Origin of the sequence: Pseudomonas sp. FP597, assembly GCF_030687435.1 — a bacterium.
Classification (GTDB): domain Bacteria; phylum Pseudomonadota; class Gammaproteobacteria; order Pseudomonadales; family Pseudomonadaceae; genus Aquipseudomonas; species Aquipseudomonas lactucae.
The window spans coordinates 3,620,799-3,736,141 of the sequence record NZ_CP117432.1 but is presented as its reverse complement, the minus strand read 5'-3'; the positions used below and the strand labels follow the sequence as shown (position 1 = coordinate 3,736,141).

93 protein-coding genes (2 of these 93 cut by a window edge) are annotated in these 115,343 nt (G+C 61.6%); 47 read left to right on the top strand and 46 right to left on the bottom strand.

The window, feature by feature from the left end; all coding sequences use genetic code 11:
* The 7 genes from PSH66_RS17005 to PSH66_RS16975 form a co-directional block, all read right to left on the bottom strand.
* On the bottom strand, window positions 1–1,233 hold the 5' portion of the coding sequence (locus PSH66_RS17005) for a sigma-54-dependent Fis family transcriptional regulator (RefSeq protein ID WP_305427282.1). It extends 168 nt beyond the left edge of the window; the window shows 1,233 of its 1,401 coding nt (coding positions 1–1,233); its start codon is at window positions 1,231–1,233; its stop codon lies off the left edge, out of view.
* Window positions 1,230–2,804: an ABC transporter ATP-binding protein gene (locus PSH66_RS17000; protein WP_305427281.1), complete on the bottom strand. Its 1,575-nt coding sequence runs from the start codon at window positions 2,802–2,804 to the stop codon at window positions 1,230–1,232. Before PSH66_RS17000 ends, PSH66_RS17005 begins: the two co-directional genes overlap by 4 nt.
* Window positions 2,805–2,814: 10 nt before the next feature.
* Window positions 2,815–3,837 (bottom strand): ABC transporter permease, encoded by a 1,023-nt coding sequence (locus tag PSH66_RS16995; protein WP_003174389.1) that lies wholly within the window; start codon window positions 3,835–3,837, stop codon window positions 2,815–2,817.
* Window positions 3,837–4,898 (bottom strand): microcin C ABC transporter permease YejB, encoded by a 1,062-nt coding sequence (locus PSH66_RS16990; protein WP_305427280.1) that lies wholly within the window; start codon window positions 4,896–4,898, stop codon window positions 3,837–3,839. Before PSH66_RS16990 ends, PSH66_RS16995 begins: the two co-directional genes overlap by 1 nt.
* Entirely contained in the window at window positions 4,898–6,760 is a 1,863-nt protein-coding gene (locus tag PSH66_RS16985) for an extracellular solute-binding protein (RefSeq protein ID WP_003174387.1), read from the bottom strand. Before PSH66_RS16985 ends, PSH66_RS16990 begins: the two co-directional genes overlap by 1 nt.
* Before the next feature lie 131 nt (window positions 6,761–6,891).
* Window positions 6,892–7,173 (bottom strand): peptidylprolyl isomerase, encoded by a 282-nt coding sequence (locus tag PSH66_RS16980; RefSeq protein WP_003174386.1) that lies wholly within the window; start codon window positions 7,171–7,173, stop codon window positions 6,892–6,894.
* Between the two features lie 100 nt (window positions 7,174–7,273).
* Entirely contained in the window at window positions 7,274–7,768 is a 495-nt protein-coding gene (locus tag PSH66_RS16975) for a DUF1543 domain-containing protein (RefSeq protein ID WP_003174385.1), read from the bottom strand.
* Between the two features lie 107 nt (window positions 7,769–7,875).
* On the opposite strand from PSH66_RS16975, the gene PSH66_RS16970 reads away from it, so the two are divergent.
* The gene (locus PSH66_RS16970) at window positions 7,876–8,697 is read left to right on the top strand and encodes an aldo/keto reductase (protein ID WP_003174384.1); all 822 of its coding nucleotides are present in this window, start codon (window positions 7,876–7,878) and stop codon (window positions 8,695–8,697) included.
* Between the two features lie 54 nt (window positions 8,698–8,751).
* Here the strand turns inward: PSH66_RS16970 and PSH66_RS16965 are convergent, their stop codons facing one another.
* Window positions 8,752–9,267 (bottom strand): Hcp family type VI secretion system effector, encoded by a 516-nt coding sequence (locus PSH66_RS16965; RefSeq protein WP_003174383.1) that lies wholly within the window; start codon window positions 9,265–9,267, stop codon window positions 8,752–8,754.
* A 481-nt stretch (window positions 9,268–9,748) separates the two neighbouring features.
* Between PSH66_RS16965 and tssA the strand changes: the two genes are divergently transcribed.
* Genes tssA through PSH66_RS16885 form a run of 16 tightly spaced genes read left to right on the top strand, consistent with a single transcriptional unit; the run spans window position 9,749 to window position 29,490 of the window.
* Window positions 9,749–11,293 (top strand): type VI secretion system protein TssA, encoded by a 1,545-nt coding sequence (tssA, locus tag PSH66_RS16960; protein ID WP_305427279.1) that lies wholly within the window; start codon window positions 9,749–9,751, stop codon window positions 11,291–11,293.
* A 32-nt stretch (window positions 11,294–11,325) separates the two neighbouring features.
* Complete coding sequence (gene tssB, locus PSH66_RS16955) at window positions 11,326–11,823, top strand: type VI secretion system contractile sheath small subunit (RefSeq protein ID WP_305427278.1); 498 nt, start codon at window positions 11,326–11,328, stop codon at window positions 11,821–11,823.
* A 26-nt stretch (window positions 11,824–11,849) separates the two neighbouring features.
* The gene (gene tssC, locus PSH66_RS16950; protein WP_003174380.1) at window positions 11,850–13,325 is read left to right on the top strand and encodes a type VI secretion system contractile sheath large subunit; all 1,476 of its coding nucleotides are present in this window, start codon (window positions 11,850–11,852) and stop codon (window positions 13,323–13,325) included.
* Window positions 13,326–13,339: 14 nt separating this feature from the next.
* Window positions 13,340–13,741, top strand: coding sequence for a type VI secretion system baseplate subunit TssE (gene tssE / locus PSH66_RS16945; protein WP_003174379.1), 402 nt, complete (start codon window positions 13,340–13,342; stop codon window positions 13,739–13,741).
* A complete protein-coding gene (gene tssF / locus PSH66_RS16940; protein WP_305427277.1) occupies window positions 13,731–15,518 on the top strand; it encodes a type VI secretion system baseplate subunit TssF in 1,788 nt (595 codons plus the stop codon). The genes tssE and tssF overlap by 11 nt, the downstream gene beginning before the upstream one ends.
* Entirely contained in the window at window positions 15,482–16,489 is a 1,008-nt protein-coding gene (gene tssG, locus PSH66_RS16935) for a type VI secretion system baseplate subunit TssG (protein ID WP_003174377.1), read from the top strand. Before tssF ends, tssG begins: the two co-directional genes overlap by 37 nt.
* Before the next feature lie 12 nt (window positions 16,490–16,501).
* On the top strand, window positions 16,502–18,934 hold the full coding sequence (locus PSH66_RS16930; protein ID WP_305427276.1) for an AAA family ATPase: 2,433 nt from the start codon (window positions 16,502–16,504) through the stop codon (window positions 18,932–18,934).
* Window positions 18,931–20,463 (top strand): sigma-54-dependent Fis family transcriptional regulator, encoded by a 1,533-nt coding sequence (locus PSH66_RS16925; RefSeq protein WP_305427275.1) that lies wholly within the window; start codon window positions 18,931–18,933, stop codon window positions 20,461–20,463. The genes PSH66_RS16930 and PSH66_RS16925 overlap by 4 nt, the downstream gene beginning before the upstream one ends.
* 59 nt (window positions 20,464–20,522) lie before the next feature.
* Window positions 20,523–20,654 carry a hypothetical protein gene (locus PSH66_RS16920; RefSeq protein ID WP_003174371.1) on the top strand — a complete coding sequence of 44 codons (132 nt, stop codon included), beginning with the start codon at window positions 20,523–20,525 and terminating at the stop codon, window positions 20,652–20,654.
* 16 nt (window positions 20,655–20,670) lie between these two features.
* Window positions 20,671–21,849 (top strand): type VI secretion system-associated FHA domain protein TagH, encoded by a 1,179-nt coding sequence (gene tagH / locus PSH66_RS16915; protein WP_305427274.1) that lies wholly within the window; start codon window positions 20,671–20,673, stop codon window positions 21,847–21,849.
* 5 nt (window positions 21,850–21,854) lie between these two features.
* Entirely contained in the window at window positions 21,855–22,355 is a 501-nt protein-coding gene (tssJ, locus tag PSH66_RS16910; protein ID WP_003174369.1) for a type VI secretion system lipoprotein TssJ, read from the top strand.
* Window positions 22,342–23,670, top strand: a complete 1,329-nt coding sequence (gene tssK / locus PSH66_RS16905) for a type VI secretion system baseplate subunit TssK (protein ID WP_305427273.1) — start codon at window positions 22,342–22,344, stop codon at window positions 23,668–23,670. Before tssJ ends, tssK begins: the two co-directional genes overlap by 14 nt.
* A 5-nt stretch (window positions 23,671–23,675) precedes the next feature.
* A complete protein-coding gene (gene icmH / locus PSH66_RS16900; RefSeq protein ID WP_305427272.1) occupies window positions 23,676–24,536 on the top strand; it encodes a type IVB secretion system protein IcmH/DotU in 861 nt (286 codons plus the stop codon).
* Between the two features lie 15 nt (window positions 24,537–24,551).
* Window positions 24,552–27,926 carry a type VI secretion system membrane subunit TssM gene (gene tssM, locus PSH66_RS16895; protein WP_305427271.1) on the top strand — a complete coding sequence of 1,125 codons (3,375 nt, stop codon included), beginning with the start codon at window positions 24,552–24,554 and terminating at the stop codon, window positions 27,924–27,926.
* Window positions 27,923–28,651: a PP2C family serine/threonine-protein phosphatase gene (locus PSH66_RS16890; RefSeq protein ID WP_305427270.1), complete on the top strand. Its 729-nt coding sequence runs from the start codon at window positions 27,923–27,925 to the stop codon at window positions 28,649–28,651. Before tssM ends, PSH66_RS16890 begins: the two co-directional genes overlap by 4 nt.
* Entirely contained in the window at window positions 28,648–29,490 is an 843-nt protein-coding gene (locus PSH66_RS16885) for a serine/threonine-protein kinase (RefSeq protein WP_003174364.1), read from the top strand. The genes PSH66_RS16890 and PSH66_RS16885 overlap by 4 nt, the downstream gene beginning before the upstream one ends.
* Window positions 29,491–29,498: 8 nt before the next feature.
* Here PSH66_RS16885 and PSH66_RS16880 read toward each other — a convergent pair whose 3' ends face one another.
* A complete protein-coding gene (locus PSH66_RS16880) occupies window positions 29,499–29,828 on the bottom strand; it encodes a DUF6388 family protein (RefSeq protein WP_042945788.1) in 330 nt (109 codons plus the stop codon).
* A 239-nt stretch (window positions 29,829–30,067) separates the two neighbouring features.
* Here PSH66_RS16880 and PSH66_RS16875 point away from each other — a divergent pair, with 239 nt between their 5' ends.
* A complete protein-coding gene (locus PSH66_RS16875) occupies window positions 30,068–32,143 on the top strand; it encodes an EAL domain-containing protein (protein ID WP_305427269.1) in 2,076 nt (691 codons plus the stop codon).
* Here the strand turns inward: PSH66_RS16875 and PSH66_RS16870 are convergent.
* The 3 genes from PSH66_RS16870 to PSH66_RS16860 are packed head-to-tail and all read right to left on the bottom strand — an operon-like array spanning window position 32,140 to window position 35,414.
* The gene (locus PSH66_RS16870; RefSeq protein ID WP_305427268.1) at window positions 32,140–32,982 is read right to left on the bottom strand and encodes a metal-dependent hydrolase; all 843 of its coding nucleotides are present in this window, start codon (window positions 32,980–32,982) and stop codon (window positions 32,140–32,142) included. The two genes, PSH66_RS16875 and PSH66_RS16870, sit on opposite strands and share 4 nt — an antisense overlap.
* Window positions 32,983–32,997: 15 nt before the next feature.
* On the bottom strand, window positions 32,998–33,888 hold the full coding sequence (locus tag PSH66_RS16865; protein WP_042944827.1) for an SDR family oxidoreductase: 891 nt from the start codon (window positions 33,886–33,888) through the stop codon (window positions 32,998–33,000).
* Window positions 33,885–35,414 (bottom strand): NAD(P)/FAD-dependent oxidoreductase, encoded by a 1,530-nt coding sequence (locus PSH66_RS16860; RefSeq protein ID WP_003174358.1) that lies wholly within the window; start codon window positions 35,412–35,414, stop codon window positions 33,885–33,887. The genes PSH66_RS16865 and PSH66_RS16860 overlap by 4 nt, the downstream gene beginning before the upstream one ends.
* Window positions 35,415–35,689: 275 nt before the next feature.
* On the opposite strand from PSH66_RS16860, the gene PSH66_RS16855 reads away from it, so the two are divergent.
* The 10 genes from PSH66_RS16855 (at window position 35,690) to PSH66_RS16810 (ending at window position 49,172) form a co-directional block, all read left to right on the top strand.
* The gene (locus PSH66_RS16855; protein WP_305427267.1) at window positions 35,690–36,679 is read left to right on the top strand and encodes an alpha/beta fold hydrolase; all 990 of its coding nucleotides are present in this window, start codon (window positions 35,690–35,692) and stop codon (window positions 36,677–36,679) included.
* Window positions 36,680–36,979: 300 nt separating this feature from the next.
* The gene (locus PSH66_RS16850; protein WP_305427266.1) at window positions 36,980–38,260 is read left to right on the top strand and encodes an alkane 1-monooxygenase; all 1,281 of its coding nucleotides are present in this window, start codon (window positions 36,980–36,982) and stop codon (window positions 38,258–38,260) included.
* A gap of 112 nt (window positions 38,261–38,372) precedes the next feature.
* Window positions 38,373–38,867: an alkane oxidation protein activator PraA gene (gene praA / locus PSH66_RS16845; RefSeq protein WP_003174355.1), complete on the top strand. Its 495-nt coding sequence runs from the start codon at window positions 38,373–38,375 to the stop codon at window positions 38,865–38,867.
* 132 nt (window positions 38,868–38,999) lie between these two features.
* Window positions 39,000–39,494, top strand: a complete 495-nt coding sequence (gene praB, locus PSH66_RS16840) for an alkane oxidation protein activator PraB (RefSeq protein ID WP_003174354.1) — start codon at window positions 39,000–39,002, stop codon at window positions 39,492–39,494.
* 131 nt (window positions 39,495–39,625) lie between these two features.
* Complete coding sequence (locus PSH66_RS16835; RefSeq protein WP_305427265.1) at window positions 39,626–41,080, top strand: outer membrane protein transport protein; 1,455 nt, start codon at window positions 39,626–39,628, stop codon at window positions 41,078–41,080.
* Between the two features lie 230 nt (window positions 41,081–41,310).
* Complete coding sequence (locus PSH66_RS16830) at window positions 41,311–43,836, top strand: acyl-CoA dehydrogenase (protein ID WP_305427264.1); 2,526 nt, start codon at window positions 41,311–41,313, stop codon at window positions 43,834–43,836.
* A gap of 67 nt (window positions 43,837–43,903) precedes the next feature.
* A complete protein-coding gene (locus tag PSH66_RS16825; protein ID WP_141063991.1) occupies window positions 43,904–45,247 on the top strand; it encodes a 3-oxoacyl-ACP reductase in 1,344 nt (447 codons plus the stop codon).
* A 4-nt stretch (window positions 45,248–45,251) separates the two neighbouring features.
* Window positions 45,252–46,142, top strand: a complete 891-nt coding sequence (locus tag PSH66_RS16820; RefSeq protein WP_141064020.1) for a MaoC/PaaZ C-terminal domain-containing protein — start codon at window positions 45,252–45,254, stop codon at window positions 46,140–46,142.
* Window positions 46,139–47,437: an acetyl-CoA C-acetyltransferase gene (locus PSH66_RS16815; RefSeq protein WP_305427263.1), complete on the top strand. Its 1,299-nt coding sequence runs from the start codon at window positions 46,139–46,141 to the stop codon at window positions 47,435–47,437. The genes PSH66_RS16820 and PSH66_RS16815 overlap by 4 nt, the downstream gene beginning before the upstream one ends.
* A gap of 31 nt (window positions 47,438–47,468) precedes the next feature.
* Window positions 47,469–49,172 (top strand): AMP-binding protein, encoded by a 1,704-nt coding sequence (locus tag PSH66_RS16810; RefSeq protein WP_305427262.1) that lies wholly within the window; start codon window positions 47,469–47,471, stop codon window positions 49,170–49,172.
* A gap of 116 nt (window positions 49,173–49,288) precedes the next feature.
* On the opposite strand, the gene PSH66_RS16805 is transcribed toward PSH66_RS16810, so the two are convergent.
* Window positions 49,289–50,404: a Gfo/Idh/MocA family protein gene (locus PSH66_RS16805; protein ID WP_003174347.1), complete on the bottom strand. Its 1,116-nt coding sequence runs from the start codon at window positions 50,402–50,404 to the stop codon at window positions 49,289–49,291.
* Window positions 50,405–50,711: 307 nt separating this feature from the next.
* Here PSH66_RS16805 and PSH66_RS16800 point away from each other — a divergent pair, with 307 nt between their 5' ends.
* Together PSH66_RS16800 and PSH66_RS16795 are read left to right on the top strand one after the other, a co-directional pair.
* On the top strand, window positions 50,712–51,752 hold the full coding sequence (locus PSH66_RS16800) for a YCF48-related protein (RefSeq protein WP_305429622.1): 1,041 nt from the start codon (window positions 50,712–50,714) through the stop codon (window positions 51,750–51,752).
* A gap of 15 nt (window positions 51,753–51,767) precedes the next feature.
* Complete coding sequence (locus PSH66_RS16795) at window positions 51,768–54,143, top strand: RND family transporter (RefSeq protein ID WP_003174345.1); 2,376 nt, start codon at window positions 51,768–51,770, stop codon at window positions 54,141–54,143.
* 60 nt (window positions 54,144–54,203) lie between these two features.
* Here PSH66_RS16795 and PSH66_RS16790 read toward each other — a convergent pair whose 3' ends face one another.
* Complete coding sequence (locus tag PSH66_RS16790; RefSeq protein WP_305427261.1) at window positions 54,204–54,641, bottom strand: hypothetical protein; 438 nt, start codon at window positions 54,639–54,641, stop codon at window positions 54,204–54,206.
* A gap of 157 nt (window positions 54,642–54,798) precedes the next feature.
* Window positions 54,799–59,490, bottom strand: a complete 4,692-nt coding sequence (locus tag PSH66_RS16785; RefSeq protein ID WP_305427260.1) for a hypothetical protein — start codon at window positions 59,488–59,490, stop codon at window positions 54,799–54,801.
* A gap of 173 nt (window positions 59,491–59,663) precedes the next feature.
* Between PSH66_RS16785 and PSH66_RS16780 the strand changes: the two genes are divergently transcribed.
* The 3 genes from PSH66_RS16780 to PSH66_RS16770 all read left to right on the top strand — a co-directional run bounded on the left by PSH66_RS16780 (window position 59,664) and on the right by PSH66_RS16770 (window position 61,452).
* Window positions 59,664–59,954, top strand: coding sequence for a DUF5629 family protein (locus PSH66_RS16780; protein ID WP_042944819.1), 291 nt, complete (start codon window positions 59,664–59,666; stop codon window positions 59,952–59,954).
* The gene (locus tag PSH66_RS16775) at window positions 59,941–61,116 is read left to right on the top strand and encodes a lactonase family protein (RefSeq protein WP_042944817.1); all 1,176 of its coding nucleotides are present in this window, start codon (window positions 59,941–59,943) and stop codon (window positions 61,114–61,116) included. The genes PSH66_RS16780 and PSH66_RS16775 overlap by 14 nt, the downstream gene beginning before the upstream one ends.
* 156 nt (window positions 61,117–61,272) lie before the next feature.
* Window positions 61,273–61,452, top strand: a complete 180-nt coding sequence (locus PSH66_RS16770; protein WP_003174339.1) for a hypothetical protein — start codon at window positions 61,273–61,275, stop codon at window positions 61,450–61,452.
* Between the two features lie 39 nt (window positions 61,453–61,491).
* On the opposite strand, the gene PSH66_RS16765 is transcribed toward PSH66_RS16770, so the two are convergent.
* The 12 genes from PSH66_RS16765 to PSH66_RS16710 all read right to left on the bottom strand — a co-directional run bounded on the left by PSH66_RS16765 (window position 61,492) and on the right by PSH66_RS16710 (window position 75,823).
* The gene (locus PSH66_RS16765; protein ID WP_305427259.1) at window positions 61,492–62,085 is read right to left on the bottom strand and encodes a glutathione S-transferase; all 594 of its coding nucleotides are present in this window, start codon (window positions 62,083–62,085) and stop codon (window positions 61,492–61,494) included.
* A complete protein-coding gene (locus PSH66_RS16760) occupies window positions 62,082–65,720 on the bottom strand; it encodes an AAA family ATPase (RefSeq protein ID WP_305427258.1) in 3,639 nt (1,212 codons plus the stop codon). The genes PSH66_RS16765 and PSH66_RS16760 overlap by 4 nt, the downstream gene beginning before the upstream one ends.
* Window positions 65,717–66,958, bottom strand: a complete 1,242-nt coding sequence (locus PSH66_RS16755; RefSeq protein WP_003174335.1) for an exonuclease SbcCD subunit D C-terminal domain-containing protein — start codon at window positions 66,956–66,958, stop codon at window positions 65,717–65,719. The genes PSH66_RS16760 and PSH66_RS16755 overlap by 4 nt, the downstream gene beginning before the upstream one ends.
* Before the next feature lie 179 nt (window positions 66,959–67,137).
* Window positions 67,138–67,392 carry a DUF3077 domain-containing protein gene (locus PSH66_RS16750; RefSeq protein WP_305427257.1) on the bottom strand — a complete coding sequence of 85 codons (255 nt, stop codon included), beginning with the start codon at window positions 67,390–67,392 and terminating at the stop codon, window positions 67,138–67,140.
* A gap of 461 nt (window positions 67,393–67,853) precedes the next feature.
* Window positions 67,854–68,099: a DUF3077 domain-containing protein gene (locus PSH66_RS16745; protein ID WP_305427256.1), complete on the bottom strand. Its 246-nt coding sequence runs from the start codon at window positions 68,097–68,099 to the stop codon at window positions 67,854–67,856.
* 362 nt (window positions 68,100–68,461) lie between these two features.
* The gene (locus PSH66_RS16740) at window positions 68,462–70,102 is read right to left on the bottom strand and encodes a BatD family protein (RefSeq protein ID WP_003174333.1); all 1,641 of its coding nucleotides are present in this window, start codon (window positions 70,100–70,102) and stop codon (window positions 68,462–68,464) included.
* Entirely contained in the window at window positions 70,099–71,838 is a 1,740-nt protein-coding gene (locus tag PSH66_RS16735; RefSeq protein WP_305427255.1) for a tetratricopeptide repeat protein, read from the bottom strand. Before PSH66_RS16735 ends, PSH66_RS16740 begins: the two co-directional genes overlap by 4 nt.
* Window positions 71,835–72,923, bottom strand: a complete 1,089-nt coding sequence (locus PSH66_RS16730; RefSeq protein WP_305427254.1) for a VWA domain-containing protein — start codon at window positions 72,921–72,923, stop codon at window positions 71,835–71,837. The genes PSH66_RS16735 and PSH66_RS16730 overlap by 4 nt, the downstream gene beginning before the upstream one ends.
* A complete protein-coding gene (locus PSH66_RS16725; RefSeq protein ID WP_003174330.1) occupies window positions 72,916–73,410 on the bottom strand; it encodes a DUF4381 domain-containing protein in 495 nt (164 codons plus the stop codon). The genes PSH66_RS16730 and PSH66_RS16725 overlap by 8 nt, the downstream gene beginning before the upstream one ends.
* A complete protein-coding gene (locus tag PSH66_RS16720) occupies window positions 73,407–74,339 on the bottom strand; it encodes a DUF58 domain-containing protein (RefSeq protein ID WP_141063982.1) in 933 nt (310 codons plus the stop codon). Before PSH66_RS16720 ends, PSH66_RS16725 begins: the two co-directional genes overlap by 4 nt.
* 5 nt (window positions 74,340–74,344) lie before the next feature.
* Window positions 74,345–75,304 carry a MoxR family ATPase gene (locus tag PSH66_RS16715; RefSeq protein ID WP_003174327.1) on the bottom strand — a complete coding sequence of 320 codons (960 nt, stop codon included), beginning with the start codon at window positions 75,302–75,304 and terminating at the stop codon, window positions 74,345–74,347.
* 165 nt (window positions 75,305–75,469) lie between these two features.
* A complete protein-coding gene (locus PSH66_RS16710) occupies window positions 75,470–75,823 on the bottom strand; it encodes a hypothetical protein (RefSeq protein WP_042944814.1) in 354 nt (117 codons plus the stop codon).
* Between the two features lie 487 nt (window positions 75,824–76,310).
* On the opposite strand from PSH66_RS16710, the gene PSH66_RS16705 reads away from it, so the two are divergent.
* A complete protein-coding gene (locus PSH66_RS16705) occupies window positions 76,311–81,179 on the top strand; it encodes an NAD-glutamate dehydrogenase (protein ID WP_141063981.1) in 4,869 nt (1,622 codons plus the stop codon).
* Between the two features lie 75 nt (window positions 81,180–81,254).
* On the opposite strand, the gene PSH66_RS16700 is transcribed toward PSH66_RS16705, so the two are convergent.
* The 3 genes from PSH66_RS16700 to PSH66_RS16690 form a co-directional block, all read right to left on the bottom strand.
* The gene (locus PSH66_RS16700; RefSeq protein ID WP_305427253.1) at window positions 81,255–81,941 is read right to left on the bottom strand and encodes a GntR family transcriptional regulator; all 687 of its coding nucleotides are present in this window, start codon (window positions 81,939–81,941) and stop codon (window positions 81,255–81,257) included.
* A 16-nt stretch (window positions 81,942–81,957) separates the two neighbouring features.
* The gene (locus PSH66_RS16695) at window positions 81,958–82,659 is read right to left on the bottom strand and encodes a FadR/GntR family transcriptional regulator (protein ID WP_042944812.1); all 702 of its coding nucleotides are present in this window, start codon (window positions 82,657–82,659) and stop codon (window positions 81,958–81,960) included.
* A gap of 112 nt (window positions 82,660–82,771) precedes the next feature.
* A complete protein-coding gene (locus PSH66_RS16690) occupies window positions 82,772–84,097 on the bottom strand; it encodes a C4-dicarboxylate transporter DctA (RefSeq protein WP_181408615.1) in 1,326 nt (441 codons plus the stop codon).
* A gap of 216 nt (window positions 84,098–84,313) precedes the next feature.
* Between PSH66_RS16690 and PSH66_RS16685 the strand changes: the two genes are divergently transcribed.
* Window positions 84,314–84,943 (top strand): DNA-3-methyladenine glycosylase I, encoded by a 630-nt coding sequence (locus PSH66_RS16685; RefSeq protein WP_003174321.1) that lies wholly within the window; start codon window positions 84,314–84,316, stop codon window positions 84,941–84,943.
* Window positions 84,944–85,013: 70 nt separating this feature from the next.
* Here PSH66_RS16685 and PSH66_RS16680 read toward each other — a convergent pair whose 3' ends face one another.
* The 5 genes from PSH66_RS16680 to PSH66_RS16660 all read right to left on the bottom strand — a co-directional run bounded on the left by PSH66_RS16680 (window position 85,014) and on the right by PSH66_RS16660 (window position 89,931).
* Complete coding sequence (locus tag PSH66_RS16680; protein ID WP_305427252.1) at window positions 85,014–85,415, bottom strand: cupin domain-containing protein; 402 nt, start codon at window positions 85,413–85,415, stop codon at window positions 85,014–85,016.
* Window positions 85,416–85,499: 84 nt separating this feature from the next.
* Window positions 85,500–86,933, bottom strand: coding sequence for a PLP-dependent aminotransferase family protein (locus tag PSH66_RS16675; RefSeq protein WP_305427251.1), 1,434 nt, complete (start codon window positions 86,931–86,933; stop codon window positions 85,500–85,502).
* A 70-nt stretch (window positions 86,934–87,003) separates the two neighbouring features.
* A complete protein-coding gene (locus tag PSH66_RS16670) occupies window positions 87,004–87,771 on the bottom strand; it encodes an SDR family oxidoreductase (RefSeq protein WP_078824917.1) in 768 nt (255 codons plus the stop codon).
* 9 nt (window positions 87,772–87,780) lie between these two features.
* A complete protein-coding gene (locus PSH66_RS16665; protein ID WP_305427249.1) occupies window positions 87,781–88,848 on the bottom strand; it encodes a phosphotransferase family protein in 1,068 nt (355 codons plus the stop codon).
* A 129-nt stretch (window positions 88,849–88,977) separates the two neighbouring features.
* Window positions 88,978–89,931: a 2-hydroxyacid dehydrogenase gene (locus PSH66_RS16660; RefSeq protein WP_305427248.1), complete on the bottom strand. Its 954-nt coding sequence runs from the start codon at window positions 89,929–89,931 to the stop codon at window positions 88,978–88,980.
* 198 nt (window positions 89,932–90,129) lie between these two features.
* Here PSH66_RS16660 and PSH66_RS16655 point away from each other — a divergent pair, with 198 nt between their 5' ends.
* Window positions 90,130–94,956 carry a dermonecrotic toxin domain-containing protein gene (locus PSH66_RS16655; RefSeq protein ID WP_305427247.1) on the top strand — a complete coding sequence of 1,609 codons (4,827 nt, stop codon included), beginning with the start codon at window positions 90,130–90,132 and terminating at the stop codon, window positions 94,954–94,956.
* A 1-nt stretch (window position 94,957) separates the two neighbouring features.
* On the opposite strand, the gene PSH66_RS16650 is transcribed toward PSH66_RS16655, so the two are convergent.
* From PSH66_RS16650 to PSH66_RS16640, 3 genes are all read right to left on the bottom strand, one after another.
* Complete coding sequence (locus PSH66_RS16650) at window positions 94,958–95,482, bottom strand: cysteine hydrolase family protein (protein WP_305427246.1); 525 nt, start codon at window positions 95,480–95,482, stop codon at window positions 94,958–94,960.
* 920 nt (window positions 95,483–96,402) lie between these two features.
* On the bottom strand, window positions 96,403–96,846 hold the full coding sequence (locus tag PSH66_RS16645; RefSeq protein WP_305427245.1) for a hypothetical protein: 444 nt from the start codon (window positions 96,844–96,846) through the stop codon (window positions 96,403–96,405).
* Window positions 96,847–96,907: 61 nt separating this feature from the next.
* On the bottom strand, window positions 96,908–97,408 hold the full coding sequence (locus PSH66_RS16640) for a DUF4822 domain-containing protein (RefSeq protein WP_305427244.1): 501 nt from the start codon (window positions 97,406–97,408) through the stop codon (window positions 96,908–96,910).
* Window positions 97,409–97,857: 449 nt separating this feature from the next.
* On the opposite strand from PSH66_RS16640, the gene PSH66_RS16635 reads away from it, so the two are divergent.
* Window positions 97,858–99,135: a serine/threonine transporter gene (locus tag PSH66_RS16635; RefSeq protein WP_078824912.1), complete on the top strand. Its 1,278-nt coding sequence runs from the start codon at window positions 97,858–97,860 to the stop codon at window positions 99,133–99,135.
* A gap of 118 nt (window positions 99,136–99,253) precedes the next feature.
* Here the strand turns inward: PSH66_RS16635 and acnB are convergent, their stop codons facing one another.
* The gene (acnB, locus tag PSH66_RS16630; RefSeq protein ID WP_042944809.1) at window positions 99,254–101,863 is read right to left on the bottom strand and encodes a bifunctional aconitate hydratase 2/2-methylisocitrate dehydratase; all 2,610 of its coding nucleotides are present in this window, start codon (window positions 101,861–101,863) and stop codon (window positions 99,254–99,256) included.
* A gap of 396 nt (window positions 101,864–102,259) precedes the next feature.
* On the opposite strand from acnB, the gene PSH66_RS16625 reads away from it, so the two are divergent.
* Window positions 102,260–102,730 (top strand): DUF1289 domain-containing protein, encoded by a 471-nt coding sequence (locus PSH66_RS16625; RefSeq protein WP_042944807.1) that lies wholly within the window; start codon window positions 102,260–102,262, stop codon window positions 102,728–102,730.
* Between the two features lie 70 nt (window positions 102,731–102,800).
* Here the strand turns inward: PSH66_RS16625 and PSH66_RS16620 are convergent, their stop codons facing one another.
* Window positions 102,801–103,664 (bottom strand): universal stress protein, encoded by an 864-nt coding sequence (locus tag PSH66_RS16620; RefSeq protein WP_003174307.1) that lies wholly within the window; start codon window positions 103,662–103,664, stop codon window positions 102,801–102,803.
* A 149-nt stretch (window positions 103,665–103,813) separates the two neighbouring features.
* Between PSH66_RS16620 and PSH66_RS16615 the strand changes: the two genes are divergently transcribed.
* The 4 genes from PSH66_RS16615 to PSH66_RS16600 all read left to right on the top strand — a co-directional run bounded on the left by PSH66_RS16615 (window position 103,814) and on the right by PSH66_RS16600 (window position 106,824).
* The gene (locus tag PSH66_RS16615) at window positions 103,814–104,416 is read left to right on the top strand and encodes a tRNA-(ms[2]io[6]A)-hydroxylase (protein ID WP_042944806.1); all 603 of its coding nucleotides are present in this window, start codon (window positions 103,814–103,816) and stop codon (window positions 104,414–104,416) included.
* 173 nt (window positions 104,417–104,589) lie between these two features.
* Window positions 104,590–105,297, top strand: a complete 708-nt coding sequence (locus PSH66_RS16610; protein WP_003174305.1) for a response regulator — start codon at window positions 104,590–104,592, stop codon at window positions 105,295–105,297.
* Window positions 105,298–106,575 carry an ATP-binding protein gene (locus tag PSH66_RS16605; protein WP_305427243.1) on the top strand — a complete coding sequence of 426 codons (1,278 nt, stop codon included), beginning with the start codon at window positions 105,298–105,300 and terminating at the stop codon, window positions 106,573–106,575.
* Between the two features lie 96 nt (window positions 106,576–106,671).
* Entirely contained in the window at window positions 106,672–106,824 is a 153-nt protein-coding gene (locus PSH66_RS16600) for a hypothetical protein (protein WP_305427242.1), read from the top strand.
* A 4-nt stretch (window positions 106,825–106,828) separates the two neighbouring features.
* On the opposite strand, the gene ampC is transcribed toward PSH66_RS16600, so the two are convergent.
* A complete protein-coding gene (gene ampC, locus PSH66_RS16595; RefSeq protein WP_080547098.1) occupies window positions 106,829–107,983 on the bottom strand; it encodes a class C beta-lactamase in 1,155 nt (384 codons plus the stop codon).
* A gap of 132 nt (window positions 107,984–108,115) precedes the next feature.
* On the opposite strand from ampC, the gene PSH66_RS16590 reads away from it, so the two are divergent.
* Window positions 108,116–108,991, top strand: a complete 876-nt coding sequence (locus PSH66_RS16590) for a LysR family transcriptional regulator (RefSeq protein WP_141063972.1) — start codon at window positions 108,116–108,118, stop codon at window positions 108,989–108,991.
* Here the strand turns inward: PSH66_RS16590 and yghX are convergent.
* Together yghX and PSH66_RS16580 are read right to left on the bottom strand one after the other, a co-directional pair.
* Window positions 108,988–109,875 (bottom strand): YghX family hydrolase, encoded by an 888-nt coding sequence (gene yghX / locus PSH66_RS16585; protein ID WP_078824906.1) that lies wholly within the window; start codon window positions 109,873–109,875, stop codon window positions 108,988–108,990. The two genes, PSH66_RS16590 and yghX, sit on opposite strands and share 4 nt — an antisense overlap.
* A 44-nt stretch (window positions 109,876–109,919) precedes the next feature.
* Window positions 109,920–110,414 (bottom strand): PaaI family thioesterase, encoded by a 495-nt coding sequence (locus tag PSH66_RS16580; RefSeq protein ID WP_003174299.1) that lies wholly within the window; start codon window positions 110,412–110,414, stop codon window positions 109,920–109,922.
* Between the two features lie 87 nt (window positions 110,415–110,501).
* Here PSH66_RS16580 and PSH66_RS16575 point away from each other — a divergent pair, with 87 nt between their 5' ends.
* The gene (locus PSH66_RS16575; protein WP_305427241.1) at window positions 110,502–111,059 is read left to right on the top strand and encodes a YceI family protein; all 558 of its coding nucleotides are present in this window, start codon (window positions 110,502–110,504) and stop codon (window positions 111,057–111,059) included.
* Here the strand turns inward: PSH66_RS16575 and PSH66_RS16570 are convergent.
* On the bottom strand, window positions 111,056–111,946 hold the full coding sequence (locus PSH66_RS16570; RefSeq protein ID WP_141063970.1) for a DMT family transporter: 891 nt from the start codon (window positions 111,944–111,946) through the stop codon (window positions 111,056–111,058). The genes PSH66_RS16575 and PSH66_RS16570 overlap by 4 nt on opposite strands.
* Before the next feature lie 91 nt (window positions 111,947–112,037).
* Here PSH66_RS16570 and PSH66_RS16565 point away from each other — a divergent pair, with 91 nt between their 5' ends.
* Complete coding sequence (locus PSH66_RS16565) at window positions 112,038–113,363, top strand: PLP-dependent aminotransferase family protein (RefSeq protein ID WP_305427240.1); 1,326 nt, start codon at window positions 112,038–112,040, stop codon at window positions 113,361–113,363.
* A gap of 12 nt (window positions 113,364–113,375) precedes the next feature.
* Here PSH66_RS16565 and PSH66_RS16560 read toward each other — a convergent pair whose 3' ends face one another.
* The gene (locus PSH66_RS16560) at window positions 113,376–113,801 is read right to left on the bottom strand and encodes a nuclear transport factor 2 family protein (protein ID WP_003174294.1); all 426 of its coding nucleotides are present in this window, start codon (window positions 113,799–113,801) and stop codon (window positions 113,376–113,378) included.
* Window positions 113,802–114,035: 234 nt separating this feature from the next.
* Here PSH66_RS16560 and PSH66_RS16555 point away from each other — a divergent pair, with 234 nt between their 5' ends.
* Complete coding sequence (locus PSH66_RS16555) at window positions 114,036–114,254, top strand: DUF6434 domain-containing protein (protein WP_003174293.1); 219 nt, start codon at window positions 114,036–114,038, stop codon at window positions 114,252–114,254.
* Window positions 114,254–114,988, top strand: coding sequence for a CPBP family intramembrane glutamic endopeptidase (locus PSH66_RS16550; protein ID WP_181408610.1), 735 nt, complete (start codon window positions 114,254–114,256; stop codon window positions 114,986–114,988). Before PSH66_RS16555 ends, PSH66_RS16550 begins: the two co-directional genes overlap by 1 nt.
* A 72-nt stretch (window positions 114,989–115,060) precedes the next feature.
* Here the strand turns inward: PSH66_RS16550 and PSH66_RS16545 are convergent, their stop codons facing one another.
* On the bottom strand, window positions 115,061–115,343 hold the 3' end of the coding sequence (locus PSH66_RS16545) for an amidase (RefSeq protein WP_042944802.1). The gene runs 1,424 nt beyond the window's last position; 283 of the gene's 1,707 nt are visible here — the last part of the coding sequence; the start codon falls outside the window, past its right edge; it ends in the stop codon at window positions 115,061–115,063.

Genomic DNA, 115,343 nt, shown 5'->3' with positions numbered 1-115,343 from the left:
GATCGACATCACTTCACTGCGCTCAACCGGGGTAAATGTGCCAATCGCGGCGCGAATCTGCGCGGCATCCAGCACCAGGTCATCGGTCAACAACGCCGCACGCTCCAACACATTGCGCAACTCACGAATATTCCCCGGCCATGCATGCTGCGCCAACAGCGCCAGGGCCTCGCGGTCCAGTTCATGCCGGCTGCGCAGTTCTTCCAGGATCGCCTCGCTCAACGCCGGAATATCCTCCAGCCGCTCCCGCAGCGGCGGCACCTGAATCGGCAGCACGTTGAGCCGGTAATACAGATCCGCGCGAAACTCGCCGCGCTTGATCGCTGCTTCCAGGTCCATGGACGTGGCCGCGATCACCCGCACATCGCTGTGCAGCATCTCGTTGGAACCCACCGGTTCGAATTCCTTTTCCTGCAACACCCGCAGCAGTTTGCTTTGCAGGGCGAGGGGCATATCGCCGATTTCATCGAGGAACAGCGTGCCGCCCTGAGCGATCTGGAACTTGCCGGGGCGGCCCTTGCGGTCGGCGCCGGTAAACGCACCGGGCGCCGTGCCGAAGAACTCGGCTTCCAGCAGGTCTGCCGGGATGGCGGCGCTGTTGATACTGACAAACGCCTTGTGCGCTCGCGTGGAAGCACCGTGGATGGCCTGGGCTAGCAGCTCTTTGCCGGTGCCGGTTTCCCCCAGCAGCAAGACCGGCGATTCGGCACTCGCACTGCGTCGCGCCCGGCGTTTGACTTCCAGGCTGGCGGCGCTGGTGCCGATAAAGTGCGCGAAGTTGTACTTGCTCTGGCGTGAACGCAGCAGCGAGCGGGTCGAAGCCAGTTCCTGCTGCATGCTCAGGTAGCGTTCGATCAATGGCGACAGGTTGCGCAGTTCGTCGAACAGCGCAAAACCAATCGCCCCGATCACCCCGCCGGCATCGTCGTGGATCGGCAGGCGCATCACCACCAACGGGCCTTTGGGCGTGTCCTGGATATCCAGCAAAATCGGCCGGTCGTTGCGCACCACCTGGCGTAACAGGCTATTGGAGATCACCTGTTCGCACGGTTGGCCGATGGCCTCTTCGGCGCTTTTGAGGCCGAAGCGCTTGGCGTAGCGCTCGTTCATCCACACGATATTCGCGTCACGGTCGACGATCACCGTGCCTTCGCTGGACTGCTCGATGATCTCGAACAGCGACTGGATGGCCAGGCCCCGAACGTGTTGGTAGTCCGTCAGGCGCGTGTTCATGTCGACAGTCCACCCGCGGCAGCCAGCAACTCCTTGGTGTACGGATGCTGTGGGGCCTCAAACACTTGCTGGCTCGCGCCGCGCTCTACCACCTTGCCATCCTTGATCACGATCATGTCGTGCGCCATGGCACGCACCACCGCCAGGTCATGGCTGATGAACAAGTAGGTCAGGCCGTATTTTTCCTGCAGTTCACGCAACAGCGCGACCACCTGTTTCTGTACTGTGCGGTCCAGCGCTGAGGTCGGCTCATCCAGCAGCATCAGCGCCGGTTTGAGTACCAGCGCGCGAGCGATGGCGATGCGCTGGCGCTGGCCTCCGGAAAATTCATGGGGGTAGCGATGGCGACTGGCAGGGTCCAGACCTACATCCTTGAGCACCTGGATCACCTGGGCGTCGCGGTCGGCCAGGCTGCACGGCGCATGCACTTCCAGGCCTTCGCTGATGATCTGCTGCACCGACATGCGCGGGCTGAGGCTGCCATAAGGGTCTTGGAACACCACCTGCATCTGCTTGCGCCACGGACGCATCTGTTGGTGGTTGAGCGGGTCGAGGGCTTCACCCTGGAAGCGGATGCTGCCGGTGGAGTCGAGTAAACGCAGGATCGCCTGGCCGAGGGTGGACTTGCCTGAACCGGACTCGCCGACAATCCCCAGGGTCTTGCCGCGCTGCACGCTGAGGCTGATGCCGTCCACGGCGTGCAAATAAGTCTTGCGCCGAAACAGTCCGCCGCCGAGTGGGAATTGGACGCTCAGGCCGTTCACTTCCAGTACCGTCTCGCGCGGGTCACTGCACAACACATCGCCGGAAGGTTCGGCGTCCAGCAACAGGCGGCTGTAGGGGTGTTGCGGCGCGGTGAACAAGGTTTCGCACTCGGCCTGCTCGACGATTTCGCCGGCGCGCATCACGCACACGCGCTGGGCAATGCTGCGCACCAGGTTGAGGTCATGGCTGATCAGCAGCAGCGACATGCCCAGGCGTTGTTGCAGCGACTTGAGCAGCAGCAGGATCTTGCGCTGCACGGTCACATCCAGCGCGGTGGTGGGCTCGTCGGCGATCAGCAGTTCCGGTTCGCAGGCCAGGGCCATGGCGATCATCACCCGCTGGCGTTGGCCGCCGGACAGTTGGTGCGGATAGGCCTTGAGGCGTTCCTGGGGTTTCAGGATACCCACCAGTTCAAGCAGTTCGAGGATACGCGCCTGCGCCGCCTTGCCGCCCAGGCCTTTGTGCAGCAGCAGGGTTTCGCCGATCTGTTTTTCGATGCTGTGCAGCGGGTTGAGGGAGGTCATCGGCTCCTGGAAGATCATCGCAATACGGTTGCCGCGCAGCTTTTGCAGCGTGGCGGTGGATGCGCCGATCAACGCCTGGCCGCGATACGTGATGGAACCGGTGGTTTCGGTGCCGGCCTCGGGCAGCAGTTGCAGGATCGAATGGGCGGTCACCGATTTGCCCGAGCCCGATTCGCCCACCAGCGCCAGGCATTCGCCGGGGCGCACGTCCAGGCACAGGTTGCGCACCACGGTCTGGCCGCTGAAAGCGACATTGAGGTCACGTATTTCGATCAGGTTCATAGGGATTCGCTCATGAACGTGGGTCGAAGGCGTCACGCAACGCCTCGCCGATAAAGACCAGCAGCGACAGGATCAGCGCCAGGGTGAAAAACGCCGTCAAACCCAGCCATGGCGCTTGCAGGTTCTGCTTGCCCTGGGCGATCAACTCGCCCAGCGAGGCGCTGCCGGCGGGCATGCCGAAGCCGAGGAAATCCAGGGCGCTGAGGGTGGAAATCGCCCCGGTCAGGATAAACGGCAGATAGCTCAACGTGGCGGTCATCGCATTGGGCAGGATATGCCGGCGGATGATCTTGCCATCGCCCAGGCCCAGCGCGCGGGCGGCCTTGACGTATTCCAGGTTGCGCCCGCGCAGGAACTCGGCGCGCACCACGTCCACCAGCGCCAGCCAGGAAAACAGCGCCATGATCCCCAGCAACCACCAGAAATTCGGCTCGACGAACCCTGAGAGGATGATCAGCAGGTACAGCACCGGCAGGCCGGACCACACCTCCAGGACACGCTGGCCGATCAAGTCGACCCAGCCGCCGTAGTAACCCTGCAAGGCGCCGGCGGCAATGCCGATGGCGGCGCTGATCGCAGTGAGCGCCAGGGCAAACAGGATCGACACCCGCGCGCCGAAGATCACCCGCGCCAGCACATCGCGCGACTGGTCATCGGTGCCCAGCCAGTTCACCGCCGAGGGTGGGCTGGGGGCAGGGCGGGTCAGTTCGTAGTTGGGCGTGTCGTCACTGAACGGGATCGGTGGGAACAGCATCCAGCCGCCGTCCTGCTTGATCAGCTTTTGCACGTAGTCGCTGCGGTAGTCCGCCTGGAATGGCAATTGCCCGCCAAACTGCTGCTCGGTGTAGCGCTTGAACACCGGGAAATACAGCTCGTTTTTGTAGCTGAGCACCAACGGTTTGTCGTTGGCGATCAACTCGCCGCCGAGGGTCAGGATAAACAGGCCGATAAACAGCCACAGCGACCACCAGCCCCGACGGTTTTTCTTGAACCGCTCGAAACGCCGACGGGCCACGGGAGACAGGTTAAGCATCAGGCGTTCCTCGCGGCGAAGTCGATACGCGGATCCACCAGGGTGTAGCAGAGGTCGCCGATCAGTTTTATCAGCAGGCCGAACAGGGTGAAGATAAACAGCGAACCGAACACCACCGGGTAGTCCCGGGACACGGCCGCCTCGTAACTCATGCGGCCCAGGCCATCGAGGGAGAAGATCACTTCAATGAGCAAGGAACCGGCAAAGAACACGCTGATAAACGCTTGTGGAATCCCGGAGATCACCAGCAACATGGCGTTGCGCAATACATGTCCGTACAGCACCCGCCGCTCGCTCAAGCCTTTGGCGCGCGCGGTGACGACGTACTGGCGCGTGATTTCATTGAGGAAAGAGTTTTTGGTGAGGATGGTCAAAGTGGCAAAGCCGCCGATCACCAATGAGGTCACCGGCAGCACCAGGTGCCAGAAGTAGTCGGCAATCTTGCCCAGGGTACTCAGTTCCTCGAAATTTTCCGAGACCAGGCCGCGCACCGGGAACCAGTTCAGCGAAGTGCCGCCGGCGAACACCACGATCAGGAACATCGCAAACAGGAAGGCGGGCATTGCATAGCCGAACACGATGGCGGTGCTGCTCCACACATCAAAGCTGCTGCCGTGGCGCACTGCCTTGCGAATGCCCAGGGGAATCGACACCAAATAGGTGATCAGAGTGGCCCACAGGCCCAGGGAAATAGTGACGGGCATCTTTTCCAGGATCAGGTCGATCACGGTCTTGCCACGAAAAAAACTGTTGCCGAAGTCCAGTTGGGCGTAGCTCTTGAGCATCAGCCACAGGCGTTCCGGCGCGGGTTTGTCGAAACCGTATTGTTTTTCGATGTCCTTGATCAGCTTCGGGTCCAGGCCACGGCTGGCGCGAGAACCGCTGCCGATGCCTTCGCCGGAGGAGCCGCCGACGCCACCGCCGCCAATCCCTTGCAGATGGGCGATGGCCTGCTCCACCGGGCCGCCGGGAGCGGCCTGCACGATCACGAAGTTCACCAGCAGGATGATCACCAGGGTCGGGATGATCAGCAGCAGGCGCCGCACGATATAGGCAAACATCAGCGGGCCCCTCCGCGTTTTTTCAGTTCGGCGTTCATCTGCTCATTGGTCAGCGGCGTGGGGCTGATTTCCCACCAGGTTTCCAGGGCTTCATCGTTTTTGGCCTCGATGGCCGGGCGACCGAAACGGTTCCACCACGCGGCGGAGGTGCCGGGCGGGTAGTAATTGGGGATCCACAGGTAATTCCATTGCAGCACGCGGTCCAGGGCATGGGCGTAGGTGAGCATCTGCGCCTGGGTGTCGGCTTTGACCAGGCCTTTGATCAAGCTGTCGACGGCCGGGTCCTTGAGCACCATGTAGTTGTTGGCGCCCGGATCGAAGGCTGCGCTTGAACCGAAATAGTTGTACAGCTCCATACCTGGCGAGGTGGTGACCGGAAAACCGGTGACGATCATGTCGTAGTCCCGCGTCATCAAACGGTTGACGTACTGGGAAGAATCGATACGGCGGATGTTCAGGGTGATGCCGATCTGCGCCAGGTTGCGCTTGTATGGCAGCAACAGTCGCTCAAGGCCGGCCTGGGCGTTGAGAAAAGTGAACTCCAGTGGTTCGCCCTCGGCATTGACCAACTTGTCACCGTCCGGTTTCCAGCCGGCGTCTTCCAGCAGCGCCAGGGCTTGCAATTGTTTGTCGCGGATCATGCCGCTGCCATCGGTGACCGGCGCCTTGAACACCTGGGTGAAGACTTCCTCGGGCACTTGCCCGCGCAGCGGTTCGAGAATCGCCAGTTCTTCCTTCGTTGGCAGTTGGCTGGCCGCCAACGGGCTGTTGGAGAAGAAGCTCTGCTGGCGGATGTACATATTGCGCATCATCTGCCGGTTGGCCCATTCGAAGTCCCACAACATTGCCAGAGCCTGGCGTACGCGGCGGTCCTTGAACATCGGCTTCTGCACGTTGAACACATAGCCCTGGGCCGGTTGTGGCATTTGCTTGGCCAAGTGCGCACGTTGCAGGCGGCCGTCGTCGAGGGCCGGTCCGTTGTAGCCGATGGAGTAGCCGGTGGCGGAGAATTCACGGTTGAAATCGTAGGCGCCACCACGCAGTACCTGGCGCGCCACTTCGGTGTCGCCGAAATACTCCAGGCTCAGGTGATCGAAGTTGTACAGGCCACGGCTCACCGGCAGGTCCTTGCCCCACCAGTCCGGGTCGCGGGTAAAGGTGATGGTGCTGCCGGAGTCAATCTTGCTGATCTTGTACGGGCCGCTGCCCAGCGGCGCCTCGTAGCCGCCGCCGTTGGCGAAGTCGCGGGTTTTCCACCAGTGCTCGGGGAACACCGGCAGCGTGGCGATATCCAGGGGCAGGGTGCGGTTTTCGTTGCTGGAGAAATCGAAGCGCACCTGGCGCTCGCCTTCCACCTCGACGTGTTTTACGTCGGCAAACAATGTGCGAAAGCGCAGGCTGCCTTGAGTCATCAACAAATCGAAACTGTAGCGTACGTCTTCGGCGGTAATCGGCTTGCCATCGGCGAAACGTGCCTTGGGGTTCAGGTAGAAACGCAGCGACAGGCCGTCGTCGGCGCGTTCCATCTTCTCGGCGACCAGGCCATAGACCGTATAGGGCTCATCCAGCGAGCGCTGGGCCAGGGGCGCATACAGCCAGCCGTCGACCTGGGTCACGCCGATGCCTTTGTCGATATAGGGCAATACATGGTCGAAGCGGCCGATCTCGATCGCCGAACGCTTCAGGCTGCCGCCCTTGGGGGCGTTGGGGTTGGCGTAGTCGAAATGGCTGAAGCCGGCGGGGTACTTGGCGGGTTCGCCGTAGACCGTCAGGTAGGGTTGCGGGGCTGCGATCACAGCGGTGCTGGCCAATAGAATGGCCAATGCAGAACTGAGCAGTGGTGTGAAAAAAGCCAATCGCATTGTCAGCCTTGAATGCCGGGTGAAGAAGGATAGGGATTTGTACGCTAACGGCCTCAGCGTCGCCAGTCATCACATGCACAACGGCCCACCAAAAGGCGGGCCGTTGTTTCTCGCATCAGTGCACGTCGGGATCAGTCCTGACGGCTGGTGACTTCCAACAGGTGGTAGCCGAACTGAGTCTTGACCGGACCTTGCACGGTATTGACCGGGGCGCTGAATACGACGGTGTCGAACTCCTTGACCATCTGGCCTGGACCGAACGAACCCAGGTCGCCGCCCTGACGGCTCGATGGGCAGCTGGAATTGGCTTTGGCAACTTCTGCGAAATCAGCGCCGCCTTCGATTTGGGCCTTCAGTTCGTTGCACTTGTCTTCAGTGGAAACGAGGATGTGACGGGCGGTGGCTTTGGCCATGATGAGTAACTCCTTGAATGAAAAGGGTGAGCGTACCGGATTCAGGCGGTTATTTCCTGGCAAAGTTCCCACGGATTGCCTGAGTGGCGCACCTCGCGACTCAACCCAGGACGATATAGTCGTTGCGCTGCAGGATCGGGCGGTGCGGGCCTGGCACCAGGTGCAGGTAACGACCGTCTACCAAGTCGATGGGCAGGCAGTCGTCGATGTCCATCACCGCGTCCGTATGCGCCTGGGACCAATGCCGCAGCATCTGTTGCTTGCCCTTGCTTCTGGCTTCCTGTTTGTTGCGGGCGACCACCAGTGAATAGCGGTGCGCTTCGCCAAAACTGTTGGCTTCATAACCGCCGAGGTTGATGAAGTACAGGTGATGCGCATCCGCCTGTGGCGCCAGGTGGCTGAGTTCGACTCTCCAGCCGTCCACGCCGTCGACCGCCATCCACGAATCGATGTGCACGCCCTTGGGGCTGCCGAACCACGCATCGCGCAGTTGCGCATAGGTGGCTTCCAGCGTGTCCGCGGCGGTGAACACCACATCATGGACTTCGATCCTGGCCCTTGGGTGCTTGCCCCCAAGCATCACGACAAACAGCATTGCAGGTCCTTCCTGGCGACTTCGCGGACGCCAACCATACTTCGGTTGAACCCTTTTGTCCGGTCAATGCCACACTGTTTAATCCGTGAACTCATCAGGAGGTTGTCATGCGTACCATCGATCTGGCGGGCGTTCCCGTCCCTGTCATCGGCCAGGGCACCTGGCGCATGGGCGAAGACCCGGGCCGGCGCCGGGAGGAAGTCACTGCGTTGCAACTGGGAATCGACGAAGGCATGACCCTGATCGATACCGCCGAAATGTACGGCGAGGGTGGCGCTGAAGAGGTCGTCGGTGAAGCCATTCGTGGCAAGCGTGACCAGGTGTTCCTGGTGAGCAAGGTGTATCCGCACAATGCCGGCCACAAGGGCGTTCCGCGTGCCTGCGACGCCAGCTTGCGGCGCCTGGGTACCGACCATATCGATTTGTACCTGCTGCATTGGCGGGGCCAATACCCCCTTGAAGAAACCGTCGAAGCCTTCGAACGCCTGCGCGAGGCCGGCAAGATCGGCCGTTGGGGCGTCTCCAATTTTGACGTGGCCGACCTGCAGGAACTCGCATCCCCGGCCTGCGCCACTAACCAGGTGCTCTACAACATCGAGGAGCGTGGCATCGAATTTGACCTGTTGCCCTGGTGGCAACAGCACCATTTGCCGTTGATGGCGTACTGTCCGATCGCCCAGGGTGGTCAACTGCTGTCCAGCCCGACGCTCAAGCAGATTGCCCAGCGCCACGGGGTTACACCTGCCCAGGTTTCCCTGGCCTGGGTGCTGCGCCAGGACGGTGTGATCGCCATTCCCAAGGCCGTAACGCCTGCGCACGTGCGTCTTAACGCCGCCGCCGCCAACCTGAAACTCGACGAACACGACCTGGACGCCATCGACCGGGTGTTCGGCGCGCCCCAACGCAAGCATCCCCTGGCAATGGTGTAGCGGTTCGATACAAACGGCTGCCATCCCTGGCAGCCGTTCGTGGGTGCGCGCGGCTTAACCGGCTATGGGGCTGCGCCAGTCATCCGAACCGGAGGTGCCGGACACTTCATGGGTCCACACAATCTTGCGGTAGGTGAAGTACACATCCTCCAGGTGGGTGAAGTGGGCGTTGTCCGGGTCCTGGCAGTTGGGCATGCGTGACTGGATATCCACCAGGGTCGCGCCCTCCAGCTCAATAGTGAAGTAGTGCTCCTGGGTGCCGGCCGAAGAGGTACGGAACCATTCCAACCTGCACTTGACCTCTTCGCCGCTGGTCAATGCGCTGAACAGCAACGGTGAGGATTTATCGAAGACCTTGCTGATCATCAACGGCTTGTGAACCCTCTGGCCCGTTGGCTGGCCCGACTGCGGGTCACGGGGAATGATGACCTGATGGGAAAAAGCCTGGACCAGAATCTGGTCCTCGTGGCCTTCCTGATAAATGTTGCCTACCGAGTCCTGGGTAAACGTGCCTGCCGTAATCAAACCTTGTTTGACACCGGTGATGGAGAGATATGCGGGTGTTGGCATGACGGGTTTCCTTGCCTGATTGAAGAGGTAGTACCAACCGACCACTGTGCCGGCTGGTCTGAATGCCTATAACAAAAAGCATGCCGGAAAGTTCGAGCGCCAATGAATACGGTGGGTGGCGTTGGAGTGCGCTGTTAGTTTGATAAGTTTGGATGTTTTTTTAGCGGGATTGCCGGGTTGTATTTGCGCATAAGTGTGCATTTGGTTGCTCACGGTTATTGCCCGTTAAATCGATGGTTCCCGCCCGGTGTTCTGGCTTGGTGTAGGATTTTTACTGTGCAAAATGCTGCGCAGGCAGCGTATTTTCTGGAGTGTAGGAAAGTTCTTAAGTGTTGCTGTGTTGCTTGCCGAATGGTGTGGGGGTGGCTAAGGTTTGCGAACTTCGTGATGCACTTACTGAAGTTTATATGACGCCATGTTGCGCAGTTTAATGTGCAATGAAGGTGTCGCTCATGCCTTGATTAGTTGCGTGTGTTGCCAAATGGATTATTCGGAAAAACTCAGCGCTTATTACCTTGAGCTTGCAAGGCAGCCGTGTTTGCAAAACTGTTTTGCGGGCAGTGATATGCGTTTTTCGAGTGAGTACGAAGCGCTGGAGTCCGAAATGGGCAAGATGCAATCCATTCATGGCGACCAGCCGGATTGGCAGAAGATTCTGGAGGTCAGCGAATCTGTGCTGCGTGAGCATTCCAAGGATGTGCGCGTGGCCGTCTGGCTGACCTGGGCGCTGCATCAGCGCGAATCCTTCCCCGGTTTGCTGGCGGGCCTCGGCGTACTGTGCCACCTGTGCGAGCATCACTGGTCGGCGGTTCACCCGCAAAAGTTGCGTACGCGTGGCGCAGCATTTGGCTGGTTGGTCTTGCGCCTGGAAGCGTTGCCGGAACAAAGCCTGTCGACTCCGGACCAGCGGCCTCTGTTACGAGCCCTGCGTGAGCATCTGGCGCGGCTTGATGAGCTTTGGACCGAGTATCTGGGGGACGGCGCGCCGCGGTTGCTGCCGATTCGCCGGCAATTGGACCAGCGATCCGAGCGTATCGACTTGGCGAACGCCGCAGCCACGGGGGTGACGGGTGTCATCGCCCAGGTCAAACAGGCTGCGACGCAGTTGCACAAACCCGGACCGGCGATCGATACCGAAAAAGAGGCCCACCGATTACTGCGTACCCTGCAGGAACAAGCACGTCCCTTGTGCACCTGGTGGTTGCGCCAGAACGCCACCGACCTGCGGGCCTTGCGCTTGAACCGGACACTGGCATGGCTGGTTCTGGTCAATTATCCGGATGCCGACAGTGAGCGGGTCACCGCATTGCGCGGCCCCGCACCCGACAAGCTCAAGCGTTATGAAGAGCGTTTTGCCCAGGGTTATTTTGCCGACTTGATGCTGGAGATCGAGTCCAGTGTCTCAACGGCGATGTTCTGGCTGGACGGCGTTCGTATGGTCTGGCAATGCCTGGAGGCGTTGCAGGCTCACCCGGCCATGACGGAGTTGGAAGTGAGCTTCGCCCTGCTGTTGCAGCGTCTGCCGAATCTGCCTGAGTTTCGCTTTCACGACGGTGCGCCGTTTGCCGACGCCACGACGCGCGACTGGATCGCACAGCACGTTTCCCATCATCTGCGGAAAACCGAGATACCCGGCGTGGCGACCTCTACCGAACCCTGGGAACTCGCCTTGCAGGACCTGATGCCCAGGTTGCGCAAAGACGGACTCAAGGTCGCCATCCATGAACTCAACCAAGGCCTGCATGCGGCCCGCAGCGACCGCGCCCGCTTCCATTGGCGGCTGGCCCAGGCTCGTGTGTGTGTCCAGGCCGGCAAGCACGAGCTGGCAAAAATCCAGCTCGAACATCTGGACCATGAGTTGCAGCGCACGGGCCTGGAACGCTGGGAGCCCGAGCTGGCGCTTCAAGTAACGAGGCTCCTGCACCGCTGCTGCGACCTGTTACCCCAGGATCACGCCGTGCGCGAGCGCAAGGAAGACACCCACCGCAGGCTGTGCCTCTTCGATCTTGAAGCGGTACTTGAATAGGCTTTCGAGCCACTCGAACAAGGAGAAATACCATGGCCAAAGAAGGTTCGGTAGCACCCAAGGAACGCATCAACCTCACATTCAAACCCGCTATCGGCGATGCCCAGGAAGACGTTGAACTGCCGTTGAAGCTGCTGGTGCTGGGGGATTTTATCCAGCGCGAGGACCCACGCAAGCTTGAAGACCGTAAGCCCATTGGCATCGATAAGAACACCCTCGATGAAGTGCTGGCCAAGCAGGCGTTGAGCCTCACTCTGAATGTGCCCAATCGTCTGCAGGAATGCCCCGACGTCGAGGAGCTGGGCATTCAGGTTCACATCAATTCGATGAAGGATTTCAACCCGGCACAGCTGGTCGAGCAGATTCCCGAGCTGCAAAAACTGATGGCTTTGCGTGAGGCGCTGATGGCGCTCAAGGGGCCCCTGGGCAATACACCGAGCTTTCGCAAGGCCATCGAACAGGCCCTGGCCGACGACGAATCCCGCGCCCGGGTATTGGCCGAGCTCGGGCTGAGCAGCCAAACCGCCTGACATTTTCAGTAAAAGGACACTGACCCATGACTCTGCAACATACTCCGATACCTGCCCAGGCCGCAGACGAGTACAGCATCCTCGACAACATCATCGCCCAGACTTTACTGAGTGCGGACGACGAGGCTTATGGAATTGCCAAGCGCGGCGTCTCGGCATTTATCGAAGAACTGATCAAGCCGCATAACAGTGGGGAACCGGTCAAGAAACGCCTGGTTGACCGAATGATTGCCGAGATTGACGAAAAGCTCAGCCGGCAAATCGACGAGATTTTGCATCACCCGGACTTCCAGGCCCTTGAGTCCGCCTGGAAGGGGTTGCAGTTGTTGATCGACCGCACCAACTTTCGGGAAAACATCAAGATCGAACTGCTCAACGTCTCTCGGCAAGACTTGCTCGATGACTTCGAAGATTCGCCCGAGGTGACTCAGTCCGGGCTCTACAAGCATGTCTACAGTGCCGAGTACGGCCAGTTCGGTGGCCAGCCGGTGGGCGCGATCATCGCCAACTATTTCCTTTCCCCCAGTGCTCCGGATGTGAAGCTGATGCAATACGCTTCCAGCGTGGCCTGCATGGCTCACGCACCGTTTATCGCCGCAGCCGGGCCGGCGTTCTTTGGATTGGAAAGCTTCACCGGGCTGCCTGACCTCAAGGATCTGCGAGATCATTTCGAGGGGCCGCAGTTTGCCAAATGGCAGAGCTTTCGCCAGAGCGAAGACGCGCGCTACATCGGGCTGACCGTACCGCGCTTTTTGCTGCGCACCCCCTATGATCCCCTTGAATGTCCGGTCAAGACCTTTGCCTACCGGGAAAACGTGGTCAACAGCCACGAGCATTATCTGTGGGGTAATACCGCCTACGCCTTTGCCACGCGCTTGACCGACAGCTTCGCGCGGTTTCGCTGGTGCCCGAATATCATTGGCCCCCAAAGCGGCGGTGCCGTGGAAGACTTGCCTCTGCATCACTTCCACAGCATGGGCGAAATCGAAACCAAGATTCCCACCGAGGTTCTGGTTTCCGACCGGCGTGAATACGAGCTCGCGCAAGAAGGCTTCATTGCCTTGACCATGCGCAAGGGCAGTGACAATGCCGCGTTTTTCTCCGCCAGCTCCGTGCAGAAACCCAAGCATTTCGGTATCAGTGCCGAGGGCAGGGAGGCGGAGCTCAATTATCGCCTTGGCACCCAGTTGCCCTACATGATGGTGGTCAACCGCCTCGCACATTACCTCAAGGTGCTGCAACGCGAACAACTGGGTTCTTGGAAGGAACGTACCGACCTGGAGCTGGAACTCAACAAGTGGATCCGTCAGTACGTCGCAGACCAGGAAAACCCCAGTGCCGAAGTGCGCGGTCGGCGGCCGTTGCGCGCGGCGCGCATCCTCGTCAGCGAAGTTGAGGGCGAGCCTGGCTGGTATCGCGTCAATCTGAGTGTGCGGCCGCACTTCAAGTACATGGGGGCGGATTTCACCCTGTCCCTGGTCGGCAAGCTCGATAAAGAATGAACGGGGCCCCGCGGATGACCCGTTACCAAAGCCTGTTCGAGCGACTCGAAGGCCCGGCAAAAACCTCGGCATGTGGCGCGACGTCCGTTGCGGCTCATCTGGGGAAAATGCTCAGTATCCGTGCAGGCAGCGTGCAGACGCTGCCCGACTACGGCTTGCCCGATTTCAATGACATGAACCGCAGCCTGCACGAATCATTGAGCCAGTCGCGGCTGCTGATCGAGCGCTTTATCCGCGCGTACGAGCCGCGCTTGAAGCACGTTCGGGTGAGGGCATTGCCCCGTGACCACGATGCACTGGCCCTCGCGTTTGCCATCGAAGCCACCTTGTGCCTCGACGGTGTCACGCAGCCTGTGCTGTTCACTGCGCGCCTGCGTGACGCGGGGCAGGTCGAGGTCTTGCCGGATGTCTCTTAGCCCTTACTACCAACGCGAGCTCAGCGCGTTGCGACAGCTCGGACGACGCTTTTCCGAGCGTAATCCAGCGCTCGCGCCGTTTCTTGCGCAAGCCGGCCAGGATCCGGATGTGGAGCGCTTGCTCGAAGGCTTTGCGTTTCTCACCGGTCGCCTGCGCCAGAAGCTGGACGATGAGTTGCCCGAACTGACTCACGCCTTGATGCATTTGCTGTGGCCCAACTATATGCGGCCGATGCCGGCGTTCAGCATCCTGCAGTTTGATTCGTTGAAGCATGCAGGCCCCGGCGTGATGGTCGCACGGGACACACCCGTCGAAAGCGCGGCGGTCAATGGCGAGCGCTGCCGCTTTCGAACCTGTTACGCCACACAGGTCTTGCCGCTGCAACTGAGCGCATTGGAATACGCCGTCCAGGGCGAACGCGCGCTGTTGAGTCTGCGGCTGGAACTGAGTGCCGAGGGCAATTTCAGTGAGTGCGCTTTCGATCAATTGCGCCTGCACCTTACGGGCGATCGCTATATCAGCCAGGGTTTGTACCTGAGCCTGTTGCGCCAACTGGAAGGCATCGTGCTGCTGCCGTTCGACCGCGAGGGTCGTGCGGTCAATGATGCACACGGCCAGGCTCTGGTGTTGCGGCTTGGTGCCGACCAGGTGCAGCCAGTGGGGTTTGCCGAGGATCAGGCACTGATTCCCTATCCGCGCAATACCTTTGGTGGTTATCGCCATCTGCAAGAATACTTCGCCTTTGCGGACAAGTACCTGTTTGTCGATGTGCTGGGCCTGGACGTTCTGCAGCGGCTGCCTCATGAGGTGCTCAGGCAGGTCTGCGGCATGACCTTGTGCTTCGAGCTGCGCACCCCGTGCCAGGACGCCCAGCGCCCGACCTTGGATAACGTGAAGTTGCACTGCACGCCCATCGTCAACCTGTTCAAACACGATGCGGTGCCGATTCGCCTGGATGGCAAGCAGGATGAGTACCTGCTTATTCCGGATGAGTACTCACGGGGAAACGCTTGTGTATTTTCCGTCGACGAGGTTACAGGGTGGCGTCCTGGCGGCCTGGGGCACCAGATGTACGTGCCGTTTGAATCCTTTGAGCATGACCGTGGTGACGGTGCATCGGCAGGCTCCCCCAGCTATAGCATTCGCCAGCGCACCTCGGCCCATCACGAAGGCCTCGACACCTGGCTGGCCTTTGGTGGTGGTCAGGGCCATGGCCAGGAAACACTGTCGATCGAGCTGACGTGCACGAACCACAACCTGCCTCGGCAACTCCAGGCGGGCGATATCAACCAGGCGTGCGAACACACGCCCCAGGGCTTGTCGTTTCGCAATATCTGCGCACCGACCGCCAGTTTTGCGCCACCCCTGGATCAGGATTTTCTCTGGCGGCTCATCAGTAACATGTCGCTCAACTACCTGTCGCTGAGCGATATCAATGCGCTGAAGCTGATTCTCGAAACCTACGACCTGCCGCGTTATCACGACCGGCAAGCGCAGAAGGTCAGCCAAAGAAAGCTCGGTGCACTGCAATCGATCAGTCATACCGCCGTCGACCGCCTGCACCGTGGCATGCCCTTTCGAGGCGTGCGGATCGACCTGGCCATCGACGCCCAGGGCTTCCTGGGCCAGGGTGAAGTGTTTGTGTTCGCGTCGGTACTCAACGAGTTCTTTGCGCTGTACGCCAGCCTGAATGCCTACCACGAACTGCAAGTCATCAGCACACAAGGAGACGTGTACCTATGGCCACCTCGGATGGGCCTGCAACCCCTGCTTTGACCGAACTGTCGCGCATCATCCGCGAGTACTCGCTGTTCCAGGCAATTTTGCAGGTGATCGAACGCCTGCGCGATGCCCATCCGTTGCTGGATGACAATGCGCTGTATGACCGGTTGGAGTTTCAAGCCAATCCGGGGCTTGGGTTTCCCGGCCACGACATTGATCGGCTGGAGTTTTTTGTCGAGCACGGCCAATTGCGTGCTCGCCTTCGCCTGAACGTACTGGGCCTGTGCGGTGCGGCCTCGCCATTGCCGGCCTTTTACGGCGAGCAGGCGTTTGCCGATGGTGCGCAGGGGAACGCGACCCGGGATTTCCTGGACCTGTTTCACCATCGTTTGCAGCGATTGATGTTGCCAATCTGGCGCAAATACCGCTACCGGGCATGTTTTCAGGCCGGGGCGCGGGACGCGTTTTCCGAGCAGATGTTTGCACTGATTGGTTTGCGCGGGAGGCAGATCCGTGGTGCTGCGCAATTGGACTGCAGACGGCTGTTGCCCTATTTGGGATTGCTTGGCCTGCGGGCGCATTCGGCAGCCTTGATCGAGACCGTGCTGCGGTACTACTTCAAACACAACCGCTTGTTTATCGAGCAATGGGTCGAGCGTTCGGTGGTCATCGCCTGCTCACAGCGAAACCGGTTGGGGAAGGCCAATAGCGTGCTGGGCCAGGACCAGGTGCTGGGAAGCCGGGTTGCCGACTGCGGTGGCAAATTCAGGGTGCACCTGGAGGGCCTGGACTGGCAGCGCTTTCATGGTTTCTTGCCCACCGGCCCCGACTACCCACTGCTGTGTTCGTTGGTGCGACTGACGGCGCGGGACCCGCTGGAATATGACCTGCGGCTGGTCTTGGCCAAAGAGCACATGCGGCCGCTGCACCTGGGTGAACACAACATCTGCCGACTGGGCTGGACCAGTTGGCTGGCACACGAATGCGCCGACGGCGTGGTCATCGTGGCCGGCAATGCGCATTAGGAACCATTGATCATGATGAATGTAGACCTGCAACAACTGATACAAACGTTGACTCCCCAGGCACGTCGAGACCTTGAACGCTCGGCTGAACGTTGCGTGACACGCGGTGGCAGGGAAGTTCTGGTTGAAGACCTTCTACTGATCCTGCTGGAGCATCGTGATGGCCTGTTAGCGCGGGCGCTGGCTGACGCCGGGCTTGAGGTCGGCGAGCTGGAAGCGATACTGCAACCCAAGGGCGAGGCGAGTGCTTCGCGCAATCCGGTGTTCGCCCAGCCCCTCGTGCAATGGCTGCAACAGGCATTGATGGTTGCCCACCTGGAGTTGCGCCAAACCGATGTTGATCACGGTGCGCTGTTACTGGCGTTGCTGCGTCACCCGCAGCAGCATGCAGGCAGTGGTTATCAACAGTGGTTAAGTCGCCTCGATGCACAGCGCGTGCTCGGTTTTGTGCTGAGCCAGGCGGCGCAAACCGTCTCGGCAGCGAGCAGTGAATCATTGTTGGCGCGGTTTACCCACGACCTCACACATCAGGCGCAAGAGGGGCGTATCGATCCCGTGTTATGTCGCGATAGCGAGATTGACCAGTTGATCGACATTCTGGTTCGCCGACGCAAAAACAACCCGATCCTTGTTGGCGAAGCCGGAGTGGGCAAAACCGCCGTGGTCGAGGGCCTGGTCCTGCGCATTACCCGGTCGCAGGTGCCGGAGCCTCTTAGAAATGTGCGAATACTCACCCTCGATATGGGATTACTGCAAGCCGGCGCCAGTATCAAGGGTGAATTCGAACGGCGCTTAAAGGGTGTTATCGATGAGGTCAATGCCTCGCCCCAGCGTGTCATCCTGTTTATCGACGAAGCCCACACCCTGGTGGGGGCGGGGGGCCAGGCGGGTGGCTCCGATGCCGCCAACCTGCTCAAGCCGGCCCTGGCCCGCGGCGAGCTACGGACCATCGCCGCCACAACCTGGTCGGAGTACAAAAAGTACTTTGAAAAAGACCCGGCATTGGTTCGGCGTTTCCAGCCTGTGCGGGTGGACGAACCCAGCGTTGAACAGGCGGTTTCGATTCTGCGCGGGCTGGTCTCGGTGTACGAATCCAGCCATGGCGTGTACGTGCGCGACGATGCCGTCGTTGCCGCCGCGCATATGAGCGCCCGTTACCTGGCCGGGCGCCAGTTGCCCGACAAGGCAGTGGACGTTCTGGATACCGCCTGCGCTCGCGTGCGTATCCGTCGCGAAGCGTTGCCCGAAGCCTTGCAGCGCCTGGACGTTGAGCAGACCGAGGGCGTTCGGCGCTCCCAGGCACTGGCCCGGGATTGCGATGCCGGGTTTGCGGTGGATGAGCAAGCTCTGCACGCGTTGAATCTGCGTCTGGAGGCTGTCGAGTGTGAACGCCAACGGCTGATCACGCTGCACGGCGCGCAACCGGTGATCAATCTTGAGGTGTGTCCGCGCGGGGTGGCCCAGGTCATCAGCGCCTGGACCGGTATCCCCGTTGAGCAGCTGTCCCTTGAACACAATGAAAGGGTACTGGGGTTTGCCGACGCGTTGCGCGCGCGCGTTCTCGGCCAGGAGCAAGCCGTGCAGGCGCTTGATCGCAGTCTGCGCGCCGTGGCTGCCGGGCTTCACAAGGCCGATGCCCCCCTCGGCGTATTCCTGCTGGTGGGGCCCAGTGGGGTGGGCAAGACCGAGACAGCCATGGCACTGGGTGACCTGATGTACGGCGGCGAGCGCTTCGTTACCACGCTCAATATGTCTGAGTTTCAGGAAAAGCACTCCCTGTCGCGATTGATCGGTGCCCCGCCGGGTTATGTCGGGTATGGCGAAGGCGGTGTGCTGACCGAGGCCGTGCGCCAGCGTCCCTATTCGGTGGTGCTGCTCGACGAAGTCGAAAAAGCCGACCCCGAGGTACTCAACCTGTTCTATCAGATCTTCGACAAGGGGCGGGCCAATGACGGTGAAGGGCGGGAAATCGACTTTCGCAACACGCTGATTTTGATGACCTCCAACTTGGGCAGCGATCGCATCGTCGAGGTATGCGCCGGTGGTTCGCACCCGGATGCACAGGCAGTGCAGGAAGCGATTCGTCCGCTGCTGCGCGATTATTTCAAGCCTGCGTTGCTGGCGCGTATGTGTGTGGTGCCCTATTACCCGGTGGTGGGCGAAGTCTTGCACGACCTGACGAGGCTCAAGCTGGACCGTCTGGGGCAGCGGCTGCAGTCACGCAACCTGGCCTTCAGTTATAGCGCCGAACTGGTCACGCACATGGCCGAGCGCTGTACCCACAGCGACAGCGGGGCGCGCTATATCGACCACTGGATCGAAGCCTGTCTGTTGCCGCAGATCGTCGATCGACTGCTGGGCGCCATGGCCGTCGGTGAAAGCCTGTCACGTGCATATGCTGGCCTCGATGGCAATGGGCAACCGGCTTGCGAGATCAGCCAATGACGCAGAGCCTGTTGACACTCTTGCCTCATTCCCTGGCTTACGCCGAAGCGCTGCTGGGATGGTTCGTTCGCCTGGGCATCGATGGCGACGAGACGAGCTTGCCCGACCTGTGTGTGGCGGCGGTCGCACAACTGAGCCAGTGCGAACTCAGCCAGCTGTATTGGCGCGACGGAGCAACAGGTCGGCTCGACTTGATTGCCCAGCATTGGCCCGGCGCATTGCCACTGGGCGAGGTGGCGCGTGGCCCTGACTTTCAACATGAACAGGTGCTGCAGTATGTCGTGGATCAGCGTTGCTCCCTGGCGCTCAACGATCCGGCCAACAGCCTGTTCCAGTGCGGGTTCCTGCCGGCAACGGCAACGCCCTGGCGTTCAATATCGTGCATGCCCCTGTTCGATCGGCGCAAAACCGTTGCGGGTGTGCTGCTGTGCGCCAGCCAGCGCACGGCGGCGTTGCAGGACTATTCGCCGTCCTTGAGCCAACTGGGCAGCTTCACCCTGAGTCAACTGGAACGACTGCGGCGTGTGCGTCCTGTCTGCAACGATGCTGCGGCCAAGACCTCTGCGTCGATAGCCTGTGCCGCCCATGGGCTGATCGGTAACAGCCCACGCATGGATGAAACCTGCCGGTTGATCGGCAAGGTTCTGAATACCGCCTACACCGTGTTGCTGCGCGGGGAGACCGGAACCGGTAAAGAGGTGGTGGCGCGGGCTATTCACAGCGCAGGGCCACGCAGTGGCAAGGCGTTTGTGGTGCAGAACTGTGCCGCCTTCCCCGAAGGTTTGCTGGAAAGTGAATTGTTCGGCTATCGCAAAGGTGCCTTCACCGGTGCGGAGCGTCACCACACGGGGCTGTTTGACGCCGCTGACGGCGGCACGCTGTTGCTGGATGAAATCGGCGATATGCCGCTGTCACTGCAGGCCAAGCTGCTGCGGGTTTTGCAGGAGGGCGAAATTCGTCCATTGGGCGCCAGCACGGCGCACAAGGTCGATGTGCGCATTATCGCGGCGACCCACCGCGACCTCGCCGCGATGGTGGCCGACGGCAGTTTTCGCGAGGACCTTTACTACCGCCTGGCACAGTTTCCCATCGAGCTACCGGCCTTGCGTGAACGGGACGGCGACGTATTGCTGCTGGCCCGGGACTTTGCGCACAAGGCCTGTGCAGCGCTGGGCCGCACGCCGGTGGAGTGGTCGAGTTCGGCCCTGGACCAGCTGTCGAACCATGCGTTTCCCGGCAATGTCCGTGAACTCAAATGCCTGGTGGAACGCGCGGTACTGCTCTGTGACGACGCGGTGATCCTGCCGGCGCACTTGTCCCTGTCGTCAGTACCGACCGGGGCGCCCGCCGACGCCACGTTGCGCCAGCGCCTGGAGCGGGTGGAGCGGGTTTTCCTGATCGATTGCCTGCACAAGAACCGTGGCAACCGCACCCGCACCGCCCGTGAGCTGGGCGTTGCGCGGCGCACGCTGTTGTACCGCCTTGCACGTTTGAACATCCCCTGTGGCGACGTCCGAGGGGAATGCTGAATGACGCACCGGTGGATTCGATGCCGCTTCGCCGACCTGACTTTCCTGGGAGATACCTGATGCCTCTGCGTCCATGGCAAGCCGTTGCGCTTGTGTTGTGTTTGTTGGGCGGTTGTAACGCCAATTACGTTTTTGATGACGCCGACTACCGTCCGCTGGGTGATCCCCAGGCGTCCCGTCGCGGCCAATGAACAAGGGGACTCTGTCATGCAATTAGTATTCGAGGTCTGCGATACCGCGAGCGGCGAGCCGCCGGCCAGCAAGGTATTTGATGGGGTTGGCGGCGTGATTGGCCGCGGAGCGGGCTGTGACTGGACACTGCTGGATGCCAGCCGTTCGCTCTCCAGCCATCATGGCTTGGTCAGCTACCGGGAGGGTCAGTATTACCTCACAGACATCAGCAGCAACGGTATTGGCGTTTCGGGCGGTACGGAGCGTTTGCTCAAGGGCCGGGCACGCTTGATCGCTGAAGGTGAAATCTATCAACTGGGGCCGGTGGATATTCGCGCACGGCTGGTGGCGCGTGGGGCTGCGCCTGATCGGCCAACGCTGGCGCGGGCCGATACGATTCCTGATGATGCTTTCCTGGGTTTGGATCCCGTGCATGCGCTAGACCATGAACGGCCGTACGCCGATTCGTCCGAGGACCTCGATGCGTTGCAAACCCCGGCGCAAATGCCGATCTGCGAACTCGCGCAGGGGGCTGTAGAGCGGGATCACCTGATCGTGCCGAGATGGGCCGAGCCAGAGGGCACTGACGCGCCCCCTCAACCGCCCACAGTGCCGATCCCGCAAGCCTTCTGGTCGCAATTCGGCGACGCCCTGGGCGTGCGTGTGGATGCGCTCGATACCCCTGGGCGCGAGGCCCTGGCGCTCAAGGTGGCGGGCCTGTTCAAGCAAACAATCGACGGCGTGCGGCAGAGCCTGCGAACGCGCGATGAGCTGAACATGGAATTGAACCTGAGCGGTGCCACCCCCACGCTCAGCCGCCGTAACCCCTTGAGAGAGTGCGCCGACACTCAGGCCGCCCTGACGGTGTTGCTGGGCACCGCGGAGCTCGATCAACTGCCGGCCGAGTTGGCGATCAGCCAGGCCAACCGGGAGATTCAGGTCCATCAACTGGCGTTGGTCGTGGCTTGTCGCGCCAGTTTGCGCGCGGCAGTGGCAGCGTTCGCACCGGGCCATCTGTTGCTGTGTTTCGAACGCGAGGACAGCCCGCCGAGATTTTCCACGGACGGTGCCTATTGGCGGGCTTACCAACGCCATTACCGGCGGATGGTCGACGGGCCTGGCCTGGACGATCACCTGTTGCGCAACGATTTTTCCAAGGCCTACGCAGAGCAGGTACGCCTGGTCTCCACCTTGCATTCGGCCTATCCGGGATGACAGCCATGTATCGAGTCACCGTTGTATCACTGCTGGTCGCGCTGGGCCTGTTGGCCGGTTGCAGCAGCCTGTCACCGTTTTCAACCTTGACCAAACTGGACCTGACATTGACCGCCAGCGAAACCGTCAACCCCGACCTGCACGGGCGTCCCTCTCCCGTGGTTGTGCACCTGATCGAGTTGCGCCACCCGGTTGCATTCGAGAACGCCGATTTCTTCAGCCTCTATGGTCGGGCCGAACAGGTACTGCCCAAGGATTGGGTCGGCAGCGAAGAACTGGAACTGCGCCCTGGTGAACAACTGGCGCTCAAGCTCAGCGTTGAACCGCACAGCCGCTATATCGGCGTGCTGGCAGCCTATCGGGACTTGCCCCATGTGCAGTGGCGGCTGGTGCTGCCAGTGACCCGACAGCAACTGACGCGTGCCGACCTGCTATTCGATGAGTCGGGTATCCGCGCCACCGACCGTCAAACCCGCAACCGGGAGGATCGAGATGCCGGTTCATAAAGTCGTCTGGCAAGAAGGCATGTTGCTGCGACCCCAGCACCTGCAGCATAACGATCGTTATTACCACCAGCAGCTCAACCGCACACGCTTGCTGGGTAGTGATGGTTGGGGGTTCCTGGGCCTGGACGTCGACGTGCAATACCTCAATATGGGCAAAGTGGTGGTCAACCAGGCCAGTGGGGTGTTTCCCGACGGAAGCCTGTTCGAGCTCGACAGCACGATGCCGCCGCTGGTGTTGCAGGTGCCGGCCGACGTTGACGGACAAGCCGTGTACCTGGCATTGCCGTTGGCCATCGGCAGTCAGGTCGAGGTGCGAACGCCGGCGCAAAACGATGTCCTGTCGCGGTACGTCAGCTGTGAGTCGCAGGTCATTGACTCCAATGCCGGCGTCGACGCCAGCTGCCGGATCAACTGCGCGCGCCCGGATCTGCGTCTGTTGTTGGGCGAGCAGCCCGGCGATGCGCTGCATGTGACGCTGCAGGTCGCACAGGTCCTGAATTCGACCCGTGAGGGGGGCGTGAAGCTTGACGCGGATTTTGTACCAACGTTCATCTACCTGCAACGTTCGGGGTATCTGTCATCGTGCGTCAAGGAAGTGATCAGCCTGCTGGCCAGCCGGGGGGATGCGATTGCTGCGCGTATCGAGGGCGGTGGCGGTGCGGCGGGGGCGCAGGTCGGCGAATTTCTCATGTTGCAAATGATCAACCGTAGCGAGTTGGTATTGCGTCATTACCTGGACCAGGGCCAGGTGCGGCCGGAGGTGCTGTATCGGGCGTTGCTCTCGATACTGGGCGAGCTGTCCACCTTTGCCATTGAGAACAAGCGGGCGCAGGTGGACGTGCGCTACCGGCATGGCGATCAGGGCATGAGTTTTCGCGGGTTGATGGAGCGCCTTCGCACCGTACTGTCGTCTGTACTGGAGCAGCACGCGCTCGAACTGAGCTTGCAACCGCGTCAGTACGGGGTCCTGGTCTGCCCGGTGAGTGACCTCAAGTTGCTGGGCGCAGCCACCTTCATTCTCGCAGCAAGCGCCCAGTGTGATTCGGAGGCGCTGCGTCAGCGGCTGCCGGCGCACCTGAAGATCGGTCCTGTGGAGCGTATCCGCGAACTGGTCAACCTGCACCTTGCCGGCATCAAGGTCCGGCCACTGCCGGTGGCGCCGCGACAGATCCCGTTTCATGCCGGCAAGACGTATTTCATGCTTGAGCTCAGCGCCCGTGACATCACGCAATTGGAGCAATCGGGAGGGTTTGCCTTCCACGCCAGTGGCGAGTTTGTCGAGCTCGAACTCAATTTCTGGGCCATCAGGAACTGAACGCCATGACCATGGACAGCGAATACCCACTGGACGAGAAAACCGTGCTGCTGGACCGCGAAGGGCAGGGGCCGGCGCAGGGAGCGGTGACGGACTTTGCGTCACCGCCGCGCTTCGAACACCTGGAAGACCGGATGATCTATACCGCCGGGTTGCCGGCCGGGCAGCACTTCAATATAGGACCGAACAGCCTGGTCGACGCCGCCTGGGACCTGCTGTCACAGGTTGCCCAACTCAGGGCCAGCAGCCGAGAAAACCTGCAGACCCTCAACGATCGGCTGTCATTGGGCATCACGGCCTTCGAGACGCGAGCCTTGCACCAGGGAGCGGACCAGAGTCAGGTCATATCGGCGCGTTATGTGCTGTGCAGCGTCATTGACGAAGCGGTGGTCACCACCGCATGGGGGGGGCGCAGCGACTGGTCGAAGACGAGCCTGTTGAGCCGCTTCCACAACGAAACCTTCGGCGGCGAAAAGTGCTTCCAACTGTTGGAGCGTTTATCTCGCGACCCCGTCAAGCACCTGGCGATACTGGAGCTGATGTTCCTGTGCCTGTCGATGGGCTTCGAAGGTAAATACCGCGTCATGGAGAGGGGCGCGGAGCAGTTGGAGGCGGTGCGCGATGGCTTGTATCGACAGATCAGGCACTTTCGGGGGGATCGTCCGCTGGTGCAGCGGCCAGCGGTGGCCGCTCATCCGGTGGGCGCGCGGTTGCGCGTGATATCCGCCACTTGGATCGCGGTCGTCGCGTTCAGCGCGTTGCTGGCGATGCATTCGGGGTTTGCCTGGGTGCTGCTCAATGAGCGAAACACCGCACTCCAACTTTTTCAACCGGTGGCGCCGGATCAGACGCGGTCGCCCTTGTAACGCTGGGAGCTATGAATGAACGCATTCTTCAAGGGCGCGGGTACGGTGCTGCGCAAGGTCTGGGTCTGGAGCCTGTTGCTGCTGTTGGCCGGCGCGCTGCTGGTGTGGTTTGTCGGACCGTTGCTGGCGGTGGATGACCATCGTTTCTGGCAAGGTTCGACGGCTCGCCTGCTGACCATCTGCGGGTTGTGCCTGCTTTGGGGGCTGGCGATGGTCGTGGTGGGCGCTTCTCGCTCGGCAAGGCTCGACCCGCCTGAGCACCTGCAGCGCCATCAGCACCAGAGCCTGATCGCTGACGAGCGCAGGCAAGTGCGGGGACGCTTCAAGGCGCTGCAACACGCCCTTAAAACCACTCGACGCTATGGCGACCGCAGCGAACGTTGGCGCAACGATTTGCCCTGGTACCTGTTGATCGGTGCGCCGGGCAGCGGCAAGACCTGCCTGCTGGCGGCCTGCGGACTGCAACGGACGCTGGAGCGGGGCGAGGGCGCCACTGCCTGTTTTGACTGGCATATGGCCGACCAGGCGATACTGCTCGAAAGTGCCGGGCGCTACCTGACCCAACCGGATCCCTCGGTGGATGGGGCGGGATGGTCGGCGTTGCTGGACCTGCTCAAGGCGCGCAAGAGAACGCGCCCGCTCAACGGCGTCGTGGTGACGCTGGCGGTGGAGACCCTGCTCGGCAGCAACGAGCATGACCTGGACCTGCATGCGCGCCATGTGCGTACCCGCTTGCAGGATATCCAGCAGGCGCTGCATGTGGACGTGCCGGTTTATCTGGTGCTGACCCAGGCCGACCGGTTGCCGGGGTTCATCGAATTCTTTGATACGCCCCACGCAGATGTCGGCGAAGGTGTATTGGGTGAATGTATCGCGCCAGGCAATGCCGGCATCGACATTGTCCGGGTGCGAGAAGCGTTCGAGACGCTGCTGCAACGCCTGGGAGCAGAGCTGATCCCGCGTATGCACCAGGAGCGAAGTCTGGAATGTCGCGGCCGGATGCTGGATTTGCCTCGGCAGGTGGCGAGCATCGGTGAACGTTTGTGCCTGTTTGTGGAGTCTGCATTCTGTGCCCACCGCTTTGAGCGCATTAACGGCTTGCGCGGGTTTTACCTGACGTGCGCGGGAGGCGGTGGCAGGCGTGCGCATTTCGTCCAGGCGCTGTTCGACCAAGTGATTTTTGCCGAAGCCGAACTTGCCGGGTTACACAGGCCGGAACGGCAGCGTATTCGTCGCCGCCAGCGCTTGCTGGCGCTGGCCGCATCGCTGGTGCTGGCCGGCGCGGGGGTGATATGGACGCACAGCTACAGGGTCAACCACCAGCGCCTGGGCCAACTGGCGGACCTGAGCTTCGCCTCCGCGCTCGGTCAAGCGGATACGGACGATGGCCTGGCGCTGCTGCCGTTGCTGGACAGTCGGCTGGCGGCGACACAGGTGTTTCCAGCGTTGGCGGATGCCAGTCTGTTCGAGCGGGGCGGATTGTATCAAGGCGAGGCGAGCCGTTCACGGTTGACCAGTGCCTATGAAGACGCGTTGCGCCAGCGATTATTGCCCTGGGTGACCGCGCTGCTGGAGGAACAGGTGCGCACTCGTCTGGATGAGCGCGAGCAGTTGCTGGAAGCTCTGCGGGCCTACCTGATGCTCAACCTGCCCGAGCGCCGTGATAGCGCGTGGTTGGCGCAGCACTTGGCCGCTTACCTGTCTGTGCGTTATACCGGGGATGCGTCGGCGCAGAAACGCTTGAACGAACATGTCTCGCGGCTGCTGGCGCAACCCTTTGTGGCGCCCTTGAATGCGCAACGAGTGGCGCAGGCTCGTCAGCAATTGCGCGGCGAGTCGCTGGCGGACGTGGTCTACCGGGTGTTGCGTGAGCAATCGCGCAGTCTGGAACCCTATCGCCTGGCGCAGGGGCGAGGATTCGCCGCTGTCGATCAGCCCATACCCGGTTTCTACACCAAAAGGTACGTGCAGTATTTTGAAAAACAGGGGCCGCGCCTGGTCAATGCCATCGCCCAGGATAATTGGGTGCTGGGCGAGGCCGCCGACCTCAGCGCGCTGGGGCTGCGCCAATTGGTGCAAGCGCTGGAGCAGCGCTATTTCACCGACTACGCACATGCCTGGAGCGAAGCCATTGGCCGCATCCGCCTGCAACACAGTGAGAGCCTGCGCCAGCATGCCGAAGGGATTGCGAGCCTCACGTCAGCGCAGTCACCGCTGGTGGAGTTACTGCAACAGGTGCGCGAAAACACCCGTCTGCCCACGACAAGCGATCGTTTTGATGCGGTGACCCGGCAGGCGGGTGCGCTGGGCGTGGCGGCCCAGGAGGTCGGCTCCGCTGTGTTGTTCAACCCGTCGGCGGACCCGGCGACGCCAGACTCCGCTCGACGAGCGCTGCAGCGGCGCTTCGAGCCCTTGCACCTATTACTCGACGCTGAACAGAACCCCGGCGCGGACCTGATGCAGGCTCTGCGGCTACTCGATGAATGGCATCTGCAACTCGCGGCGCTCAACCGCGAGGGCGCGCCGGAGCAGGCGGGCTTCAAGATGGCCAAGCAACGCATGGAAGGGCAACTGCCACTGTTGGGTGATTTGCGCGATGCCGCCGCACGCTTGCCACTACCCCTCAAGGACTGGTTCGACGGCATTGCCGACGACAGCTGGCGGCTGTTGCTCGACGAGGCCTATGTCCATGTGAACCAGCGTTACCAAAGTGAGGTGTATGGCTTCTACGCCAAGGCTATTGCGCGTCGATATCCGTTCAACGCCCATGCCGGCAGTGACGTCGCCCTTGTTGATTTCCAGGAGTTCTTCAAACCCAGAGGCGGCATGGCGCGATTCTATGATAGTTACCTGCGTCCCTTCGTCAGTGCCGAAGGCAACCGTTATCGGCTACGCGCAATGGACGGTCGCAGCCTGCCGTTGTCGCGCTCGCTGCTGGACCAACTGGCGAAAGCCCAACTGATTCGGCAAGGTTTTTTTACAGAAGACCAAGGCGACTGGGCGGTGCGCTTTACGCTGGCGCCCTACAGCCTGGACCAGGCAGTCAGTCGGGCGCTGCTGAGCATCGGCGATCAACAGCTTGAGTACCGCCATGGCCCGATCGTGTCGACAGCATTCCAGTGGCCGGGCGATACGCACAATGGCCGCAGTAGCCTGGTATTGGAGCGCGGTGCGCAGCGGCCGTTGGGGATCGAAAAGAGCAACGGGCCCTGGTCGTTGTTCCGGTTCCTGGACTTGCTGCAAAGTGAGCCCGCCAATGGTCGCGACGCACAGCTGCTCAAGGCCGATCTCGGCGGTCTGCGCGCCAACTTCATGTTGGTCAGCCAACGCAATGCGAACCCTTTCCAGATGTCGGCCTGGCGTACGTTCCGCCTGCCGGAGCAGCTGTGAACCCGGCGCAAGACCGCTGGCGCAGCGCCGGGCGTACGTTGCAGGGCAAGGGGCGCGAGCGCAACGAGGACGCGTATCTTGACTGCCCCCAACGCGGTTGTTGGGTGGTCGCCGACGGCATGGGTGGCCACCGGGCTGGAGATTTGGCCAGCCAGTGGGTGGTCAGCGGCCTCGCCGCGTTACCCGACCAGGACGGTTTAGACCGCCGTATGCAAGCGGTGCGGCAGTGTCTGCGAGGGCTCGACAGTCGTTTAGGGCAGGCGGCGATGCACGCCACTGACGGCGCCGGCATCATGGGCAGCACCGTGGTCGTGCTGTTGCTGGAAGGTCAACGTGCCGCCTGCATCTGGGTAGGGGACAGCCGTTGCTATCTGTGGCGTGGGCAGCGCCTGTATCAGCTTTCGAGGGATCATTCCCTGCAGCAGCAATTGATGGACAAGCAGCGATTGAGCCAGCAGCAGGCCTGCGCCCATCCGAAAGCCAGGGCGTTGACGCGCGCCATTGGCGGCCGGCAGCCCGTCAGCCTGGAGGCACTCGAACTGACTACCCGGCCAGGTGACGTATTTCTGTTGTGCAGTGATGGCGTGTATCAGGGGCTCAGCCATGATGAGTTGGGGAACGCCTTGAATGCAGGTTCGCCACGGCAGGTGGTGGATCGGTTGTTCACCCAGGTGTTGCGAGGAGCGGCGCGGGATGACCTGACGGCGGTGGTAATGCAACCATGAGTGGGATCACTGCGGCATCGAACCTGCTCGCCGGCCGGTACCAGTTGGAACGCGTTTTGGGGACCGGTGGCATGGGCGTGGTCTATCGCGCCCGTGACCTGCTGCACGAGGCTTTCGGTGAACCCAACGCGTGGGTCGCGGTCAAGCTGTTGGGCGACACGCTCTGCGAGTCCGCCGACGGCCATGTATTGCTTTACAGCGAATTCTCCCTGGCGCGGGGCTTGCGGCATGACCATGTGGTACGGGTATTCGCCTTCGAGGTCGACACCACCCGCCAGGTTGCGTTTTTTACCATGGAGTTACTGCACGGCATGAGCCTGGACCGGTTGCTGCTGGAGTGTCCCGACGGCTTGCCCTGGCAGGAATTGCAGCCGGTGGCTGTGCAACTGCTGGATGCGCTTGCCTATGTCCACAGGCAAGGCGTGCTGCATGGCGATGTGAAACCTTCGAATATCATGGTGGGCGAGCAGGGCGTGCGTTTGTTCGATTTTGGCCTGGGCCACGCCCAGGCGCGACAGGCGGCCGGGTTGCCAGGTTTGAGTCGTAGTCGCTTGAACGCCTGGACCCCGGCGTACGCTGCACCGGAACTGCTGGCCGGTGGGGGCCTGTCCGCCACCGCCGACCTGTATGGCGCTGCCTGTGTGCTCTATGAGCTCGCCCACGGGCAGCGTCCCGGTGAGCGCCAGCCCGACAAACCCTTGCCCAGGCCTCGTCAGTTACCCCGGCATTGCTGGTCGGCCCTGCGCTCGGCGCTGGCCATGGACCCGAAGCACCGACGCGTCACGGTCGCCCAGTTACGCGAAGTGATGGCCGGACGACGGCGCCGGTGGTTTGTGTAGCGTGAGCATCAAACAGGCATCCCATGGAGTTGGCAGTATTCTGCCCAACTGAGGCCGGCCATTTGGGCCACTTCCTTGTGCACTTCCAGGCGTTGGGCTTCGAAGGCTTGGGTGGATTGCGCGGTCAGCTTGAGGGTCAACTCCCAGGCAAACAAACCTTCACGTTCCGCTTGCGCCTCGAAGGCTTCATGCAGACGCTCTGCGCGGTACTGCTCAATGGTTTCGCCCTTGGCCTGGGCGGCGAGGGGATTCAGGCTGTTCAGTTCGGCCGCGACGTCGGGATGCTGCACCAGGAATCGGTCCAGCGCGCGTTGATGGTTTTCACCGGGTTGTGACAAGGACATGCTCCAAATCAGAGGGGTAAATGATGCAGACAGTTTTCATTGAAGCAGATTCCACAATGGGACCGAATCAGACCCTTGATTTTTTTGTGAAGAAGCGCGGTTATCTATCGCTGTACATTCCATCCGGGCGCGTTGCAAAAGGCTTTCGCTCCCGGTGCCAGGACGTGTAGCGTTAGCCAGTGTTTGCGGCCCTGCCTTCCAGGGGCACAGTGCGATGGGCAGAGGGATGGGACATGGCGCAGCGGCTGTTCAAACTTTTCCTTACCCGGCGTCTGGCGGCGCTGGCCAGCGCCGACTCCTTGCGGGCGATTCGCGAAGGGCTGCTGTGGATCCTGCCATGCCTGCTGGTGTCGGCGGGCTTTCTGATCCTCTCTGAATGCGCTCGCATGCTGGGGTTCGAGCCAAAGGTGGTGAGCTTTCTGGCGGGGCTGCACAACCAGATCAGCTCAGTGATCCCTCTGCTGGTGGCGGCTTCCATCGGGTATATGTTGGCGATCCAACATCGACTGCCGCAGTTGCCGGTGGCGTTTCTATGCCTGGCCCATGTGGTGGTGGCTACGTTTATCCTGCGTGACTATCCGAGGGCGTCGGCCACGTTCGTGCTGTTTATCGCAATCGCGTCGCCTCTGTTGAACGTGCCGGCGATTGCCTGGTTGCACCGCTATCGCTGGACGCACCTGGTTCACGAGAACCTCGTGGGGCACAACCTCAAGGGCACGATCAATATGGTGGTGCCGGGTGTAATCACCGCTTTGGCGCTGGTGGTGCTGCTGTCCTTGCTGCTACAGGTGCCCTCTGTGGCGCAGTTGCAGGGCCCCCAGGTCCTGGATGCGCTGGAGACACCCTACGGCAGCGGCTTGTTTGTCACCCTGATGAACTCGCTGTTGTGGTTCTTCGGCATCCACGGTGCGTACGCCTTGCAACCGTTGTTCGATGCGCTGGACCAGGCGGTGGTGCTCAATGGCGCCGCGTTGGCGGCGGGTGAGCCGATCAGGTACATGCTCAACAGCGGTCTGCTGGGCAGCTTTGCCTTTATCGGTGGCTCTGGCGGCGCGTTGTGTCTGCTGGCGGCGATCCTGCTGTTTTCCAGAAGCCAGTCCATGCGCATGTTAGCGATGGCAAGTTTGCCGTTGTCGCTGTTCAACGTCAGTGAAGTCTTGTTGTTTGGCTTGCCAATCATTCTCAACCCACGCCTGTTCGTGCCTTTCCTGTTGGTGCCTGCCTTGAATACGCTGGTGGCGCTGACCGTGGTCCAGCTGGGCTGGGTGTCTGCGGCAGTGGTCAGCGTGCCGTTCACCGCGCCGGTGTTGCTCAATGCTTACCTCAGTACCCACGGTGACCTGGCGGCGGTCGTGCTGCAGGTGATGTTATTGGCGCTGGGTACCCTGGTGTACGCGCCGTATGTACGTGCGATTCATCGTGCATCCGCCGAAGGTGGCACGGTGTACCTCAAGTCCCTGGACATGACCTTTCGTGGCCTTGAAGAAAAAGGCCGATTGCGTGCGCTGGACCCGGTATTGGCATCCCACAAGATTCAGGCGCGCCAGGCGAGTGAATTGAGCCGTATCCAACAGATCAGCGACTATGAGTTCTACCTCGAATTCCAGCCCCAGGTATCGACCCGTACGGGCCTGTGCACCGGCTGCGAAGCGCTGATGCGCGCCCGTGATGCGCAGGGTGTGATGCATTCGCCGTGGGAGTTCCTGCAGTGGCTGGCCCAGGCACGGTTGATGCCGGACGTGGATGTTTGGGTGGCCTCCGAGGCGGTTCGTCAGTACCAGAAATGGCAAAAGCTCGGCTTCGCGCTGCCCATGACCATCAATATTTCCAGCGCCACCCTGACCGACGTGGTCTATGGCGATCGACTCGTGGAAATCCTCACCCAGGCTCATGGGCAGGTGTCGGTGGAAATCACTGAAGATGCGTTGGTGAGTGATATCCAGGCCACGCGCCGGACCATCCAGAAACTGCAGGCAATCGGGGCCAAGGTCTATCTGGATGACTTTGGCACCGGGTTTTCGGCATTGAGTTACCTGCACCAGTTCCCGGTGGATTTCATCAAGATCGACCGCAGTTTCGTGGTGGCCCAGCGTGACCCCAAGGGCGCCCAAGTGCTGACCGGCATGCTGCGCTTCTGCGAGGCGCTGAACCTGGGAGTGGTGGTCGAAGGCGTCGAAACCGCTGAGCAGTTGGCCTTCCTGAACACCGGCACCGAGTTGTTTATCCAGGGTTGGTATTTCAGCAAGGCGCTGCCAGGCGATCAGTTGGAGGGCTTTGTGCGCGCTCGCGCGGCCTTGGCGCAACGCTAAGTCGTTTCGTAGCCGCGCCGAGTCTGCTCGATCTCCTCGACCAACCTGTCGATACCCGCCAGGCGCGCGCGGTTGTCGTGGTCCCACGGGTGGAAACCCGGCTTGAAGTAGTGCAGCCATGGCCTAAGCATCCGTGGGAACACTCCCTTGGGGCCGTAAAGAAACTTCAGCATGCGCCAGAAACCTTTGAGATGTCCGCCCGACTTGCGGTCAGCAACCAACAGGCGCATGTGGAAATCCAGCACCACCAACCAGAAAAACGCCGTCGTAGTGAGCATGGCCCCGGTTCGCAGCAGATAGCGCATGGGGCCGGGCTTGATAACGCGGTTCCACACATCAAACGCCACAGCCTTGTGCTCGGTTTCTTCGAGGGCATGCCAATACCACATTTGCTGATAACCCTTGAGCGAATTGCCGAAGCGTGACGGGTCGCTCAGCAGGATCTCGGCCAGCATCGCCGTGTAGTGTTCAAGGGCAATGGTGATCGCCAGATTGAACGACGGTGCGACGTGTTTTTTTTGCAGGTCGAGGATGAATTTCAGTCGGCGATCCAGGGTGTGCGCCGGCAGGCCCGCCGCTTGGAGCAGGTCGTTGTAGGCTACGTGTTCACGGCTGTGCATGGCCTCCTGGCCGATGAAACCCTGGATTTGTTTTTTCAATTGCGGGTCGTCGATGCGCTGGCGATAGTGGCGCACGCTGTCCATGAAGAACAGTTCGCCCTGGGGAAACAGCAGCGACAAAGCGTTGAAAAAATGCGTGATGAACGGGCCCTGTTCGTGCCAGTTGGTGATGCGCTCGGCGGGCAGGGCAAAGCGGATATCGCGACGGATGGGTAGCATGGGGTGTGCTCCTGTTCAGAGGCGGGGCTCGTCGTTGGTTTCGAATACCGGCGTGCGGGCTTTGGGGGCCATGCGCTTGCTGGCGAACACCACCAGCGCTTGATAGGCCGACGGCAGGCAGCGGGCGAGCAGGTCGAGGAAGTAGGCGTCGCGGCCGATCAGCACGCGGCGTTTATTTTTGCGCACGCCATGCAGGATCACTTTGGCGGCCTCGTCGGCGTCGGTGATAAACAGCTTTTCGAAATCGGCACGGGCCTGTTGTTCGCTGTGGATCAGGAAACCTGTCATGTTGGCGTCGATCCGGCTGCTGCGGCAGATATCGGTGCGAATGCCGCCGGGGTGCACGCACGTGGCCGAGACGCCGCAGCGTTGCAGGTCGAGCTCCTGGCGCAGCGCCTCGGTGAACCCGCGCACCGCGAACTTGGTGGCGTTGTAGCCGCTCATGCCGGGTTGCGCGAACAGGCCGAACACGCTGGAGGTGTTGATCACATGGCCGTCGCCGCTGGCCTTCAGGTACGGCAGGAACGCCTTGGTGCCATGCACCACGCCCCAGAAGTTGATGCCGACAATCCATTCCAGATCGGCATAGTCCACGCCTTCCACGGTACTGGACAGCGCCACCCCGGCATTGTTGAACACCAGGTTGACCTCGCCATGTTCGGCCATGCAGCGCGCGGCCCACGCGTACATGGCCTGGCGGTCCGACACGTCAAGCACCTGGGTGGTGACCAACACGGGTGACAGGGTTGAAGTCTTGATCAAGTCCAGGGTCTGAGCCAGACCCTGAGCGTTCTTGTCGGCCAATGCCAGGTGGCAACCTTCCCGCGCGAGCGCCAGGGCCAACGCACGACCCATGCCGGATGCCGCGCCGGTAATGGCCGCCACGCGACCGTTGAATGTCTTCATGTCAGGCTCCCTTCTGCACGGAGGTGGGGGGACGCCAGCGGTGGGGTGGCTGGCAGCAGGTCGACCACATAGTCCTTGAGTGCAAATTGACGGGTGAGTTGTTTGAAGCGCCAGGTCGAACCCGGCCACAGGGTGGTGTTCTTGCCGGTGCGTGGGTCCAGGTACCAGCTCTGGCAGCCGCCGGTGTTCCAGATGGTGCGCTTGAGCTTGTCCTGCAGGTCGCGGTTATAGGCGCTTTCCACCGTGGGTTTGACGTCCACCGTGGCGATGCGATGGCGCTGCATCTGCTTGAGCGCGTCGAGGATGTAGGTGACCTGGGCCTCGATCATCAGAATCATCGAATTGTGCCCCAGGCCGGTGTTGGGCCCGATTATCAGGAACAGGTTGGGATAGCCCGGCACGGTGGTGCCCTTGTAGGCGTGGGCACCCTCGCGCCAGTTGTCCATCAGGTCGACGCCGCCGCGGCCGATGATGCAGTCGCGGGGCAGGGGGTCGGTGGCCTGGAAGCCGGTGCCGAAGATCAGGCAATCGGCCGGGTGCTTGATACCGTCGGCGGTGATCACGCCGTCGGCTTCGACACGCAGCACGCGGTCGCTGACCACTTCGACATTACTGCGCGACAACGCCGGGTAGTAGTCGTTGGATATCAGCACGCGCTTGCAGCCGAGGGTGTAGTTCGGCGTCAGCGTCTTGCGCAGGGAAGGACGTGCCACCTGCTTATGCAGGTGGCGCAGGGCGACTTTCTGCACCATTTTCATCAGCCGTGGGTTCAGTGCAAAGCCCACCACGCGGCCTTCCAGCGCCCAGTAAAAGGCGCTGCGGACCAGGCGTTGGGTAAAGGGCAGGTGCTTGAACAGCCAGCGTTCGGTGCTGGAAATCCGCCGGTCGGGCTTGGGCATGATCCACGGCGGCGTGCGTTGGAACAGATCCAGGTGCGCCACCTGCGGTGCGATCTGCGGCACAAACTGAATGGCGCTGGCACCGCTGCCGATCACCGCCACGCGTTTGCCCTTCAGGACGTAGTCGTGGTCCCACTGCTGGGAGTGGAAGGCCTTGCCCTTGAAGCTGTCCAGCCCTGGAATATCCGGCAACGCCGGACGCGACAGGCCGCCCATGCCGGACACCAGTACCCGCGCACTCACCTGGCGACCGTCGCCGAAGCTCAACTGCCAGCGCTGCTGCGACTCATCGAACACCGCACGCTGCAGGCCCATGCCGAAACGCAGGTAGGGCGCCAACCCGAAGCGCGTGGCGCATTGCTCCAGGTAGGCGCGGATTTCCGCCTGCGGTGCGAACTGGCGTGTCCACTCCGGGTTGGGTGCAAAGGAAAACGAATACACATGGGACTGCACGTCGCAGGCGCAGCCGGGGTAGTGGTTGTCTCGCCAGGTGCCGCCCAGGCTATCGGCCTGCTCGGCGATAAAAAAGTCGGTAAACCCGGCCTGTTTGAGTTGGATGGCCATGCACAGGCCGGCAAAGCCTGAGCCGATGATGGCGATGTCGATCAAATCATTGTGGGCATTCATAGGCTGTCCTTCGTGGGCATCGGATGTGCTCCTGTTTTTGTTTTGTCTTTCGGATAAAACACCATTGCAAAGGAAAATTGAATTAATTATTTTAAAAAAGATTTTAAATAATCTACCTGAAAATATCGCTTACGCTAGGGCCGTATGTCTTCTGTAGGTCTTGTCCGACGGACGAGCACCTCAGGCACGGGTTCGGGGCCAGGGAATGAGCGATGGCTGTGGCCCCGATCAATTCCGGTCGGGTGACCAGCCGCAGGGAAGCAGAGGACCGAGCTATGGCTGTGGAATGGATTGCCGCTGCGGCGGGCGCAAGCGCGCTGTTGTGGGGCTTCAGTACGTGGATGACGCGGCGTATTGAAGCGGCGGTGCCGAGCACCGGGCGCTTTGTCGACGTGGATGGCGAGCGCTTTCATTATTACGAGGAGGGCGACGGACCGCCGGTGGTCATGATCCACGGGTTGATGGGCAGCAGTCGCAACCTGACCTATGCCTTGTCCGGCCAGTTGCGCGAGCATTTTCGCGTCATCACCCTCGACCGACCGGGGTCAGGTTATTCCACGCGCCACAAAGGCACCGCTGCGGACCTGCCGGCCCAGGCGCGGCAAATCGCAGCTTTGATCAGCACGTTGGGCCTGGATAAACCGCTGGTGTTGGGGCATTCCCTGGGTGGGGCGATCGCCCTGGCGTTGGCCCTTGATCATCCCGAGGCGGTGTCCGGCCTGGTCCTGGTGGCCCCGCTGACCCACCCCCAACCCATGTTGCCCGTGGTGTTCTGGTCGCTGGCGGTGAGACCGGCGTGGCTGCGTCGCTGGGTCGCTCACACCTTGACCGTTCCGATAGGTCTGCTGACAAGGCGTTCAGTGGTCAAGGGCGTGTTCGCGCCGGACCCGGCCCCGGACGATTTCGCCACCCGTGGCGGTGGGCTGCTGGGTATGCGTCCCGCCAACTTCTATGCCGCCTCCAGTGAGATAGCGCTGGTCAACGATCACCTGCCACGCCTGGTCGAGCGCTACCCGCAGCTGCGCTTGCCCATCGGTCTGGTGTATGGCGCGCAGGATACGGTGCTGGACTTTAGGAGGCACGGCCAAGCCCTCGCCGACAAGGTCCCGGGCCTCAAGCTGCAACTGGTGCAAGGGCGCGGTCACATGCTGCCCATCACCGCCACGGCGCGTGTCGTTGAAGCGGTTCAACAGGTGGCCAAGCGTGCATGGCCGGTGCAGAACGCTACGACCCTGCACCCGCCTTTTGCCCTCTCGAACCAATAAACCTGACATTCGTTGCCGGTCGCACGGTCTGAAACGCTTGCCCTAGACGGCTGGCCCAGGGGTTGAAAAAGAGACTGCCCGGTCACGTCAGAAAGGGCTCGAAAAAATAGTTGACGACCTAACGGTTCCGCGCTATTTATTTAAAAAAATATTTCAATATTTATTTTGAAATGATTTTTGAAATGCCTAAGAGCGAATAAAAATGAAAAAAACGTCTTTTATCGCATGGTTGATTTTTCGGGGTGCCCAGTGCTCCCTGAATCTGTCTTCCCTGGCCGCTTGCCTTATCCGGAGGCTGTCATGAACCCGACGCTGGCAGCACCCATCGTGTGGGCCGACGGCAAGCGTCACCTGTGGTGGCTGGGCATCATGCCGCTGGCCACGCCGCTATTGTCCGGCGCCCTGGCGATCAGCACCGGCATCCAGTCGTTGTGGTGGGTGGGCGTACTGGTGATCTTCGGTCTCATCCCCTTGATCGACGGCCTGCTCGGCGAAGACGTGAGCAACCCGCCCGAATCCGCCGTAGGTCACCTTGAATCCCAACGCTACTACCGCTGGATCGTCTACACCGGCGTGCTGTTGGTGATCTCATCGGTGGTGATCACCGGTTGGCTGGCCGCTGGCGGCATCGAATGGATCATCCAGGGCGGGTTGGTGCAGGCCAGTGCCGGTCTCGATCCCTCCCATTGGCTGTCTCATGCGGCCAGTTACATCACTGCCCGCGCTCAACTGCATGGCGCGCCAGGCTGGTTCACCTACCTGGGCATGGCCATGTCGACGGGCGCCGCCACCGGCATCGCCATCAACACCGCCCATGAACTGGGGCACAAGCCCAACGCGCTGGAAGTGTTCCTGGCCAAAGTCACCCTGGCCCCGACGTTCTACGGACATTTCTACACCGAGCACAACCGTGGCCATCACGTACGTGTCGCCACCCCGGAAGATCCGGCCAGTTCGCGCCTGGGTGAGAGTTTCTGGGCGTTCCTGCCGCGCTCGGTGTGGTTCAGCGCACAGTCGGCCTGGAACCTTGAGCGCGAACGCCTGCGCAAACTCGGCCTGCCGGTGTGGCACTGGAAGAACGGCGTGCTCAGTGCCTGGATGTACAGCGTGGTGTTGTGGGGCGCGATGATTGCCTGGCTGGGTGCGGCGGTCATTCCGTTTCTGGTCATCCAGGGCATCTACGGCTTCTCGTTGCTGGAAGTGGTGAACTACGTCGAGCACTACGGCCTTAAACGCCAGAAGTTGCCCAACGGTCGTTATGAGCGCTGTTCGCCACGGCACTCCTGGAACAGTAATCGTATTGTCACCAATATCTTTCTGTTCCAGTTGCAACGGCACTCCGATCACCATGCCAACCCGACACGCAGTTATCAGTCGTTGCGCCACTTCGATGAATCGCCGCAACTGCCCTACGGTTACGCAAGCATGATTGTCTGGGCCTATGTACCGTACTTGTGGCGACGTCGAATGGATCATCGAGTGCTCAATCACTATGCCGGGGATATCACCCTGACCAATCTCCAGCCGTCACAGCGTTTGAAGTATCTGGAGAAGTACAGCAACAGCGCCAAGCCGTTCTAAACGAAGTAACACGTTAGTTGCAGACGCGGGGCTTGAATACCGCGCTGGCTGTTATCGCCCCGAGAAACTGGTTTGACCCGAACAACAATAATGAATGGGAAGGACGTACACCATGCACACACCCGCCAAGTTCACTGCCCATATCGTGCTGGCCGCACTGGGCCTGGTTGCCTATCACCAGGCCCAGGCCGCCCGCATCGAACCGGCCGGCAGCGCCTTTACGGCCCAGGGGCCCATCAGTTTTTCCAAGGGCGCGCTGATCAGCGCCGATTGCACCATCAAGGTGGCGGGCAATGTTGCGGCTGATGGCTCTTCGGTGAATGTCGAAAAAGTTGAATTTGACGGCGGCCTCAAGTGCAGCCGGGTCGAAGCCATCAACTTGCCGTGGGTACTGGTCGCCAAGGATACGAAAAGCGGCTCCATGTCGAAGATCAGCGTGGATGTTCATGCCTTCGGTCTCGGTGGTAAATGCGGGCCCTCGACGGCCGATGGCACCTGGGACAACGCCACCGGCAAGTTGGAAGCGGCCAATGTACCGATTGGCGAAGACTGCAAGATCAAGACGGTGTCGATCAAGATGCCGCCGACTTTTAAAGTTGTCGAATAACGCACGCCATGTGTGCAGCGGTAATTGAATTGAGATTTGGCTGGAAAGGGAAGTTCTGCAGTTTCACCGTGACCTCTCGTTCATGGCCATTACCCCCGGCGAATGACTCGCCATTACATGTGAGGAAAAACAATGAAAAGCTTTAAAACTCTCGTGTCGTTGACTGCTTTGACTGTTTGCATGGGTGCGGCTTCCATGGCGAACGCGTACAGCATCTCTCCAGTGAATACCAGCTTCACCGCGCCAGGCACGATCTCGGTGAAATCACCTTCTTCCTTCCAGGCCACCGTTAACTGCGGTGCTACGTTTACCGGGAATGTCGATGCGACCGGTGTGGCCAAGATCACTGGCGTGGCGGTCACGGGTGGTGGCCTGTGCGCGCTGCCAAAAATCACCGGTTTGCCATGGACCTTGACCGCCACTGGCGCGGCTGTGGGCTCGGTGACTAACGTCGGCTACACCATCGCCAGCTCGATTCTGTATCCAGCCTCCAATTGCGGTCCGTCGACCATCGCCGTGGGTTACAGCGGCGGCGTGTTGACTGCGAGCAACCAGGCTCTGAGCGGCAGTTGCACCGTGGTGAGCCTGAGCGTTACCCCAAGCCCAGCGCTGACTATCGTGCCTTGAAGTGCGCGTGAGGACGAAGGGTTGATCACCCGTTGAAAACTGGCGCCTGTCGCAGGCGCCAGTTCATGAGTCGCGGGCCGCCAGATGAACCGGCAGGGCTGGCTCAGAGAGATAACACTAAGGAGTGCCGCATGAATAATAAGAAACAACAGGTGCAGGTTTTGCTGGGGCTGGCGTTGATAGGCGGGGCGATGGTGACCACGCCCGCTCACGCCGGCGGCTTTTCCACTCCTACCTACGGCGCGCCAGGGTGGGGAAGGGCATTCGGCGGTGGTTCGCTGTTCAAGAACGACCCCAGCTCGGCATACAACAACCCGGCGGCCATGGCCTTTGTCGATCACAATGTTGCGCAATTTACCGTCGATTACGCGCGTATCAAAATCAAGTACAAGGGCGACGCCTCCGATTATGCAGGCAACCCGATTTCCAATACGCCATTGGACGCCAATGGTTTTCCCGATGTTGCGGCGACCACGGTCAATAACAACGACGGTGGGCAAGGTGGGTTTACTGCCTGGTTGCCGACGGGCTTTATGGTGATGCCCCTGGGCGATCGGTTCGCCTTCGGCTTGAGCCAGGTCGTTCCCCAAGGCATGCGTTCCACCTGGGATCAGGATTCGAAACTGCGCGACTTTGCCGTGGACACCAAAATCGAAACGGTAGGTTTGACCGGCTCCCTGTCGTTCAAGGTCAACGATCAGTTTTCCATTGGTGGTGGCGTGATCGTGCAGCACAGCAAGGGCTTCGTCAGCCAGAACGTCGATTTGTTGTCTGCCGCCGCAGTGTCCGATTCAGAGCTGGGCGGGATCAATTTTCCATCGGATGTCGGCGACGCGCTGATGCGCGTCAAAGTCGACAATATTTCGGCCGGCTGGTTTACCGGTATCGTGTGGAAGCCCACTGAGCAAGACACCCTTGGCTTGAACTACCACGCCAAGATCAAGAACAAAATGACCGGCAAATACAACATGTACGCCGATCAGTTTTCCTACAACCTCATGACCCAGCCCAGCCCGTTTGGTGGCAGCGGCACCTTGGTGAATACCGCCTACCCAGGCTTGGAATTGGCCCCGGACGGCGCACATGCCAGTGTCCAACTGGATATTCCCGCCACGGCCGGCCTGGACTGGGTGCACCAGTTCAACGACCGTTTCACCCTGGGCGCCAGCGTGACCTGGACGCAGTGGTCATCATTTAAAGACCTGACGCTCAAATCCGGCGGCAATACCATTGTGTCCATTCCCTACAACTACAAGGACACCTGGATGTACTCCCTCGGCGGTGACTACCGCGTGACCGATGAGTTGACCTTGCGCGCGGGTGTCGCCCTGGACCAGACGCCGACGCGCAATTCGACCCGCGACCCACGGATCCCGGATGGCGACCGCACATTCCTGTCCCTGGGGGCGGGTTACGACGTGAAGGCAATCAAGGGGCTGAGTGTTGACCTGGCCTATTCCCACCAGTTCGTGCAAGAGGTCAAGCTCAAGACGCAGAACGTGGATCGACTCGGCGGTGCCAGCCTCAATGGCAAGGCCGAGTCGTCGGGTGACGTCGTCAGCCTGTCGGCCACCTACGCGTTCTGATCGCTGATGGGGAGGGCATCAAGCGCATCTTGATGCCTTTACCCGCTGGTACGTGTCGATGGAACCAAGGCTGACCCGTTCAGCCGCTATTTTTTCGCCCCAGCATTAAATAAAAATTTCAAAACAAAATTTGAATTTGTGTTACGCAGTTTGTAGTGTGGTTTTACGCCGCCGTTCACCACGAGCGTTCCGCGTATTGGCCGTACCCTGAATCGAATAGAGGTATCCCCATGATTATCTGGTTATTGGTGGGCTTTGCAGCAGCGATTGCCCTGGCGTATCGACAGGCGCGCGCGGCGCTGTGGCTGGGCGTCGGCCTGGTCTGGCTGGCAATCGGTTATCTGTTCAACGTGGTCGCGGGTGTCGGCATCGCCGTTGCGGCCGTGCTGGTGGTGGTGCCCGCCGTGTTGATGACAATCAAACCCCTGCGCCGCACCCTGTTGACCAGCAAGGCTTTGGGGCTGTTTCGTACGATCATGCCGGCAATGTCCGAGACGGAACGCGCGGCCATCGAGTCCGGCACCGTGTGGTGGGATGCCGAGTTGTTCAGCGGCAAGCCCGACTGGCAGCGCCTGCTGCGCGCCGCGCCGGCGAGCCTGAGCGCCGAGGAACAAGCGTTCCTCGACAATGAAGTGGAAACCCTGTGCGACATCGCCAACGACTGGGAAACGACCCAGGTCTGGCAGGACATGTCTCCCGAGGCCTGGCAGTACACCAAGGACGCAGGCTTGCTGGGCATGATCATTCCCAAGCAGTACGGCGGCAAAGGCTTCTCCCACTACGCGCATTCGCAGGTGGTGATGAAGCTGTCGACGCGCTGCTCGGCGGCGGCGATTTCGGTGATGGTGCCCAACTCCCTGGGCCCGGCCGAATTGCTGCTGCATTACGGCACCGACGCCCAGCGCAACTACTACCTGCCGCGCCTGGCCCGTGGCGAAGATATTCCGTGTTTTGCCCTGACCAGCCCGTATGCCGGCTCGGATGCCGGGGCGATTCCCGACCTGGGCATCGTGTGTAAAGGCACCCACGAGGGTGAGGAGGTCTTGGGTTTCCGTGTGACCTGGGACAAGCGCTACATCACCCTTGGGCCCATCGCGACCGTGCTCGGCCTGGCGTTTCGCGCCGAAGACCCTGACGGTTTGCTCGGCGCGCCAGGCTCGCTGGGTATTACCTGCGCCTTGATCCCAACGTCCCATCCCGGTGTGAACAGCGGCCGCCGCCACTGGCCACTCAACGCGGTGTTCCAGAACGGTCCGACCACCGGCAAGGACGTGTTTATCCCTCTGGAGTGGGTGATCGGCGGCCGCGAACAGGTCGGCAAGGGCTGGCGCATGCTGATGGAATGCCTGGCCGCCGGTCGCGCGATCTCCCTGCCATCGGCCAACGTCGGCCTGGGCAAAGTCGCAGTGCGCGGCACCAGCGCTTATGCGGCGATGCGCAAGCAGTTCGGCCTGCCCATCGGCAAGTTCGAAGGGGTACAGGCGCCGCTGGCGCGCATGGCCGGGCACTTATATGCGTGCGACGCGGTGCGCAAGGTCTCGGTGGCCTCCCTGGATGCCGGTGAAAAACCGTCGGTGATCTCGGCGATTGCCAAGTACCACGTCACCGAGCGCGCGCGGATCATCGTCAATGACGGCATGGACATCGTGGCCGGCAAAGGCATCTGCATGGGCCCGAACAACTTCCTGGCCCGTGCCTACCAACAAAGCCCCATCGCCATTACGGTGGAGGGCGCGAACATCATGACCCGTTGCCTGATCATCTTTGGCCAGGGCCTGATTCGCTGCCATCCCTATGTGTTCCGCGAGATGGAAGCGGCGCGCAACCCGGACCGACGCAAGGCGCTGGAAGACTTCGACAGCGCAATGTTCGGCCATGTGAGCTTTGCGCTGGCCAACACCGTACGGGCAGTGGTGCACGCGCTGACCGGTGGACGGCTGATTTCCGTCCCGGCCAAGACTGACCCGGCGCTGGCGTCCTACTACCGCCAGGCCAATCGGCTGTCGGTAGTGCTGGCGCTGCTTTCGGATATTTCCATGGGCGTGCTGGGCGCGGCCCTCAAGCGCAAGGAGAGTATCACCGGGCGCCTGGGCGATATGCTGTCGCAGTTGTACATCCTGTCCTGCGTACTCAAGCGCTTCGAGGATGACGGCCGGCCCCAGGCCGACCTGCCGCTGGTGCACTGGTCGGCGCAGGATGCTTTGCTGCGTGCCCATGAAGCCCTCGCCGAAGTGCTCGATAACTATCCCTCCAAAGCTGCAGCGAGCGTGGTGCGCGGCCTGACCTTTCCGTTCGGCATCCCGCTGCGCAAACCCTCGGATCATTTGCTGGCACGGGTGGCCGAGGTGGTGCAGATACCGGGCGAAACCCGCGACCGGTTGCTGGCCGATTCCTACATCCCACGTCCGGAAATCGACAAATTGGCTTACGGCGAGCTGGGTTTCCGTTTGTTGCCGCAAGTCGAGTTGATCGACGCCCGGCTCAAGCCCGCCATCAAGCAGGGCCTGATCGATCCGTTGCCGATCTCCACCACGGCGTTTACCGCCTGGCGTGTCAAGGCACGGGCGCTGGACCTGATCAGCGATGAAGACGAGGCATTGCTCGCACGCTACGTGCAATACGCCGACCACGCGATCCAGGTGGACGACTTTGCGCAGGACTTTGGCTTGCTGGAGGCATTGCAGCAGCGCAAGCAGGCGTTGGAACCGGTCGCCAAGCGGCGTACCAGCCAGGGCGAAAATGCCCCGGTAAATTAGAGAAGGAACGCGGTCAGTGTGGGATCGGGTTTACAAGGCCAACACAGTGTTGTGAGTGGAACTACCTATGAGTGACAGTTACCTTTCATTCGTCAATTCTCCCTGGGGCCGTCGCCTGGCCCAGGCCGTCGGCTTGCCGCAACCCTTGCCGCTGCAACGCCACCGCAGCGGCCAGCAAGCGTTGGCCAACCCGGTGATCATCGCCGGGGCAGGGCGCCTGACCGGCGAGGTGCAGCGCATTTTCAGCGCCACCGACACCGTCGTCGCCACCCCGGCGACGTTGCAGGCACCCTCGACGGTCAAGGTGCAGGGCGCGGTGTTCGATGCCACGGACGTCAGCGACGTGCAACAGCTGGACGCGCTGTACGAATTCTTTCACGCCAACGCCAAGCGCCTCGGCCAGCATGCGCGCGTGGTGGTACTCGGCACCGCGCCGGAACACTGCCGGGACGTGCCGCAGGCCATCGCCCAACGCGCCCTGGAAGGCCTGGTGCGTTCGCTGGCCAAGGAACTGCGCCGAGCGATCACCGTGCAACTGCTCTACGTGGCACCGGGTGCCGAAGACGCGTTGGACAGCAGCCTGCGTTTCTTCCTGTCGCGCCGCTCGGCCTATGTGTCGGGGCAAGTGGTGCGCCTGGAAAAAACCGTGGACGGCCACACCGCCGTCAACTGGGACGCCCCCTTCGCCGGCCGCCGTGCGTTGGTCACCGGTGCGTCCCGTGGCATTGGCCTGGCCATCGCCCAGGTATTGGCGCGCGACGGTGCCCATGTGGTGTGCGTGGATGTGCCCCAGGCCCAGGATGCGCTGCAACAGGCCGCCGCGAGCGTCGGCGGCTCGGCGTTGCCGCTGGACATCACCGCGGCGGATGCCGCCGCATTGCTGCTGGCCCATGTCGGCCAATATGGCGCGTTCGATGTGGTGGTGCACAACGCCGGTATCACCCGTGACAAGACCATCGCCAAAATGCCCGAAGCCGCCTGGCGCAGTGTGCTGGCGGTCAACCTGCAAGCGCCGTTGCAACTGAGCCATGCGCTGCTGGAAAACCAGGGCGTGAACCCTGGCGGGCGCATTGTGTGCGTATCGTCGATTTCCGGCATCGCCGGCAACCTTGGGCAAAGCAACTACGCCACTTCCAAGGCCGGGGTGATCGGTCTGGTGCAGGCATTGGCCCCGCGTGCGGCGGCGCAACAGGTGACGGTAAATGCCGTGGCGCCGGGATTTATCGAGACCCAGATGACCGCGAAGATCCCGCTGATGATTCGCGAAGCGGGGCGGCGCATGAACTCGATGAGTCAGGGCGGCCAGCCCATCGATGTGGCCGAGACCATCGCCTGGCTGGCCCACCCGGCCTCGGGCGGGCTCAATGGCCAGGTGGTGCGCGTATGCGGCCAAAGTCTGCTGGGAGCCTGACGCCATGGACTATGTGACGCAGATCATCGATCCGCCGCCCTCACGCACGCGCCTGCTGCTGGACGGCTTGCGCGCGCTGCGCAAACCCAAGCTCGACGGCGCGCCGACGCTGCCCAGGGAGCGCCTGGTGCGCTCGGCGGTGGAACTGTCCGCTGCCGACATCGCCGCGTATGGCCGGGCCTGCGGATTCCGGCGCGAGCAGGGCGTGCCGCTGTCGTATCCCCACGTGCTGGCGTTCCCGTTGCACCTGATGCTGCTGACACGGCCGGGTTTTCCGTACCCGGCCAGCGGCATGGTGCACCTGGCCAACCGCATTCGGCAGTACCAGCGCTTGCAGGAGGGCCAGGCGCTGCGCCTGGAGGTGTATTGCGAACGCTGGGTCGCCCACCCCAAGGGCCAGGCGCTGAGCATCGCCACGCGGGCTTATGGTGCGGGCACTCTGGTATGGGAAAGCGACAGCCTGTACCTGCGCCGGGATGTCGAAAACCCGGTCGGCGAGCCTTGGGACGCGGGGTTGCCGTTGCAGGAAGAGGGCCTGATACGTACCCAACGCTGGATGCTGCCGGCCGATCTGGGCCGACGGTTTGCCAAGGTTTCCGGAGATTTCAACCCGATTCACACCTCAATGATCGGCGCGAAGATCTTTGGTTTTCGCCGCGCCATCGCCCACGGCATGTGGACCCTGGGTCGCGCGCTTGCCGCCCGGCAACCGCCGGGCGGTTTGGACCAGGCCGAGGCCCATTGCGACTTCAAGTTGCCGATCTTCCTGCCCGGCCAGGTCGCCCTCTGGAGTCACCCCATGCCCGGCCCGCGCCGTGAGTTCGAAGTGCGTAATTTTGCCGGCGACAAACCCCATATGCGCGGGCTGTTCATTTGGAAAGAGAGCGTTAAATGAGTGACTACAGCTTCAACCCGGCCGCCACCCGCCGTGTGGCGATCATTGGCGGCAACCGCATTCCTTTTGCACGCTCCAATACCGTCTATGCCCACGACAGCAATCAGGACCTGCTGGTGGCCGCGCTGCAGGGCCTGGTGGACCGCTACAACCTGCACGGCCAGCGCCTGGGCGAGTTCGCCGCCGGCGCGGTGATCAAGCATTCGCGGGACTTCAACCTGGCGCGCGAATCGCTGCTGTCGACCACCCTGTCTCCCGAAACCCCGGCCTACGATGTGCAACAGGCCTGCGGCACAGGCCTGGAAGCCGCGTTGCTGGTGGCGAATAAAATCGCCCTCGGCCAGATCGAGGTGGGCATCGCCGGCGGCGCCGACACCACCTCCGATGCGCCCATCGGCATTAACGAATCCCTGCGCCACACCTTGCTCGCGGCCAACCGCGCCAAGGGCCTGGGGGACAAATTGAAGCACTTGCTCAAGGTGCGCCCGTCAATGTTCTTCAAGCCGCTGCTGCCGCGCAATGGCGAGCCGCGCACCGGTTTGTCGATGGGCGAGCACTGCGAAGCCATGGCCCAGCGCTGGCAGATCAAGCGCCTGGCCCAGGATGAACTGACCCTCGTCAGCCACCAACGCCTGGAGGCGGCCTACCAACGCGGTTTTTTCGATGACCTGATCAGTCCTCATCGTGGCCTGGCGCGCGACAACAACCTGCGCGCCGATGCCAGCCTGGAAAAACTCGCCGGTTTGTCACCCGCCTACGACCGGCGCAACGGCACCCTGACGGCGGGCAATTCCACGCCGCTCACCGACGGCGCCTCGGTGGTGCTGCTGGCCAGTGAGGAATGGGCCGCCGCCAATGGCTGGCCGATGCTGGCCTACCTGCGTACCGGCGAGACGGCGGCGGTGAATTTCGTCGACGGCAGCGAGGGCCTGCTGATGGCCCCGGCCTACGCCGTGCCGCGCATGCTCAAGCGCGAGGGCCTGAGCTTTGCCGACTTCGATTTCTTCGAGATACATGAGGCTTTCGCCGCCCAGGTGCTGTGCACCCTCAAAGCCTGGGAAGACCCCGATTACTGCCGCGAACGCCTGGGCCTGGACGCGCCGCTGGGCGCCATCGACCGCGCCAAAATGAACGTCAACGGCGGTTCGCTCGGCTGCGGCCATCCGTTCGCCGCCACCGGTGGCCGGCAACTGGCGGCGCTGGCCAAGACCATTGATGAAAACGGCGGTGGTCGCGGGTTGATCTCGATCTGCGCGGCGGGCGGGCTGGGCATTACCGCCATCGTCGAAAAATAGCGCCAACCAAAACAACAACAAGGAGACTGCCATGAACGCTATCAGCCTGGAACACACCGAACGGGTGTGGTTGAACGCTTACCTGCCCGGCGTCCCGGCAGACATCGATGCCGCTATCGAGAACTACCCGTCGTTGCGCGAAGTGTTCCTGGAGCACCTGGAGAAATTCCGCGAGCGCGTAGCCTACGTCAGCATCGGCACCGAAATGACCTACGCCGACTGGCAGGTACAGGGCATCGCGTTCGCCGCCTGGCTGCAGGGCCAAGGCGTGAAGCCTGGCGACCGTGTGGCGCTGATGATGCCCAATTGCTTGCAGTATCCGATCTGCCTGCTCGGCACGATTCTGGTGGGTGCCGTGGTGGTCAACGTCAACCCGTTGTACACCGCCCATGAACTCAAGCACTTGCTCAAGGACAGCGGCGCCGAAACGGTGGTGATCTTCGAGAACTTCGCCCACACCCTGGAAAAGGTCATCGTCGGCAGCAGCGTCAAGCGTGTGGTGGTGGCGGCCATCGGTGATTTGCTCGGCAGCTTCAAAGGCGCCGCGATGAACTTCATCCTGCGTCGCGTGCAAAAGCAGGTGCCGGCGTTCAACCTGCCGGGATCGGTGCGTTTCAACCAGACCTTGAAACACGGACGGGCGCTGAACCACGTGCCGGTGAGCCTGGCCCTTGATGACCTGGCCTTCCTGCAATACACCGGCGGCACCACGGGCGATGCCAAGGGCGTGATGCTCAGCCACCGCAATATCATCGCCAACCTGCTGCAAGCCAAGGCCTGGGTCGGTGATCAGTTGAACCAGGACAAACAGGAAACCAACGTTACCTTGCTGCCGCTGTACCACATCTTCTCGCTGACGGTGAATTGCCTGATGTTCATGTGCCTGGGCGGGCGCAACATCCTGATCGCCAACCCGCGGGACGTGAAGCGGGTGCAGATGATCCTGCGCAAGGAGCGCTTCAACGGCATCGCGGGGGTCAATACGCTGTTCAACGGTTTGCTGGAAAACGCGGCGTTCTGTGCGCGGGACTTTTCCGACCTGCGCCTGGTGATCGCCGGCGGCATGGCCACGCACACGGCGGTGGCCAAACGCTGGAAGCAAGTCACCGGGCTGCCGATTATCGAAGGTTATGGCCTCACTGAGTGCTCGCCGGTGGTGAGCATCAGCCCCATCGATATTTCACGCATGCGCGAGATGGACTTCACCGGCAGCATCGGTGTGCCGCTGCCGTCGACCTGGGTGCGCTTTATGCGCGAAGACGGCGAGCTGGCCGATATCGGCGAGCAGGGCGAACTGCAAGTGCGCGGCCCGCAGGTCATGCAAGGCTACTGGCAACGCCCGGAAGCGACCGCCGAAGTGCTGGATGCCGAGGGGTGGTTGTCCACCGGAGACATTGGCGTGATGGACGAACGCGGGTACATCCGCCTGGTGGACCGCAAGAAAGACATGATCCTGGTCTCGGGTTTCAATGTGTACCCCAATGAAATCGAAGACGTGGTGGCGCTGCACCCAGGTGTAAGCGAAGTGGCGGCGATTGGCGTCGAGGATGGGGTGACCGGGGAGAAGGTCAAGATCATCGTGGTGCGCAAGGACCCGAGCCTGACCCAGGAGCAGATCCTCGCCCACTGCCGGGAATACCTCACTGGCTACAAGGTGCCCAGGTATGTGGAGTTTCGCAGCACTGAGCTGCCCAAGACCACCGTGGGCAAAGTACTGCGCCGAGCCTTGCGCTGATTTAAAGGTATGTCGGTGATCAAATGTGGGAGGGGCGATTGACTTAAGAATCGGTCGGTTCTAAGAAGCCAAGGCAGAAACAATGCAGCTCCTCTCACAGGGGGTTGCATTGTGCTTCAAACCGAGTTCACGTTGACCCAGCGTTCTTCCTGGGCCGCCACGCGAATTGCCGTCGCCAACCGCTCCACCTCCCACGCCGCCTCAAAATCAGTACCATCCGCCCCTTGCCCGGCCAAGGCCATGATCAGCTCCTGCACCTCCAGCGTTTTCAACTCGTTGTAGCCCAACTGATGCCCCGCCGCCGGGCTGAACGCTGCATAACCGGGCAGGGCCGGGCCGGCGAGCAAACGCTGGAAACCGTCCTGGCCGACACGGCACAGGCGCAGTTCATTCAAGCGTTCCTGATCAAAGGCCAGCGTGCCTTTGGTCCCGCTGATCTCAAAACTCAGGTGATTCTTGTAGCCCTGCTTGAGCCAACTGCTGCTCACCGTACCGCGCGCGCCGTTGGCGAAACGCAGCAGCGCATGCACCTGGTCATCCACGGCGATGGCCTTGAGGTCGTTGCTGCCTTTTACCGCAGGGCGCAGGGCATGCACGGTGTGGGAGTCGGCGCACACGCTGACCACATCGCCGACCAGATACCGCGCCATCGACAGCAAGTGGCTGCCGAGGTCCGCCAGGGCGCCGCCGGCGTGCGCCACTTCACAGCGCCATGACCACGGTGATGCAGGGTCGGCCATGAAGTCTTCGCTGAATTCGCCCTGGAAGCTGATGATGTCGCCCAGTTCGCCATTGGCGATCATCTGCCGTGCCAGTGTGATCATCGGGTTGTGCTGGTAGTTGTATCCCACCCGCGTGACGACACCGGCGGCGCTGGCGGCGCGGCGCATGGCGTCGGCCTGTTCGAGGCTCACGGCCAGGGGCTTTTCGCAATACACCGCCTTGCCCGCCGCGATGGCCGCCATGGCCATGGGGTAATGCAAGTGGTTGGGGGTGGTAATGGCCACGACATCGACCTTGGGATCGTTGATCAACGCTTGCCAGTCGCCATGGGCCTGGGCAAAACCCCAGGCGGTGGCGCAGCGCTGGGCGCGCTCGGTGTCGGCATCGGCCAGGGCGGCCAGCTTGAGCTGTACCGGCAGCTCGAATACCGCCCGCGCATTGTTGAATGCCAGGGCATGGGCTCGGCCCATGAAGCCTGTGCCGATCAAGCCGATTCCGAGTTCACGCATTGCCGTGGTCCTTTGGATTATTGTTTTCAGAGTGCGTATTAATGGAATAAAAATTCTCTAAATTCAATAGATGGAATAAAAATTCATTCCTCGCTCGGCAATCAGCCTGGCGAATGCGGCTATATTCACCACATGGCCAAAAGCCGTCAGTTAACAAAAGATAACGTAGCGCTGATTGTCAGACGATTCCAAAGCCCGATAGGATGGCCCCTGCTTCCTTCAGGCGCTCTAGATTGCAGGTTTCGGCGCCCCGCAAGGCAAGACCTAACAATAATAAATAGGAGAAAGGTCTATGAGTGAGCCTGTCATGGGTTGGGTTGTTTGCCGCCCACGCGCCGCACGCAGGGTCGCGTTGCTGGCCACAGCGCTCTCGCTGTTTGGCGCCGTCGCGGTGCCGACCGCCGTCCACGCCGCCGGCGATACCCCCGCCGCCGCAGTGTTTGCGATTGAATCCCCCAAGGCCGCCAAAGGCCTGATGATCGACGTGGTGCATGCCGGCAAGCGCCTGGTGGCGGTCGGTGATCGCGGGCATATCCTCTATTCCGACGACCAGGGCGCCACCTGGGTCCAGGCCAAAGTGCCGACCCGGCAGTTGCTCACCGCGGTATTTTTTGCCGATGAACAACATGGTTGGGCCGTGGGCCATGATGCGCAAATCCTCGCCAGTACCGATGGCGGCGCCACCTGGACCCAGCAATACCAGGACCTCAAGCGCGAAGCGCCGTTGCTCGATGTGTGGTTCAACGACACCCGCCACGGCCTGGCCGTCGGCGCCTACGGTGCGCTGATCGAAACCACCGACGGCGGCCAGACCTGGGCCGACGTCAGCGACCGCCTCGACAACGAAGACCAATACCACCTCAATGCCATCGCCCAGATCAAGGACGCCGGCCTGTTCATCGTCGGCGAGCAGGGCAGCATGTTCCGCTCCAGCGACGACGGCCAGACCTGGGAAAAACTCGAAGGCCCCTACGAGGGCTCGCTGTTTGGCGTGATCGGCACCGCGCAGGCGCGAACGCTTCTGGCCTATGGCTTGCGCGGCAACCTTTACCGTTCCACGGATTTCGGCGGCACCTGGGAGCAGGTCCAATTGAACGCCGCGCGGGGTGCCCTGGAGTTCGGTTTGTCGGGCGCGGCCTTGCTGGAGGATGGTTCCATCGTGGTGGTCGGCAACGGCGGCAGCGTGGTGGTGAGCCACGACGACGGCCAGACCTTCAGCGTCTTCAATCGCCCGGATCGCATTTCGCTGTCGGCGGTCACGGCGGCGGGTAATGGAAACTTGATCCTCGCGGGGCAGGGCGGTGTGCGTGTTGCCACGCCAGCCGGCGCTGAACCGACAAAACAATAAAAAGGCGGGGAAAGCATGAGCAGTCATCACAACGATAAAGCGACCTTTCTTGAGCGCCTGATCTTCAACAACCGCCCGGCAGTGATCATCATCTGCCTGTTGGTGAGCATTTTCCTGTTCTGGCAGGCGACCTTGATTCGCCCGTCCACCAGCTTTGAAAAGATGATCCCCCTCAAGCACCCCTTCATCGAAAAGATGATGGAGCATCGCAACGACCTGGCGAACCTGGGCAACACCGTGCGCATTTCGGTGGAGGCCAAGGACGGTGACATCTTCACCAAGGACTACATGGAGACCCTGCGCCAGATCAACGACGAGGTGTTCTACATCTCCGGCGTCGACCGCTCGGGCCTCAAGTCGCTGTGGAGCCCCAGCGTACGCTGGACCGAAGTGACCGAAGAGGGTTTTGCCGGGGGCGAAGTCATCCCGCAAAGCTACAACGGCTCGGCGCAGAGCCTCGACCAACTGCGCAACAACGTGCTCAAGTCCGGCCAGGTCGGGCGTCTAGTGTCCAACGATTTCAAGTCGAGCATCGTCGATATCCCGCTGCTGGAGGCCTACCCGGACCCGCAGGACCAGGGCAAGTTGCTGGCCCTGGACTATCGCAAGTTCTCCCATGAGCTCGAAGACAAGATCCGCGACAAGTTCGAAGCGCAGAACCCCAACGTCAAGATCCACATCGTCGGCTTTGCCAAGAAGGTCGGCGACCTGATCGACGGCCTGGTGATGGTGGTGTTGTTCTTCGGCATCGCATTTGTCATCACCCTGGTGCTGCTGCTGTGGTTCACCAACTGCCTGCGCAGCACCGTCGCGGTGTTGAGCACGACGCTGGTGGCGGTGGTCTGGCAACTCGGGCTGATGCACTTCTTCGGCTTCGGGCTGGACCCGTACTCGATGCTGGTGCCGTTCCTGATCTTCGCCATCGGTATTTCCCACGGCGTGCAGAAGATCAACGGCATCGCCCTGCAATCCAGCGAGGCAGACAACGCACTCACTGCGGCACGGCGTACCTTCCGCCAACTGTTCCTGCCGGGGATGATCGCGATCCTCGCGGATGCGGTGGGCTTCATTACCCTGCTGATCATCGACATCGGTGTGATCCGTGAACTGGCCATCGGTGCGTCCATCGGCGTGGCCGTGATCGTGTTCACCAACCTGATCCTGCTGCCGGTGGCGATTTCCTATGCCGGCATCAGCCACCGCGCCATCGCCAGGAGCAAGAAAGACGCGCACCGCGACCATCCGTTCTGGCGCCTGCTGTCCAAATTCGCCAGCGCCAAAGTGGCACCGGTCTCGGTCCTGCTGGCACTGGTCGCGTTTGGCGGCGGTCTCTGGTACAGCCAGAACCTCAAGATCGGCGACCTCGACCAGGGCGCACCGGAACTGCGCCCGGACTCGCGCTACAACAAAGACAACAACTTCATCATCAGCAACTACTCCACCAGCTCCGACGTACTGGTGGTGATGGTCAAGACCAAGGCCGAGGGCTGCTCGCGCTATGAAGCCATGGCGCCGATCGACCAGTTGATGTGGAAGATGCAGAACACCGAGGGCGTCCAGTCGGCGATCTCGCTGGTGACCGTGTCCAAGCAGATGATCAAGGGCATGAACGAGGGCAACCTGAAGTGGGAAACCCTGTCGCGTAACCCCGACGTGCTGAACAACTCCATCGCCCGTGCCGACGGCCTGTACAACAACAATTGCTCCCTGGCGCCGGTGCTGGTGTTCCTCAACGACCACAAGGCCGAAACCCTCGACCGCGCGGTGCATGCGGTGCAGGACTTCGCCAGGGAGAACAACAAGGACGGCCTGGAATTCATCCTCGCCGCGGGTAATGCCGGGATCGAAGCGGCCACCAACGAGGTGATCAAGGAATCGGAACTGACCATCCTGATCCTGGTGTACCTCTGCGTGGCGACCATGTGCATGATCACCTTCCGCTCCTGGGCCGCGACCCTGTGCATCGTGCTGCCGCTGGTGCTGACTTCGGTACTGGGCAACGCGCTGATGGCGTTCATGGGCATTGGCGTCAAGGTGGCGACCTTGCCGGTGGTGGCGCTGGGCGTGGGCATTGGCGTGGACTACGGCATCTACATCTATAGCCGCCTGGAAAGCTTCCTGCGCGCGGGCCTGCCCTTGCAGGAAGCGTATTACCAGACGCTCAAATCCACCGGTAAAGCCGTGCTGTTCACCGGCCTGTGCCTGGCCATTGGCGTGTGCACCTGGATCTTCTCGGCGATCAAGTTCCAGGCCGACATGGGCCTGATGCTCACCTTCATGCTCTTGTGGAACATGTTCGGCGCGCTGTGGCTGCTGCCGGCGCTGGCGCGGTTCCTGATCAAACCCGAGAAATTGGCGGGGCAGAAGGGCAATTCGCTGTTCGCTCACTAAACTCGCGTTATCCCACCACCTGGCCGGTTGAGGGCAGTTGCCCCTCAACCGGCTTCGCGTTTATAACTTCAGAAACAGCTTGTCATCCAAGGGCGGCGCGATCCGCGAGCGGGTGATTTGCTCTACCCCCTGATTGTTGGCTTCCCGGATCAAGTCTTTCCGGGTCTTGGTGCGTTGGGACGGGATTTTCCGGTTTGGGCGGCAGCACCTGGTAGCCGTCGGCGCAATGCTGGCGCGCCTTCTGTAGCTCGCTGGCGCTGGCACGCCATTGGGCGACCAGTTCGGTGGCTTCTGGCCGTTACCATGGCTGGCTTCGGTTTGCCGGGCGATCTGCTCAAGCTTGTCGGCCTGATCTTGCAGCATATCGTTCCAGCCCAGGGGGTTGACGGTATCCCGGCGCTGTGGATCGCTGAGTTTCTTTTTCTGAAACAGGATGGTTCGTTCGGTATTGGCGGACGCCTCCTTGGCGTGAACGGACATAACGCTGAGGCGAAACATAGCGACTGGTCGCAAGGCCAATGTGCGAAATGCGTTATCAGCTGTTTCAACCTCTGCGCGAAATACCCTGGACGCGTTGATTAGCGTAGGTCCGGCTATTCGTTTCCGGATCTGACCTGCACGGGTGGCCGACGCGAGCCGGCCACCGCCGCCCCGGTCAGGTCGCCAATGGCAGGAACCAGCGCTCGGCCAGGTTTTTACCGAGCATGCCGCGATGCACGTCCACTACGGCCTGTGGGCTGTGTGCCATGTCCAGCAGGGAGTAATAGCTTAGTTTGCGCTGGGCGACGGTCTTCAGGTGCGCCACGCCGTAGTCGGCCTTGGGCGTTTGCGCGGTGGCGTAGTGAAAGTGCGCATACCACAGCGGGTAACCGCGTCGGTCGTTGATCGCGTACTCCTGGATGAAGTCTTTACGCGCGCCTGTCAGCTGGATGCGCTTGCCCAGGCCGGCGACTTGTATCAACTTTTGATCGAACAAAAACTGCAGGTTGCCGTGGGTGGGGGGCAGTGCCAGGCTCAACGCCGTGCGCAATTCACGGCCCTTGCGTTTGAGGCGCTCTACACCTTGGCGCATGTCTTCTACCAGGGTCTGATCGGCCAATAGTCGGGACGTGGCCGGCTGCGCCTGAATCGCCCTGTCCAGCTCCCCGGCGACAGTGTCGAGGCGGTTCGCATCATGGGTCATCAGCTCCTCGATTTCCTGCGGATAGCGGCACAACTTCTGGTAACGCTCACTGCGCTTGAGATGCTCCTCCAGCAGTCCGAAAAGTTTGCGTGCCTCACCCTTGATCACGTTCAGCGGTCGTGACGTGACGGGCGGTTGTGAGGTTGCCGGGGTGACGAAGTGCACTTTGTCCCATACCTCTCCGTTCTGCGAATACGTAACGATCAGTTGCTGGCTGTCTTCAGCGCGCATTTCCACGAATTCAATCGGAGAACTTGTATCGGCAGGCTTCACATCGCCGATCAATACGGCGCCGCTGCGCGTCTTGATGAGTTTTTTGCGTGGCCGGCCGCTGACCGGTTTAGTGATTTTTGGCGTGCGCTTGTGCGACTGCGGGGTGGGTTTGACTTCGCTGGCCAGTTGCTGGCTGACATCGGCGTAGAGCGATTCGAGCAGCGTGAACATTTTGTCGAAGTAAATATTCTCCAGCTCTTCGGCATTGACCTCGCGAATGCCTTGCAAGCCGTCCAAGGCTTGACCGTAGTGCTCGACCAAGCTCGCCAGGGCGTCGCGCAGATCGCCAGGGCCGAGTTCAAGCTCCCTGAGCGCCGAGTGTGAGCGTATCTGTACCCTCAAGGGATCAATGATGGCTTCCAGCCCCTCTAGAAGACTGACGCTCGCCTCTTTCACGCTCAGCGCGCGCAGGGTCATCAATTGCAGCCCGGCCACGCCAAAGTAAGTGATTTCAGCCTCCGGGCGGTCGGCGGTCAGACGCTCAACCACCTTCACGCCTTCGGCGCCCCTGTTGTAGAGGGCCCCCAGTTGGCGGTCCTTAAGCTCAAGGCTGGCCAGGGCACGCTCGTTGATCTCACTCAGCTCTTTGATAAAGGCTAGGTAGGCTGTGTATTCCTTCATCACGATTTGAGGCAGGTGTAACTCGCTGGTGGTGAATCGGTTGTTGTCGAGGTAGAGCTGCGCGCGGTCTTTCTCGGCGATCACGACAGATTTGCGCGCATTGTTGACGGTGTTTTCCATCAACGCCAGGACGGTCTCGGTGCGCAGTGGAATGCCGTATTCAATGCGCTCGTTCATGCTCTGCAAAATCGCTTGGAACTGGGCTGTCTGGCGCTGCAGGGCGGTATCGAACTGTTTGCGATGGCTAGCCTGTTGGTGTGAGGTAAAGCGTGGGTCCTGTTCAGACTTTTCCATCACGTTTTGCGCGATATCAGCGGCTTTTTGCAGGGGGACTTGCTGGGACACGAAGTCCTGAAACTGGTCCTGCAACTGCAGCTTTCGCTGTGCCTTGCGTTGACGTTCGGCCGCGATGCGCTTGGGCGGCATGCCACCGCGCAGGCGCAGGTTGAGGTCCACCGACCAGCGGCCCTGAGCATCGGCTCTTACGTAAGGCCCGTGCTGACTGGCATCGAAAGGGTTGATGATGACGAAGCTGTCGTCCGCCAACGGGCTGAGCCGGTAGAGGTGTTCATCGATCAAGACATGCCAGGCTCCGTCAATCACATACAGGCCTCGGCGGGGGCCCGTGAGTACGGGCGTCGGCAGCGGTGACGGGCGCGGCACACTCAAGCGCAACAGCTTTCTCGTTTGTTCGGCCGACAGGCGATTGCGCACGCTGGAGAAACTCAGGTCCAGCACCAGGCTTCGTTCTCCTGGGCTTTGATCGGCCATGACCACGGCGCCTTCGCTCACCCGCGGCGCCTTGGGGCGCGGCCACTGCTCCGGCAACAGTCGTGGGGCCGGTGGGCGCAGTACCTGTTCTTTGAGTCGGGCGGGCAGGGCGGTAGCCAGCGCCGTCACTGCCACTACGTCACTCAGCACCCCCGCCAGGTTAATCAGTAAATCGGCACCTGCCAGCTCCCGTGCTATCGGGTCACTGCTCTCCAGCGTCGGCAGGTCTTCCTGAAGACTTGACGCCAGTGTCACGAGCCAGGCCGTTAACAGTGCCGGCCCGCGCAACAGCGGCATCAATAAGCTCGAGAACAGGACGCCGCCGGTTTCCAGGAACATCGCCCAACGGCTGCTGCGGTTGGAGACCGTTTCACTGCGTGCCTGGCCGACCAAGGTACTGGCGTTGCTGCCATAGAGGTACTCGAACAGCCGTCCGTTCAGCAGGTAGTGCAGCAATTCGTGGCTGGCGCCGTCGTTCGCTAACTCGGCTGGCGGCGGGGTCGCCGTGAGTGGCGCAAATTCGTCACCCAGGCCGAAGCGCACATAATGCGGTTCCAGGAAACCGCCGTTGGCATAGATCGGCCGCGCCGCATCGGGCAGCCAGGTCAGCACACTGGTTTGCAACGGGCCCGGTTGGGCGATGGCGTTCAACACGTCCTGGCGTGTTGCGAATTCGCGCAATGAATCAGCGTACAGCGGCCGGTAGAGCACATGCGGGCCCCGGGTATTGTCCAGGGCTTCAATGATGAACATATTGGCGACCACGTCCGGCTGGGCTTGCGGTTTGCGCAGCAGGGCGAGGCTGCGAATGACCACCCTGTTGCCGTCGACCTGGCGCGCCTCTGCGTCGGCCTGGACCAGCGCCGCGACGTAACGTGCGCCGAGGGCCGTGATCGCCGCTTCGTGCTTCAGGTGCAGTTCCAGCGCCAGCAGCGGTAATTGGTTGCGCAGTTGCTCGGAAAACATCCGCAAGCGCTTCGTGGACTGCGTGGATTGGACCAGCAATTGTTTGTTCAGGTAATCGGGGTAGGTCTTGCCGATATCGACCGTCTCAATCAGCCCATCGGTGCGCGTTATGTAGTCCGACGTCAACCAGGCGGGCAGCGAGAGGCCGGCTGTGTGTGCCAACGTCAATGTCCCGTTGGGCTGGCCCACCAGGTTTTTGATCGCCAGTTCCGTCAGGCTCATATGCTGGATGGCCGGGATGCCCACGGCACCGATCGCGCCGATGTAGTGGGTGAAGGTCAGTTGCACCTTATCGGGGTGCCAGGACTCGGGAGCTACCTCGGCACCGCTGGCCTTTGCGGTGTTTTCAAGGGCTTGGGACAAGGCGTTGACGGTAAACGCATGGAGATCAGTGACATCGCTGAGAAAGGTCCGGCCCTGGTTGAGCAGGGTACTGCTGGCCAGGCCGAGGCTGTATTGACGATAGGCCGTACGCTGGTCGGCGGTTGCCTGTTGCAGCCAGCCTGGCAGTTTTGCGCGCAATGCGCTGGCAATTGTTGGGTCGACTGGCCTGGCGTCGAGAAAATAATGCGCAGGGTCGCTGATTTCGCAGTACAGCGCCCGCAGGGTGCTTAATCCTGCGTAGCTGGGCAGGCGCAGTGCTCCGATCTGCTGCAACTGCCGATTCAGGATCAACGCCGCCTGCTGGTCGAAGGCATTGTTCTGAACTTCATAGCGCTTCCAGGTCATGGCGCTGATGGCGTATTGGTTGGCGGTGTACTCGCCCCAGTATTGGCCGAGTGCGTCGATCGATGTGAACGACTCGGTTCTTCCATCGGGCCGGCACAACAACACAACCACGTCGCTATCGAGCTTGCGCACCAGCAGCAGTCGCGGACTTAGCAGCACATTGTCCTGGTCGTCGCCATTGTGCAGGCTGGTTTCCAGGGTGTAGGCGAAGGTCGCCGCCTCACCATAGCGTTGCACCCGCTGCCCATGGGTGGGGCAGGTGATCACCTGCTGCAGGGTGTCACGCTCGGCCTCAGTCAAACCCGGTTGCTTGAGGGCTGCCAATTGCAGGGTGTCACGCAGGGTATCACTGAGCCAGTGCCAGCGGTTGGTGGGGTCTTCAGGGGTGGGGTTCCAATAGTCGCTGAGCGCATTTTGCAGGCCGATGGGCACTGACCAAGGCAGCTCGCGCACCAGGGTGTCGATCACTTGCATGTCCAGCCGATGGCCGGCGGGTGTTTTGATCGGCGTCGGTGTGTGTTGGGTGAGGTATGGTGCAAGGGTGTCCACCTCGTTGAAGTCCACAGGCAGGCCGGATGCCAGGTAGTCGAGTACTTTTGGCAGGAAGGGTTCGAACTGCCAGGCGCGGCCGGCAATCGGCATGGCGAGTTGAAGCGTGGGCCAGTCCAGCGTCAGGCCCGGATAACGTTCGTTGATCGCCGCCGCCAGCGTGCGCTGCACGACGGACTCGAACGTGGGACGCCTGGTGAATTGGGCGCTGACCGTTTGCGCCACGGTCGGGGTGGAAAGGTTAGAGGATGGCATCTTGAGGTCTCTTCTGTGCAGTCAGTGGGCATCGATGCGATGCCCGATTACTTAACGCCGGGTTGGCGTGGGAGGAGGGGTATTCAAATACCTCAAGCGACAGGGCACGTTGGGTGCGGGGGCGAAACTCGCCTATCATGCCTGCTCTTCTTATTCAGATGACTGATTCCGTAATGACTGCCGACACCCTGACGACTGCTCTGACCACCAGCGACATGCTGATCATCAATGACCTCCACGCCTTCGATTTCACCTTCGATCAGCACCTGCGGATCGAAAGCATGGATGGTCGGGAACTCAAACGTTGGACATTCAGTCCAGAACAGCTGAGTGCCGCGACTTTTGATGAGACCTTGCAAAGCTGGCTGCTGGTGAACGAAGACGGCGAGCATCGTCTGGTCTGCTTGAGTGCGATCACGGGTGATAACAATAATGACGAGGATGAAGCCGATGATGATGCGTAAATTCTGGCCCCTGCTGATGGCCGGCAGTGTCGGTGCAATGTCGGTGCAGGCTGCACCGGCCGCTACCTATGAACTGTTGGTGGGCAGCTACACCGCCGGTACCAGCGAAGGCATCTACCGCCTGCAATTTGATAGCCGCACCGGCCAGTTCGAGGGCAAGCCGGTATTGGCCGCGAAGGCCGCCAACCCCTCGTGGCTGACGGTTTCCAAAGACCAGCAACACCTGTTTGTGGTCAACGAGAATGGTCCTGGGCAAAAAGACGCGGTCGGTCGTGTGAGCAGTTACCGCATTGATCCGCAGAATCATCAACTGACCTTGATCAACCAGGTACAGAGCCTGGGCAACGAGCCGACCCACTCCAGCCTCGCCGCTGACGGGCGCTACCTGTTCGTCGCCAACTACTCGGTGATGGAAGATCCGGGTGGCAGTCTGGCGATCCTGCCGGTGGACGCCTCGGGCAAACTCTCGCCGCCGGTGCAGCTGAGCGCGCATCCGGCCAGCCGCGTCAACCCTGAGCGCCAGGCGTCCAACCATGTGCACTCGGTGGTGTCGTCGCCGGACGGCAAGTACGTGTTCGTCCAGGACCTGGGGGCCGACAAGGTGTTTGCCTACCGCTACGACCCCAAGGCCAACCACGAGCAGCCGTTGACCCCGGCCAATCCTGCATCGGTGCAATTGCCACCGGGCAGCGGCCCGCGTCATCTGCTGTTCAGCGCCGATGGCAAGCACGCCTGGCTGACCACCGAGATGAGCGCCCAGGTGGCGGTGTTCGACTACGCCGACGGCAAGCTGACCCAAACCCAGTTGGTGGATTACGCCACCGGGCAACCGGTGTCGGACAAAGCCGGCGCGGCGCTGCATGCCTCCAGCGACGGCAAGTTCCTGTATGTGAGCAACCGGGGTACGGCCAACCATATCCTGGTGTTCAGCATCGACCCGGCCACCGCTCACCTCAAGCAGGTGCAGCAGCGCTCGGTAGAAGGCGACCATCCGCGCGAATTCAGCCTGGATCCCAGCGGCAAGTTCTTGTTGATCGCCAATCAGAAAAGCAATGAAATCGTGGTGGTTGAACGCGATCCCAAGACCGGCCTGTTGGGTAAAACCGTGCAAAAACTGCCGATCGACGCCCCCAGTGACCTCAAGTTTCTGCTGCGTCAATAAGCCACAGGCCCCGGAGTGCGGGGCCTGACTCTTGGTATTAATTCTATTAATAGCGGCTACTGTTTCAAAGCATTTCTAAGGTTCAACCCTCGGGCGTAAGTTTGGCTCCAAGGCCTTCCCCGGCCACTCAACCAAACGAACACGAGGGTTACCGCCATGAACTTCAATCTCTTCTCTGTTATCGCTGCTTCCGCTGTATCGGCCACTGTTGCACTGCCGGCTTCGGCCAGTGTGGAGGTTGCCGGCAAGCAATCGAGCACCAGTGCCTACACCCAGAAATACCTGCAACAGAGCGCCAATTTCTACGCTGCGCTGGATCACAAACACCAGCACTGAGCTTCAGGCCGCAGAGGTCCAATGTGGATCGAGCCTGCCTTAAATCTTGGCCATTACTGCGATAAACAGCGGCGCTTCCAGAAAACGCTGCAACCAGGCCTGCAATCGCCGATACGGCGTGGCGGCAAACCACGCTCGATCCACATGGGCAAACTGGCGCACAAACGGCGCCAGTGCCACGTCGGCCAGGCTCAGATGATCGGCCAGCAAGTAATCACGCCCAGCCAATAGCGCATCAAGCTTGCTCAAGAACACCTCGCCCTCGGCTCGATAGAATTCCATCGGCTGCTCCGGGTACCGCTCGGCGTACTTGTATCGATTCAAGGAATGTTTGAAGCCCCCGTCATTCTCGGCAATCAACGCCAGCACCGCAGGCTCACCCTGTAGCAACCAATTGTCCGGGTCATGCTGCGCCAGTGCCCATTGCATGATCGCCAGGCTCTCATCGATCACCTGGCCGTCCACGCTCAACACTGGCACCGTGCCCTTGGGCGACAGCGCCAGCATCTCGGCCGGCTTGGCTTTGAGGCTGACTTCGATGATGCGCGCGGCAATGCCCGAGTACCTTAATGCCAGGCGCGCACGCATGGCATAGGGGCAGCGCCTGAACGAATACAGCAGCGCCTCGCTCACTTGACCTCCAGCGTGCTCAAGCCATTGCCCTGGCGCTTGACCTGGATCTGCACCGGGATGCGCTCGTGCATTTCCTGCACGTGAGAGATCACCGCCACCTTGCGGCCCTGGGCCTGCAAGCCATCCAGCGCGTCCATCGCCAATTGCAGCGACTCGGGGTCGAGGCTGCCGAAACCTTCGTCGATAAACAGCGATTCGATCTTCAACGTACTGGACGCCATGGACGCCAGGCCCAGGGCCAACGCCAGCGACACCAGGAACGTCTCACCGCCCGACAGCGAATGCACCGAGCGCAGCTCGTCGCCCATTTCCGTGTCCATCACCAACAGGCCAAGCATGCTGCCGCCGCGCTTGAGGCGGTAGCGGCGCACCAGTTGGCGCAATTGCACGTTGGCGTGGTGCACCAGCAGGTCGAGGTTGTAGGCCTGGGCGATCTTGCGGAAGGTGTCGCCGGTGGCCGAGCCGATCAGCGCGTTCAGGCGTGCCCAGCGCTGCCACTCGTCATAGGCCGTGGCGATCTGGTCGGCCAGGGCACTGTTGGCGTCCTGGCGACGCTGGTCTTCGGCCTGGCGCGCGCGCAGTTCGGCCAGCTGTTTCTCGCCTTCGGCCAATTGCCGGTTGAGGGTGGCGAGGGTGCTGTCCAGCTGTTCGGCGTCGAGATTGCCGTTGTGCAGGGCCTGGTGTTCGGCCAGGCGCTGTTCGCGCTCCTGCAGCAGGACCTGGGCTTGTTCGACGGCTTTTTCGCTGTGCTGCAGCTGCTGGCGCAGTGCGTTGATCTGCGTTTCGTCGAAGGCCAGCAACCGGGCAAGGCCGGCGTCATCCAGTTCGGGGTGCAGGCCGCGCCATTCGTGAAGACGACTATCGAGCGCCTGCTGTTCGGCAAGCAGCGCCTGTTGGCGTTGCTGTTGGGCCTTGAGGTCGGCGGCCAATTGCACCAGCGCAGTACGGTTGTCTTGCAGTTGCTGGTTGGTGTCGGTTTCGCCTTGGCGTGCGTGTGCGACGGCCTGCTCCAGTTGCTGCTGCCACTGTTCGGCGCTGTCGTAGTTACCGAGCAGGTCGCGGAGTGTCTGCTGGGCGGCCTGCTGTTGGGTGGTCAGTTCGCCGACCTGTTGGGCCAGTGTCTCCAGTTGCTGCTGGCGATGCTGCTGGTGGGTCTGTTGTTTCTCAATGGCCTGTTGGCGTTCCTGCTGCTCGGCCAGCTCATCGCGCTGATGGCCCAGTTGCTCCAGGCGTTGGCTGACCTGTTGGTCCAACTGCATGAAGGTGGCCGCAGGTTCCTTGCGCAGGCCTTCCAGGGTCTCGGCCGGCAACAGACTGGCGAAGGCATTGAGTTCTTCGTCGAGGCGTTCGCGGTCGTTGGACAGTTCGCGCTGCTGGTCCACCAGCAACTGGCGCGCCTGCTGGCTGGCGTCCTGGGCGGCTTGCAATTGCTGCTGCAAACGCCCGGCGTTTTGTTGCAGGTTGAGCAGGGCGGCCTGGCGTTGCTCGTCCTGGGTGATGCTTTGCGTCAGCTGGGCCAGTTGCTGAGCCAGCCAAGGGCTGCGTTTGGCGGCGTCCTGGTTGAACAGTGATGCGGCCAACGGGTGCGCATCCAGGCTCGGTTTCAGCGCCTGTTGTTGCGCGGCCAACTGCTCCTGCTGTTGCAGGAACTCTTTTTGCTGGGCAATCAGCCCGCCGACTTCGGCACGCAGTTCGGTGAGTTTTTCCTTGAGCGTGTCGACGGCGTTCTGCGCCGTGGCCTCTTCGCTTTCGTCATGGCGGCCGAGGCTTTGCAGCAACGCTTCGGGTTGGTGATACGGATGCTCATGGCTGCCGCACACCGGGCACGGCTGGTCGTCCTGTAGCTGCTCGCGCAGTTCCTCGACGCTGGCACTGCGCGCCAGGCGTTGGCGCTCGAGCAGTTGTTTGGTCACCGTCAATGTCTGCTCGGCAACCGTCAGTTCAGCTTTGGCTTGCAGGCCGGTCTGGTTGAGTTGCTCGCGTTGTTGCTGGGCGTCGGCGAGCTTTTGCGTCAGCGCGGCGGCTTGCTGGTCGAGCTGTTGCTGGCTTTCCCACAGACGTGTCAGGTCTTCAAAGGCGCGCTGTTGCTTGCGATTGTCCTGCAACAGGCTGGCGAGCAGTTGAATCTGCTCGGCCACCGCATGGGGTTCGGCACCGGCCTCCTGGTACAGCAGGTCCAGCGAGTCGCGCTGTGCGCTGAACTGTTCGGCGGCACGGGTGGCGCGTGCTTCCAGTTGCGGCAGTTCTTCCTGGCCCTTTTTCAGGCGGTTGCCAATCACCATCAGCTGTTGCAGGCGCTCGCGCTGGTAGGTCCAACCCTCGCTCAGCGGTGCCAGGGCCGCGCTGCGTTCAAGCTCGGCGCCCAGACGTTGCAGGCGACCGGCAACCTGGGCTTGCTTGTCCAGCAAACCATTGAGCTGGGTCTGGCCTTCGGTGCAGGCGCTGTGCTGCTGGAGGTGCTCTTCGCTGCGCTTGGCCAGGTCTTTGCTCAAGTGGGCGAGGGTACTTTGCTCTTCGAAGGCCTGACGCAGCAGCGCAGCGGCATCAGCCTGGCTTTTCAGGGCGTCGGCCAGTGCCGCCTGGGCGCCGGCCAACTGCTGTTGGGCCTGCTCCTGCCGGGTCTGCAACGCACTTTGCTGCTGGACGTGCTGCTGAATCTGCGTGGCCAAAGGCGTCAGCAGGGTGCTCAGTTCCGCCTGGCGTGCGAAGTGATGGCGTTGCGGTGCCAACTGCTCCAGCCAACTCAGGTCCTGGCGTTGTGCGGCCAGGTTGTTCCAGTCGGCCTGGGCCCGTTGCACGTGTTCCGTGGCGTCGAGCTGGCGCTCCTGCCATTCGCGCAGTTCCTTGAGCCAGGTGTGCTGCAACTCCAACTGTTTGAGTTGAGCCTGCTGGAGCTTGAACTGTTGCTGGGCGTCAGCCAGTTGCTGATCCAGTTCGGCGCGGGCCTCGGCAGCCAGGGGCACCACGCCGGTGGCCTGGTCCTGCAACTGCTTGTGCGCGTCCTTGGCCTCTTTGGCCTTGTCGAATGCGCGGCGGCCGAGGCGGGTATACAGCGCGGTGTCGGTGAGTTTTTCCAGCAGTTCGCTGCGTTCGTTGTCGTTGGCCTTGAGGAACGCGCTGAACTCACTTTGCGCCAGCAGCACGGCGCGGGTGAACTGCTCGAAATTCAGGCCCAGGGCCAGTTCCAGTTGGGTCTTGTATTCGGTTTTCTGGCTGGCCAGCAGTTGGTCGCTGTCCAGGTCGATCAGGCTCTGGCGGCTGTTCTGCAACTTGCCGCTGGCCTTGTCGCGGGCGCGGTTGGCTTCCCAGCGCGCGCGGTAGCGACGGCCGCTGACGCCAACGAAATCCACCTCGGCATAGCCGCCGCCGGTGCCGCGTCGAATGAGGGTGCGCGGGTCGCCGATGGAAATGTCCGTGTCGGCATCCGGCATTTTCGCCTGGCCGGTGTCGCCCAGCCGCGGCACGGCGCCAAACAGCGCCAGGCACAGCGCGTCGAGCAGGGTGCTTTTACCGGCCCCGGTGGGGCCTGTGATCGCAAACAGCCCGGCGCTGGCCAGGGGCTCGGCGGTAAAGTCGATCTCGAACGGGCCGGCCAGCGAGGCCAGGTTCTTCAGGCGGATGGCAAGAATTTTCATGGCTGTTCCTCCTCGTGCTGCACGTCCTGGAGCAACACGGCGAAGTCTTTCAAGGTCTGTTCATCCACCTCGCTGCCGTAGCTGTCCTGCCAGGCGCGGCTGAACAGTTCCTGCGGCGTCAGCTGGTCGAGTTCGATCAGGCGCGCGTCGTCAGCCTCGTCCTGGCCGCGTTTGCCGGCATATTCGGCGGCAATGCGCACCAGGCGCACGGCCTTGCCTTGCAGGGCGGTTTCGATTTGCTGGCGCAGGTCCGGTTGCGGCTCGTCGAGGCGTACCCGTACTTCCAGCCAGGGATGGCGCTGGGTTTCGGCGAGCAGATCGATGTCGGGCAGGTCGGCCAGTTGTTTAAGGATATCGGCCAGGGGCGCGGCTTCCAGGCGTTGCAGGTTCACCGAGCGGGGAATCAAGAGCGGTTCGACGCTGACCAGGGCCTGGCCCTGGAATGTCACATCGAGAACCTGGTGCTTGTAGCCGATTTCGGAAAACGATAGCGGAATCGGCGAGCCGCTGTAGCGAATGCGCTCTTCGCCATTGACCTTTTGCGGCTTGTGCAAATGACCGAGGGCAACATAGCCGACACTGTTGTCGAACAGTTTGGCGGGAAGCGCCTCGGCATTGCCGATGATCAGGCTGCGTTCGGAGTCTTCCGACACTGAGCCCCCCGCCATGTGCGCATGGCTGATGGCAATCAGCGCCTGGCCTTTTTTGCGTTTGGCGTTGGCGGCGGCGATCAACCCTTCATGCACCAAGCCGATACCGCGCAGGTAATCGTCACCCAGCTGTGCACCGGTCACTTGCGCCGGGCGCAGGAAAGGCAATGCCAGGCACCAGGCGGCGATCTTGCCTTTGGCATTCGGCAACGGGATCAGCAGGCGCTCGGCGTCCAACTGGCCATCATCCAGCCACAGCACGCGGCCCAGCGCATGCGTGCGCAGGCGCCGCATCAACGGCGCGGGCAATTCGATACGCGAGCCGGAGTCGTGGTTGCCGGCGATCATCACCATGGTCAGGTCGGGGTTTTGCTCGTGCGCGCTGATGATGAAATCGTACAGCCGCTCCTGGGCCTTGAGCGGCGGGTTGACCGTGTCGAAGATATCGCCGGCGATCAGCAGCGCATCCGGACGATGGGTCTTGAGCTGGCCCAGCAGCCATTCAAGGAAACAGGCGTGTTCGAAGTCGCGTTCCTGGCCGTGCAGGTTTTGGCCAAGGTGCCAGTCGGAGGTGTGGAACAGACGCAAGGCGAACTCCGTGGAGAAGATGAAAAGGAGGGGAGTTTACCTGTTATGTGAATGCGGCGCTTTGGACGACACAGGTCAACTGTGGGAGGGGGCTTGCTCCCGATAGCGGTGTATCAGTCATACATTGTTCAACTGACCCACCGCCACCTATATCGGGAGCAAGCCCCCTCCCACAGGGGTTACACGGCGTTAGTGGGGGTGGGTTGCAGGCAATCCAATGCCCGGTCGGCGAGGGTGCGGGCCATGTCGATCAGGTGCTCGGTGGCGCAGGCCATGTCGCGCTGGGTGCCGCTCAGGCCTTCGGCCGTCTCGGTGGCGGTGGTGGCGGCGCAGCGCAGCAAGGAGGAAATGCTGGCGATGGCGTCTTCGAAGCTGAGGTTTTCGTGGGCGACGAAGAGGGGGACACAGGGTGGGTCGGGGACGATTTTGTTCATGGGTAAAGCTCCTGTTTGGATTGGGAGCCAGTCTTTTGCCGATCTCACTCGTCAAAAGGTGGCAGCTATGTGCGGGGTGAGATTACCGGTACAGGAGCACCCGGCCAGACCGAAGTCTGCCCGCACACAGCCGCCATAGAGCATGTTGCTCGCGGTTGTGGCACTTGGCTCCGTACATCACAGGATCTCACCCCTGATCGCTGATATGCAGCGACGGAGCGAAGGCTAGCCAGTGAGGTGAGCAGGCGCAAGGCCGAAGGATTGTCTAGGAAACGTCCTGCAAATTAAAGGGATATGGATTGCTGGCCTTTAACAATGCATTTCACCAGACGACACAAATCAAGTGTGGGAGGGGGCTTGCTCCCGATATAGGTGTATGAGTCATACATTATTCAACTGACCCACCGCTATCGGGAGCAAGTCGAATCGTCGCACCGCCCCTCCCACACGGTTATGCGGCGTTAGTTGGGGGGTGGTTGCAGGCAATCCAGCGCTCGGTCGGCGAGGGTGCGGGCCATGTCGATCAGGTGCTCGGTGGCGCAGGCCATGTCGCGCTGGGTGCCGGTCAAGCCTTCGGCCGTTTCGGTGGCGGTGGTGGCGGCGCAGCGCAGCAAGGAGGAAATGCTGGCGATGGCGTCTTCGAAGCTGAGGTTTTCGTGGGCGACGAAGAGCGGGGTATAGGGTGGGTCGGGGACGATTTTGTTCATGGGTGAAGCTCCTACTAAATGGGGGAGCCACCTGTGTCGTTTCCACACGACAGATTAGGTGGCAGCCATACGCGGGGTGGAAAACCGAGTAGTAGGACTCGGCCAGACCGAAGTCTGCCCGCGTACAGCCGCCATTGAGCGTGTGCATACGATCATGACGCCTACTAATTCCCAGGTTTCCACACCCGATCGCTGATATGCAGCGACGGAGCGAAGGCTAGCCAGTGAGGTGAGCAGGCGCAAGGCCGAAGGATTGTCTAGGAAACGTCCTGCAAATTAAAGGGATATGGATTGCTGGCCTTTAACAATGCATTTCACCCCCTCCCACATTTTGATTTGTGGTGTGTCTGGGATGCAGGGGGTTATTTGGGATACAGCGGCGGCAGGCTGGTGCTATCCATCGCCGGGTCTTGCTCGCGCTCGGCCATTGGAATGGCTTTGATCGCGCGCCACAGTTCCTCGCCCAACCAATACTGGCCACTCTCGCTGTACAACGCGCCATTCAACCCATCCAAGGCATCCGACAACGGCACGAACCGCGCCGCCATGTCCGCCAGGGTTTCCGGTTGCTGGCGGGCCCAGGCGTCGAGGGCCTGGCGGGTGGCGTGGGGGTCGTTGGCCTGGGTCGCGCGCTTGAGGTCATCGAGCAGAGTGCGTGGGCTGGGGCCGGTTTGCGTGGCGCGCTGTACCGCCGGTTGTCGGCGGGCGCGCCACCACAGGCCGAAGCCGAGCAGGGTGGTGCAGGCCAGCAGCAAGGTACTCAGTTGCCACAGCCACAGGCGGCTGTCATCCGGGGCGGTGATGATGGTGGGCGTGGCCGGCGTGTCGACCACCAGGCTGGGGTTGTTGGCCACTTGCAGGGTGCGGGCCGGCAGGCTGGTGCGTTCGAGGTGATCCTCGTGGGTGTTCCACCACAGCACTTCCACCGGTGGCAGTTCGAGCGCGCCGACGCGGTTGGGCACCAGTGCCTCGCGGTCTTCGCGGCTGCCGACCAGGCCGCGGTCACTGGTCTGGTTGCCGAGCACCGGTTGGTCCGGGTAGCGGCGCAGGCCGTTGATGTCGGTACTGGGCAGCGCCGGCAACTGGGCGCTGGACAAACCCTCGGCCTTGATCGTGAGGCTGCGGGTCAGCGAGTCGCCGACCTGTACGTGCTCAGGCTCCGGGTTCCAGCCCTCGGTGAGGGTCAGGCTGCGCGCCGGCAACCAGGGCGCGTCGGCCGGATACCGCTCGGGCTTGGGCTTGACTGTCAATGTGAGTGGCGCTGAGCTGACGTGGATCAACTTGCCGGGCTTGGTGCCTTGCAGGGTGTTTTCCTGCGGCGGGCGCGACTCCACCAGCGTTGCGCTGAACGTCTGTGCGGGGATCGTCACGCTGCCGCTGTGCTGCGGGTAGATCGCGTAGCGGGTTTCGATCACGCCATGGCGGATGCTGTTGATGACTTTTTCGTAGGTGCGCGACTCGCCCAGTTGTTCCACGCGTGTGTCGGGAATCTGCAACGGCGTGAGGCTGCTGTCGTCGTACAGCGATACCGAGTGGTACACGCGCACGGTCAACAGCACTTGGGCCTGCACGTACACGTTGGGTTGGTCAAGATTGGCTTCGATAAACACCGGCGCCAGCTCGGCGTTGGTGTTCTGGCTGGCGGTTTCCAGCACTTGCAGGCTGATGGGCTGGGTCTGGTAGTCGCCCACTTGCAGGGGCGGGATGACCACGGTGCCGTTTTCCTTGGGCAGCAGGGTGATGATCCAGCGGGTGGTGGCGTGGTTGTCGCCGCCCAGGGTGGTGAGCTGGTTGATCTGGCGCGTGCCGCTGACTTCAAACTGCGCATCCAGCGGTGACAGGTCCGGTTTGCCGAACTGGGTCACATCGCTCGATTCCACCGTCAGTTCGACCGTTTCGCCGGAATTGAGGCGGCTGCGGTCGACGCTGGCGACCAGGCTTGCCGCCTGGGCGTGGCCCGCCGATAACGCCAGCAGGAGCAGTAGGGTGGTGCGGCGGCTCATCGCGTCTTGTCCTGATGTTGTTGCTGTTCGTACCAGAATTTGCGTCGCAGCAGTTCGCCGGGGTTGTCCGGGATCTCCCGCAGCCACTGTTCCAGGGCCTGGCGGTGTTCGCCGTCGAGGCTGGCGTCATGGGTGCGCAGCGGCGGGGTGGTGGTGTGTTCGTCGCCCAGCTCGCTGCCCGGTACTTCGTTGCCGCCGGGTTGCGCTGGGGTGCCGGCCTGGGGCTCACCGGTGCCGGCTTCGCCCTGACCCTGGGTCGAGGTTTCGCCGCCTGTGGTGTTTTGCCCGCTGGCGCCCGGTTGCGCAGTTTGGCCGGGTTGGCCGGTTTCGTCATCTTCGTTTTTTGCCGGCTGCTCGGGCTCGGACCGCGCCTGTTCCTGCAGCAGGGTTTCCACCAGGGCTTTGTTTTTCAGCGCCGGTTGCAGGTCGGGCTGAGCTTCCAGGGCTTGTTCGTAGGCGTCCACCGCGGCCTCCAGCTCGCCGGACCTGGCCAGGGCATTGCCACGATTATAGTGGGAGTAAGCGTCATTGCCTTCGGCAAAACGCTTGATGGCCTCGGCGTAGTTGCCGGCCTCGTACAGCGCCACGCCCTGCCATTGCGGGTCTTGGAAGTGTTCGGCGGCTTCGGCCGGGCGTTTTTTCTTCAGCAGGTATTGGCCTTGCTGGTCGGGGCGCAGCCACAAATCCTGGAACTCGAAGGCGTAGCTGGGCTGGGGAGCCATCAACAGCAACAAGGGCAGGCAGAACAGCCAGCCGCGGCGCGCGGCGCAGGCGGCCAGCAACAGCAGCGGCAAGAGCAGCCAGTAACCCTGGTCGGCCCAGGTGTCCAGGTGCAGCAACTGGCCGTCGTTGCGCAAGGCTTGGGGTGGGTCGAGCACGCCGAGCTGGCGCAGGTCTTTGTCGTCCAGGCGCGCGGCGCGGTAACGCCCGGCCATTTCACTGGCGAAGGCCTTGAGGGTCGGGCTGTCGAGGCGCGGGACCAGAATCGCGCCTTGTTCGTCCTTGAGGAATTCGCCGCTCTCCTGGGTCACTGGCGTGCCTTCGCGGCTGCCGATGCCGAGGATCGACAGGCTCGGCGCCTGGTTGCTTTGCAGCAGCAGGCGAATGCCCTGGCGTTCCTGCTTGGACAGCGACGAGCCGATCAGCAACAGGCGGCCCTGGCCCAGGCCCGCCTGGTTGAGCAAGCCCAGGGCTTTGTCGACGGCCAGGTCGGCGCGGTGGCCGGACTCGGGCATGATCGAAGGGCGCAGGGCCTCGAGCAGGTTGCGGCTGGTGGCCAGGTCATCCGACAACGGCACCAGGGTGTGCGCGCTGCCGGCATAGACGACGATGGCGGTTTGCGCATCGGTGCGCGCCTGCAGCAAGTCGTACAGCTTGCGCCGGGCCTGTTCCAGACGGTTGGGCGGGCTGTCGGTGGCGAGCATTTCCGGGGTCAGTTCCAGCAGCACTACCAGCGGGTCGGACGGTTTCTGGCTGGACTGCTCAACCCGCTGCCAACTGGGACCGAGCAGCGCCAACAGGGCCAACAGCCAGGCAATGCCGAGCACCACCCAGGGGGATTTGCTTTCGCGTCCGCTGCCACCACTGAGCAGCACGGCGTGAAACGCCGGCGGCAGGATCATCTGCCAGCGCCCGGCGCGCTTTTGTCGGTGCCACAGTTGCCACAGCAGCCAGCCGAGCAACGGCAGCAGCAGCAGCCACCAGGGGCGGAACAGGTGCGGCCACAGGTCGATCATCGACGCCTCCGCAAACGCAGGCGTTTGAGGCGCTGGCGCCATTCAGGGCTTTGCGGCAGGAAAATGCCTTTGCTCGACAGCTTGTTAAGCGCGCGTTGCAACGCGTTGTTTGGCCAGCGTTCCTGGATGACCAGCAACAGGCTCAAGAGCAGCGCCAACGCCAGGGGGCCGCTGTACAGCGCCTGAGCCGGGCGGGCCTGGGTCGGTTGTTGTTGCACCGGTTCAAGTGTGTCCAGGGTTTGCTTGATCGCTTGCAGCTCTTCGCCGTCACGGGCGCGGAAATACTGCCCGCCGGTGGCGGCGGCTATGGCCTTGAGCGCAGGTTCGTCGAGGTCCAGGCTCGGGTTCACGCCCAGGATGCCCAGCGAGCCGGTCTGCTCAGGGTCGGCGCCGATGCCGATGGGGTAGATCTTCACGCCTTCTTCGGCGGCCAGGCGCGCGGCGGTCAGTGGGTCGATCTGCCCGGCGTTGTTGGCGCCGTCGGTGACCAGGATCAGCACGCGGCTCTGTGCCGGGCGCTGGCGCAGGCGCTTGAGTGCCAGGCCGATGGCGTCGCCGATGGCGGTGTTCTTGCCGGCGATGCCGATGCGCGCTTCATCGAGCCAGGTGCGTACGGTACGGCGATCGAAGGTCAGCGGCGCCTGCAGGTAGGCCTGGCTGCCGAACAGGATCAGGCCCACGCGGTCGCCTTCGCGCTCCTGCAGAAAGTCGCCGAGCAAGTGTTTGACCAGGCTCAGGCGGCTCACGTCTTCGTCCCGCCAGTGCATATCGGGGAAATCCATGGAGCCGGACACGTCCACCGCCACCAGCAAATCGCGGCCACTGGCGGCAATCGGCAGCGGTTCGCCCAGCCATTCCGGGCGCGCGGCGGCGGTCAACAGCAGCAGCCACAGCACCACGAACGGCGCTTGCTGGCGCCAGCCCGGCAGGTTCACCCGGGCACGGCGCCGGGCGAGGCCTTCGAGGTCGCTCAGATAGCTGACTTTAAGTGCCGGCTCGCCGCTGTCGGCCGCGGGCAGCATGAGCCGCATCAACCAGGGCAAAGGCAGCAGGGCGAAGATCCACGGCCAGGCAAACTCAAACATGTTTGCGAATCCAGGTGTCGATCGCTTGGGTCAGGCCGGCAATCGCCTTGTCATCGAGTTTGCATTCGGGCTTGTAGGCGCCTTCCACCAGGACCATCCAGCGTGTGAGGCCGGCGGCCGGGCAGCGATTGTCGAGGAACGCCAGCCATTTGCGGCCGTTGAGGGTGTGGCTCTGGCTGTAGGGGTAGTCGTTGCGGCACAGGCGTTTGAGCAGGCCGTTGAGTTGTTGCAGCCAGGCCCCGGCGGGTGCGCCGTCGTAGGGTTTGGGCATCAGCGCCAGTTCGGCCAGGGCGGCGATGCGCAGCGGGTCCAACGGTTGTTCGGCTCGCGCCACCGGGCGCCGCGTGGGCAGAAAACGGCGCAGCGACCACAGGCCCCAGCCGAGCAGTGCGATCACCGGCAGCAACAGCCACCAGCCTGGCGCGGGCGGCCAGAAGCCGATGGCCGGCGGCGCGATCAGCGGTTGCAGTTGGTCGAGGCTGCTCATTGTTTTTTAACCGGGCGTTGCGGGTTGAGGTATTCGCGCAGTTGCTCGACCATTTCGCTCTGGGTACTCAAGGGCATCAGCAACACCCGCAGTTTCTGTGCCAGCAACTCCCAGCGTGCAATGCGCGCTTCGGCCTGGGCCTTGTAGGCCTGGCGCAGGTCGACGTTGAGCGTGTCCAGTTCCAGTTGCGCACCTCTTTGCGCAAAGCGCAGCAACCCGGCGGCGGGCAGGGCGTGGTCGAGCGGGTCGGAGATCGGCAACAGCAGCAGGTCGCAATGGCGTGAGAGCAGGCTCAGTTGCTGTTCGGCGCCTTCGCTGAGCGCGCGTTCGTCGCAGATCACGATCACCAGGCTGCCGGGGCGCAGTACTTCGCGGCCACGGCGCAAGGCCATGCCCAGTGCGTCGGCTTCCGGGTGGCTTTCGGTGTCCAGGCTCTGGTTGACGCGCACCAGGCGGTTGAGCAGTTGCAGCAGGCTTTGTTTACTGCGCCGGGGTTTGATCTCGTAGTGTTCGTTGTCGCCGAAGACCAGCCCGCCGACCCGGTCGTTATGCCCCAGCGCCGCCCAGCCGATCAAACTCGCCGCCTGCGCCGCGAGCACCGACTTGAACATCTGCCCCGAACCGAAAAACAGCCGGCAGCTTTGCTCGACCATGATGAAAATCGGGCGTTCGCGCTCCTCGTGGAACAGCTTGGTGTGCGGTTCCTGGGTGCGTGCGGTCACCCGCCAGTCGATGGTTCGCACGTCGTCACCGGCCTGGTACACGCGCACCTGGTCGAAGTCGACCCCGCGCCCGCGCAGTTTGGAGTGGTGCAGGCCGATCAACGGGCTGCGCTGGCTCGGCGTCGAAAACAGCTGCACTTCGCGCACGCGGTGGCGCATCTCAATCAACTCGCTGAGCGTGACGCGGACCCCTGCGCTTGCGTTCATCGATTTCAAGCGACGGCAACGACGTCGAGAATGCGTTGCACCACGCGGTCCTGGTCAATACCGGCGGCTTCGGCCTCGAACGACAGGATAATGCGATGGCGCAGCACGTCGAACAGCACCGCCTGGATATCTTCCGGGCTCACGAAGTCACGCCCGGCCAGCCAGGCATGGGCGCGGGCGCAGCGGTCCAGGGCGATGGAACCGCGCGGACTTGCGCCATAGGCGATCCACTCGGCCATCTCCGGGTCGAACTTGGCCGGGGTGCGCGTGGCCATGACCAGTTGCACCAGGTATTCCTCCACCGCATCGGCCATGTACAGGCCGAGGATTTCCTTGCGCGCGGCGAAGATCGCCTGCTGGCTGACGCGGCGCTCGGGTTTGGTTTCACCGTTGAGCGCTTCGCCACGGGCTTGTTGCAGGATGCGCCGCTCTACGGCCGCGTCGGGAAAGCCGATCTTGACGTGCATCAGGAAACGGTCGAGCTGGGCTTCGGGCAGCGGATAGGTGCCTTCCTGCTCGATAGGGTTTTGCGTGGCCATCACCAAAAACAGCGGCGACAGGTCATAGGTGCTGCGTCCGACACTGACCTGGCGCTCGGCCATGGCTTCGAGCAAGGCCGACTGCACCTTGGCCGGCGCGCGGTTGATTTCGTCGGCCAGCACCAGGTTGTGGAAGATCGGCCCCTGCTGGAACACAAAGCTGCCGGTTTCCGGACGATAGATCTCGGTACCGGTGATGTCGGCCGGCAGCAGGTCGGGCGTGAACTGGATACGATGGAACTGCGCTTCGATGCCCTCGGCCAGCTCTTTGATGGCCTTGGTCTTGGCCAGCCCCGGCGCGCCTTCGACCAGCATATGGCCGTCGGCGAGCAGGGCGATCAATAGGCGATCGATGAGTTTTTCCTGGCCGAGAATCTGCGTAGAAAGAAAGGTTCGCAGCGCGAGCAGCGCTTCACGATGTTCCATCGATGACGGTTCCTGGAAAGATGAGCCCGCGTGCTGTGCAACGAACACGGGCTGGGGGGCATTACTTTAATGCATCGAGGGGTGTGGCGACTAACGGCGTAACGGGTATTTTTGGCAAAACTTGTAGGAAATTTGTGCAGGAGCAGGGGCAATGTGGGAGGGGGCTTAAATTCGGGTGTAGGTGCCGGTGCCTTTGAGGATGTTCTGCAGGGTTTGCTCCACCTCGGCCAGGTCGGATGCGGCCGTGGAGTGGGTGATCTGCAACTGATCCTTGCCACCCAATGCATCGGCATCACCAGTGGCCAGCTCCACCAACAGGGTGGTGTCGCCCAGCGTCACCTTCAGCCCATCCAGGGTAGAGGGCTCGTAATCCCAGGTCAGTTCGACCTCATCCTCATCCGGGTAACGGGTCAGCATGAACATCTCGCCGTTTTTTCCGTGGCAGCAAAGCATGGCCATGTTGTCTTCTTCGTCGTCGCACGGCGTGGCCATCAGGGCGTCGGTTTTAAATTGCAGCATGGGAAATCCTGTCTGGGGGAAGGGCGCGGCGCGGCAATTGTGCCATTGCGGCGAATTTTCTGCTGCATCCCGTGTCACAACGGGGCATGACCTGACGGGCAAAGCCAGTCATTTTCGGTACTCGCAGGTTTGAAAACTGCCTGTTTTTGCCCCGCAACTTCCGGGTTGCACCCGTCGCAACTCCAAGCCTGCTTACCGATGACCGAATATGTCGCAGCGCTGCAAGAGCAGTGCTTCTACACTCGTTAAGCTGCGCAACGGATGCGCGCGTTCCGGGCGCCTGACCTGCCCGTCGTACCGTCACCCGGCAAGGTGCGCATCTTATGGAAGTTGTATGTGACCTGACTGTCCTGTCCAGCTTCACCCACCTGTCACCCTGATTCGTTTATGGTGCTTAACTCGTTACCAGCGAACAGAGCTGACGGTCCCCCCAAGGGGATAACACGCGACGCTTCCATCAATAACAAGCCCAAGCGGAGTACCACAGATGGCGTTCTTCACCGCAGCCAGCAAGGCCGACTTCCAGCATCAACTGCAAGCGGCACTGGCGCAGCACATCAGTGAACAGGCACTGCCACAAGTGGCGCTGTTCGCTGAACAATTCTTCGGCATCATTTCCCTGGACGAACTGACCCAGCGTCGCCTTTCCGACCTGGCCGGTTGCACCCTGTCTGCCTGGCGCCTGCTTGAGCGCTTTGACCACACCCAACCGCAGGTGCGGGTCTACAACCCCGATTACGAACGTCATGGCTGGCAGTCGACCCACACCGCGGTCGAAGTGCTGCACCATGACCTGCCATTCCTGGTGGACTCGGTGCGTACCGAGCTGAACCGTCGTGGCTATAGCATCCACACCCTGCAGACCACCGTGCTCAGCGTGCGGCGTGACAGCAAGGGCGAGCTGTTGGAAGTGTTGCCCAAGGGCACCCAGGGCGAAGGCATCGAGCAAGAATCGCTGATGTACCTGGAAATCGACCGCTGCGCCAACGCGGCCGAACTGAATGTGCTGAGCAAAGAGCTGGAGCAGGTGCTGGGTGAAGTGCGCGTGGCGGTGGCCGATTTCGAGCCGATGAAAGCCAAGGTCCAGGATCTGCTGGCCGGTATCGACGCCAGCCCGTTCGGCATCGACGGCGAAGAAAAGGCCGAGATCAAGAACTTCCTGGAATGGCTGGTGGGCAACCACTTCACCTTCCTGGGCTATGAAGAATTCGTGGTACGTGACGAGGCGGACGGCGGCCATATCGAATATGACGCCAGCTCGTTCCTCGGTCTGACCAAGCTGCTGCGTGCCGGCCTCACCGCCGACGACCTGCGCATCGAAGACTACGCCGTGTCCTACCTGCGCGAGCCGACCGTACTGTCGTTCGCCAAGGCCGCGCACCCAAGCCGTGTGCATCGTCCGGCCTACCCGGACTACGTGTCGATCCGCGAGATCGATGCCGACGGCAAGGTCATCAAGGAATGCCGCTTCATGGGCTTGTACACCTCGTCGGTGTATGGCGAAAGTGTGCGAGTCATCCCGTACATCCGCCGCAAAGTCGCCGAGATCGAACGCCGTTCGGGCTTCCAGGCCAAGGCGCACCTGGGCAAGGAGCTGGCGCAGGTGGTTGAAGTGCTGCCCCGCGATGACCTGTTCCAGACCCCGGTCGACGAGCTGTTCAGCACCGTGATGTCGATTGTGCAGATCCAGGAACGCAACAAGATCCGCGTGTTCCTGCGCAAAGACCCGTACGGTCGTTTCTGCTACTGCCTGGCCTATGTACCGCGCGACATCTATTCCACCGAAGTTCGCCAGAAGATCCAGCAAGTGCTGATGGATCGCCTGAAAGCCTCGGACTGCGAGTTCTGGACCTTCTTCTCCGAATCCGTGCTGGCCCGTGTCCAGCTGATCCTGCGGGTCGACCCGAAGAACCGTCTCGACATCGACACGCTGCAACTGGAAAAAGAAGTGGTGCAGGCTTGCCGCAGCTGGCAGGACGACTACGCGAGCCTGGTGGTGGAGAGCTTCGGCGAAGCCCATGGCACCAACGTACTGGCGGATTTCCCGAAAGGCTTCCCGGCCGGCTACCGCGAGCGTTTCGCTGCGCATTCGGCTGTGGTCGACATGCAGCATTTGCTCAGCCTCACCGAAGCCAACCCGCTGGTGATGAGCTTCTATCAGCCGCTGGGCCAGGTTTCTGGCCAGCGTGAGCTGCATTGCAAGCTGTATCACGCCGACACGCCGCTGGCACTGTCCGACGTGCTGCCGATCCTGGAAAACCTCGGCCTGCGCGTGCTGGGCGAGTTCCCGTACCGTCTGCGCCACGCCAATGGCCGCGAATTCTGGATCCATGACTTTGCATTCATCGCCGCCGAAGGCGTGAACCTGGATATCCAGCAGCTCAACGACACCCTGCAGGACGCGTTCGTGCACATCGTGCATGGCGATGCGGAGAACGATGCGTTCAACCGCCTGGTTCTCACCGCCGGCCTGCCGTGGCGCGACGTGGCATTGCTGCGTGCCTATGCCCGTTACCTGAAGCAGATCCGCCTGGGCTTCGACCTGGGTTATATCGCCAGCACCCTGAACAACCACACCGACATCGCCCGTGAGTTGACCCGGTTGTTCAAGACCCGCTTCTACCTGGCGCGCAAGCTTACCGCCGACGACCTGGAAGACAAGCAGCAACGTTTGGAACAAGCGATCCTCAGCGCCCTGGACGACGTCCAGGTGCTCAACGAAGACCGCATCCTGCGTCGCTACCTGGACCTGATCAAGGCCACCCTGCGCACCAACTTCTACCAGACCGACGCCAACGGCCAGAACAAGTCGTACTTCAGCTTCAAGTTCGACCCGCGTGCGATCCCTGAGCTGCCCAAGCCGGTGCCGAAGTTTGAAATCTTCGTGTACTCGCCACGGGTTGAAGGCGTGCACCTGCGCTTCGGCAACGTTGCGCGGGGCGGCCTGCGCTGGTCCGACCGTGAAGAAGACTTCCGCACCGAAGTGTTGGGCCTGGTAAAAGCCCAGCAGGTGAAGAACTCGGTGATCGTGCCGGTGGGCGCCAAGGGCGGCTTCCTGCCGCGTCGCCTGCCATTGGGCGGCAGCCGTGACGAGATCGCGGCCGAGGGTATCGCCTGCTACCGCATCTTCATTTCCGGCCTGTTGGACATCACCGACAACCTCAAGGACGGCGCGCTGGTGCCGCCGGCCAACGTCGTGCGTCATGACGACGATGACCCGTACCTGGTGGTGGCGGCGGACAAGGGCACTGCGACCTTCTCCGACATCGCCAACGGCATTGCCATCGACTACGGCTTCTGGTTGGGTGATGCGTTTGCCTCCGGCGGTTCGGCCGGTTACGACCACAAGAAAATGGGCATCACCGCCAAGGGCGCGTGGGTCGGTGTGCAGCGTCACTTCCGTGAGCGCGGCATCAACGTGCAGGAAGACAGCATCACCGTGGTCGGCGTCGGCGATATGGCCGGTGACGTGTTCGGTAACGGCTTGCTCATGTCCGACAAGCTGCAACTGGTCGCGGCCTTCAACCACCTGCACATCTTCATCGACCCGAACCCGAACCCGGCGACCAGTTTCGTCGAGCGCCAGCGCATGTTCGAGCTGCCGCGTTCGGCCTGGACCGACTACGACACCAGCATCATGTCCGAAGGCGGCGGTATCTTCTCGCGCAGCGCCAAAAGCATTGCCATCTCGCCGCAGATGAAAGAACGCTTCGACATCCAGGCCGACAAGCTGACCCCGACCGAACTGCTGAACGCCTTGCTCAAGGCGCCGGTGGACCTGTTGTGGAACGGCGGCATCGGTACCTACGTCAAGGCCAGCATCGAAAGCCACGCCGATGTGGGCGACAAGGCCAACGACGCGTTGCGCGTCAACGGCAACGAGCTGCGCTGCAAGGTGGTGGGCGAGGGCGGTAACCTCGGCATGACCCAACTGGGTCGCGTGGAATTCGGCCTCAATGGCGGCGGTTCCAACACCGACTTCATCGACAACGCCGGTGGCGTGGACTGCTCCGACCACGAAGTGAACATCAAGATCCTGCTCAACGAAGTGGTGCAGGCCGGCGACATGACCGACAAGCAACGCAACCAGTTGCTGGCGAGCATGACCGACGAAGTCGGCAGCCTGGTGTTGGGCAACAACTACAAGCAGACCCAGGCCCTGTCCCTGGCCGCGCGCAAGGCTTACGAGCGTGCCGCCGAGTACAAGCGCCTGATGAGCGACCTGGAAGGCCGTGGCAAGCTGGACCGTGCCATCGAGTACCTGCCGACCGAAGACCAACTGGCCGAGCGCGCCTCGACCGGCAAGGGCCTGACCCGTCCGGAACTGTCGGTGCTGATCTCCTACAGCAAGATCGACCTCAAGGAAGCGCTGCTCAAGTCGCTGGTACCGGATGACGACTACCTGACCCGTGACATGGAGACCGCGTTCCCACCGAGCCTGGTGGCCAAGTTCGGCGAAGCCATGCGTCGCCACCGCCTCAAGCGTGAGATCGTCAGCACCCAGATCGCCAACGACCTGGTCAACCACATGGGCATCACCTTCGTTCAACGACTCAAAGAGTCGACCGGCATGAGCCCGGCGAATGTGGCGGGCGCTTATGTGATCGTGCGTGACATCTTCCATCTCCCGCATTGGTTCCGTCAGATCGAAGCGCTGGACCACCAGGTGTCCGCCGAGGTGCAACTGGAGCTGATGGACGAACTGATGCGCCTGGGCCGCCGCGCTACGCGCTGGTTCCTGCGCAGCCGTCGCAACGAGCAGGACGCCGGGCGTGACACCGCGCACTTCGGTCCGCACCTGGCCGCGTTGGGCCTCAAGCTCGACGAACTGCTGGAAGGCCCGACCCGCGAAGGCTGGCAGACCCGCTACCAGGCCTACACCGAAGCCGGTGTACCGGAGTTGTTGGCGCGCATGGTTGCAGGCACGACCCACCTGTACACCTTGCTGCCGATCATCGAAGCCGCCGACGTGACCGGGCATGACGCCGCCGAAGTGGCCAAGGCCTACTTCGCCGTCGGCAGCGCCCTGGACTTGCCATGGTACCTGCAGCAGATCAGCGATCTGCCGGTAGCCAACAACTGGCAGGCCCAGGCCCGCGAAGCGTTCCGCGACGATGTGGACTGGCAGCAACGGGCGATCACCATCTCGGTACTGCAAATGGCCGACGCGCCACAAGACATGGAAGCCCGTGTGGCCCTGTGGCTTGAGCAGCACCAGGACATGGCCGATCGCTGGCGCGCAATGATGGTGGAAATTCGTGCCGCGGTCGGCACGGACTACGCCATGTACGCGGTGGCCAACCGTGAGTTGCTGGACCTGGCGTTGAGCGGTCAGTCGGTGCTGCAACCGGCTTGATGCCTTGGTGAAACACCTGTGGGAGGGGGCTTGTTCCCGCCTCTCCCACATTTGGATCTTCTCTTGTTCTGGAGGTCAGTGGTGTTTCAGCAATTTGCTTTCCAGGTGATCCAGGTGTTGGGTCATCAACGCCACAGCAGCGTTCGAATCCCGTCGTTCAACCGCATCCACAATCGCCACATGCTCCTGCCACGCGCAATACGTGCAGGCTTTCGCTTCATGTTGGGCGATTACCAGGGACGTCAACGGCACCAGGCTGTTCAGGAATTGCGCCAGTGGCGCATTCGCCGCAATGGCCGCCAGGTGCAGGTGAAACTCCCCCGACAAGCGAATCGCCGGCCCGCGCTGGTTGTGTTCGATGCACTCATGCTCGCGAGCGATCAATTCGCGTAGCTGGCGTATCTGTGCGGCTGTCGCCTGGGCGCAGGCCAGTTGCACCACCGTGATCTCGGTCATGCGCCGCGCTTCCAGAATCTGCCGCGTCTGCTGTGCATCCGGCGCCGCTACTTGGGCACGTTGGTTGGGACGCAGGATGATCACCTGTTGGTGGGACAGTTTGGCCAGCACTCGGCGAATCACGCTGCGGCTCACGCCAAAGGTTTCGCCCAGGCTTTCTTCGGTAAAGCGGCTGGCCGGGGCGATGCGTTGTTCGAGGATTGCGTCGAACAGCCGTGGGTAGATGTCATCCACTGAAGGCTTTTTACCGGCCGCCAGGCGCAGGGCAGGGAGGAAAGGCTCGCGTTGCAGGGCGTGGGCGGTCATGGTCGTCTCCAAAAAGTCAGCTGCCCAGATGGTCATCCGGGATGTTCAGGGCAATGCCCATGCGCAGGCCTTCCTGGAGGATGTGCCGACGCATCTCGGCGCTGGCCAGGGCGCTGTTCTTGTTACGGATGGCACGCACCACGGCTTCGTTTTCCTGCAGGCGTTCGGCCAAGTGCTCGGGGGAGTTGCGCAGCACTTGGGCGCTTTGCTTGAGGGCGTTGCTGGTCTGCTGCACCACGTTCTGGAAGATCGGGTTGGAGGTGAGGGCGAACAGCTCTTCGTGAAAGCCGATGTAGGCGTTCATCCCGGCTTCGGCGTCACCTGCATCCAGGGCTTCGCGCATATCCATCAGGGTCAGGCGCAGTTGGCCGACATCCTTGCTGCTGATGGTCTGGGCGACCAGGCCGACAATGAACGGTTCCAGGGTGTAGCGCAGTTGCAAAATGTCTTCGAGGCTGGCGTCGGCCACGGCGTCGGTCGATTGCGGTTCGCTGACGCTGGTTTCCAGCACCACCACGCCTTTGCCGGGCATGGAGCGCACCAGGCCGAGGGTTTCCAGCACGATCACCGCTTCGCGCAGGCTGGGGCGGCTGATGCCCAGTTGTTCGGCCAGCTCACGTTGGCCGGGCAGCATTTCGCCACGCCGCCACTGGCCCCGCTTGAGTGCGGCGCGCAGTTTTTCTACGACTGAATTGACGACGGTTGAGGTGCTGATCACGTCGATGACTCCTTGATGTTGCGAATACATTGATCCAATTAACGCTGCTCAACAGTGGGAGGGGCGGTGCGACGATTCGACTTGCCCCCTCCCACATTTGTCCGTGTTGCTTTTAGAACTCCTGATGCGCCGGCAACACCGGCTTCCTGGTCTGGAAGGCGTACCCTTGTTCGCCGTCGAGCACTTTATTGGCGCGTTGGATATCGATGTCTTTTTCCCAGCGGGCGATGGCCACGGTGGCGACGCAGTTGCCAATCAGGTTGGTCAAGGCGCGGCCGATGCCCATGAACCAGTCCACCGCCAATACGAGCACAAGCCCTACCACCGGAATCGCCGGGATCGCCGTGAGTGTCGCCGCCAGAATCACCAGTGCCGAACCGGGGATGCCGTGGGCGCCCTTGGAGGTGATCAGCGACACCAGCAGGATGGTCAGCAGGTCGGTCATCGACAGCGGTGTGCCGGTGGCGTTGGCGATAAATACGATGGCCAGGGTCAGGTAGATGGAGAAGCCGTCAAGGTTGAACGAATACCCCGTCGGAATCACCAGGCCCACGGTGGAACTGCCGATCCCCAGGTGTTCGAGTTTGCGCATGACTTGCGGCAGTACCGCGTCGGAGGAGGCGGTGCCCATGACGATCAGCAGTTCTTCGCGCAAGTACTTGAGCAGCGGCAGCATGCGCAACCCTGAAACGCGCATTACCAGGCCGAGGATCAGCGCGACGAACGCGAAGCAGGTCAGGTAGAACAAGCCCACCAGGCTGCCCAGATGCTGCAGCGAATCCAGGCCGTAGGTGCTGGTGGTGAAGGCGATCGCGCCGAACACGCCGATGGGTGCCAGGCGCACGATCATGCCCATGATGCGGAAAATGACATGGCTCAGCTCATTGATCAGCCGCGTGATGCCGCTGGCCGCTTCGCCCACCAGGTTCAGCGCACTGCCGAACAGCACCGAGAACAACAGCACTTGCAGCACGTTGTTATCGGCAAAGGCGCCGATCACCGAGTTGGGGATCAGGTCCATCAGGAACTGGCTGGTGCCTTTGATGTGCTGGCCCTTGTCGGCCAGTTCATTCAGACCGGCGGAGGACAGTTGCTCCAGGTGGATATTGGCGCCTTGGCCGATACCGGTGCTGAACGCCATGATCAGGCCGATCACCAGGGCAATGGTGGTGAGCACTTCAAAGTAGATCACCGACTTGAGGCCGATGCGCCCGACTTTCTTCAGGTCGCCGGCGCCGGAAATACCGCTGACCACCACGCAGAACACGATCAGGCCAATCAGCATTTTGATCAGCTTGATAAAACCGTCACCCAAGGGTTTGAGTTGCGAGGAGAATTCGGGAAGGGCCAGGCCGCAGATGATGCCAAGCATCAGGCCAATCACGACTTGCAGGAAAATCGAACGCGAGCACCATCTGAGCATGGGAGGGATCTCTATTCGGCGCCCCGGTGGTTCCAGGGCTTAATTGTTGTGGTCATACCGGTAAGTCCAGTGCGTCGCCAGTCTAGGCCAGGTATTTTTGAAATAACAAGACATTATTCGTCGGTTGACGAGTCCCGGTCTGACCAGTGGGTCGCTGAGGGCGATGCTTGAGCGGTTGGTGGTGTGCAAAAATTTTCGCTTATCATCCGCCTTCGGCACATGAGGTGATGGATGGATACACCAGGACTGACCACCGACGCGACAGGCCGCAGCTATTGCACGTGGCGCACCTCGGCGCCCGAATACCCGCATTACCACGATCACGAGTGGGGTGTGCCGGTGGCGGACGATATCCAGCTGTACGAGAAGATTTGCCTGGAAGGTTTCCAGGCGGGCATGGCGTGGATCACCATCCTGCGCAAGCGCGAGCAGTTTCGAGGGGCGTTCGAGGGCTTTGATTTTCGTCGTATCGCGCAATATGGCGAAGCGGATATCGAGCGCTTGATGCAGAACACCGGCATTGTGCGCAATCGGGCGAAGATCGCGTCCGTCATCAACAATGCACGCCGGGCCTGTGAACTGGTGGATGAAACCGGTTCGCTGGCGCGGTGGTTGTGGGCGTTCGAGCCCGGCCCTGAGGAGCGCCCGGCCGTGGTGGACCTGGATTACTGGACGGGCAATCCCACCTCATCGGCCTCGGTGCGACTGTCCAAAGCCTTGAAGAAGCGCGGTTGGACGTTCGTGGGTCCAACCACGATGTATGCGCTGATGCAGGCGATGGGGATGGTCAATGATCACCTTGAAGGGTGCTTCTGCCGTAAGGGCATTGAAGATCTGCGGCACCAGTTCAAACGTCCCTAACCTGTGGGCGGGGGCAAGCCCCTCGCACATTCAGCCCCCCACCCACATTTCCGACTGCGGGTGTGGCTGATTATTTTGGGAGGGGGGTGAGTACTTCCGCCTTGTCATCCAACACTATCACCACCAGCAGTTTGGCCGGTTGGGTCTGGCTGGCATTGCTCGACTCGAAATGCCGCGAACCGGCCGGTTCGTAGAATGACTCTCCAACCGTGTAAGTCTTCGCCTGCTCATCGTTGACCCGTGACGTGACCGCGCCTTCCAGCACATAGGCCACGGCCGTGCCGGTGTGGCTATGGGGGACGGTGGCCTGGCCAGGGGCGTAGCTCACGGTGAGCATGAGGGTTTTCTTGCCGGGTACGTTGGCCAGGGGGTGTTCTTGCAGGACCTTGATCGATTCCTGGTTGTACACGGGCTCGTGCGCAAAGGCGCTGAAGGAGGCGAGCATCAGGGGGATGGCGAGCAGGCGTTTCATGGTGAGGTTTCCTAGTCGTTCGAGACCTGCTCACCGTACGCTGGGCGTTTCGAGCGACCAATAACCAATCCACGGTAAAACCCCCTAGCCAATCTGCTGGAGAATATCGCGCACCTTGTCCAGCGCCGGGTCGATGTCGAGGGTCTCGATGGCCCCAAACCCGATGATCAGGCCTTGGCGCACCGGCGCGTCATGGAAGAACACATCCAGCGGGTACAAGCCGACGTCCGCCTGGCGCGCCAGGCCCATCAGCAACGCAATATCCACCGGTACTTTGCACAGCGCAGCCATGTGGAACCCGGCCACGGTGGGCACCGCCTCGAACCACGGCGACAAGTCGCCCGCCAGGCGCTGCAGGATGCGTTCGCGGCGCCCGGCATACACCGTGTGGCAGCGCCGGATGTGCTTGAGCAGGTAGCCTTCGCTGATGAACTTGGCCAGTGCCCATTGCGGCAGGGTGGAGCTGTGCTGGTCGGTCAATTGCTTGGCCTTGAGCACGGCAGGGTAAATCGCCGGTGGCAGTACCAGGTAGCCCAGGCGCAGCTCGGGCAGCAGGGTCTTGGAGAAAGTGCCCACATACGTCACTACGCCACGGGTGTCCATGCTTTGCAGGGAGTCGGTGGGCCGGCCTTCGTAGCGGAATTCGCTGTCGTAGTCGTCTTCGATAATGATCGCCCCCAGTTCGAACGCACGCGCCAGCAAGGCTTCGCGGCGCGCCGGACTCATGGGCATGCCGAGGGGGAACTGGTGGGACGGGGTCACGTAGATCAGCCGTGTGCCCTCGGGAATCCGGTCGACCTGAATGCCCTGATCATCCACCGGCACGCTGGCGACGCTGGCTCCCATCGCCATGAACAACTGGCGCGCCGGGCTGTAGCCGGGGTCTTCCATGGCGACGATGCTGCCCGGTTCCAGAATGACGCGGGCAAGCAGGTCCAGCGCCTGTTGCGCACCGTTGGTGACCACGATGTCGTTGTCGCGGCATTTGACCCCACGGGAAAACGCGATATGCCCGGCTATCGCACTGCGCAGCGCGGGCAGGCCTTCGGGTTGGCTGTAGAAGCCGCTGTTTTGGGCGATACGGCGCAGGGCATCCTGGGTGCAACGGCGCCATTCATCCTGGGGGAACTGGTGGCGGTTGGTGGCGCCACCGATAAATTCGTAGCGCAAGATGCTGTCGCGGGTGGGGTGGCGCATGGGCGAGGGCAGTGCGGCCCATTGCGCCAGGTTATCGGCGCAGGCCAGGTCGGTGGCGGTTTGCAGGCGGTCAGGCTGTGGTGCCCACGCATTGACGAAGGTGCCGCGGCCAATCCTGCCGACCAGCAGGCCTTCGTAAGTCAAGGTGGCATAGGTATCCGATACGGTTTTGCGCGAAATGCCCAATTGCTCGGCAAGCAGCCGGCTCGGCGGTAGTTGCGCGCCTGCGCACAGTCGTCCGGTGGCGATAGCTTCGCGCAATTGCTGATAAAGCTGGGCAGCCAGGTCCTTGCGGCCGGTGATGACAATGTGCAATTCCATGTTTCATCCTGGGACAGATCGATCTGCGTCAAGATTACCCGCAAATCGATCCGAGCAAACCCAGGCGATGTCAGGACAGGAAGCCACCGTCCACGTTCAGCGACACGCCGGTGGTGTAGCTCGATGCATCGCTGGCCAGGAACAGCACCGCGCCGGCCATCTCGCTGGGGTCGGCCACCCGCTTGAGGGGGATCTGCGCCAGGGCCATCTTCAGGATTGCGTCGTTCTTCACCAGCGCCGAGGCGAACTTGGTGTCGGTCAGACCCGGCAGCAGGGCGTTGCAACGGATGCCGAACTCGGCGCATTCCTTGGCGAACACTTTGGTCATGTTGATCACGGCGGCCTTGGTCACCGAGTAGATGCCCTGGAATACGCCCGGGGAAATGCCGTTGATCGACGCCACGTTGATAATGCTGCCGCCACCGTTTGCGCGCATCAGCTTGCCGGCTTCCACCGACATGAAGAAGTAGCCGCGGATGTTCACGTCGACGGTCTTCTGGAACGCCCCCAGGTCGGTGTCCAGCACGTTGCAGAACTGCGGGTTGGTGGCCGCGTTATTGACCAGGATATCCAGGCGGCCGAACTGCTCGCGGATGCCGGCGAACACCTGGGTAATCTGTTCCATTTCGCCGATATGGCAGGCCACTGCGGTGGCCTTGCCACCGTCGGCGATGATCGCATCGGCGACGTGCTGGCAGCCTTCGAGTTTGCGGCTGGAGACGATCACATGCGCGCCTTGCTGGGCCAGCAACTTGGCGATGGCTTCACCGATGCCACGGCTGGCGCCGGACACGAAGGCAATCTTGCCGTCGAGATCGAACAGGTGGGTCTTGGACATGGGGATTCCTTAAAGGGCTGATTGATCGATAACGTTCAGGCTCATCTGCTCCAGCAGCTTGTTCATCTGAATGAACTGCGCAAAGCGTTTGTCCTGGGTCTGGCCATGGAAGAAGCGGTAGTAGATCTGCTGCACGATGCCGGCCAGGCGAAACAGGCCGTAGGTGTAGTAGAAGTCGAAGTTGTCGATCTGGATGCCGGAGCGTTCGGCGTAATAGTCGACGAACTGGCGGCGGGTGAGCATGCCGGGGGCATTGCTCGGCTGGCGGCGCATCAGTTGCACCGGTGCCGGGTCGGCGGCTTCGATCCAGTAGGCGAGGGTGTTGCCCAGGTCCATCAACGGGTCGCCGAGGGTGGTCAGTTCCCAATCCAGCACGCCGATGATCTGCATCGGGTTGTGCGGGTCGAGTATCACGTTATCGAAGCGGTAGTCGTTGTGCACGATGCTGGAGGTGGGGTGGTCGGCCGGCATCTTGTCGTTGAGCCAGGCGCGTACCGCCTCCCATCTGGGCGCGTCGGGGGTCAGGGCTTTTTCGTAGCGATCGCCCCAGCCACGGATCTGGCGCGCTACGTAACCTTGCGGCTTGCCCAGGTCGGCCAGGCCGCAGGCGGTGTAGTCGACCTGGTGCAGTTCGACGAACTTGTCGATGAAGCTCTTGCACAGCGCCTCGGTCCGGGTCGCGTCCAGGCCCAGTTCGACCGGCAGGTCGGAACGCAGGATGATGCCGTTGACGCGCTCCATCACATAGAACTCGGCGCCGATCACCGACTCATCGGTGCAATGCACATAAGCCTTGGGGCAATACGGAAAGCCGTCTTTAAGCTGGTTGAGAATGCGGTATTCGCGGCCCATGTCGTGGGCGGACTTGGCCTTGTGACCAAAGGGTGGGCGGCGCAGCACGAATTCCTGGCCAGGGTATTCCAGCAGGTAAGTCAGGTTGGACGCGCCGCCTGGGAATTGGCTGATGATGGGGGTGCCGCTCAGGCCGGGGATATGGGCCTTGAGGTAGGGATCGATCAGGCCGGCATCAAGTTCTTCGCCTGGGCGAATCTGGGTCGATTGGTCGTTCAGCGCCATGCTTATCCCTTCTGCTTATTTTTAAGGCCTTGGACTATTGGCTAATCTAATGCGCGCAGCCGCCCACCGACAAGGTCGGGGCGGCTTAATAGGTTAGCGTGTTAAACGATGATCAGCGTGCCTGATCGGTCATTTTGCGGGCGCGGGCAGGGTGACCGGCGTGAGCACCGGGCGGCCGGCGAAGAACTCCACCAGGTTGTCGGCCACCCGTTGCACGGTGTCATGGGCGGCCTCGGGCGACAGGCCGGCAACGTGGGAGGTGAGCACGGTGTTGGGGAGGCGCTTGAGGGCGTCGGGCACCTTCGGTTCGTCGTCGAACACATCCAGCGCGGCGCCACCGATACGGCGTTGCTCAAGGGCGGTGATCAGGTCGGCGGTGACCACGACACTGCCACGGCCGATATTGACCAGGTAGCCATTGGGTCCCAGGGCATCGAGGGCATGGCGATCGATCAGGTGGCGCGTGCCGTCACCGCCGGGCGTGGCCAGGATCAGGAAGTCCGAGGTGCGTGCCAGTTCCACGGCGGTGGCGCAGTAGGTGTAGTCCACGTCGTCGCGAGGCTGGCGGTTGTGATAACTCACCTCCATGCCAAACCCGAGCGATGCGCGCTTGGCGATTTCCAGGCCCACGGCGCCCAGGCCGAGAATCCCCAATTGCTTGCCGCCCAGGGACGGGCGCATCACCTTGGGCCATTCGCTGCGTCGCACGGCGGCATCGGTCTGCGGGATGCCGCGTACCAGCGACAGCAACAGCGCCATGGCGTGGTCGGCCACCGTCGGCGCATTGACCCCGGCGCCGTTGGTGACCACGATCCCGCGATTGCTGGCGGCCTGCAGGTCTACGTGTTCATAACCGGCGCCGATCCCGCAGATGATTTCCAGCAGTGGCAGCGCGGCGATTTCCTCGGCATACAAACCCAACGGGCCACGGGTCAGTACAGCCTTGATCTGGCCACCCTGGGTCTTGATCGCCTGGGCGCGTTCGGCGGGCGTCGGCGCCAGGATCACGTGAAAGTCGTTGCTCTCGATGATCGGCAGGTAATCGTTGATGGTTTCCACCAATACCAGAATGGTAGTGGACATGAGCGGATCTCCTGAGGGCGGTCGAGGGTGCCAGTATGCGATATTTTCAGGACCGATTGCGGGCATGGCGCAACGGTGCGAACACCAGGTGCTGATTTATCTGTGCTTTTAACGGCGAGGCAAAGGCTAGGCTGGCGAATTGTTTTTTAAGGCTTGAATATGATGCCCGGCACGCCAGCTACCGCTCCTGTGATCGCTATGACCCCTGTCGAAGAAGGGGTTTTTTTCAACCTTGTCAAACGCCAGGCGCCGCCGTGGTTGTCCGGCGCGTCTTCGCAGCTGCGGGGTGACCTGCTGCAGAGCCTGTTGACCAGTTATCCCGCCAAAGCCCGGGCCAAGGAGCTGTTCGATTACCTGCCCTCTCCCGAGCAATTCTGCACGCCGCTGCTCACCGACGCGCTGGCACGCGCGCTGGGTGAAACCCTGGATATCCGAGGCGTTGTTTTCCAGCATGTTCGCAGCCAATCGCGACTCTTTGGCTTACACCGCGTATTGATCGAACCGGTGGAACGCGATGTGCTGGCGGCAGCGTATGAAAACTTCGAACTGTCCGAGACCGAGCCTGGCAACTATCACGCCGATTCGTGTTTATACCTGCCGGCGGCGGTCACTGGCGCAGACAATCGGATACTGACGATCGAGCCCCATGAGTTTGCGCGGTTGTGCAGGACGCTGGACTTGGGCCGGCAATACCAGACGTGTCTCGCGCAATTGCTCAACACAGGCCCCCAGGCGGGCGACCTGAGGGAGCGCTGCGTGACCTACAGTGCGCAGCGGTTCGAAGTACAGACGCATGTGGCGTTAGGCAAAGGCCATATCAGCCGGGATGTCCACGAGATGCTGATAAGACTGCGGCGCGGCCAGTCCCCCGTGAAGCTTGGCAACAATGAGATGCAGGTGACGCGCATAACCTGCGCCGGGGTACGGGTGCATGACATGTTCGTGATGGGGCCTGCGACAGCGCCCGCCGAGGGTGACCGGCGCTGCGTACTTTATCTGCCCGACGACCTGCTGCACCCGCTCAAGGAATACGTTACGCACCTGGACATCGAGGCAGCGCTGAGCCTGCGTCTGCGAGATGCTGCCTTCAGGGACTGGTTCACGGGCCTGATCGCGCTCAAGGACAAGTCTGTGTTTGTCGAAAAGGTCAGGGCTCAGCTGCTGGAGCACACCGGCTCGCCGCTACCCCCGCAGACCCGCTACATAACGTTTGCCAGAGAGCCGGTTGCGGGGGATTTATTCAGCGAAATGTACCGTCAGCGTGCCGATCGCACCTTGGCCGATGCTCGGCTGCTGGTGGTGCCGACCGATGATGAAGATGAGAAAAGCCGCCTGCGCAGGCTGGATACCTACAAGGCCGTCGGCTTGAACCTGGCCATGATCGGCGCCTCGTTCATTCCCGGAGTGGGTGAGGTCATGTTGGGGCTGGCGGCACTGGAAGTGTTGACGAGTATTTATCACGGCATCGACAGCTGGTACGAGGGCGAGCAGGAGCAAGCCACGAACTATTTGTTCGATACATTGGAGAATCTGCTGTTGATGGCTGCCGTCTCCGCGGTCGGTGCAGGAGGCGCGAAAGTGTATCGGGCGGCGCGGCGCTCGGCGTTTCTCGACGGTCTTTGGTTGATCGAGGGTCAAGGCGGGCGGCAGCAATTATGGAAACCCGATGTCGCACCCTATCGGCAGTCGTTTACCTTGCCGCAGTGGGTCAAGGCCGACGCCAGGGGCATCCTGAGTTACAAGGGCCAGGACTACGTTGAGATCGAGGGCGCGCTCTACGGGGTTGCACCCAGGGAGGCCAGCACGCTTTGGGAAATCAAGCCTGCCGGCCTGCGCCCGGGTTATCGGCCGCTGCTGCAAACCAATGGGGTCGGGGCCTGGCTGCACGACAACGAACTGGTCAGCCAATGGTCGGGGCTGCAACGATTTCGCCGTTTGGGCTATTCAATAGAAGACATTCCCGATGACACCGCGAGCAAGATCCTGGCGGTCAGCGGCATCGACGACCGTATGTTGCAAAGCCTGGTGGAAGGTACATGGCCGCCGGCGCTGCTGGAAGATACGGCGCGGCGTTTTCGCATCGATGCGCGCCTTGAGCGTTTTATCGCACAACTGGCCATACCCGATACGGCGCCGGTGGCCGAGCCGGCGCTGCAGGTGCAGTTGCTGGTTTCCCTCGAACAGTGGCCTGCGGATCGGGCGGTGCGCTTTTTCGGCGAGCGCGGTGAGCCCCTGGCATTGTTTGCCCCCGAGGCATTGTCGGCGCAGCATCAAACCATTGCGCTGACGCCGGCGCAGCTCAAGCAAGGAAGCCTGTATCAGCGGCTGTTGGCCGGGCTCAACGAGACGCAGCGCGCCAGCCTGCTGCCAAAGGCGTCCCGCGTTCCGAGTGAGCAAGCCCGGGCGTTGGCCGACGTGCTGGCGACACGGGCACGACTGGGCAGCAGGCGGCAACTGTTCGATTGGCTCTACCAGCGCATTGAACCGCAGACGAGCGACGTAGGGCGTGTACTGACCCAGCGTTATCCCGACCTGCCGGCCAGTGTCGCGGATGAGTTGGTGCGCCATGCCGACGAGAGCGAGTTGACGCAGTTGCAGCAGTCCGCCGTACCGCTGCGTCTGGATGAGGAGGTTCGGCGTTATCGACCGCGCATCAAGGGTTGCCGAGCTTTCGAGGGGCTTTACATCGGCACCTCGGCAGGTGCTGATACCTACCGTTTGGTGGTCGACAACATGACCCACCTGGTGGGATGGTTTAACGGCCTGCACCTGCGCATTGTCGAGGTGTCGGCCAATGGAACAATCGAAGTGGTGGCCGAGGCCGGTCCGAAACTGGCGCCGCAATTGCTGGAAATGCGGGCCTCGCCGGAGGGTTTTCAGGTCTTCGATGCCAACACCGACAAAATCAGCGATCTGGCCGGGCGTACGTCGGCGCATTTTTTCAAGGCGTTGTGGCAAGGGCTTTCGCCAAAGCGCAGAAAGGCGCTGGGCCGGGAAAACGATAGCGAAGGCACGGCGCTGGCGGGCGATATCATCCGCACGGCCCTGTTGCGTCGCGCCTACAGTGCGCAAGGGCTGCAGCTCGGCAGGGGCGGGGTCGAGGCTGTTTCGCCCATGGGCCTGGCGTCTGCACCGCGACTCGATTTACTGCCGCTAGCCGGTGCTTTCGCTCCGGTACGCCCAGCGCTGCCCAGCGCCTTGACACGGGCGCGATGGCTTTACCCACGCTGGTCCGATGACCAGCTCAGTGAATGGCTTGCTACCCTGGGCGCGGACGAGGTGTCGGTGCTCAGGCAGTTGGAAACCCTCAGGCTGGAGTATGAGCGACTGCGCACGACGTTGCTCGCATGGCAGACCCGTGAGACCTGGTATGAGGACGCCCTGGGTGTGCGCCTGAAGGTAGCGACAGACGCCAAGGCCGCGGCGTTACGCGAGATCATTCGGTGCTGGCGCAAGGAAACCCAGACACGCTTGACCACCGATGGTGTGCTCTTCGAGTTGAAGTTTGCGATGCGGCCCCTGGGGGACTTGCCTGACTTGGGTGCCGGCTTCGCTCATGTGGGGACGCTGTTGATGGAGCGAGTCGGCTGCGGCGCTGGCGTGGATGCCTTCCTGCGGCGTTTTACCAAGCTCAGGACCTTAAGCCTGCGTGGCAATTTTCTGAGGCAAATCCCTGCGGCGCTGGGAGATATGACCCGACTCCAGCACCTGGACCTGAGTGAAAACCAGATCCGTTTAACGCCTGGTGCGGTCAACCGGCTGTCCGGGCTGACCCGCTTGAGCGTGCTGAACCTGGACTTCAATGCTCAGATGGACCTGGCGCCAGCGATTGCCTCCATGAGCCGGCTGGAAGTGCTCTCGTTGCGCGCAACGGGTATTTCGCAGTGGCCATCTGGCACTTGGGGCTTGAGCATGTTGAATATCCTCGATTTGCGTGACAACCGTATCGCGCATGTCCCCGAAGAGGTGTTCAGTGCGCCGCGCAGTGTCAACGCGGGGACTTATCTGCGGGACAATCCGTTGGCGCAAACGGTGTTGCAGAGGATGATCGCGTATCGACAGGTGAGCGGTATCAGTTTCGGCGTTACGACCCCGCGCCCGCCCTTGGGGGTGGGACGCTTCATGGCGACGCGTGAGCAGTGCATGGCGTGGTTGGACAGGGTCCCTGCGACCGATGCGCGCGGCAAGCGCCAGCTCTGGGGCTCGCTGCTGGCCGTCCCCGACGCCTCGGCTTTTTTCGAAATGATCTGGCACTTGCGTGAGACCGCGGATTTCAGCGCGACTTACACTTACCTCAGGGACCGTGTCTGGGCCGTGCTGCACTACGTTGCCGAGGACGCGCAGCTGCGTCAACGGGTGTTCAGGATGTCAAGATTTGGCAACGCCGATGTCGATCAGGCGATCTTCCAGTTCTCACGTATTGAGGTGCACACGGCCTCCTATCGGGCCCTGCGCAGTGCTGATGAAAGAGGTATACCGGTGGAGGTCACGTTGATCGCGCTGCTGCGTGGGTTGTTCCGCCTGGCGGCGGTGGAACGCGTTGCGCTGAATGATATCGGCGCCCGCGCCAGCGTCGAGCCGCTTTCCCAGGTGCGCCAGTTACAAATCAGCCTGGCCTATCGAGCCGGTTTGGCCGATCGGCTGCGGTTGCCGCTGCAGCCGCCGGACCTGAATGTCGCCCTGCAAGTCGACGTGTCGGAGGCGGCCCTGGATGCGGCTGTCGTCAGCGTCCTGCGGCGGGAGCAGACAAGCGAGTTCTTCGAGTTCATCCAGCAGCAGGAACTCTGGCGCGACTATCTGCGCACCTACTATGCGCAGCATTTCAGCGCGGTGCGCGACAAAGCGGCGCTGGAGATGGCCAGGATCGAGCAACAGGCCCTGACCTTAAGCGACGCAGACCGTTACATGGAGTCGATCATGCAAAACTTTCGCAATGAGAACGAAGCGTCGTATCGAATGCTCACCACGACGGCCTTGTCGCAAAGGCTGGTCGAGGTACTGGCCCCCGACCTGCTGGTTGGCTGAGTCAGGGCCAGACATCCAGTGCTTTTACACGCTGGACGAATGCCCCCGCCAGGGTGGCGTTGTGATGCTCGATAATCGCCTCGGCCTTCAGCGCCGCAGTGTCCATGCAGGTATGAGCGTCCTCGGGCAGGCGCACGGTGAATCCCAGCTCTGCCGCCGCGCGGCAGGTCGTGTCTATGCAGAACTGGGTTTTCATCCCGGCGATGACCAACGCCGTTACCCCGCACGTGCGCAGTTGCTGCGCCAGGTCGGTGCCCTGGAAGCAATTGGGGCGGGTTTTATTGAACAGGTGGTCTCGGTCCTCGTCCACGTCAAGTTCATGCCACACCTGCCAGAGCGGGCTGCCTGCCTCCAGGGGCGAGCCTGCCGGGCCGGTGTGTCGCGCGACGAATATCGGCGCGCCTGCGCGGCGGGCACCCAGGATCAGCCGGTTGATGATGCCCAGCACGCGTTCACGTTCAAAGGGTTTGTCCGGCCCTTCGTACAAGCCGGTTTGCATATCGATGATCAGCAGTGCTTCAGCCATGGTGTTGCTCCTTTTGATTGCCGGATGGGCGGAGATCGAGTAGGAGGCGGGGTTGCCCCCGCCGTCCTCTCACACCACCGTACGTACGGTTCCGTATACGGCGGTTCCTGCCTACTGACAAACTACGTCAGCGAGCTTGGTTTCGTTGATGTGTCGCCTGCGGTATCTAAGCGCCCAGACCGGCCATCGGAGCTTCCGGCTCCTACCTCCTGATGGTCTCGACCCCCGCTACGCGGAGTTTCTGCTTTACGCTCCACAGAGATCACACCCGACTATCCACTCATGGCAGGTTCAGCCCTTCATTACTCCGGTTTTGAGCAACTACTACGGCCTCTGCTGACTTCTGTCGCCCATCCCGTCATCTCGCGACGTCGGTAGCACATGGCAGGTTAGACAGATCTCCCAGGGTAATTCGCGCGACCTTCCTGCTTATGCCTGTCGGATCTACGTCACAGCGTTCCGTGCAAGTATTGGGCTTTGAAGATTTTGGCCTTCTTACCCCGCTGCGCCGCCTCTATCCGCTTCCTGTTCGTCAGGCCAGCATTTTGCCTCGGGCTTCCTTCAGATTCGCAGTCACCCGCGACACCCTTGCCTCTGGCTAACACTTCCCCTTGCCGGGTGTGTAGAGGACTTTCACCTCCAAGTCGTTCAGCTCACCACCACAGTGAGCTGAACAGCGCCAGTCACGACGCTACGCGCCATGCCTGGCGCACCAATAAAAAGGCCCCGTCCATTGCTGGCGGGGCCTTGGGTTGTCTGTGAAGTGTTTAGCTCAAGCACCCACAGTCACCGCGAGACCCGCCATAAGCGGTCGTGGTGGTGGTGCGGGTGAGGTTCAACTGAATAACGTTCATGGGCTGATCATGCTGGGGCCGTTGAGTTGTTGTCAATGGGGGCCGGTTCAGGCCGCTGTAAGGGCATCACTGCTGCGTAGGTTGTCTTGCCTGTTCTTGCGCGGCCTGTGCGATTGGCATGAAATCGTAGGTTGGAAAGAATTCCGTGGAATAGACACCCCACGCGGAGTTTTCGATGGCAAGGTTGACTTCTGCCAGGCGTGAGGCCGGTAGGCGCAGCACGATGACCTGCCCGATTCCCATGGTGATGTTCCAGCTGACGACCTCCACCCCGGCAGGCGGGAATACTGTGTGAAAGCCCTGCTTGACCAGTTGTTCTTTGAGTTCGCTCAATGGGCGTGATTGGTCGTGTTTTAGAAAGACCGTCAACATGACAGCGTTGTCGGGCGTGGCCACACTGACTTTGGCAGCAGGCGTTTTAGCCGCCTGCGCAGTCGCCATGCCTGGTAACAGAATCGCAGCCAGTAGTGCGCAGATCAGCAGAGACTTGATGGGCTTGTGTATATTCATTTTTCGGCGCCTTGCTCGTTATTGTAGGTCATGGAATTAATCGTTAAACATAAGTGTTTAACTAATTCGACATGGCGGTTTTTATCGGGCCTTTATAGGGAGCATGTACCACATAGATGCGTACGGACGGGTTAGTGGCTACCATGTCACGCGGTACTTCACGAGAGTAGGTGAATTCACGGTTATCGAGTTTCTCCAGTCGCCTGACAATAGTTTTGGTCGGTCCGATGTCAGGTATCAGGATATGGGTCTTCTTATCACCGGTGACCATGAAATATCCACCTCCGCCGTCGGGGTGTTTTGAGCGGCCCGTATCGGTGTAAAAGAACTCATAGCGATTGCGCTGCGGGTCCCACATCGAGATGCCAACCACGCCGGGATAGCTGGCCTTGACGTCCTTGTCCGGCTCTCCTTCGATATAGACTTTGGTGGTCAACCATTGGGGCGAAGAAGCGAGTGCGCGAATGTCTGACTCAGGCAGTGCCGAGGTTGCGCAACTGTCGGATGGGCGGATTACACCAGCAAGTAATAGGCCGGCGAATACAAAGGTGAATCTTCGCATGTTCAGACTCCAGTTGTTATAAGTGTGTGCATTATTGTTTTTACGGTCATGGCTGGGCGTATATTAGTGGGTGTTTTGGCGGTGGATCAATGGCTGTGTAGAGTTATGTAACAAATGCATGGGTGCAGTGGTTGAGTTTTAACTAAGTGGTCATTGAAAGTCTGATTTTGTTGTAGGTGCATTCTTTAAATGTTTGAAAGGCGCATATTGCCCTAAGGTATTTCCATATGCGCCAGTGCTGCTTGGCAGTCGCACTGAAAATGCGTGTGCAACCCTTGAAACCCTCGCTCGTGGCCGTCCCTGAGCGGTTGCACTGGCCAACCAATCCTCAGCTAAGTCTTTGCTTATTCGAAAGAATCCCGGACAATCCGGCCCCTTCTATGGTCGGGGCGCTGCCTGTCAGGTTTTTCTGACTCGTCCCGGCCGTGTAAATGCGGAGATCCGACCGGATGAATGATCAGGCCAATAGCGTCGACGAACGCTATGCAACGACACCTGCAACCCTCTCGAGCTGGAGCCGCCAGGACACCACCTGGATGCTCGGCCTGTTCGGCACCGCCATTGGCGCCGGCACCCTGTTTCTGCCGATCAACGCCGGCCTGGGGGGCTTCTGGCCACTGGTGGTCCTGGCGTTGCTGGCGTTCCCGATGACGTTCTTTGCCCACCGTGGCCTGACCCGTTTCGTTCTGTCCGGCCGTGAAGGCTCCGACATTACCGACGTGGTCGAAGAGCACTTCGGCATCAAGGCCGGTGCGCTGATCACCTTGCTGTACTTTTTTGCGATTTTCCCGATCCTGCTGATCTACAGCGTGGCGCTGACCAACACCGTCGGCAGTTTCATGGAACACCAGCTGCACATCCTGCCGCCGCCACGGGCGATCCTGTCGTTCGTGCTGATCCTCGGCCTGCTGGCGGTGGTGCGGTGCGGCGAGCAAGTGATCGTCAAGGCCATGAGCCTGATGGTGTACCCGTTTATCGTTGCGCTGCTGTTCCTCGCCGTGTACCTGGTGCCGCATTGGAATGGCGGCATCCTCAGCACGGCCAGCGTGGTCCCGGCGCCTTCGGCGTTGCTCAATACGCTGTGGCTGGCAATTCCGGTGATGGTGTTTTCGTTCAACCACTCGCCGATCATCTCGGCCTTCGCGGTTGACCAGAAGCGCCAGTACGGCGCCCACGCCGATGAGCGCAGCTCGCAGATCCTGTCCCGTGCGCACCTGTTGATGGTGGTGATGGTGCTGTTTTTCGTGTTCAGTTGCGTACTGACCCTGTCGCCGGCACAACTGGCCGAAGCGAAGGCGCAGAACCTGTCGATCCTGTCGTACCTGGCCAACCATTTCAACAACCCGACCATCGCGTTTGCCGCGCCGTTGATTGCATTCGTGGCGATTGCCAAGTCGTTCCTGGGTCACTACATCGGCGCCAGTGAAGGCCTCAAGGGCCTGGTGCTCAAGAGTGGCCGTCGTCCTGCACCGAAGACGCTGGACCGTATGACCGCTGCGTTCATGCTGGTGGTGTGCTGGATCGTGGCCACGCTCAACCCAAGCATCCTGGGCATGATCGAGACGCTTGGCGGCCCGATTATCGCGTCGATCCTGTTCCTGATGCCGATGTACGCCATTCGTAAAGTACCGGCCATGGCCAAGTACCGTGGGCAGGCGTCGAATGTGTTTGTCACTGCAGTCGGCCTAGTGGCGATTACGGCGTTGGTGTATTCGTTTATTGCTTGAGCCCCGGTGCGGTCTGCCTGACTGCATACAGTTGTTTTTGTGTTGATATCACACTGTATTCCAGGCATAAAAAAACGCCGCGTACCTTGCGATACGCGGCGTTCCTCACATCAACACCTTAGGCTTGAATCACCGGGATGTTGGCGCTTGCAGCGATCTTGCGGAACTCGGCGATCTGGTCGAAGTTCAGGTAGCGGTAGACGTCGCTGGCCATGGTGTCCAGCTTGGCCGCGTAGCCCATGTACTCTTCGACGGTCGGCAGGCGACCCAGAGTGGAGGCGACTGCCGCCAGCTCGGCCGAGGCCAGGTAGACGTTCGCGCCATCACCCAGACGGTTCGGGAAGTTACGGGTCGAGGTCGACACCACGGTCGAATTCGGCTCAACACGTGCCTGGTTACCCATGCACAACGAGCAGCCCGGCATTTCCATGCGTGCGCCGGCCTTGCCGTAGATGCCGTAGTAGCCTTCTTCGGTCAGTTGGTGAGCATCCATCTTGGTCGGCGGCGACAGCCACAGACGGGTTGGCAGCTGACCCTTGACCTGTTCCAGCAACTTACCGGCAGCGCGGAAGTGACCGATGTTGGTCATGCACGAACCGATGAACACTTCGTCGATCTTCTCGCCGGCAACGCTGGACAGCAGACGGGCGTCGTCCGGGTCGTTTGGCGCGCAGAGGATCGGCTCGTTGATTTCCGCCAGGTCGATTTCGATGACTTCGGCGTATTCGGCGTCGGCATCGGCTTCCATCAGCTCAGGGTTGGCTACCCAGGCTTCCATCGCTTGAGCACGACGTTCCAGGGTACGTGCATCGCCGTAGCCTTCGCCGATCATCCAGCGCAGCAGGGTGATGTTGGAGTTCAGGTACTCGGTCACGGACTCTTTGGACAGCTTGATGGTGCAACCGGCGGCCGAACGTTCGGCCGAGGCGTCGGAGAGCTCGAAAGCCTGTTCCAACGTCAGGTCGTTCAGGCCTTCGATCTCCAGGATGCGGCCGGAGAAGGCGTTTTTCTTGCCTTTCTTTTCTACGGTCAACAGACCCGATTGGATTGCGTAGTAAGGAATGGCATGAACCAGGTCACGCAGGGTGATGCCAGGCTTCATTTTGCCTTTGAAGCGCACCAGGATCGATTCCGGCATGTCCAGTGGCATTACGCCAGTGGCTGCGGCGAACGCGACCAGACCGGAACCGGCCGGGAACGAGATGCCCATCGGGAAACGGGTGTGGGAGTCGCCACCGGTGCCGACGGTGTCCGGCAGCAGCATGCGGTTCAGCCAGCTGTGGATGATGCCGTCGCCTGGACGCAGCGATACACCGCCACGGGTCATGATGAAGTCAGGCAGGGTGTGGTGGGTGGTCACGTCGATCGGCTTCGGATAGGCCGCAGTGTGGCAGAAGGACTGCATCACCAGGTCTGTCGAGAAGCCCAGGCACGCCAGGTCTTTGAGTTCATCACGGGTCATCGGACCGGTGGTGTCCTGGGAGCCCACGGTGGTCATCTTCGGTTCGCAGTAAGTACCTGGGCGAACGCCTTTGCCTTCCGGCAGACCGCAGGCCTTGCCGACCATTTTTTGCGCCAGGGTGAAGCCTTTGCCGGTGTCGACAGGCGCTTCAGGCAGCTTGAACAGGTCGGTAGGGCCAAGACCCAGCTCGGCGCGAGCCTTGTCGGTCAGGCCACGGCCGATGATCAGCGGGATACGGCCGCCGGCGCGGACTTCGTCCAGCAGCACCGGGGTTTTCATTTCGAAGGTGGTCAGGACTTCGTCGGTGCCGTGTTTGCAGACTTTGCCAGCATGCGGGTACAGGTCGATCACGTCGCCCATGTTCATGTTGGTCACGTCGAATTCGATCGGCAGTGCGCCGGCATCTTCCATGGTGTTGTAGAAGATTGGCGCGATCTTGCTGCCGAAGCAGAAGCCGCCGGCGCGCTTGTTCGGCACGTAAGGGACGTCGTCGCCGAAGAACCACAGTACGGAGTTGGTCGCCGATTTACGCGACGAACCGGTACCGACCACGTCACCGACGTAGGCGATCGGGAAGCCTTGGCCGCGCATCTCTTCGATCTGCTTCATCGGGCCGGTCTTGCCTTGCTCGTCCGGTACGATGCCTTCGCGGGCCATTTTCAGCATGGCCAGGGCGTGCAGCGGGATGTCGGGGCGGGACCAGGCGTCCGGGGCAGGGGACAGGTCGTCGGTGTTGGTTTCGCCGGTGACCTTGAACACGCGCAGGCTGATCTTGTCGGCCAGGGTTGGGCGGTTGCGGAACCACTCGCCGTCAGCCCAGGACTGGATCACGCCTTTGGCGTGTTCGTTGCCGTTGCGGGCTTTTTCAGCCACGTCGTGGAACGCATCGAACATCAGCAGGGTGTGCTTGAGTTGGGCGGCGGCGACAGGCGCCAGCGTGGCGTCGTCCAGCAGCTCGACCAACGTCACGATGTTGTAGCCACCTTGCATGGTGCCCAGCAGTTCAACGGCGCGTTTCTTGTCGAGCAGGGGGGAAGTGGCTTCGCCCTTGGCCAGGGCGGACAGGAAACCGGCCTTGACGTAGGCAGCTTCGTCAACACCTGGTGGAATGCGGTTGGTGATCAGGTCAACGAGGAATTCTTCTTCGCCAGCCGGAGGATTTTTCAGCAGCTCGACCAGGCCTGCGGTTTGTTCGGCATTAAGCGGCTGGGGAACGATACCCAGTGCTGCACGCTCTTCGATATGTTTGCGGTAGGCTTCAAGCACAGTTATTACCCTCATCAGTGGTCCCACGGGACGCTCATCCAGAAATGAACGGCACGCATGCGCTCGGGGGCTTTTTGGGCCGCAAAGCCAGCGCTGCCGGCATTCCTCACAGAAGCTGCTTTCAAAGTTTTACGCCTGCAGAACGGAGCTGATGAGGGTTGGCGCGGTTTTTGACCTACCGGGGTCAAACCCGCGCCAATACCGTTCTGAAGGAACGACTGTGCTCGTGACGCTTTGAAAACAGCTTCCAGCGGATTATTGGCGCCTTACAAGGCCGAATGATTCTACGGCAAAAAAATTCTAAAGGTAAGTTGCCACCGCAAGTTTGCTGGATGATCAACCTTAGACAAAGGGCTAACATGGCACACTGTTTCGCTGATTTGCGTGTCGTTGCCCATGCCCAACCAAACCATCAAGACCCCCTGCGTCGGCCTGTGCTCCACGGTTTACGGCGATCTTGTGTGCCGTGGTTGCAAGCGTTTCCACCATGAAGTGGTCCAGTGGAATGGCTATGGCGAAGAGGAAAAACGCGCGGTGTGGCTGCGGTTGGAGCAGCTGTTGGTGCAGGTGATGGCCGGCAAAGTGGAGATTTTTGACCCGAGAACCCTGCGTAGCCAATTGGAACAGCGCAAGATCCGCTTCGTGCCGCACCAGTCCGAGTATTGCTGGGCGTACCAGTTGATCGCCCGGGGCGCACGGGTGATCTCCAACCTGGAAGCCTATGGCATGGTGCTGCTGCCGGAGTTTCGTGATTGGACCTTGCCGGACCTGCGCGATGCCATCGATCGTGAGTTCTTTATCCTGTCCGAGGCGCATTACCAGCGCTATATCGCGCCGGGGTTTCTGAGAGATGCGCTCGCAGACTGACAACACAAGTCCAGAATGGGGGAGAGGGCTTGCTCCCACATATTGATCTTCATTGTTTTGGGGATCAGCGTCAGGCCTTGGTTGCCAGCTCTTCCAAGTGATCCATCAGCGTCTGCGGCTTGAGCACCAGCACGTCGCCTTCTACCTTGTCGAGCACCACTTCCGCCGTATTGCCGATCAATGCGCCGGTCAGGCCGGTGCGCGCCACGGTGCCGATGATGGTGACGGCCGCCTGGTATTTGTGCGCCGCAAAGGGAATCAGCACATCCGCCGGACCTTCCTCGATATGCAAGTGGCTGTCATCCACGTCGAACTCGGCCTGGAACGCTCTGCACTGCTCGCGATAACGCGCCTCGATGGTTTCCTTGAGTTGAAACGTCGGGTCCGCCGCCGACAGCATCGGCGACGGATGGGCGCTGATCACGTGCAACTGCGCCTTGGCCAGGCTGGCGATATCAAAGCCGTGATCAATGATCGAGTTGTGCAGCGAGCGGTGCTCACCGTCGGTGTTGCCCACGTCGATCGCCGCCAGGATGACCCCGCCGGCCCAGGGCGTGGCGGTCTTGACCAACAGCACCGCCGTCGGGCAATAACGCAACAGCTTCCAGTCCGCCGGCGTCAGCAACGCCTTTTTCAACGGGCTGTCGGGGAAGTGCTGCTTGATCACCAGGCCGCAACCTTCAGCCTGCTGCACATCGATGATGGTTTCATGCAGGCTGTCATTCCATGCCTGCTCGGTGGTCACGCTGTAACCGTCCTCCTGCAAACCGGCCTTGAGCAGGCTCAACAGCGCCGAATGCTCATGCTGCTTGTCGCAGACCAGCAAGTGCAGGTGTGCACCGGTCACCCCGGCAATCAACTTGGCGCGTTTGAGGGCCAGGCTTTCTGAATGCTCGGGTTCGATGACCACCAGGATGCTGCGGATGGCTTGCATGGTCGGGATCTCCAAAAGGGGGGGCGTGGAATAACTATAGTTGCTGCTCGCCGCGCGTCATGTTGATGCACATCAAGGCCGGTGGCTGGTGGTCTGCCGCGTGGTCGGTATAATCGCCGGCCTTTTGTGATCCTTTGCCCGTGAGCCCGATGAACCTGCCCGAAATCCACGAATTCCTCGGTTGCCGCACCCCCGACGCCTGGGTCCAGGCCGCGCTGGCCGATCAGGAAACCCTGCTGCTCGACCACAAGAATTGCGAATTCAAGGCCGCCAGCACCGCCCTGAGCCTGATTGCCAAGTACCATGGCCATGTCGACCTGATCAATATGATGTCGCGCCTGGCCCGCGAAGAACTGGTGCACCACGAGCAAGTCATGCGCCTGCTGAAAAAGCGCAAGATCGAGCTGCGCCAGCTGCATGCCAGCCGTTATGCCTCGGGTTTGCGCAAAGTGGTGCGTAGCCACGAACCGGTGAAGCTGGTGGATACCCTTGTAGTCGGCGCCTTTATCGAAGCGCGCAGTTGCGAGCGCTTCGAGGCGCTGGTGCCGCATTTGGACGAAGAACTCGGCAAGTTCTACTTCGGTTTGCTCAAAAGCGAAGCTCGGCACTTCCAGGGTTACCTGAAGCTGGCCTACCAGTATGGCGAGGCCCGGGATATCGCCCAGGTAATCGAGCGGGTGAGGGCGGCCGAGCAAGCATTGATCGAGTCACCCGATGTCGAGTTCCGCTTTCACAGTGGCGTGCCGGCCTGAGGCAGGCCTTGCGCATACAACGCTCGGTGGATGGTGTTAAAAACTGCAGGTCATTTGTTAAAAACTCTTAAAAACATGAAGCTTCGTCGACTGCTGCCGGAGCGTTGATTCAGTTGCTCGGCTTGCCACCTATAATGCCCGCTCTTCAATCCGCGACTGCACACTGAGAACGTATGGAAAACCTGGGTCTGGGCAAGGTCCTGCTCGTTGAGGACGACGAAAAGCTGGCAGGGCTGATCGCGCATTTTCTGTCGCAGCATGGTTTTGAGGTGCGGGTGGTGCACCGGGGCGACGAGGCCTTGGCGGCGTTCCTGGACTTCAAACCGAAGATCGTCGTGCTCGACCTGATGTTGCCAGGCCAGAGCGGTTTGCACGTGTGCCGCGAGATTCGCAGCGTGTCGGACACACCCATCGTGATTCTCACCGCCAAGGAAGATGACCTGGACCATATCCTCGGCCTGGAATCCGGGGCTGATGACTATGTGATCAAGCCGATCAAGCCGCCGGTGCTGCTGGCGCGCCTGCGTGCGCTGCAACGCCGCCAGGCGCCGGAGCCGACCGTGCGCGGTGCGCTGGCGTTCGGGCGGCTGGCCATTGACCGCAGTTGCCGGGTGGTCAGCCTGGGTGAGGATACGATCGACCTGACCACCATGGAGTTCGAACTGCTCTGGCTGCTGGCCAGCAACGCGGGCACCCTCCTGTCGCGCGACGACATCCTCAACCGCATGCGCGGTATTGCCTTTGACGGGCTTAACCGCAGCGTCGACGTGTACATCAGCAAGCTGCGTGGCAAGCTCAACGACAACCCGCGTGAACCTGTGTGCATCAAGACCGTCTGGGGCAAGGGGTATCTGTTCAACCCGTTTGCGTGGGAGGTCTAGATGCTGCGCCTGTTTCTGCGCCTGTATGTGATTCTCGCACTTGGCCTGGCGGGGGCGATCTGGCTGGTCAACTACACCTTCGACGAGCTGTTGCCCGAAGCCAACGAAACCTATAACCGCGAAGCCATGCGTGGCCCAGCCTATGGTCTGGTGGAGCAACTGCGGCCGGTGCTTGGCGATGCACGCCAGGCCCGATTGGCCGAACTGCAATCCCATTACGGGCTGCGCCTGAAACTGGTGCCAACAGACAGCCAGGCCCTCACCGAGCGCGAACAGACCTTGCTGGGCGACGGTTTGCTGGTGGTGCGCGGCGATTTCAACGAGTTTTTGGCCAATATCGACGGTGGCCCGCAGTTGCTGGAAATCAAGCTGCCGGAAGAACCGAAGTGGCTGTACCTGTGGGCCTATGGTTTTCTCGGGGTGTGCCTGGCGATCGTCCTGTATTTCTGGGTACGTCCGCACTGGCGCGACCTGGAGCACATCCGCCTGGCCGCACAGCGTTTCGGCGACAACGACTTGGGGTCGCGCATCCTGCTGGCGCGCCGCTCCACCGTGCGCGAGCTGGCCGGACACTTCAACCAGATGGCCGAACGCATCGAAAACCTGATCGCCAACCAGCGTGAGCTGACCAACGCGGTGTCCCACGAACTGCGCACGCCGATTGCGCGTCTGTCGTTCGAGCTTGACCAGCTCAAGCAACAGACCGACCCGCGCCAACGTGGCGCGCTGATTGCCGACATGTACGCCGACCTGGGCGAGCTGGAAGAAATGGTCTCGGAGCTGCTGACATACGCCAGCCTGGAACGCGGCGCTACCCAGGTCACCCGCGAGCGCATAGAAGCCCATAGCTGGCTCGACAGCGTGATCGGCAGCGTAGCCCTGGAGGCTGAGGCGGCGGGGATTCAACTGTCGCTGCGTACCTGTGAGGTGGATTTCATTCTGATCGAACCGCGCTTCATGGCGCGAGCGGTGATCAACCTGCTGCGCAATGCCATCCGTTACGCCGAACGTCGCGTGGATGTGTCGCTGATCAGGTTTGGCAGTGGTTATGAGGTCCGTGTCTGCGACGACGGCCCCGGCGTGCCCGAGGAGGGCCGAACGAAAATTTTCCAACCCTTCATGCGCCTGGACGCCAGCCGCGACCGTCGCACCGGCGGCTTTGGCCTGGGCCTGGCCCTGGTGCAGCGGGTGTCGCAATGGCACGGCGGTGAGGTGTGCGTGCTGGATTCGGAATGGGGCGGGGCGTCGTTTCGGATGACGTGGGCGTATGCGCATTAATGGAAGATCCGTCAGCCCGTGAATTGCCTCGGTTTATAGCTGACTGCAGCGTCTACGGCGTGAGGGGCTCATCGATAGGTGCGATGTTGATCCGGGATGGAAGGCGAATACGACCAGTTACTCCAGAGCCTGGACCTCATTCGACGGCACTTTGCCAAGCGCAACACCCAGCGGCTGGAAGGGTTTATCCGTGATATCCGCTTCCAGCCTGAACCTGAAGACGATTACTACAAGTGCATCCTCAGGTAGCGGCTTATTGGTCCAGCGCACTCAGGATTGCATGCGCCACCTTCACCCGCTCGGCATTCGGGTAGTTCTTGTTCGCCAGGATGACCACGCCGATGTCCTTGCTCGGGACATACGCTACATAGGCACCAAAGCCACCGGTAGACCCGGTTTTGTTGAACAGCACGTTAGCGGGCTGCACCTGGGGTTTGGCCAGCCAGCTGGCCTTGTGCGGCTCCATCGCCATGGGTGTCGAGTTACCGTCGGTCAACGCTTGCAACGTGATCGGGTAAGGGTAGTACTCCCAGCCCAGGGCCTGGGTCATGTCGTTGACGGTGTAATGACCGGTGTGGGTGGTGTCGATGGCCTGCTGCAAGGGTTTTTCCAGCGTGTCGGGGTGCATGTTGACCATCACGTAGTGCGCCAGGTCCTGGGCGCTGGTTTTGAGGCCATAGGCTTCGCTGTCCAGTGCACCAGGGCTTACGCGCACCGGCTTCTGGTGCTTGTCATAGCCCTGGGCATACAGCCCGGCCTTGTCGGCGGGGACGCTGACATAGGTGCTCTTCAGGCCCAGCCTTGGCAGCAGGGTCTTCTCCATGGCAACCCTGAACGGCTGGCCCATGCTTTGCGCCGCCAGGTAGCCGAACAGGCCGATGCTCGGGTTTGAATACAGGCGCTGCGCGCCGGGCGCGTAGGTGGGTTTCCAGTGCTGGAAGTAGTTGAGCATGCGATCGGCGCTGTCGGCCGAGTCGGGAAATTGCAAGGTCAGGCCGCCGGGGGTGTAAGTGGCCAGTTGCAGCAGGCTGATCTGGTCGAAGGCACTGCCTTTCAAGGCGGCCAAGTGCTCGCTGGCCTTGTCCGATAGCTTGAGTTTGCCGGTGGCCTGGGCATAACCGCCGAGGGTTGCCGTGAACGTTTTGCTGACCGAGCCGATTTCGAACAGTGTGTCCTGGCTGACGGGGTGCCGGGTGTCCCTGGAGGCTACGCCGTAGTTAAAGTATTGCACTTGACCCTTGTTCATCACGGCGACGGACAGGCCGGCGATGCCTTGTTGCTGCATCAGTGGTTCGACGTTATTGTCCACGACCGCACGCAGGTCGGTGGCGGCGACGCAAGACCCGGCACCGAGTAAAAGCGCTGAAAAAAGGACGGTTCGTGCATTGATAAAGGATTTTTCGTACATACAATCTGGCTTCCATATAAGTGACGGGCCGATGACCAAGGTCTTCGCGAACGACGCAAATCTAGGCAGAGTGCGACCCTTCGACAACCGATGATATCTCGCACCAGTCATTAGAAAAACTAAGGTTAAGACATGCTGCGATCCCATCTGCCCCTCAATGCCCTGCGGGCATTCGAAGCCTCGGCCCGGCATCTGAGCTTTACTCGGGCGGCCATCGAACTATGTGTGACCCAGGCGGCGGTCAGCCATCAGGTCAAGAGCCTGGAGGCGCAGTTGAATGTCATCCTGTTCAAGCGTTTGCCCAGGGGGCTGATGCTGACCCGTGAAGGCGAAACCCTGCTGCCGGTGGTACACGAGTCTTTCGACCGCATCACCAACACCTTAGACCAGTTCGAAGGCGGGCATTATCGGGAGGTGCTCAGCGTGGGCGCGGTCGGCACCTTCGCGGTGGGCTGGTTGCTGCCGCGCCTGCCGGATTTCCACAGTCGCAACCCGTTTATCGATCTGCGTCTGTCCACCCATAACAACCGTGTGGACGTGGCTGCCGAAGGCTTGGATTACGCGATCCGTTTCGGCGCTGGCGCCTGGCACGGCACTGACGCCTGCCAACTGTTGGTGGCGCCGTTGAGCGTGCTCTGCGTGCCGTCAATCGCCGAGCAACTGCGCACGGCGGATGACCTGTTGAAACACACCTTGCTACGCTCTTACCGCGCCGATGAGTGGAACCTGTGGTTCCAGGCCGCCGGGTTGCCCGCCGATACCGTGATGCCGCGCAGCATCGTGTTTGATTCCTCGTTGGCAATGATGGAAGCGGCGTTGCAAGGGATCGGCGTGGCGTTGGCGCCAGCAATGATGTTCACCCGGCAGCTGTCCACCGATGTGATTCGCCAACCGTTCGATGTGACTATTACCACGGGCAGCTATTGGTTGACGCGCCTTCAGTCGCGGACGCAGACGCCCGCGATGGCGGCTTTCAAGGACTGGTTGCTGGAATCGTGTTCGCTTTAGCTCAGGTATTTGCGAAACCAGCCCAGTGTGCGCTCCCAGGCCAGGTTCGCCGCCGCTTCGTCATAGCGCGGCGTCGAATCATTATGGAACCCATGATTGGCGCCCTTGTAGATGAATGCCTCATAGGTCGTGCCTGCCGCTTTCAACGCTTGCTCATAGGCCGGCCAGCCTTCGTTGATCCGTGTGTCCAACTCGCCGAAGTGCAGCATGATCGGCGCCTTGATCCGCGGCACGTCCTGGGCCTGCGGCTGGCGCCCATAGAACGAAACGGCCGCGCCCAGCTCAGGATAGGCCACCGCCGCCGCGTTGGTCACGCCGCCGCCGTAGCAGAAGCCGGTGATGCCGACTTTGCCGGTGCTGCTGTCGTGCTGCATCAGCCATTCGATGGCCGCGAAGAAGTCGTTCATCAGTTTGGTGGGGTCGACGGTCTGTTGCAGCGCCACGCCTTTTTCATCGTTGCCGGGGTAGCCGCCGACCGAGGTCAGGCCGTCGGGGGCCAGGGCGATAAACCCGGCCTTGGCCAGGCGTCGGGCGACGTCTTCGATATACGGATTCAAGCCACGGTTTTCGTGGACCACCACCACCGCCGGCAACTTGCCCGCAGCCTTGGCCGGACGCACCCGATAGCCGCGTACCGTGCCGTTACCTTTGGGCGAGGGGTAGGTGATGTAGTCGGCGACAATGTCCGGGTCGGTGAATTTCACCTGCTCGGCCAGGGCATAGTTGGGGCTCAGCGCCGCCAGCAGTGCCGAGGCAGTCAGGCCGCCGAAGGTGAACAATGCCGCGCGGTCGAGAAACTCGCGCCGGTTGAGCTTGCCGTGGGCGTAGCCGTCGTAGAGTTCCAGCAGTTCGGGGGCAAAGTCCTTCGCGGTGAGACGAGTCATCGGTGCAGTCCTCGATTGGCGGTGCCCATCAATGTAGACCAGGTTCAGCCGTTACGGCCATGGGCGGCGGCGGCCAGTTGCCCGGTGTCGACGCGCACGAACACCGAATCGCCGATTGCGGTGAGCACGTCGCCCGCGTATACCTCGCAGATCACGCGGCTTTTGCGCCCCACGTCGCCGTCGACCCGCGCGCGCAGGGTCAGGGGGACGCCCATAGGGGTGGGCTTGATGAATTTGATGCCCAGGTTACCGGTGACGCAATCGATACGCGGCAGGCTGCCGGGTTCGCGGTGTTCGGCCTGGTAATGGCAGGCCATGGCGGTCCAGTTGGAATGGCAATCCACCAGCATGGCGATCAGGCCGCCATAGACCAGGTCCGGCCAGCCGGTGTACTGGGCGTCGGGTTGGTACTCGGCGATGACGTGGATGCGGTCTTCATCCCAGCGGCTCTTGAGGTGCAGGCCGTGGGGGTTGCTGCCGCCGCAGCCGAAGCAAATGCCTTCCGGGGCCGTGATGTCTTGTAGGGACGGGACGTGCATGCAAAGTCCTTGTGGTGGTGAGTGGCTACTCTGTTTAGCAGGACGAGCGCCTGATGGGAATACAGTCAACCTTTTGCGGAGCGGTGCATGAAACGTCGAATTTTAGCGCTTGCCCTGGCTTTGGCTTGTATCGCCAACGCTCAGGCCGTGGAGTACAAGGACGTCAACCCCGCCGCCAGTCAAATCAGCTTTACCTACAAGCAATTGGGGCAGCGCGTGTACGGCACGTTCGGCCAGTTCGACGGCACGTTGACCTTCGACACCCAGAAACCGGAGGCGGCGCATGCAGTGCTCAAGATTCAGCTCGCCAGCATCAAGGCGGGCAGTGACGAGGCCAATGACACCCTGCAACGCCCGTCCTGGTTCGATACGGCGACCTATCCGGTGGGCGTGTATGAATCCACCGGGGTCAAGGCGCTGGGGAGAAACCGCTTCCGTATCAGCGGCAACCTGACCATCAAGGGCACCACGCGCCCGGTGGATGTGCAGGTGCTGCTCAAGGAGCAGGATGGCATCGGTGTCTTTGACGGCGAACTGATCCTTAAACGTGGCGACTTCAAGATCGGCGAGGGGGAGTGGGCCGGTAACAGCGTGGTCTCCAACGACATCCGCATCAAGTTCAAGATGGTTGCGCCACAGCGCTAGCGGGCGAAGTGCTTGGCGCCGGCCACGCAGCCGATCACGGCAACCGTCACCAGTACCATGCCCAGGCTCACCTGTTCGTGCAGCAGGCCCGCCGCCAGCGCCAGGCCGAAGAACGGTTGCAGCAATTGCAACTGGCCAACGGCGGCAATGCCGCCCTGAGCCAGCCCACGGTACCAGAACACAAAGCCGATCAGCATGCTGAACAAGGCTACATAAGCCAGGCTGAGCCAGGCCGGCAGGCTGATGCCGGTAAAGTCGGACGGTGCCAGCACCAGGCTCAGCGGCAGCACCACCGGCAGCGACACCACCAGCGCCCAGCAGATCACTTGCCAGCCGCCCAGGCTGCGTGACAGCGTGGCGCCCTCGGCGTACCCCAAGCCGCACACCAGCACCGCCAACAGCATCAATAGATCGCCGGCGGGCGCGGCGCTCAAGCCCTGGGCGACCGCGTAACCCATCACCAGTGCGCTGCCCAGTATCGAAAACAGCCAGAACACCGGACGTGGCCGCTCGCCGCCGCGCAGTACGCCAAAGAGCGCGGTGGCCAGGGGGAGCAAACCGATGAACACGATGGAGTGCGCGGAGGTCACGTATTGCAGCGCCAGGGCGGTGAGCAGCGGGAAACCGATCACCACGCCGAGGGATACGATCACCAGCGGGCCCCATTGACGGCGTGCGGGACGCTTCTGCTTGAACAGCCACAGCACAAGCAGCCCCAGCACGGCGGCGATGGTGGCGCGGATCAGGGTGAGGAATACCGGGTCGAACTCCATCACGGCCAGGCGCGTCGCGGGCAGCGAGCCGCTGAAAATCAGCACGCCGATAAAACCGTTGATCCAACCCTGGGTGCTGCTGTCCAGGCTGCCGATGGGGGAGGTGCGTTCCATGGTGGGCGTCCGAAATAAGAAAAGATTGCGTAAGAGCCATCCTAGGATTGAAGATTAAGACAATCAAAAAATTGTCATGGATACAACGCCCATGCCCCGCGCCCGCTACAAACGGCTGGTTGACTCTTTTGCCGAAGCCATCCGCTCGGGGCAAACGCCCGCCGGCACGCGTCTGCCCACCCATCGCCAATTGGCGGCCGAGCATGGCCTGGCTCTGGTCACCGCCAGTCGCGTATACACGGAGCTGGCGGCCATGGGCCTGGTCAGCGGCGAAATCGGGCGTGGCACCTTTGTGCGCGAGATCTCGTTGCCGCCGGGGCAGGGCAGTGGGCAAATGGCGGTGGCGGCCGGCATGCTCGACCTCAACTTTAATTACCCCTCGTCGCCGGGCCAGGCCGAGCTACTGCGCACGGCGTTGCGCCAGTTGGCGCTGTCCGGCGACCTGGAGGCACTGCTGCGTTATCAACCCCATGCCGGTCGCTTGCATGAGCGAGCGGCGATGGCGCGGCACTTGTCATGCCGGGGCCTGACCGTGGAGGCCGCGCAGGTGCTGGTGGTCGGCGGCGCCCAGCATGGTTTGGCGGTCACCTTGATGGCGCTGCTCAAGCCGGGGGATGTGGTCGCCGTGGACGCGTTGACGTATTCGGGGTTCAAGGTGCTGGCCGAGACCCTGCAGCTGGAAATCGTCGCCATCCCCGTGACCGCCCAGGGCCCGGACCTGGATTGCCTGCACGCCCTGTGTCGCAAGCGTCCGGTGCGCGCGGTGTACAGCATGCCGACCTTGCACAATCCATTGGGCTGGGTCATGGGCCTGGCGCAGCGCGAACGACTGGTCGCCATCGCCCGTCAGCATAACCTGATGATCATCGAGGACGCGGCTTACGCGTTTCTGGCCGAAGACGCACCGCCACCGTTGGCGAGTCTGGCACCGGAGCGCACGGTGTATGTGGGCGGGTTGTCGAAGAGTGTCGCCACCGGGCTGCGGGTGGGGTTTGTCGCCGCGCCGATTGCCTGGGTAAAACAGCTCGAGCGCGCGATCATGGCCACCACCTGGAACGTGCCTGGTGTGATGAGTGCCATTGCGGTGGCCTGGCTCGAAGATGGCACCGTGGCGCAGTTGGAGGCGCAAAAGCGCCAGGACGCCCAGGCGCGTCAGGCGTTGGCGGCGCAGGTGCTGAAGGGGTTGACGTACATCAGCCACCCGTCATCCTACTTTTTGTGGCTGCCGTTGGCGGAGGACGCCCGCGCCGATCAAGTCGCCATGGCCCTGCAGCGCGAGGGTGTGTGCGTGTCCACCGCCGAGCCATTCGCCGTCTCGGCCCATGTGCCCCACGCATTGCGTCTGGCCCTGGGCTCGGTGGACATGCCGGCGCTGCGCGGGGCGTTGCTCAAGGTGCGCCAAGGGGTGGCGTGGTGAGCCCGCTGGCGATCAGAATTTGAACGCCTGGCGTCCGATCAACAGCCAGTGGCCTTTCTGCTTCTGCCAGACCTGAAAGTTCTCGATGTCGGTGGGCACTTCGACGCCACTGTTTACCGCCTGGGCGTGAAAGTGGTTGCGCACCAGGGCGGTATCGCCTTGCAGGGTGATGGTCTGTTTTTGCATTTCCAGGGTCTTGAAGCCACTGCGACCGGTCTCGATATCGGCAATGAACTCCTGTTTGTTCTGGATCTTGCCGCTGGAGTGGCCGTAAGTGAGCTTCTCGGCGGTGAGGGCCTGCAGCTGTTTGATGTCTTTATGCAGCATGGCTTGGGTCAGGTGGTCGACCGCTTGGGCGACGTCTTGATCGGCAGGAGCGGCGGCCACGTAGCCGCTGAACAGGCACAGAAAACCGATCAGCGCTTTGACATTTTGCATGGAGGGTTCCTTATTGTTGTTGGGGTGTGCGACCGTTTTAGTCGTCGTACAACCATGCAATATTTTATTGTAGGAAGGAAAGAAAAATTTGAAATAACCGGTAAAGGCGCGTTTTTTATTCTTATACGATGTCTCAACACGCTGAGGGATTTCATCAAATCCAGTGCTGGGACTTCCTGGCGACCTGGCCACTGGCTATGCTAGCGCCGAGATTAAAACTGCCCGAGCACACAAATGGATTTTGACTGGCACAGCAACCCCATCACCCGCGCCACGCCGGTGACCCCTGACTATAAAAACACCCAGAACGTACGCCGCTTCATGCTTTTGCACTGTGGCCCCACGTTCAAATTCGACCGCCCGTTCATGGCGTGGATTCGCGACGAAACGCCCAAGACGATGGGTGACGTGGTGGATGAGTGGCTACGTCGCAATGCGGACTCAGGGGCGTGATGACGTCCGCCCTCGGCGTGCTGGTCAACTACCTTCTTCATCTGCTGCCTGGCCTGCTGTTATTTGGCGTGTGGTGGGCGCTTACGCCACGCTCATTGGCGGCGATGCGTATCCTGATCTTGCTGGCGGCGTTTGTGCTGATGCGCGATGCGATGACGCCGTTGGGGCTGTGGGCGCTCGGCAGCGACCTAGAGATCGCCTTTTCGGCCAATACCCTTGTGTTGGGCGCATTGGGTTGTCTGGCGCTGCTATTGATTGTATTGCTTGCAGGGGTGGCGCCCGAATTGTGGCGACTGGTTGTGTGGGTCAAAGGGCGTGGACTGGCAGGCGTGGTGGTTGGCCTGGCGGTCGGCTGTCTGATTGGCGCGCCGCTGCGGCTTTATCAGGCGATCGATGGCGCGGCGATCCCCGGTTACTGGGCGTGGTTGCCCGGCATGGTGGTGCTGGCCTATGGCGCCAACGCGTTGGAAGAGGTGCTGTTTCGCGGTTTTTTGCAGGCCTATCTGGAGCAGCAGATGAAACCCCTCAGGGCTGCCTTGATCAGTGGCGTGGCCTTCGCGGCTTGCCATGCCTTCCTGGCGCTGAGTGTTACTCAGTTGGGGTTGCCAGTGTTGCTGTTTACCCTGATGGAGGGGGTGGCCTGCGCCTTGGTGTGTATGCGCTACGGTGTGCTGGCGTCAACGCTGACCCACGGTACGGCAATCCTGTTGATTGCCGTGCCCTATAGCAGCTGATTTGAGATCCACTCAAACCTGTGTAGATACCCCTGCCCATCGCAGGCAAGCCAGCACACCTGCGAATCGCGTTTATTCCTCTGCCAACGGCGGTGTACGCGGTGGCACCAGGCGCTTGCTGCCGGTCGCTTCAAACGCCGCCGCAAAACGCAACAACGCCGAATCATCATAAGCACGCCCGGCAAACGTCAGCCCCACCGGCATGCCGATATCCGCCATCACGCCCATCGGCACGGTGACGGTGGGCACGCCCAGGTGGCGGATGGCGAGGTTGCCGTTGGCCACCCAGATGCCGTTGCTCCAGGCAATGTCGGCGCTGGCTTCGTTCACGTCGGCGTCCGCCGGGCCGACGTCG

What these genes read in the sequence shown, in the direction of transcription:
- PSH66_RS16990 (WP_305427280.1), bottom strand. Translation starts at nt 4,898, where the DNA reads ATGTTTGCCTATATCGTGCGGCGCCTGCTGCTGATCATCCCGACCCTG.
- PSH66_RS16600 (WP_305427242.1), top strand. Translation starts at nt 106,672, where the DNA reads ATGGAAGGCGAATACGACCAGTTACTCCAGAGCCTGGACCTCATTCGA.
- PSH66_RS16730 (WP_305427254.1), bottom strand. Translation starts at nt 72,923, where the DNA reads ATGTTTGAGTTTGCCTGGCCGTGGATCTTCGCCCTGCTGCCTTTGCCC.
- PSH66_RS16810 (WP_305427262.1), top strand. Translation starts at nt 47,469, where the DNA reads ATGAACGCTATCAGCCTGGAACACACCGAACGGGTGTGGTTGAACGCT.
- PSH66_RS16825 (WP_141063991.1), top strand. Translation starts at nt 43,904, where the DNA reads ATGAGTGACAGTTACCTTTCATTCGTCAATTCTCCCTGGGGCCGTCGC.
- ampC (WP_080547098.1), bottom strand. Translation starts at nt 107,983, where the DNA reads ATGTACGAAAAATCCTTTATCAATGCACGAACCGTCCTTTTTTCAGCG.
- PSH66_RS16575 (WP_305427241.1), top strand. Translation starts at nt 110,502, where the DNA reads ATGAAACGTCGAATTTTAGCGCTTGCCCTGGCTTTGGCTTGTATCGCC.
- PSH66_RS16720 (WP_141063982.1), bottom strand. Translation starts at nt 74,339, where the DNA reads ATGAACGCAAGCGCAGGGGTCCGCGTCACGCTCAGCGAGTTGATTGAG.
- PSH66_RS16655 (WP_305427247.1), top strand. Translation starts at nt 90,130, where the DNA reads ATGACCCCTGTCGAAGAAGGGGTTTTTTTCAACCTTGTCAAACGCCAG.
- PSH66_RS16570 (WP_141063970.1), bottom strand. Translation starts at nt 111,946, where the DNA reads ATGGAACGCACCTCCCCCATCGGCAGCCTGGACAGCAGCACCCAGGGT.
- tssA (WP_305427279.1), top strand. Translation starts at nt 9,749, where the DNA reads ATGGATTATTCGGAAAAACTCAGCGCTTATTACCTTGAGCTTGCAAGG.
- PSH66_RS16640 (WP_305427244.1), bottom strand. Translation starts at nt 97,408, where the DNA reads ATGCGAAGATTCACCTTTGTATTCGCCGGCCTATTACTTGCTGGTGTA.
- tssG (WP_003174377.1), top strand. Translation starts at nt 15,482, where the DNA reads ATGGCCACCTCGGATGGGCCTGCAACCCCTGCTTTGACCGAACTGTCG.
- PSH66_RS16745 (WP_305427256.1), bottom strand. Translation starts at nt 68,099, where the DNA reads ATGAACAAAATCGTCCCCGACCCACCCTATACCCCGCTCTTCGTCGCC.
- PSH66_RS16675 (WP_305427251.1), bottom strand. Translation starts at nt 86,933, where the DNA reads ATGGAATTGCACATTGTCATCACCGGCCGCAAGGACCTGGCTGCCCAG.
- PSH66_RS16830 (WP_305427264.1), top strand. Translation starts at nt 41,311, where the DNA reads ATGATTATCTGGTTATTGGTGGGCTTTGCAGCAGCGATTGCCCTGGCG.
- PSH66_RS16560 (WP_003174294.1), bottom strand. Translation starts at nt 113,801, where the DNA reads ATGCAAAATGTCAAAGCGCTGATCGGTTTTCTGTGCCTGTTCAGCGGC.
- PSH66_RS16670 (WP_078824917.1), bottom strand. Translation starts at nt 87,771, where the DNA reads ATGTCCAAGACCCACCTGTTCGATCTCGACGGCAAGATTGCCTTCGTG.
- PSH66_RS16875 (WP_305427269.1), top strand. Translation starts at nt 30,068, where the DNA reads ATGGCGCAGCGGCTGTTCAAACTTTTCCTTACCCGGCGTCTGGCGGCG.
- PSH66_RS16985 (WP_003174387.1), bottom strand. Translation starts at nt 6,760, where the DNA reads ATGCGATTGGCTTTTTTCACACCACTGCTCAGTTCTGCATTGGCCATT.
- PSH66_RS16780 (WP_042944819.1), top strand. Translation starts at nt 59,664, where the DNA reads ATGACTGCCGACACCCTGACGACTGCTCTGACCACCAGCGACATGCTG.
- PSH66_RS16970 (WP_003174384.1), top strand. Translation starts at nt 7,876, where the DNA reads ATGCGTACCATCGATCTGGCGGGCGTTCCCGTCCCTGTCATCGGCCAG.
- PSH66_RS16865 (WP_042944827.1), bottom strand. Translation starts at nt 33,888, where the DNA reads ATGAAGACATTCAACGGTCGCGTGGCGGCCATTACCGGCGCGGCATCC.
- PSH66_RS16785 (WP_305427260.1), bottom strand. Translation starts at nt 59,490, where the DNA reads ATGCCATCCTCTAACCTTTCCACCCCGACCGTGGCGCAAACGGTCAGC.
- PSH66_RS16725 (WP_003174330.1), bottom strand. Translation starts at nt 73,410, where the DNA reads ATGAGCAGCCTCGACCAACTGCAACCGCTGATCGCGCCGCCGGCCATC.
- PSH66_RS16660 (WP_305427248.1), bottom strand. Translation starts at nt 89,931, where the DNA reads ATGTCCACTACCATTCTGGTATTGGTGGAAACCATCAACGATTACCTG.
- PSH66_RS16625 (WP_042944807.1), top strand. Translation starts at nt 102,260, where the DNA reads ATGCCCAACCAAACCATCAAGACCCCCTGCGTCGGCCTGTGCTCCACG.
- tssB (WP_305427278.1), top strand. Translation starts at nt 11,326, where the DNA reads ATGGCCAAAGAAGGTTCGGTAGCACCCAAGGAACGCATCAACCTCACA.
- PSH66_RS16650 (WP_305427246.1), bottom strand. Translation starts at nt 95,482, where the DNA reads ATGGCTGAAGCACTGCTGATCATCGATATGCAAACCGGCTTGTACGAA.
- PSH66_RS16885 (WP_003174364.1), top strand. Translation starts at nt 28,648, where the DNA reads ATGAGTGGGATCACTGCGGCATCGAACCTGCTCGCCGGCCGGTACCAG.
- PSH66_RS16555 (WP_003174293.1), top strand. Translation starts at nt 114,036, where the DNA reads ATGGATTTTGACTGGCACAGCAACCCCATCACCCGCGCCACGCCGGTG.
- PSH66_RS16995 (WP_003174389.1), bottom strand. Translation starts at nt 3,837, where the DNA reads ATGCTTAACCTGTCTCCCGTGGCCCGTCGGCGTTTCGAGCGGTTCAAG.
- PSH66_RS16775 (WP_042944817.1), top strand. Translation starts at nt 59,941, where the DNA reads ATGATGATGCGTAAATTCTGGCCCCTGCTGATGGCCGGCAGTGTCGGT.
- PSH66_RS16815 (WP_305427263.1), top strand. Translation starts at nt 46,139, where the DNA reads ATGAGTGACTACAGCTTCAACCCGGCCGCCACCCGCCGTGTGGCGATC.
- PSH66_RS16750 (WP_305427257.1), bottom strand. Translation starts at nt 67,392, where the DNA reads ATGAACAAAATCGTCCCCGACCCACCCTGTGTCCCCCTCTTCGTCGCC.
- PSH66_RS16925 (WP_305427275.1), top strand. Translation starts at nt 18,931, where the DNA reads ATGACGCAGAGCCTGTTGACACTCTTGCCTCATTCCCTGGCTTACGCC.
- PSH66_RS16920 (WP_003174371.1), top strand. Translation starts at nt 20,523, where the DNA reads ATGCCTCTGCGTCCATGGCAAGCCGTTGCGCTTGTGTTGTGTTTGTTG.
- PSH66_RS16965 (WP_003174383.1), bottom strand. Translation starts at nt 9,267, where the DNA reads ATGCCAACACCCGCATATCTCTCCATCACCGGTGTCAAACAAGGTTTG.
- tssJ (WP_003174369.1), top strand. Translation starts at nt 21,855, where the DNA reads ATGTATCGAGTCACCGTTGTATCACTGCTGGTCGCGCTGGGCCTGTTG.
- PSH66_RS16735 (WP_305427255.1), bottom strand. Translation starts at nt 71,838, where the DNA reads ATGATCGACCTGTGGCCGCACCTGTTCCGCCCCTGGTGGCTGCTGCTG.
- PSH66_RS16685 (WP_003174321.1), top strand. Translation starts at nt 84,314, where the DNA reads ATGGATACACCAGGACTGACCACCGACGCGACAGGCCGCAGCTATTGC.
- PSH66_RS16975 (WP_003174385.1), bottom strand. Translation starts at nt 7,768, where the DNA reads ATGCTGTTTGTCGTGATGCTTGGGGGCAAGCACCCAAGGGCCAGGATC.
- PSH66_RS16795 (WP_003174345.1), top strand. Translation starts at nt 51,768, where the DNA reads ATGAGCAGTCATCACAACGATAAAGCGACCTTTCTTGAGCGCCTGATC.
- PSH66_RS16715 (WP_003174327.1), bottom strand. Translation starts at nt 75,304, where the DNA reads ATGGAACATCGTGAAGCGCTGCTCGCGCTGCGAACCTTTCTTTCTACG.
- tagH (WP_305427274.1), top strand. Translation starts at nt 20,671, where the DNA reads ATGCAATTAGTATTCGAGGTCTGCGATACCGCGAGCGGCGAGCCGCCG.
- PSH66_RS16665 (WP_305427249.1), bottom strand. Translation starts at nt 88,848, where the DNA reads ATGGCGCTGAACGACCAATCGACCCAGATTCGCCCAGGCGAAGAACTT.
- PSH66_RS16605 (WP_305427243.1), top strand. Translation starts at nt 105,298, where the DNA reads ATGCTGCGCCTGTTTCTGCGCCTGTATGTGATTCTCGCACTTGGCCTG.
- PSH66_RS16760 (WP_305427258.1), bottom strand. Translation starts at nt 65,720, where the DNA reads ATGAAAATTCTTGCCATCCGCCTGAAGAACCTGGCCTCGCTGGCCGGC.
- praB (WP_003174354.1), top strand. Translation starts at nt 39,000, where the DNA reads ATGAAAAGCTTTAAAACTCTCGTGTCGTTGACTGCTTTGACTGTTTGC.
- PSH66_RS16705 (WP_141063981.1), top strand. Translation starts at nt 76,311, where the DNA reads ATGGCGTTCTTCACCGCAGCCAGCAAGGCCGACTTCCAGCATCAACTG.
- PSH66_RS16590 (WP_141063972.1), top strand. Translation starts at nt 108,116, where the DNA reads ATGCTGCGATCCCATCTGCCCCTCAATGCCCTGCGGGCATTCGAAGCC.
- PSH66_RS17000 (WP_305427281.1), bottom strand. Translation starts at nt 2,804, where the DNA reads ATGAACCTGATCGAAATACGTGACCTCAATGTCGCTTTCAGCGGCCAG.
- tssF (WP_305427277.1), top strand. Translation starts at nt 13,731, where the DNA reads ATGTCTCTTAGCCCTTACTACCAACGCGAGCTCAGCGCGTTGCGACAG.
- PSH66_RS16710 (WP_042944814.1), bottom strand. Translation starts at nt 75,823, where the DNA reads ATGCTGCAATTTAAAACCGACGCCCTGATGGCCACGCCGTGCGACGAC.
- PSH66_RS16645 (WP_305427245.1), bottom strand. Translation starts at nt 96,846, where the DNA reads ATGAATATACACAAGCCCATCAAGTCTCTGCTGATCTGCGCACTACTG.
- tssC (WP_003174380.1), top strand. Translation starts at nt 11,850, where the DNA reads ATGACTCTGCAACATACTCCGATACCTGCCCAGGCCGCAGACGAGTAC.
- PSH66_RS16620 (WP_003174307.1), bottom strand. Translation starts at nt 103,664, where the DNA reads ATGCAAGCCATCCGCAGCATCCTGGTGGTCATCGAACCCGAGCATTCA.
- tssE (WP_003174379.1), top strand. Translation starts at nt 13,340, where the DNA reads ATGACCCGTTACCAAAGCCTGTTCGAGCGACTCGAAGGCCCGGCAAAA.
- PSH66_RS16790 (WP_305427261.1), bottom strand. Translation starts at nt 54,641, where the DNA reads ATGTTTCGCCTCAGCGTTATGTCCGTTCACGCCAAGGAGGCGTCCGCC.
- PSH66_RS16850 (WP_305427266.1), top strand. Translation starts at nt 36,980, where the DNA reads ATGAACCCGACGCTGGCAGCACCCATCGTGTGGGCCGACGGCAAGCGT.
- PSH66_RS16635 (WP_078824912.1), top strand. Translation starts at nt 97,858, where the DNA reads ATGAATGATCAGGCCAATAGCGTCGACGAACGCTATGCAACGACACCT.
- PSH66_RS16680 (WP_305427252.1), bottom strand. Translation starts at nt 85,415, where the DNA reads ATGAAACGCCTGCTCGCCATCCCCCTGATGCTCGCCTCCTTCAGCGCC.
- praA (WP_003174355.1), top strand. Translation starts at nt 38,373, where the DNA reads ATGCACACACCCGCCAAGTTCACTGCCCATATCGTGCTGGCCGCACTG.
- PSH66_RS16860 (WP_003174358.1), bottom strand. Translation starts at nt 35,414, where the DNA reads ATGAATGCCCACAATGATTTGATCGACATCGCCATCATCGGCTCAGGC.
- PSH66_RS16805 (WP_003174347.1), bottom strand. Translation starts at nt 50,404, where the DNA reads ATGCGTGAACTCGGAATCGGCTTGATCGGCACAGGCTTCATGGGCCGA.
- PSH66_RS16740 (WP_003174333.1), bottom strand. Translation starts at nt 70,102, where the DNA reads ATGAGCCGCCGCACCACCCTACTGCTCCTGCTGGCGTTATCGGCGGGC.
- PSH66_RS16565 (WP_305427240.1), top strand. Translation starts at nt 112,038, where the DNA reads ATGCCCCGCGCCCGCTACAAACGGCTGGTTGACTCTTTTGCCGAAGCC.
- PSH66_RS16580 (WP_003174299.1), bottom strand. Translation starts at nt 110,414, where the DNA reads ATGCACGTCCCGTCCCTACAAGACATCACGGCCCCGGAAGGCATTTGC.
- icmH (WP_305427272.1), top strand. Translation starts at nt 23,676, where the DNA reads ATGACCATGGACAGCGAATACCCACTGGACGAGAAAACCGTGCTGCTG.
- PSH66_RS16835 (WP_305427265.1), top strand. Translation starts at nt 39,626, where the DNA reads ATGAATAATAAGAAACAACAGGTGCAGGTTTTGCTGGGGCTGGCGTTG.
- PSH66_RS16855 (WP_305427267.1), top strand. Translation starts at nt 35,690, where the DNA reads ATGGCTGTGGAATGGATTGCCGCTGCGGCGGGCGCAAGCGCGCTGTTG.
- PSH66_RS16770 (WP_003174339.1), top strand. Translation starts at nt 61,273, where the DNA reads ATGAACTTCAATCTCTTCTCTGTTATCGCTGCTTCCGCTGTATCGGCC.
- PSH66_RS16610 (WP_003174305.1), top strand. Translation starts at nt 104,590, where the DNA reads ATGGAAAACCTGGGTCTGGGCAAGGTCCTGCTCGTTGAGGACGACGAA.
- PSH66_RS16550 (WP_181408610.1), top strand. Translation starts at nt 114,254, where the DNA reads ATGACGTCCGCCCTCGGCGTGCTGGTCAACTACCTTCTTCATCTGCTG.
- PSH66_RS16615 (WP_042944806.1), top strand. Translation starts at nt 103,814, where the DNA reads ATGAACCTGCCCGAAATCCACGAATTCCTCGGTTGCCGCACCCCCGAC.
- PSH66_RS16700 (WP_305427253.1), bottom strand. Translation starts at nt 81,941, where the DNA reads ATGACCGCCCACGCCCTGCAACGCGAGCCTTTCCTCCCTGCCCTGCGC.
- PSH66_RS16930 (WP_305427276.1), top strand. Translation starts at nt 16,502, where the DNA reads ATGATGAATGTAGACCTGCAACAACTGATACAAACGTTGACTCCCCAG.
- yghX (WP_078824906.1), bottom strand. Translation starts at nt 109,875, where the DNA reads ATGACTCGTCTCACCGCGAAGGACTTTGCCCCCGAACTGCTGGAACTC.
- PSH66_RS16820 (WP_141064020.1), top strand. Translation starts at nt 45,252, where the DNA reads ATGGACTATGTGACGCAGATCATCGATCCGCCGCCCTCACGCACGCGC.
- tssK (WP_305427273.1), top strand. Translation starts at nt 22,342, where the DNA reads ATGCCGGTTCATAAAGTCGTCTGGCAAGAAGGCATGTTGCTGCGACCC.
- PSH66_RS16980 (WP_003174386.1), bottom strand. Translation starts at nt 7,173, where the DNA reads ATGGCCAAAGCCACCGCCCGTCACATCCTCGTTTCCACTGAAGACAAG.
- PSH66_RS16870 (WP_305427268.1), bottom strand. Translation starts at nt 32,982, where the DNA reads ATGCTACCCATCCGTCGCGATATCCGCTTTGCCCTGCCCGCCGAGCGC.
- PSH66_RS16800 (WP_305429622.1), top strand. Translation starts at nt 50,712, where the DNA reads ATGGGTTGGGTTGTTTGCCGCCCACGCGCCGCACGCAGGGTCGCGTTG.
- tssM (WP_305427271.1), top strand. Translation starts at nt 24,552, where the DNA reads ATGAACGCATTCTTCAAGGGCGCGGGTACGGTGCTGCGCAAGGTCTGG.